The 115,343-nt window shown below is 57.5% G+C and carries 94 protein-coding genes (2 of these 94 running past the window's edge); 59 read left to right on the forward strand and 35 right to left on the reverse strand.

The genetic code is table 11. The features are described from left to right. A protein-coding gene (locus G6L01_RS16110) for an IMPACT family protein (RefSeq protein ID WP_070166246.1) crosses the window boundary here: on the forward strand, positions 1–46 show its end. The gene continues 554 nt to the left of window position 1, outside the view; only the last 46 of its 600 coding nucleotides appear in the window; its start codon lies beyond the left edge, outside the window; it ends in the stop codon at positions 44–46. A gap of 12 nt (positions 47–58) precedes the next feature. On the opposite strand, the gene G6L01_RS16115 is transcribed toward G6L01_RS16110, so the two are convergent. The 3 genes from G6L01_RS16115 to G6L01_RS16125 form a co-directional block, all read right to left on the reverse strand. Continuing rightward, complete coding sequence (locus tag G6L01_RS16115; RefSeq protein ID WP_070166245.1) at positions 59–847, reverse strand: SDR family NAD(P)-dependent oxidoreductase; 789 nt, start codon at positions 845–847, stop codon at positions 59–61. A gap of 11 nt (positions 848–858) precedes the next feature. Next, the gene (locus tag G6L01_RS16120; RefSeq protein WP_070166244.1) at positions 859–2,226 is read right to left on the reverse strand and encodes an aminotransferase class I/II-fold pyridoxal phosphate-dependent enzyme; all 1,368 of its coding nucleotides are present in this window, start codon (positions 2,224–2,226) and stop codon (positions 859–861) included. 114 nt (positions 2,227–2,340) lie between these two features. Next, a complete protein-coding gene (locus tag G6L01_RS16125) occupies positions 2,341–9,924 on the reverse strand; it encodes a type I polyketide synthase (RefSeq protein ID WP_156584666.1) in 7,584 nt (2,527 codons plus the stop codon). Positions 9,925–10,055: 131 nt separating this feature from the next. On the opposite strand from G6L01_RS16125, the gene G6L01_RS16130 reads away from it, so the two are divergent. The 4 genes from G6L01_RS16130 to G6L01_RS16145 all read left to right on the forward strand — a co-directional run bounded on the left by G6L01_RS16130 (position 10,056) and on the right by G6L01_RS16145 (position 13,717). Next, the gene (locus tag G6L01_RS16130) at positions 10,056–10,271 is read left to right on the forward strand and encodes a hypothetical protein (RefSeq protein WP_143116640.1); all 216 of its coding nucleotides are present in this window, start codon (positions 10,056–10,058) and stop codon (positions 10,269–10,271) included. Between the two features lie 181 nt (positions 10,272–10,452). After that, a complete protein-coding gene (locus G6L01_RS16135; RefSeq protein ID WP_070166241.1) occupies positions 10,453–11,607 on the forward strand; it encodes an MFS transporter in 1,155 nt (384 codons plus the stop codon). An 87-nt stretch (positions 11,608–11,694) separates the two neighbouring features. Then, positions 11,695–12,945 carry a flavodoxin-dependent (E)-4-hydroxy-3-methylbut-2-enyl-diphosphate synthase gene (ispG, locus tag G6L01_RS16140; RefSeq protein WP_070166275.1) on the forward strand — a complete coding sequence of 417 codons (1,251 nt, stop codon included), beginning with the start codon at positions 11,695–11,697 and terminating at the stop codon, positions 12,943–12,945. A 106-nt stretch (positions 12,946–13,051) separates the two neighbouring features. After that, positions 13,052–13,717: a YiaD family glycine zipper/OmpA-like lipoprotein gene (locus tag G6L01_RS16145; protein WP_070166240.1), complete on the forward strand. Its 666-nt coding sequence runs from the start codon at positions 13,052–13,054 to the stop codon at positions 13,715–13,717. 76 nt (positions 13,718–13,793) lie between these two features. On the opposite strand, the gene G6L01_RS16150 is transcribed toward G6L01_RS16145, so the two are convergent. Together G6L01_RS16150 and G6L01_RS16155 are read right to left on the reverse strand one after the other, a co-directional pair. Further along, complete coding sequence (locus G6L01_RS16150) at positions 13,794–14,432, reverse strand: LysE family translocator (protein ID WP_070166239.1); 639 nt, start codon at positions 14,430–14,432, stop codon at positions 13,794–13,796. 88 nt (positions 14,433–14,520) lie between these two features. Beyond that, positions 14,521–15,417: a polyprenyl synthetase family protein gene (locus G6L01_RS16155; RefSeq protein WP_070166238.1), complete on the reverse strand. Its 897-nt coding sequence runs from the start codon at positions 15,415–15,417 to the stop codon at positions 14,521–14,523. Positions 15,418–15,706: 289 nt separating this feature from the next. Between G6L01_RS16155 and mtgA the strand changes: the two genes are divergently transcribed. The 3 genes from mtgA (at position 15,707) to rpmF (ending at position 17,488) form a co-directional block, all read left to right on the forward strand. Next, on the forward strand, positions 15,707–16,372 hold the full coding sequence (gene mtgA / locus G6L01_RS16160) for a monofunctional biosynthetic peptidoglycan transglycosylase (protein WP_087729567.1): 666 nt from the start codon (positions 15,707–15,709) through the stop codon (positions 16,370–16,372). A gap of 72 nt (positions 16,373–16,444) precedes the next feature. Beyond that, positions 16,445–17,104 (forward strand): glutathione S-transferase family protein, encoded by a 660-nt coding sequence (locus tag G6L01_RS16165; protein ID WP_070166237.1) that lies wholly within the window; start codon positions 16,445–16,447, stop codon positions 17,102–17,104. A 198-nt stretch (positions 17,105–17,302) separates the two neighbouring features. Continuing rightward, a complete protein-coding gene (gene rpmF / locus G6L01_RS16170; protein ID WP_007604390.1) occupies positions 17,303–17,488 on the forward strand; it encodes a 50S ribosomal protein L32 in 186 nt (61 codons plus the stop codon). A 158-nt stretch (positions 17,489–17,646) separates the two neighbouring features. On the opposite strand, the gene phaR is transcribed toward rpmF, so the two are convergent. Beyond that, a complete protein-coding gene (phaR, locus tag G6L01_RS16175) occupies positions 17,647–18,222 on the reverse strand; it encodes a polyhydroxyalkanoate synthesis repressor PhaR (RefSeq protein WP_015917562.1) in 576 nt (191 codons plus the stop codon). 239 nt (positions 18,223–18,461) lie between these two features. Between phaR and G6L01_RS16180 the strand changes: the two genes are divergently transcribed. Both G6L01_RS16180 and phbB read left to right on the forward strand, forming a co-directional pair. After that, on the forward strand, positions 18,462–19,643 hold the full coding sequence (locus G6L01_RS16180; protein WP_070166235.1) for an acetyl-CoA C-acetyltransferase: 1,182 nt from the start codon (positions 18,462–18,464) through the stop codon (positions 19,641–19,643). Between the two features lie 345 nt (positions 19,644–19,988). After that, the gene (phbB, locus tag G6L01_RS16185; protein WP_070166234.1) at positions 19,989–20,714 is read left to right on the forward strand and encodes a beta-ketoacyl-ACP reductase; all 726 of its coding nucleotides are present in this window, start codon (positions 19,989–19,991) and stop codon (positions 20,712–20,714) included. A gap of 71 nt (positions 20,715–20,785) precedes the next feature. Here phbB and G6L01_RS16190 read toward each other — a convergent pair whose 3' ends face one another. Both G6L01_RS16190 and G6L01_RS16195 read right to left on the reverse strand, forming a co-directional pair. After that, on the reverse strand, positions 20,786–21,043 hold the full coding sequence (locus tag G6L01_RS16190; RefSeq protein WP_070166233.1) for a YMGG-like glycine zipper-containing protein: 258 nt from the start codon (positions 21,041–21,043) through the stop codon (positions 20,786–20,788). Between the two features lie 34 nt (positions 21,044–21,077). Then, on the reverse strand, positions 21,078–21,233 hold the full coding sequence (locus G6L01_RS16195; protein WP_015917565.1) for a DUF3309 family protein: 156 nt from the start codon (positions 21,231–21,233) through the stop codon (positions 21,078–21,080). Between the two features lie 179 nt (positions 21,234–21,412). Here G6L01_RS16195 and G6L01_RS16200 point away from each other — a divergent pair, with 179 nt between their 5' ends. The 5 genes from G6L01_RS16200 to G6L01_RS16220 all read left to right on the forward strand — a co-directional run bounded on the left by G6L01_RS16200 (position 21,413) and on the right by G6L01_RS16220 (position 27,225). Continuing rightward, positions 21,413–21,685 (forward strand): hypothetical protein, encoded by a 273-nt coding sequence (locus G6L01_RS16200; protein ID WP_174089284.1) that lies wholly within the window; start codon positions 21,413–21,415, stop codon positions 21,683–21,685. Positions 21,686–21,696: 11 nt separating this feature from the next. Further along, positions 21,697–24,840, forward strand: a complete 3,144-nt coding sequence (locus tag G6L01_RS16205) for a helicase-related protein (RefSeq protein WP_070166232.1) — start codon at positions 21,697–21,699, stop codon at positions 24,838–24,840. 3 nt (positions 24,841–24,843) lie between these two features. Further along, the gene (locus tag G6L01_RS16210; RefSeq protein WP_070166231.1) at positions 24,844–25,245 is read left to right on the forward strand and encodes an RNA-binding S4 domain-containing protein; all 402 of its coding nucleotides are present in this window, start codon (positions 24,844–24,846) and stop codon (positions 25,243–25,245) included. Positions 25,246–25,598: 353 nt separating this feature from the next. Then, entirely contained in the window at positions 25,599–25,937 is a 339-nt protein-coding gene (gene fdxA, locus G6L01_RS16215; protein ID WP_070166230.1) for a ferredoxin FdxA, read from the forward strand. 718 nt (positions 25,938–26,655) lie between these two features. Further along, positions 26,656–27,225 (forward strand): CarD family transcriptional regulator, encoded by a 570-nt coding sequence (locus G6L01_RS16220; protein ID WP_041697279.1) that lies wholly within the window; start codon positions 26,656–26,658, stop codon positions 27,223–27,225. A gap of 132 nt (positions 27,226–27,357) precedes the next feature. Here G6L01_RS16220 and G6L01_RS16225 read toward each other — a convergent pair whose 3' ends face one another. The 3 genes from G6L01_RS16225 to G6L01_RS16235 form a co-directional block, all read right to left on the reverse strand. After that, a complete protein-coding gene (locus tag G6L01_RS16225; protein ID WP_070166229.1) occupies positions 27,358–29,085 on the reverse strand; it encodes a chemotaxis protein in 1,728 nt (575 codons plus the stop codon). Positions 29,086–29,256: 171 nt separating this feature from the next. Beyond that, positions 29,257–29,463 (reverse strand): DUF1737 domain-containing protein, encoded by a 207-nt coding sequence (locus G6L01_RS16230; protein WP_070166228.1) that lies wholly within the window; start codon positions 29,461–29,463, stop codon positions 29,257–29,259. Positions 29,464–29,468: 5 nt separating this feature from the next. Further along, positions 29,469–30,368, reverse strand: coding sequence for an HpcH/HpaI aldolase/citrate lyase family protein (locus tag G6L01_RS16235; RefSeq protein WP_070166227.1), 900 nt, complete (start codon positions 30,366–30,368; stop codon positions 29,469–29,471). A 111-nt stretch (positions 30,369–30,479) separates the two neighbouring features. Between G6L01_RS16235 and G6L01_RS16240 the strand changes: the two genes are divergently transcribed. From G6L01_RS16240 to G6L01_RS16255, 4 genes are all read left to right on the forward strand, one after another. Beyond that, complete coding sequence (locus tag G6L01_RS16240) at positions 30,480–30,722, forward strand: hypothetical protein (RefSeq protein ID WP_337732449.1); 243 nt, start codon at positions 30,480–30,482, stop codon at positions 30,720–30,722. Positions 30,723–30,850: 128 nt separating this feature from the next. Then, positions 30,851–31,456, forward strand: coding sequence for a 3-isopropylmalate dehydratase small subunit (gene leuD / locus G6L01_RS16245; RefSeq protein ID WP_070166226.1), 606 nt, complete (start codon positions 30,851–30,853; stop codon positions 31,454–31,456). A 175-nt stretch (positions 31,457–31,631) separates the two neighbouring features. Further along, entirely contained in the window at positions 31,632–32,744 is a 1,113-nt protein-coding gene (gene leuB, locus G6L01_RS16250; RefSeq protein WP_070166225.1) for a 3-isopropylmalate dehydrogenase, read from the forward strand. A 134-nt stretch (positions 32,745–32,878) separates the two neighbouring features. Continuing rightward, a complete protein-coding gene (locus G6L01_RS16255; protein ID WP_071207290.1) occupies positions 32,879–33,685 on the forward strand; it encodes a phosphatase PAP2 family protein in 807 nt (268 codons plus the stop codon). Positions 33,686–33,751: 66 nt separating this feature from the next. Here G6L01_RS16255 and G6L01_RS16260 read toward each other — a convergent pair whose 3' ends face one another. Beyond that, the gene (locus G6L01_RS16260) at positions 33,752–35,635 is read right to left on the reverse strand and encodes an MFS transporter (RefSeq protein WP_070166223.1); all 1,884 of its coding nucleotides are present in this window, start codon (positions 35,633–35,635) and stop codon (positions 33,752–33,754) included. 498 nt (positions 35,636–36,133) lie between these two features. On the opposite strand from G6L01_RS16260, the gene G6L01_RS16265 reads away from it, so the two are divergent. The 3 genes from G6L01_RS16265 to G6L01_RS16275 all read left to right on the forward strand — a co-directional run bounded on the left by G6L01_RS16265 (position 36,134) and on the right by G6L01_RS16275 (position 40,188). After that, a complete protein-coding gene (locus G6L01_RS16265) occupies positions 36,134–37,168 on the forward strand; it encodes an aspartate-semialdehyde dehydrogenase (protein ID WP_060718809.1) in 1,035 nt (344 codons plus the stop codon). A 127-nt stretch (positions 37,169–37,295) separates the two neighbouring features. Next, positions 37,296–38,114 (forward strand): lytic murein transglycosylase, encoded by an 819-nt coding sequence (locus tag G6L01_RS16270; protein WP_070166222.1) that lies wholly within the window; start codon positions 37,296–37,298, stop codon positions 38,112–38,114. Between the two features lie 217 nt (positions 38,115–38,331). Continuing rightward, positions 38,332–40,188 (forward strand): di-heme-cytochrome C peroxidase, encoded by a 1,857-nt coding sequence (locus G6L01_RS16275; protein ID WP_337692726.1) that lies wholly within the window; start codon positions 38,332–38,334, stop codon positions 40,186–40,188. A gap of 113 nt (positions 40,189–40,301) precedes the next feature. Here G6L01_RS16275 and G6L01_RS16280 read toward each other — a convergent pair whose 3' ends face one another. Both G6L01_RS16280 and pdxY read right to left on the reverse strand, forming a co-directional pair. After that, positions 40,302–40,943: a carbonic anhydrase gene (locus tag G6L01_RS16280; RefSeq protein ID WP_070166220.1), complete on the reverse strand. Its 642-nt coding sequence runs from the start codon at positions 40,941–40,943 to the stop codon at positions 40,302–40,304. Between the two features lie 71 nt (positions 40,944–41,014). Continuing rightward, on the reverse strand, positions 41,015–41,893 hold the full coding sequence (gene pdxY, locus G6L01_RS16285; protein ID WP_070166219.1) for a pyridoxal kinase PdxY: 879 nt from the start codon (positions 41,891–41,893) through the stop codon (positions 41,015–41,017). 237 nt (positions 41,894–42,130) lie between these two features. Here pdxY and G6L01_RS16290 point away from each other — a divergent pair, with 237 nt between their 5' ends. From G6L01_RS16290 to G6L01_RS16300, 3 genes are all read left to right on the forward strand, one after another. Continuing rightward, positions 42,131–46,936 (forward strand): NAD-glutamate dehydrogenase domain-containing protein, encoded by a 4,806-nt coding sequence (locus G6L01_RS16290; protein WP_139190390.1) that lies wholly within the window; start codon positions 42,131–42,133, stop codon positions 46,934–46,936. Positions 46,937–47,007: 71 nt separating this feature from the next. Then, a complete protein-coding gene (locus G6L01_RS16295; RefSeq protein WP_070166218.1) occupies positions 47,008–48,384 on the forward strand; it encodes an MFS transporter in 1,377 nt (458 codons plus the stop codon). 20 nt (positions 48,385–48,404) lie between these two features. After that, on the forward strand, positions 48,405–49,031 hold the full coding sequence (locus G6L01_RS16300) for a LysE family translocator (RefSeq protein WP_070166217.1): 627 nt from the start codon (positions 48,405–48,407) through the stop codon (positions 49,029–49,031). Between the two features lie 107 nt (positions 49,032–49,138). Here G6L01_RS16300 and G6L01_RS16305 read toward each other — a convergent pair whose 3' ends face one another. Then, the gene (locus tag G6L01_RS16305) at positions 49,139–57,640 is read right to left on the reverse strand and encodes a glycoside hydrolase family 94 protein (protein WP_070166216.1); all 8,502 of its coding nucleotides are present in this window, start codon (positions 57,638–57,640) and stop codon (positions 49,139–49,141) included. A 470-nt stretch (positions 57,641–58,110) separates the two neighbouring features. Between G6L01_RS16305 and G6L01_RS16310 the strand changes: the two genes are divergently transcribed. Further along, positions 58,111–59,250, forward strand: coding sequence for a M20 aminoacylase family protein (locus tag G6L01_RS16310; RefSeq protein ID WP_070166271.1), 1,140 nt, complete (start codon positions 58,111–58,113; stop codon positions 59,248–59,250). A 105-nt stretch (positions 59,251–59,355) separates the two neighbouring features. Here the strand turns inward: G6L01_RS16310 and G6L01_RS16315 are convergent, their stop codons facing one another. Then, positions 59,356–61,110 carry a glucan ABC transporter ATP-binding protein/ permease gene (locus G6L01_RS16315; protein ID WP_070166215.1) on the reverse strand — a complete coding sequence of 585 codons (1,755 nt, stop codon included), beginning with the start codon at positions 61,108–61,110 and terminating at the stop codon, positions 59,356–59,358. 275 nt (positions 61,111–61,385) lie between these two features. Between G6L01_RS16315 and G6L01_RS16320 the strand changes: the two genes are divergently transcribed. Beyond that, entirely contained in the window at positions 61,386–62,126 is a 741-nt protein-coding gene (locus G6L01_RS16320) for a helix-turn-helix transcriptional regulator (RefSeq protein ID WP_070166270.1), read from the forward strand. Positions 62,127–62,232: 106 nt separating this feature from the next. Next, entirely contained in the window at positions 62,233–65,694 is a 3,462-nt protein-coding gene (gene pyc / locus G6L01_RS16325; RefSeq protein ID WP_070166214.1) for a pyruvate carboxylase, read from the forward strand. A 181-nt stretch (positions 65,695–65,875) separates the two neighbouring features. On the opposite strand, the gene G6L01_RS16330 is transcribed toward pyc, so the two are convergent. Together G6L01_RS16330 and acs are read right to left on the reverse strand one after the other, a co-directional pair. Then, positions 65,876–66,319, reverse strand: a complete 444-nt coding sequence (locus G6L01_RS16330) for a metallopeptidase family protein (RefSeq protein ID WP_015917590.1) — start codon at positions 66,317–66,319, stop codon at positions 65,876–65,878. A gap of 314 nt (positions 66,320–66,633) precedes the next feature. Beyond that, the gene (acs, locus tag G6L01_RS16335; protein WP_070166269.1) at positions 66,634–68,589 is read right to left on the reverse strand and encodes an acetate--CoA ligase; all 1,956 of its coding nucleotides are present in this window, start codon (positions 68,587–68,589) and stop codon (positions 66,634–66,636) included. Positions 68,590–68,878: 289 nt separating this feature from the next. Between acs and G6L01_RS16340 the strand changes: the two genes are divergently transcribed. Beyond that, on the forward strand, positions 68,879–69,574 hold the full coding sequence (locus G6L01_RS16340; protein ID WP_015917592.1) for a DUF1013 domain-containing protein: 696 nt from the start codon (positions 68,879–68,881) through the stop codon (positions 69,572–69,574). An 89-nt stretch (positions 69,575–69,663) separates the two neighbouring features. Here the strand turns inward: G6L01_RS16340 and G6L01_RS16345 are convergent, their stop codons facing one another. Further along, the gene (locus G6L01_RS16345; protein ID WP_070166268.1) at positions 69,664–70,323 is read right to left on the reverse strand and encodes a YggS family pyridoxal phosphate-dependent enzyme; all 660 of its coding nucleotides are present in this window, start codon (positions 70,321–70,323) and stop codon (positions 69,664–69,666) included. Positions 70,324–70,523: 200 nt separating this feature from the next. Between G6L01_RS16345 and leuS the strand changes: the two genes are divergently transcribed. From leuS to holA, 3 genes are all read left to right on the forward strand, one after another. Then, on the forward strand, positions 70,524–73,154 hold the full coding sequence (leuS, locus tag G6L01_RS16350; RefSeq protein ID WP_070166213.1) for a leucine--tRNA ligase: 2,631 nt from the start codon (positions 70,524–70,526) through the stop codon (positions 73,152–73,154). Further along, positions 73,144–73,668: an LPS assembly lipoprotein LptE gene (gene lptE / locus G6L01_RS16355; RefSeq protein WP_070166212.1), complete on the forward strand. Its 525-nt coding sequence runs from the start codon at positions 73,144–73,146 to the stop codon at positions 73,666–73,668. Before leuS ends, lptE begins: the two co-directional genes overlap by 11 nt. Before the next feature lie 274 nt (positions 73,669–73,942). Then, positions 73,943–74,983, forward strand: coding sequence for a DNA polymerase III subunit delta (gene holA / locus G6L01_RS16360; RefSeq protein WP_070166211.1), 1,041 nt, complete (start codon positions 73,943–73,945; stop codon positions 74,981–74,983). A gap of 81 nt (positions 74,984–75,064) precedes the next feature. Here holA and G6L01_RS16365 read toward each other — a convergent pair whose 3' ends face one another. The 8 genes from G6L01_RS16365 to hemE form a co-directional block, all read right to left on the reverse strand. Beyond that, the gene (locus tag G6L01_RS16365; RefSeq protein WP_070166210.1) at positions 75,065–75,943 is read right to left on the reverse strand and encodes a ParB/RepB/Spo0J family partition protein; all 879 of its coding nucleotides are present in this window, start codon (positions 75,941–75,943) and stop codon (positions 75,065–75,067) included. Positions 75,944–76,049: 106 nt separating this feature from the next. Then, positions 76,050–76,844 (reverse strand): ParA family protein, encoded by a 795-nt coding sequence (locus G6L01_RS16370; protein ID WP_015917598.1) that lies wholly within the window; start codon positions 76,842–76,844, stop codon positions 76,050–76,052. Positions 76,845–76,862: 18 nt separating this feature from the next. Further along, complete coding sequence (rsmG, locus tag G6L01_RS16375; RefSeq protein ID WP_070166267.1) at positions 76,863–77,498, reverse strand: 16S rRNA (guanine(527)-N(7))-methyltransferase RsmG; 636 nt, start codon at positions 77,496–77,498, stop codon at positions 76,863–76,865. Between the two features lie 4 nt (positions 77,499–77,502). Next, positions 77,503–79,368, reverse strand: coding sequence for a tRNA uridine-5-carboxymethylaminomethyl(34) synthesis enzyme MnmG (gene mnmG, locus G6L01_RS16380; protein ID WP_139190389.1), 1,866 nt, complete (start codon positions 79,366–79,368; stop codon positions 77,503–77,505). A 34-nt stretch (positions 79,369–79,402) separates the two neighbouring features. Continuing rightward, positions 79,403–80,713: a tRNA uridine-5-carboxymethylaminomethyl(34) synthesis GTPase MnmE gene (gene mnmE, locus G6L01_RS16385; RefSeq protein WP_070166209.1), complete on the reverse strand. Its 1,311-nt coding sequence runs from the start codon at positions 80,711–80,713 to the stop codon at positions 79,403–79,405. A gap of 150 nt (positions 80,714–80,863) precedes the next feature. Beyond that, positions 80,864–82,129 carry a transcription termination factor Rho gene (gene rho, locus G6L01_RS16390; RefSeq protein ID WP_015917602.1) on the reverse strand — a complete coding sequence of 422 codons (1,266 nt, stop codon included), beginning with the start codon at positions 82,127–82,129 and terminating at the stop codon, positions 80,864–80,866. 195 nt (positions 82,130–82,324) lie between these two features. Next, entirely contained in the window at positions 82,325–82,864 is a 540-nt protein-coding gene (gene hemJ / locus G6L01_RS16395) for a protoporphyrinogen oxidase HemJ (RefSeq protein ID WP_070166208.1), read from the reverse strand. A 1-nt stretch (position 82,865) separates the two neighbouring features. Beyond that, positions 82,866–83,906: a uroporphyrinogen decarboxylase gene (hemE, locus tag G6L01_RS16400; RefSeq protein ID WP_071206651.1), complete on the reverse strand. Its 1,041-nt coding sequence runs from the start codon at positions 83,904–83,906 to the stop codon at positions 82,866–82,868. 400 nt (positions 83,907–84,306) lie between these two features. Between hemE and G6L01_RS16405 the strand changes: the two genes are divergently transcribed. The 5 genes from G6L01_RS16405 to dnaQ all read left to right on the forward strand — a co-directional run bounded on the left by G6L01_RS16405 (position 84,307) and on the right by dnaQ (position 88,008). Continuing rightward, positions 84,307–85,128 (forward strand): pyruvate, water dikinase regulatory protein, encoded by an 822-nt coding sequence (locus G6L01_RS16405; protein ID WP_070166206.1) that lies wholly within the window; start codon positions 84,307–84,309, stop codon positions 85,126–85,128. Between the two features lie 31 nt (positions 85,129–85,159). Further along, positions 85,160–85,759, forward strand: coding sequence for a Maf family nucleotide pyrophosphatase (locus G6L01_RS16410; RefSeq protein WP_070166205.1), 600 nt, complete (start codon positions 85,160–85,162; stop codon positions 85,757–85,759). After that, complete coding sequence (locus G6L01_RS16415; protein ID WP_070166204.1) at positions 85,752–86,612, forward strand: shikimate dehydrogenase; 861 nt, start codon at positions 85,752–85,754, stop codon at positions 86,610–86,612. The genes G6L01_RS16410 and G6L01_RS16415 overlap by 8 nt, the downstream gene beginning before the upstream one ends. After that, complete coding sequence (gene coaE / locus G6L01_RS16420) at positions 86,609–87,196, forward strand: dephospho-CoA kinase (RefSeq protein WP_070166203.1); 588 nt, start codon at positions 86,609–86,611, stop codon at positions 87,194–87,196. The genes G6L01_RS16415 and coaE overlap by 4 nt, the downstream gene beginning before the upstream one ends. Before the next feature lie 101 nt (positions 87,197–87,297). Further along, entirely contained in the window at positions 87,298–88,008 is a 711-nt protein-coding gene (gene dnaQ, locus G6L01_RS16425; protein WP_070166202.1) for a DNA polymerase III subunit epsilon, read from the forward strand. Positions 88,009–88,086: 78 nt separating this feature from the next. Here the strand turns inward: dnaQ and secB are convergent, their stop codons facing one another. Together secB and G6L01_RS16435 are read right to left on the reverse strand one after the other, a co-directional pair. After that, positions 88,087–88,548, reverse strand: a complete 462-nt coding sequence (secB, locus tag G6L01_RS16430; RefSeq protein WP_070166201.1) for a protein-export chaperone SecB — start codon at positions 88,546–88,548, stop codon at positions 88,087–88,089. Positions 88,549–88,627: 79 nt separating this feature from the next. Next, positions 88,628–89,161, reverse strand: a complete 534-nt coding sequence (locus G6L01_RS16435) for an FxsA family protein (protein ID WP_070166200.1) — start codon at positions 89,159–89,161, stop codon at positions 88,628–88,630. A 121-nt stretch (positions 89,162–89,282) separates the two neighbouring features. Between G6L01_RS16435 and G6L01_RS16440 the strand changes: the two genes are divergently transcribed. The 5 genes from G6L01_RS16440 to gyrB all read left to right on the forward strand — a co-directional run bounded on the left by G6L01_RS16440 (position 89,283) and on the right by gyrB (position 94,654). Beyond that, positions 89,283–89,981 carry a Tim44/TimA family putative adaptor protein gene (locus G6L01_RS16440; protein WP_070166199.1) on the forward strand — a complete coding sequence of 233 codons (699 nt, stop codon included), beginning with the start codon at positions 89,283–89,285 and terminating at the stop codon, positions 89,979–89,981. Then, positions 89,978–91,123 carry a murein transglycosylase A gene (mltA, locus tag G6L01_RS16445; protein ID WP_070166198.1) on the forward strand — a complete coding sequence of 382 codons (1,146 nt, stop codon included), beginning with the start codon at positions 89,978–89,980 and terminating at the stop codon, positions 91,121–91,123. The genes G6L01_RS16440 and mltA overlap by 4 nt, the downstream gene beginning before the upstream one ends. Then, positions 91,123–91,701 (forward strand): Smr/MutS family protein, encoded by a 579-nt coding sequence (locus G6L01_RS16450; protein ID WP_070166197.1) that lies wholly within the window; start codon positions 91,123–91,125, stop codon positions 91,699–91,701. The genes mltA and G6L01_RS16450 overlap by 1 nt, the downstream gene beginning before the upstream one ends. Continuing rightward, the gene (locus G6L01_RS16455) at positions 91,698–92,093 is read left to right on the forward strand and encodes a helix-turn-helix domain-containing protein (protein ID WP_070166196.1); all 396 of its coding nucleotides are present in this window, start codon (positions 91,698–91,700) and stop codon (positions 92,091–92,093) included. Before G6L01_RS16450 ends, G6L01_RS16455 begins: the two co-directional genes overlap by 4 nt. A 125-nt stretch (positions 92,094–92,218) precedes the next feature. Then, complete coding sequence (gyrB, locus tag G6L01_RS16460; protein WP_070166195.1) at positions 92,219–94,654, forward strand: DNA topoisomerase (ATP-hydrolyzing) subunit B; 2,436 nt, start codon at positions 92,219–92,221, stop codon at positions 94,652–94,654. A 162-nt stretch (positions 94,655–94,816) separates the two neighbouring features. Here the strand turns inward: gyrB and G6L01_RS16465 are convergent, their stop codons facing one another. Continuing rightward, positions 94,817–95,413, reverse strand: a complete 597-nt coding sequence (locus tag G6L01_RS16465) for a nitroreductase family protein (RefSeq protein WP_070166194.1) — start codon at positions 95,411–95,413, stop codon at positions 94,817–94,819. Between the two features lie 416 nt (positions 95,414–95,829). On the opposite strand from G6L01_RS16465, the gene G6L01_RS16470 reads away from it, so the two are divergent. The 9 genes from G6L01_RS16470 (at position 95,830) to G6L01_RS16510 (ending at position 104,638) form a co-directional block, all read left to right on the forward strand. Next, on the forward strand, positions 95,830–97,125 hold the full coding sequence (locus G6L01_RS16470) for a polyhydroxyalkanoate depolymerase (RefSeq protein ID WP_070166193.1): 1,296 nt from the start codon (positions 95,830–95,832) through the stop codon (positions 97,123–97,125). Positions 97,126–97,262: 137 nt separating this feature from the next. Continuing rightward, entirely contained in the window at positions 97,263–97,709 is a 447-nt protein-coding gene (locus G6L01_RS16475) for a DUF2852 domain-containing protein (protein ID WP_070166265.1), read from the forward strand. Positions 97,710–97,819: 110 nt separating this feature from the next. Beyond that, positions 97,820–98,584, forward strand: a complete 765-nt coding sequence (locus G6L01_RS16480) for a M48 family metallopeptidase (protein WP_070166192.1) — start codon at positions 97,820–97,822, stop codon at positions 98,582–98,584. Positions 98,585–98,625: 41 nt separating this feature from the next. Next, positions 98,626–99,300 (forward strand): phosphoribosylanthranilate isomerase, encoded by a 675-nt coding sequence (locus tag G6L01_RS16485; protein WP_070166191.1) that lies wholly within the window; start codon positions 98,626–98,628, stop codon positions 99,298–99,300. Then, complete coding sequence (trpB, locus tag G6L01_RS16490; RefSeq protein WP_070166190.1) at positions 99,297–100,517, forward strand: tryptophan synthase subunit beta; 1,221 nt, start codon at positions 99,297–99,299, stop codon at positions 100,515–100,517. Before G6L01_RS16485 ends, trpB begins: the two co-directional genes overlap by 4 nt. Before the next feature lies 1 nt (position 100,518). Further along, on the forward strand, positions 100,519–101,358 hold the full coding sequence (gene trpA / locus G6L01_RS16495) for a tryptophan synthase subunit alpha (protein WP_070166189.1): 840 nt from the start codon (positions 100,519–100,521) through the stop codon (positions 101,356–101,358). Between the two features lie 134 nt (positions 101,359–101,492). Then, positions 101,493–102,413 carry an acetyl-CoA carboxylase, carboxyltransferase subunit beta gene (accD, locus tag G6L01_RS16500; RefSeq protein ID WP_060718922.1) on the forward strand — a complete coding sequence of 307 codons (921 nt, stop codon included), beginning with the start codon at positions 101,493–101,495 and terminating at the stop codon, positions 102,411–102,413. Between the two features lie 107 nt (positions 102,414–102,520). Beyond that, a complete protein-coding gene (locus tag G6L01_RS16505; RefSeq protein ID WP_070166188.1) occupies positions 102,521–103,864 on the forward strand; it encodes a bifunctional folylpolyglutamate synthase/dihydrofolate synthase in 1,344 nt (447 codons plus the stop codon). 108 nt (positions 103,865–103,972) lie between these two features. Next, a complete protein-coding gene (locus G6L01_RS16510) occupies positions 103,973–104,638 on the forward strand; it encodes a DUF2161 domain-containing phosphodiesterase (protein ID WP_070166187.1) in 666 nt (221 codons plus the stop codon). A gap of 73 nt (positions 104,639–104,711) precedes the next feature. Here the strand turns inward: G6L01_RS16510 and G6L01_RS16515 are convergent, their stop codons facing one another. After that, the gene (locus G6L01_RS16515; RefSeq protein WP_070166186.1) at positions 104,712–105,446 is read right to left on the reverse strand and encodes a class I SAM-dependent methyltransferase; all 735 of its coding nucleotides are present in this window, start codon (positions 105,444–105,446) and stop codon (positions 104,712–104,714) included. 174 nt (positions 105,447–105,620) lie between these two features. After that, positions 105,621–105,941 (reverse strand): thioredoxin, encoded by a 321-nt coding sequence (gene trxA, locus G6L01_RS16520; RefSeq protein WP_070152468.1) that lies wholly within the window; start codon positions 105,939–105,941, stop codon positions 105,621–105,623. A 200-nt stretch (positions 105,942–106,141) separates the two neighbouring features. Here trxA and G6L01_RS16525 point away from each other — a divergent pair, with 200 nt between their 5' ends. Further along, positions 106,142–107,170, forward strand: a complete 1,029-nt coding sequence (locus G6L01_RS16525) for an IS110 family RNA-guided transposase (protein WP_060718548.1) — start codon at positions 106,142–106,144, stop codon at positions 107,168–107,170. A gap of 330 nt (positions 107,171–107,500) precedes the next feature. Here G6L01_RS16525 and G6L01_RS16530 read toward each other — a convergent pair whose 3' ends face one another. The 3 genes from G6L01_RS16530 to hslV all read right to left on the reverse strand — a co-directional run bounded on the left by G6L01_RS16530 (position 107,501) and on the right by hslV (position 110,536). After that, positions 107,501–108,448 carry a DUF1402 family protein gene (locus G6L01_RS16530; RefSeq protein WP_070165195.1) on the reverse strand — a complete coding sequence of 316 codons (948 nt, stop codon included), beginning with the start codon at positions 108,446–108,448 and terminating at the stop codon, positions 107,501–107,503. A gap of 182 nt (positions 108,449–108,630) precedes the next feature. Next, positions 108,631–109,938, reverse strand: a complete 1,308-nt coding sequence (gene hslU, locus G6L01_RS16535) for an ATP-dependent protease ATPase subunit HslU (protein WP_070165192.1) — start codon at positions 109,936–109,938, stop codon at positions 108,631–108,633. A 37-nt stretch (positions 109,939–109,975) separates the two neighbouring features. Then, positions 109,976–110,536 (reverse strand): ATP-dependent protease subunit HslV, encoded by a 561-nt coding sequence (gene hslV / locus G6L01_RS16540; protein WP_012654525.1) that lies wholly within the window; start codon positions 110,534–110,536, stop codon positions 109,976–109,978. 194 nt (positions 110,537–110,730) lie between these two features. Here hslV and hisB point away from each other — a divergent pair, with 194 nt between their 5' ends. The 7 genes from hisB to G6L01_RS16575 all read left to right on the forward strand — a co-directional run. Further along, entirely contained in the window at positions 110,731–111,327 is a 597-nt protein-coding gene (hisB, locus tag G6L01_RS16545) for an imidazoleglycerol-phosphate dehydratase HisB (protein WP_070165191.1), read from the forward strand. Positions 111,328–111,354: 27 nt separating this feature from the next. After that, complete coding sequence (gene hisH / locus G6L01_RS16550) at positions 111,355–112,005, forward strand: imidazole glycerol phosphate synthase subunit HisH (RefSeq protein ID WP_070165190.1); 651 nt, start codon at positions 111,355–111,357, stop codon at positions 112,003–112,005. 24 nt (positions 112,006–112,029) lie between these two features. Beyond that, positions 112,030–112,776: a 1-(5-phosphoribosyl)-5-[(5-phosphoribosylamino)methylideneamino]imidazole-4-carboxamide isomerase gene (hisA, locus tag G6L01_RS16555; protein ID WP_070165189.1), complete on the forward strand. Its 747-nt coding sequence runs from the start codon at positions 112,030–112,032 to the stop codon at positions 112,774–112,776. After that, a complete protein-coding gene (hisF, locus tag G6L01_RS16560) occupies positions 112,773–113,567 on the forward strand; it encodes an imidazole glycerol phosphate synthase subunit HisF (RefSeq protein WP_070165188.1) in 795 nt (264 codons plus the stop codon). Before hisA ends, hisF begins: the two co-directional genes overlap by 4 nt. 12 nt (positions 113,568–113,579) lie before the next feature. Then, on the forward strand, positions 113,580–113,894 hold the full coding sequence (locus G6L01_RS16565) for a phosphoribosyl-ATP diphosphatase (RefSeq protein WP_060718848.1): 315 nt from the start codon (positions 113,580–113,582) through the stop codon (positions 113,892–113,894). 5 nt (positions 113,895–113,899) lie between these two features. Then, a complete protein-coding gene (gene coaA, locus G6L01_RS16570; RefSeq protein ID WP_070165187.1) occupies positions 113,900–114,892 on the forward strand; it encodes a type I pantothenate kinase in 993 nt (330 codons plus the stop codon). Positions 114,893–114,958: 66 nt separating this feature from the next. Beyond that, positions 114,959–115,343, forward strand: partial view of a DUF3237 domain-containing protein gene (locus G6L01_RS16575; protein ID WP_070165186.1) — the 5' portion only. The gene runs 194 nt beyond the window's last position; the window shows 385 of its 579 coding nt (coding positions 1–385); its start codon is at positions 114,959–114,961; the stop codon falls past the right edge of the window.

A 115,343-nucleotide genomic window follows, 5' to 3' on the forward strand; every position in this document is an offset into this window, starting at 1 on the left:
CGCCGGACGGGTTCAGGTGCTCAAGGACGTGATTGGCGCGCTGTAAAGCTGCACACTGTCAACGGCGGCTATACCACCAATATAAAACCGGACGCACCAGCGACCCGAAGCGGGCGAGCAGCAGGAGCGTCATTCCGAAGACAATCTCCCGGCGGCCTTTTTGCAGCTGGCGAACGATGCGTGCCGCCACAGCATCCGCATTCCAGGGCTTGACCGTCCCCATAACCCTCTGTGCCTGAGGCGAGCGCAAGGGCAATTCTGCGGCAAGCTGCGGCGTATCGGTATCGGGCGGAAAACAGATCGCCACCGTCAGCTTCGTGCCAACCGCTTCCATGCGTAGCGAATCGGCCAGCCCCACCAGCGCCGCCTTGGAGGCGCAATAAGGACCGTAGCCATGCAGACCAATGAATGCGGCCCCGGAGGAAATCAACAGCATGGTGCCGCCCCGTGCGATCATCCCCGCCCACAAGGCTTTGATGGCGTGGATCGTGCCCATGACATTGATATCGAGTTGCTGGCGTGCATCGGCCACGTCCAAGGCTTCCATGCTGGCTGGATGAACGATACCCGCACAGGTCATCAGCAGATCGCAGGGTCCGAAACTATCCTCAGCAGCCCGCAAGGCGACTGACAAGGCGTGATAATCCGTTACATCCGCTGCATGAAGTCCGATATGTGAAAAACAGGATTGTGGTAGGCTGTCACGTGCTGTCTCAAGCCGCGCCAGTGAGCGGGCAACGAGACTGACCTTTGACCCAGCCAGCAGATAGGCTTTCGCCAAGGCCAGCCCGATCCCGCTCGATCCGCCGGTAATGATCACATGGCGCGGCGGGTTGCGGCTGTTCACGCTCTTGTCCTTCAGCGCTGCGCCAATTGCAGCATGACCTTCTGGACATCCATCGAGCCCATGCCGAAATTCTCGGCCTTCAACCGGTCCAGGATTTCCGCCACCTTATCGACGCTGCGGGTAATCTGGTCGGGCGTATGGGCGCTTGTGATGAAGAACCGCAGGCGCGCCAGGCCTTCCGGCACCGCCGGATAGATAATCGGCAAGGCATTGATGCCCGCCTCGAACAATTCATTCGACAGCTGCACGGCGCGCACCGAATCGGCAACAATCACAGGCACCACCGAGAACCCTTCGCTAAGCCCGGTATCCAGACCCCGCAGCTTGGCCTGCTCCAGGAAAAGCTGGCTGTTGCGACGCAAGGCCTCTACCCGGTCCGGTTCTTCGTCCAGTACGGAAAGGCTGGCGATGGCAGAAGCCGCCAGCGCTGGCGCCAGGCCGACACTATAGACAAAACCACCGGCCTGCGCCTTCAACAGCGTGATCAGCGCCTCGCTGCCGGCAACATAGCCGCCGCAGCTACAGGTGGTTTTCGACAGCGTCCCCATCCAGATATCGACATCGGCGGGATCGAGATTGAAATGTTCGAAAATGCCGTGGCCACGCTGTCCAAGCACGCCCAGTGAATGGGCCTCGTCCATCATCAGCCAGAAATTATACTGTTTTTTCAACGCAAGAAGACCCGGCAAATCGGCAACGTCTCCATCCATGGAGAAAATGCCCTCCGAGATCACCAGGATCCGTTCATGCAGGGGTGCAAGGCTTGCGAGAATGCGGTCCAGATCCGCCATGTCATTGTGCTTGAAGAAACGGCGATTGGCGCCCGACAGCTTGATGCCCGTCAGGGCGCTGTTGTGAATGAACTCGTCATGGATCACCAGGTCTTTCGGCCCCATCAGGCTGCCGATGGTCGTGACATTGGTGAGATAGCCGCTGACGAAACAGATGGCGTCCTCGGTCTGGTAGTTCTTGGCAAAGGCCTTTTCCAGCTCGGCATGAATGGTGCGCTCACCGGCAACGACCCGGCTTGCGGACGCCGAAATACCAAACTGGTCGATGGCGGTCATGGCGGCATCGCGAATGCGCGGATCGCTGTTCAAGCCGAGATAGTCATAGGAGGCAAAATTGTCGTAAGCGCGCCCGTCAATATCAGCCGTTGCCCCGGAGGCGCTCTCATGCGCCCGGTAAAACGGATTGGGCATATTCAGCTGCTCGCTGACAAGCTTCTGCATCACCACCTGCTTATATTCAGGCAGTTCGGCAAAACCAGGCTGGCTGCGCGACACGCTCTGCTGGCTGCGAGTGGCCCGGCTCCGGTCCACATCCTTTTGTACGCCACGCATACGGGCCAGCAGATCCTGACGCTTGTTCTCATTCATCCGCAGAAAACCCTAGAATTTTAGTCAGTCGTCTATAACCTATGCCGAACAGAATGATGTTTATCAACACAAACATGAACAGCAGCGTAACGGATAGCAAAAACTGGGCCAGTTTTACTGGCCCTGCCCGCTGTGGCGGCGATGCAGATCGTCCATAATCTTGCTGTCCTCAGGTGTCGCCTCGTCCTTGTCGCCCGTCCGCCCACGCAGGCTGACTTTTTCATAGAGGCGGCGCGTCAGGTCCCCGACAGTGGCGTTGTCGGCAAGGCTGCTGAGGGGAATGTCGAAGCCGGTATTCTGCTCGAAGTTCATCCCAAGCTCGACGGCCATCAGACTGTCCAGCCCGATATCCTTCAGCACGCTGTTCAGCCCGATGCTTTCCTTGGGCACCCGCAGCGTATCGGCAATTTCACCGGCAAGCACCGAAAATAGCACGTCCTGGGCCGCAGCCGGTGCCTTGCCATCAATCAGCGCCACCAGATCGATCTCGCCGCCCTCACCGCTGCCAACATGCTGGTTGCTGCGGCGCATGATCAGCGAAAACAAGGGTTCGTTGACCACGGCAAGTGAATGCGCGGCGGCCCAATCGAATTCGGAAATCATCGCCACCGCCGCATCGACCGAGCCGGTATCGGCAGCAATATAGCGCCCGACCGCTGACAGCGCATCGCGGGCATCGAGCGCCGTCTTGCCGATCCGGCGTCCAAGCCGTTCATTAACCTGCGCATTGCGGGCCAGATAACCGGCATCACCGATTGCTCCGAAACCGATGGCAAGACCAGCCAGTCCCTCGGTGCGGCGCGCCCGCGCCAAACCTTCCAGGAAGCCGTTGGCGGCGACATAATTGCCCTGGCCGGGATTGCCGACATAGGTGGTGATCGACGAAAACAGAATGAAATTGTCGATCCCGTCCTGCCGGGTCAACCGGTCAAGAAGTGCGGCTCCCTTGGCCTTGACGTCGATAACCGGCTGGTTTCGAGCCCGTGTCAGATTGGAGACGAAGGCATCGTCAAGCACCATGGCCGCATGAATAACGGTCTTCAACGGCGCAATGGCGCGCAGCTCAGTCAAAAGCGCCGACAAGGCCGCTTCGCTGGTCACGTCGCAGCCGCGAATATAGGCCGTCACGCCCTGCTTGGCCCAGCGGTCAACAACGGTTTGCGTCTCGGCATCAACCAGCCCGCGCCGCGTCGATAAGGCGATATGGCGCGCGCCCTGCTCTACCAGCCAATCGGCGGCGGCAAGGCCGAAACCGCCGATACCGCCGACCACCAGATGCATGCCATCCGCATCAACCGACATCCGGCGCGCCGACTTAACCGCCACGCGGTCACGGCCCGCAACCGGTGGCAGCACGACGATCTTGCCGATATGCCCAGCATTCTGCATCAGCCGGAAGGCATCGCCAATCTCGTCATGCTCGAAGGCGCGGAACGGCAGCGGCGTGAACACGCCCTGCTCGAACAAGCCACCGATTTCGGCCAGCATGCGGCGCGACAGATCGGGATGCAGGACCAGCAATTGGTCGGCGTCGATGCCGAAATAGCTGACATTGCGACGGAAAGGCCGCAGGCCGATCTTGCTGTCAGCGTAATAATCCCGCTTGCCAAGCTCCAGGAAGCGCCCGAACGGCTTGACCAGCGACAGGGATTTTTCCATCGCCTCGCCAAACAGCGAGTTCAACACCAGATCGACACCTTCGCCGCCGGTCACGTCAAGCACATCGCCGACAAAACCGAGCGAGCGGCTGTCGAACACATGGTCCGCCCCAAGCGTTTCCAGGAAGCGCCGCTTTTCGACGGTGCCTGCCGTGGCAATGATCTTGGCGCCGAAATGCCGGGCAACCTGCAAGGCGGCAAGCCCAACGCCGCCAGCGGCACCGTGAATAAGAATGGTTTCGCCCGGGCGCACCCGCCCAAGCTCGTGAATGGCATAATAAGCCGTCAGGAACACCACCGGAATGGTCGCTGCCGATACCGGGTCCACGCCATCCGGCAACTTGGCCACTCCAGCCCGCTCGACCTTAACATGGGTACCGAAAGCCGCAGCGGCAATCGCCATCACCTTGTCACCGACGATAAGATCGCTGACCTTTGAGCCGACAGCAACCACCTCACCGGCAAATTCCATGCCGATCGAGGCCCCGGCAAAGCCGTCTTCAAGCGCCTCTTCCGGCAGCAGGCCCATGGCCCACATCACGTCGCGGAAATTCAAGCCTGTCGCTGCGGTCTTCACCAGCACTTCGGTCGGTCCGATGGCTGGGACCGGGCAGCTTTCCCAGCGAATACTGGCAACCTGCGACGGCACCTGCTGGCGAATGACGGCTGCCTCGAATGAATCAGTACGCTGCGCCGTCAGCGGGGCAGGACCAGGCACGGCGCGAATCTCGGCCATCCGCCCGGTTTCCGGCTCCACCAGCCATTCGCGGTTTTCGCCCTTGTCGGCCAGCAGGCGCATGCCCCAGTCCAACATGATTTCCAGCGTATTGCTGGAGGGTCCGGTATCGACGACCTGCATGTCGAACAGGTCGAATTCGTTGCGCAACACACGGGCAAAGGCCCAGAGGCCTGCATTGACAGGCCCCGCATGGCTGGAACGGGTCAAGTCCTTGCCGGTAACGCCTGTGACAGGCGCGCCGCCGGGCAATACCAGAGTGACGGGAAGCCTCCTCACAGCATCAGGCGCCGATGCCGCAACATCGCCAAGCGCCATGGCCAGCGCGCTGAGAGCGCCGACCCGGTCCTGCAACAGCAGCGATCCATCCGCAGCCGCATCGGTATCGGGCATCAGCCAGACCATTCCGCCCAAGGCCGGTCCAGCCTTGCCCAGAGCGTCGGCCAGCATCGGCCGGTCCGTTTCAAAGCTGCCTGATAGGCACAACAAAGACACCTGGGAACCGCCCAGCGCTCTTGCTGCCGCCGAAAGCCGGGCAATATCCGCGGTTTTTTCATGGACAATGATCACCGGTCCCCTGGCCGCAACCTCGTCTACCGACCCGTTATCCTGACGCGAACCAGACTCTGGCTCAGGAACGTCAGTCCGGCCCTGGGCTTCCGCCACGATGAGGCTGCCACCATCCGTCTGCAATTGCCGGGCATGGACCGCGGCAAAACCAGCCTGTTGCAGGGACTTCGTCCAGTCTTCGCTACCGCCAATCCGACCGAGCGGAAATTCCTCTGAAACCGTCCTGTCGAACCAGCCTTCCAGCAGACCGAAGGCGAAATCATTGAACAGGTCGGGCGCTGGCTGCACGGCGACAAGCCGACGGGCCGAGGCCAAGACGCCATGGCTGAGCCGCGCCAACATGTCACCATCCAGCAAGCGACCAAGATCGGCATGGGCGCTGGCAATCAGGTCGACCGGCGCTTTCAGGAGCGAAAGCTGATCCAGCCCCTTTGCGTCAACGACAGTAACGCGCGGATCGGCCTCGAAAGACAGTTCCAGATTGCGGCGCAGGCCTGCCTCAGGCTCAAAAATCACCAGATTGCCGCCAGCCGCCCGAACCAGATCGGCGAGCTTGCGGCTGAGATGAAGTGAGCTGGCGCCAAGCTCGACCACCAGCGGCGGAGCATCGGCATCCAGCGTCGAGAGACAGTCGATCACTGCCTTCAACAACACCCCATGGCGCTCGGTGGCGAGCGTGGAATGAACGGCGAAATGATCCAGCGTCGCTTCGCTGATCACCCCATTCCAATCCAGACCGTCGTCCACGGCCCCGGCAGGCTGATCGAGCGCTGCATTGACAGCGGTCAGCACGTCATTGATCATCACCAGTTCAACGGTACGTTCCGGGAAATCCCGGTAGAGTTCCCGGATCAGTTCAAAAGCGGGCGGAAGATCGCTGCCGTCTTCAAGCGTCCAAATGCAATCCGCATACTGGGCAAAGCCGCTATCGGTTAGACTGTGCAGGGCATTGGCCAAGAACCGCCGCAACCGCACATCGCCCGGTAGATCGACCAGTGACACGCGCCGGTCTTGACCGGCGAGGCGCTCGGCAAGCGCATAGAAAGCGCTGAGCACGCAGGCATGGATCAGCACCGTGGCATTGTCCAGGTCGCGCTCCTGGCATGCGAAAACGTCGCCCAACGGCGCGACCAGGGCCGCACCCGGATCTTTCACCAGGGGTACCGCGATGGTTTCATAATGATAGGCAAGGCCATCAAGCGTCTTGTGCTGTTTCAGATAGGTGCGGCGGAACCGGCTATCGCTCAAGGTGGCGATCCGCTCGCCGGTCTCGCCGAACAGATGGAAATTGGCCTTGATCGAGCTGTCGCTGATCCGCTCGATCTCGATTACTGCCCGATGGACGGCAACACCGAGAACCCGCGTGCGGACACGTCCGAAGCGCACGGGAATATACGGCGCTCCGCCCTGCTCGCCGCTGAAGCGGCCAAACAGCGCCACCAGCCCGTGGAACATCGCATCCACCGACATCGGATTGAGATTGTAGCGCAGCAACGGGTGGCCCGGCGCCGCTGCCGGTTTCAGGAACACTTCGACAAGCCGCTCGCCATGGCAGATCGCCTTTTCCAGCAATTGGAAGCGCGGCCCATAATCCAGGCCGAAATTGCGCGCCGTCCGGTAGGCGGCAGATTTATCCAGCTCCGATGTCGGGCTGGACAAGTCGAAATCAACCGCATCGTCCAATTCGGAGGCGGTGAGCTTGCGAACCCGGGCAACCGCATTGACCGTCCAGTCGTCATCGCTCAGCCGCTCGCGTGAGCGGATCTGAAGATCGCCGGTCGCAGAAGAAATCAGCGTGGAAAGCTCAACGATCCGGCTTTCGCTCAATTCCAATGGCCGCAGGATCTCGACATTGCTGATCTCAAGCTGATCGGAGCCGAAATGCGCCTGCGCCGCAGAAATGGCAATTTCCACAAAACCGCTGCCCGGCAAAATGGCGCGGCCATCGACAACATGTTCGGCCAGATCCGGAAACAGATGGGCGTCGAGATGGTTTTTCCAATGGCCGCCATTCAAATCGACCCGCCAGCCGCTCAACCGATAGGCCGACTGATCGAAACGGCCATAGAGATCGACGCGGTCGCTGGTTGGCTCCGGTCGCAGATCCGCCCGCTCGAAAGGCACGCCCGGCAAGACGATATCGGCGCGGCGCGGACCGAAGACCTTGGCCTCATCCACCTTGGCGCCACTGGCGACAGCGCGCGCCAAAGCCCGCGCCACTGGGTCAACCGTCTCATCCAAAGCCTCACGGCTGAGGCTGGCACTGACGGCAACCGTAGACGACACATGCTGCGCCGTTTCCGACACATAGCCGCCTAGGATCGCACGCGGAGAAATTTCAACGAACACGCTGCAACCAAGCGCGATGGCCGCTTCCGTCGCCCCTTGGAACTGCACCGGCTGGCGGACATTCTTCCACCAGTAATCCGAGGTCAGTGCAATCCCCTCAAGCTGTTCACCCGTCACCGTGGAGATGAACGGAAGAGTGGTCTGGCGCGGGGTAATCAGCGGCGGATCGGCAGAAAAAGCAGCCTTCGCCTTATCGATCAGCGGATGATGGAAAGGATAGTCGATATCCAGCACCTGGGCTGGAACCCGCTGCTTGCGGGCATGTTCCCTCAGCGCCCGGATCGCGTCTTCACGACCCGAGACAGTCACCGAATTGGGCGCATTGATCGCAGCAATCGTCAGGTCATCAAAGCCAAGCTCGGCCAGCATGGCGCGCGCATCGGCCTCGCCGAGTTTCAGGGCGGCCATCGTGCCTTCACCGGCAAGCACCGCCTGATGCTGCGACCGTTTGGCGATAACGCAGACGGCATCCTTCAACGACAGCGCACCCGATACATAGGCCGCAGCGACTTCGCCGACCGAATGGCCGTAGACGGCATCCGGCACCAGACCGGCAGTTTGCAGCGCATCCGACAGCGAGGCCTGGATGGCAAACAGCATGGGCTGGGCAAGCCTGGTATCCTTCAATCTGACTTCCAGATCCGGATCGGTCAAGGCAGCGACGAGATCAAGTGCCGAATGCGCCGTAAACAGCGCGGCGATCCGCTCATAGCTCTCGCGGAAGCGGGCGTTTGCCCGGTAGGCATCGAGACCCATGCCCGCCCATTGGGCGCCATTGCCGGAAAACACGAAGGCAAGCTTGCCGTTGCGCGACGAGGCTTCACCAATTTCACCGCCGGTCTTGGCCGTGGCAAGCCGTTCCCGCACCGCCTTGACGATGGCATCCGCACTGCCACTGGCAACGAACCGGTGACGAAGCGGCGCACGGTTGGAAGCGGCAGCCGAGATCAGGTCTTCCAGATCACCATCGCTGTCTGCCGCTGCAAAGGCCTTGTCATAGCTGTCCAGCAACGCTTTCAGGCTGTCCTGAGAATGGGCGCTGGCCATGAACAGGCGACCGGCACCGGCTGGATTAGCCGCGCCTGAGGCCAAATCAGGCGCCAAATCAGATATCTGGGGATCGGCAATCACCACATGGGCATTGGCGCCGCCAAAGCCAAAGGAGTTGATCCCGGCAAGGCGCGGCAAGCCATCGCGTGCCAATGCCACCGCTTGCGAGGCAACCCGGACATTCAGGCCATCGAAATCAATCGTGTCATTCGGCTCGTTGAAATGCAGCGAGGCTGGCAGCAGATCGTGCTGCAAGGCCATCATCGCCTTCATCACGCCAAGCAGGCCGGATGCGGGTTCGGTGTGGCCGATGTTGGTTTTGATCGAACCGATCCAGACCGGCTCCTTGCGGCGCTGGCCGATGACCGTGCCAAGCGACCAGACTTCCGCGGGATCGCCGACCTTGGTGCCGGTGCCATGGCCTTCGATAAAGGCCAGCCGATCCGGGTCGAGACCATTGCCGTCATAGACGGCGCGCAGCAGAACGGCCTGCGCTTCGCGCGACGGCAGCGAAATGCCGTTGGTGCGCCCGGCAGCATTGGTGCCGCTGGCAACGATGGTCGCGTGACTGCGGTCGCCTTCGCGCCGGGCTTTCTCGCTGGAGCGCAGCACCAGCACGGCACCGCCTTCGGAGCGAACATACCCGATACCGTCATTGGCATAGGCCTTGCACAAACCGTCGATCGACAGCATCCGCGCCTGCGCGAAACCGACGAAAGGCAGCGGATGAACCAGCACGTTGACACCAGCAACGATCGCTGTGTCAACTTCGCCCGAAGCAATGGCGCGCACCGCGTGATCGAGCGCGACCAGCGAGGACGAACAGGCCGTATCCACCGTCATGCTCGGACCATTCAGGCCGAAGACATGCGAGATACGGTTGGAGACCACCGAGAGCGTATTGCCGGTCATGAAATGCGGGCCGGGACCGGCGGGATCTTCCGCCGCCAGATTGGCATGGTCAAAACTGGATGCGCCGACATAGACCGCGACATTCTGCCCGGACAGACTATTGGCGGGAATATTGGCATCTTCCAGCGCCCGCCAGGTCAATTCCAGCAGGATGCGCTGCTGCGGGTCCATAAAGGCGGCTTCACGCCGTGACATGCCGAACAGGGCGGGATCGAACTGATAGATTCCATCCATCACACCGGCAGCGAAAGTGTAATATTTTCCAGGCGTGCCAATTTCGGGATGCCAATAGCGCGCAATATCCCAACGATCCCCGGGCAAGGTCGAGACAGTGCATGCGCCGGAACGCAAAAGATCAAACAGTTCTTCGGGAGACGTGGCTCCCGGCGCGGCGCAGGCGCGCCCTATAATCTCTACTGTCATCTATTCTTACGGATCTCAACAGTTTAGCGAGGTCTGATAGCCTTTCAGATGTCCTCAGATATAATTGTCCTTCACTTAGAGAAGCGACATAGGGGCGTCAATCAGGATTCACATAGGCAGGCCTCCGCCTCATGAAAGAAAAACGCCGGAAACTTATGGGGCATAACGATTTTTTTAACCTGATGAGAGGTGAAAGCCAGAGAGAAACCCGCCCCGCAAACCACTTCCCTTCGGCAGGATATGAGAGCGGAAACCAGCATGTCCGTTCCGAATTTCCTCTTAAAATGAGCAGGTTATCCGATACCGTTCTTGCCTTGGTCCTCATGGACGATTTCGTCGTTTCTTGACAAAAAGGATGACGGTTTCAGACTTTTGAAAGGAAGCCGCCAAATTGCAATGCTGGTATCGACGTCCACCTGAACAAACATTCCCAACAGGGAGATACGATTCGTGACAGCGCAAACCCGGTCTGCGCTTGCAACTCTAATCGATTTAAGAGAGTTTTCGCGCAATCGGAGGATTACGGACATGCAGCAAGGATTTTTCACCAGGGAACGTCTGGCCGTTTCACTGTTGTTCCTGATGAACGGCTTCATCATTGGTTCCTGGGCGCCCAAAGTGCCTGAATTTGCCCGCCATCTCGACCTGAGCGAAGCACAGCTCGGTCTAATGATCCTTGTTCTGGGGCTGGGTTCTCTCGCCTGCATGCCGGTGGCCGGTGCCCAGATCGCCCGTTTCGGCTCGCGGCGGGTGACGCTGGCCTGCGCGCTGATTTTCCTACCGACCCTGCTGCTGCTGACACTTGCCCCCAATGTTCCCCTGGCGGCCCTGGCGATTTTCCTGTTTGGCGGCTTCATGGGCGCCATGGATGTGGCGATGAATGCCAATGCGGTCGAGACAGAAAAGCAGATGGGGCGCTCGATCATGTCGTCCTGCCATGCCTTCTGGAGCCTCGGCGGCCTGATTGGCGCCAGCATAGGCGGCCCGCTGCTGGCCATGGCTGGATCGACGGCGCATAGCCTTGTTGCAACTGTCCTTGCTGCCGTGATGCTGTTTGTCGCCTGGCCGATCACCCTTCGCGACCCGCCCCATCCCGATGCCGAACACCACAAGGCCCGTCTGCCGACGACGCCACTGCCCTGGCTTCTCGGCCTCGTCGCGCTGTTTTGCATGATTCCGGAAGGCGCCGTGCTCGACTGGGGCGCCTTTTATCTGCGCAATGAACTGAGCGGCTCCATTGCCACATCAAGCTATGCCTATGCCGGCTTCTCCTTGACCATGGCGATCATGCGCTTTGCCGGCGACATCGTCCGCGACAGGCTGGGGGCGGTGAAAACCATGCGGCTCTGCGCTGTGATCGCCATGATCGGCACGGCCATTGCTGGCTTTGCGACCGATCCATGGACCGCCGTCATCGGCTTTGCCATCATGGGCATCGGCATTTCCAACCTGGTCCCCATCGCCTTTTCTGCCGCCGGCAACCTGCCGGGCATGGCACCGGGCGTCGGCCTGTCGGTGGTCAGCGCCATGGGCTATTCGGGTATTCTGGTGGCGCCATCACTGATTGGTTTTATCGCCGAACATACGTCACTGGCCCTGGTGTTTCGCGTGCTCCCAGCTCTGATCCTGGTTGCCCTGCTGCTCTCTGGCCTTGCCCGACATGCCGACCGGCCCAAAGTTTGATCGACACGCACCACTGTCACGATGTTGACAAGCGACCATGATTGATCCACCTGAAAGCGAATTATCCGCAAGATCGGGATGACCACCATGGCGCCAGCCGAAGATTTTGACCCGAAACCACGCCGCGCATCCGTGGCCGTCGATGTCGGCGGCGTCATTGTTGGCGGCGGCGCGCCTGTCGTCGTCCAGTCGATGACCAATACGGACACAGCCGATATCGACGGCACGGTGGCGCAGGTCGCAGCCCTGCATAAAGCTGGATCGGAAATCGTCCGCATCACAGTGGACCGCGATGAGAGTGCGGCCGCCGTGCCGAAAATCCGCGACCGTCTGGTGCGGCTCGGCCTTGATGTGCCGCTGGTCGGTGATTTCCATTATATCGGCCACAAGCTTCTGGCCGATCATCCTGATTGTGCCGAAGCGCTGGCCAAATACCGGATCAATCCGGGCAATGTCGGTTTCAAGGACAAGAAGGACAAACAATTCGCCGATATCGTCGAAATGGCGATCCGCTATGACAAGCCGGTCCGCATCGGCGTCAACTGGGGCTCGCTCGACCAGGAATTGCTGACCCAGTTGATGGACGAGAACCAGGCCAAGGGCTTTCCGCTCTCGGCCCGGCAGGTGACCCGTGAAGCGATCTGCCAATCCGCGCTTCTATCTGCCGAACTGGCCGAAGAGATCGGGCTTTCGCGCAACCGCATCATCCTGTCGGCCAAGGTCAGCCAGGTGCAGGATCTGATCGCTGTCTATTCCATGCTGGCTTCGCGCTCCGACCACGCATTGCATCTTGGCCTAACGGAAGCAGGCATGGGCTCGAAAGGCATTGTCGCCTCATCGGCGGCCATGGGTTATGTGCTGCAACAGGGCATCGGCGACACCATCCGCGTTTCACTGACGCCGGAGCCGAACGGCGACCGGACCCGCGAAGTGCAGGTGGCACAGGAACTGTTGCAGGTCATGGGCTTTCGCCAGTTCATCCCCGTCGTTGCTGCCTGTCCGGGTTGTGGGCGCACCACGTCCACAGTGTTCCAGGAGTTGGCGCAGAAGATCCAGAGCGACATCCGCAAGAACATGCCGGTCTGGCGGGAAAAATACCCTGGTGTGGAAGGCCTGAATGTCGCGGTCATGGGCTGCATCGTCAATGGCCCGGGGGAAAGCAAGCATGCCGATATCGGCATTTCCCTGCCCGGCACCGGCGAAAACCCGGCGGCACCGGTGTTTATCGACGGTGAGAAGGCGTTGACGTTGCGTGGTCCGAAAATCGCCGAGGATTTCGAGGCCCTGGTGATCGACTATATCGAAAAACGCTACGGTCAGCGATCGGCGGCGGAGTAAGAAACCCGTTCTGTCAGCAAGCAGTTCTGTAGCAGGTGGCATGTTTTCTTCATATTGCCGCAATTGCTATGTTCAGGATGAAATGAACCTACGGAGCCCTATCCCGATGCTGAAGAAATTCGTCCTTCTTGCCCTGACTGCCACCTATTTGAGTGCCTGCACCACCACAGATCCCTATACGGGCGAACAGAAAATGTCGAACACCGCCGGTGGCGCGATGATCGGCGCGGGCCTCGGCGCGCTCGGCGGCCTGGCGGTCGGCGGCGGCGGTCATGGCAAGCGCAATGCCGCCCTGATCGGCGCTGGCATCGGTGCGCTGGCAGGCGGCGCCATCGGCAGCTATATGGACAATCAGGAATCCGAACTGCGCGCCCAGCTTCAAGGCACCGGCGTGTCCGTCACCCGTCAGGGCGACCGGATCATCCTCAACATGCCGTCCAACATCACCTTCCCGACCGATCAGGACCAGGTGTTGCCGCCGTTCTACCCAACGCTGAATTCGGTCGCCATCGTGCTGAAGAAGTTCAACCGCACCCTGGTCGATGTCAACGGCCATACCGACTCGACCGGCGGCTTGCAGCACAATCAGGATCTGTCGCAGCGCCGCGCCGAATCGGTGCTGAACTATCTCGGCTCGCAGGGAGTCGATCCGCGCCGCATGTCGGCCATGGGCTTTGGCCCCAGCCAGCCGATTGCCACCAATGCTACACCACAAGGCCGCGCTCAGAACCGTCGCGTCGAAGTGGCGATTTCGCCGCTCAAGGACAATTGATCGCTGCCAAGGCAACACCCCATTCAAAGACAAAGAAAGCCGCCGAAAGGCGGCTTTCTTGCTACAAGCTGGCCTGTCACAAGCTGGTCGTCAGCATTTTAACGCCCGCCACGCCGAACAGAAGCGCAAGAACCCCGTCCACATAGCGCCGGCTGGCCCTGTAGACCTGCACGGCGCGAGCGGTCGAAAACACCAGCGCGTAGCCGCAAAAGACTGTAAAACCGGTCGTCAAGCAGCCACCCACTACAAGAACGACAGACCCCAGCGACGCATCCACTGGCACGCCCAGCGAAATAATTGCCAGCCAGCCGAAAATCGCTTTCGGATTGGTCAAGTGAATGAGATAGCCGCGCAGAAAGAGCGCCCTGTGCCGGTCCTGCTTGACCGTCCCGACCTGCTCACCGGTCGACTGCTGTTTCCTCAAAGCAGACAAGCCCGCCTTGATGGCGAGATAAAAAAGATAAAGCCCGCCAGCGATTTTCAGCAGGATAAGGGCGTGGCCATAGTGATGCAGCAAGGCGGCAAGGCCAAAGGATGCAGCCATTGCCCAGGTGAAAGAGCCTGCAAATATGCCAAGCGCAATCACCAGACCCGCCTTGCGCCCTTGCGATATGGCCGTCGAGATAATCGCCATATTCGCCGGGCCGGGGCTGATCACCGCCACCAGATAGACGAGATAGGCGGAGAAGAACTGCGCAAAATGATCGGCAATCATGTCAGGCGCTTTCGCGAGAGAATAACGGTCACTGAGCCCTAAAACACCAAACCGGAATGCGCACCCGAAAACCTGTCACAGTGGCAATTCAATTCCTGCGATTGGCGACAAAACGGGCGGCAGCCATCAACACTGCGGCGCGTTCGCCATAGGGAGCCAGCAAGCCGACCGCCTGATCGACCAGCCGGTCCAGCTCGGCTTCCGCCCAGGTCTGGCCCTTCAGGCCAACCAATGTCCCCTTGCCGCGCCCGGCATCCTTGCCCGTCGCCTTGCCCATGGTGGCCGCATCAGCCGTCAAATCGAGGAGATCGTCGGCAAGCTGGAAGGCCCGGCCGATCAACTCGCCGAATTGGCGAAGCCGCTGCCGGTCCTCCTGGGATGCCCCGGCAATCACTGGTCCAGCCTCGCAGGCAAAGCGCAACAGTGCACCGGTTTTCATCGCCTGCAATGTCACGATGCCAGCCTCATCAGGAGCCTGTTTCTCCGCAGCCAGATCCAGCGCCTGCCCGCCCGCCATGCCGCCAAGCCCGGCAGCCCGCGCCAGCGCCAGAACAAGCGCGGTCTTGGCAGCGTCGGGTAGCGTGGTTTGTGGCGCGGCAATGATCTCAAAGGCAAAGGTCAGCAGGCTGTCACCTGCCAGAATGGCCGTCGCCTCGTCAAAGGCGATATGCACAGTTGGCTGACCACGGCGCAGATCGTCGTCATCCATGGCGGGCAGATCATCATGGACAAGCGAGTAGCAATGCAGGCATTCCAGCGCAGCGCCAACCCGAAGAGCCGCATCGTCCTGGCCGCGAAACAGCCGGACGCTTTCCACCACCAGAAATGGCCGCAGCCGCTTGCCGCCGTTTAACACAGCGTGGCGCATTGCTGCCAGCAATTGACAGGGCCTGGCGATTTCATCCGATAGCGGCTCAGGCTGCAAAAGCTCGGTCAGCAGCGCCTGGACGCGCGTGGCTGTATCGCGGAGATGATCGTCAAACATCGCATGCCTCAGGTTTGCCGGCTGCTCTTTGCCATGCGCCCTCAGAAGGTGCAAGATACAATGAGTATTGGGGACTATCTGTGGGGTATCGGCCCGCCAAAGTGCCTTGGTCTGGCGCTTAGCCTTATTCACGGCTAAGAAAACAAATGCGCAAATCAAGCAGGCGTCGGGGCAGGTGACAGGATTGACGACGGACAACGCACCTGATGCTATCGACCCTCTGGACGCAACCGTGCCCGGGCAAGACGAGCACCTCGACCAGGAGGGCGAAAAAGGAGACTGGCGGCCGGTGCTGCATCGAATAGCCAAGGCACTGCTTGCTGTTGCCCTTTTGCCTTTCGCGCTGATGGCGCTCTATCTGCTGCCCTTCATTCACCCGCCCTCCACCTTGATGCTGGCCGACCTCGTTCTGTTTCGCGGCTATGACAGGCAATGGGTGCCGCTGGAGCGTATATCGCCCAACCTGATCCGCGCTGTGATGATGTCGGAAGACGGGCAATTCTGTAGCCATAGCGGCGTCGACTGGGTGCAGATGCGCTCAGTGATCGACGATGCGCTGGATGGCGAGGAAACCCGCGGCGCCAGCACCATCACCATGCAGACAGTGAAAAACCTGTTTTTATGGAACAGCCGGTCCTTCATCCGCAAGGGCATGGAAATTCCCCTGGCGCTCACCGCCGACAAGGTCTGGTCGAAACGCCGGACCATGGAAATTTACCTCAATATCGCCGAATGGGGGCCGGGCATTTACGGCGCCGAGGCAGCGGCGCTGCACCATTTCAAAATCCCGGCCGCCAGGCTTTCAGCCCGCCAGGCCGCCCTGCTCGCGGTTTCGCTGCCAAATCCCATTGATCGAAATGCTGGCAAGCCTGGCCCCGGTCTACGGCGGCTCGCTGCCATGGTGGAGCGCCGCGCTCGGGGCGCCGATCCATATATCAGCTGCATTGATAAGTGATGTCAAAACTTGGCATTGGCTTGAGCTGTATGTGCCGGTTAAGATTGCCGGACATTTCAGGAGATAAAACCGATGACAGACCTAACCCTTTATATTGCCAACAAGAATTATTCCTCCTGGTCGTTCCGGCCCTGGATTGCTCTGACCGCAGCCGGGATCGGTTTCAAAGAGGTGCTGATCCGCTTCGACTTTCCAGCCGGCAATCCCGGCATCAAGGCCATATCCCCGTCCGGCCAGGTGCCTGTCCTCGTGCATGGTGACGTGAAGGTCTGGGAATCGCTGGCCATTATCGAATATGCCGCCGAGCTTTTCCCCGATGCCGACATCTGGCCATCGGCCTCCTCGGACAGGGCCGTGGCCCGAGCAATTTCGTTCGAAATGCTGGCTGGCTTCAGGGCGATGCGCAATGCCTGCCCGATGAATTTCCGCCGCTCGCCACAGACGCTTTCTTTCAGTCCTGAGACACAGGCAGCGGTGATGGCGGATGTCTCCCGCATCGAAACCATCTGGCGCGAGCAACTGGCCCGTTCCGGTGGTCCTTTCCTGTTTGGTGCCTTCAGCGCTGCGGATGCCATGTATGCACCTGTGGTCAACCGTTTTTCAGCCTATCAACTGACCTCTGATCCGGTTAGTCTTGGCTATATGGATCGCATGCAGGCCCATCCCGCCTGGATCAAGTGGCGCGATGCTGCCCTGGCTGAACCCTGGATCGTGCCGGAGGACGAGGCCTGAACCGATTGCCCGATGCCCGCAAAGGCCGGGCAGCACCGGCGTTTTGCGACCGCACGATGACAAAAAAATCCCGCCGGGGACTGGTCAAACCCCTGGGCGGCATGTATAAGGCCGCCAAATTCGAAGATCGGATGAGTGATTGTTCGGCTCCAAAAGGGCCGGTTCATCGGTTTTCGACCGTCACGTGGAGTAATTAAAATGGCTGTACCAAAAAGAAAAACAAGCCCGTCCAAGCGCGGTATGCGCCGTTCTGCCGACGGTCTGAAGGCTCCGACCTATGTCGAAGACAAGAATTCCGGCGAACTGCGCCGTCCGCACCATATCGATCTGAAGACAGGTATGTATCGCGGCCGTCAGGTTCTGACACCGAAGGAAAGCGCATAAGCGTTTTCTATCTGACTATATTAAAAAGGCCGGTTTTTCCGGCCTTTTTCTTTGCCATTTTCTGGTGAAGACCGCCTGCTTGCCGTGACCTTCACAGATATTACAAACCGCGCGGTGCAGGAAAACACCCCTGCACCACGCCGTTGCGGCACCAATTGTCAGAGCTTGTCGAGCTTGGTTTGCAGATTGCGCAACTGCTCTTTCAGATCATCGATATCCTTGGTTTCCGGCCGCTTCGTCTCGCGGGCTGGCGTCGGCGTCATGAAGGGCGAAAACATCTGCATGGCCTGGTGGAACATCTCGGTATTGCGCTTGACCTGCTCCTCCATCAGCTGGATCGGTGCCTGTAAATTCTTGGCAAGCGGTGTCTCACCGAAAGCGCGGGTCATCTGGTCGCGCATCTGGGATTGCTGTTCGGTAAAGGCTTTCATCGAATGTTCGAGAAAGCTTGGCACCACCATCTGCATTTGATCGCCGTAATAGCTGATCAACTGGCGCAGGAAGGAAATCGGCAGCAACGTATTGGTGGTCTTGGCTTCCTGTTCGAAAATAATCTGGGTCAGGACGGAATGGGTAATATCCTCGCCGGACTTTGCATCCTGTACGGTGAACTCCTCGCCCTTTTTTACCATCTTGGCCAGATCTTCCAGCGTCACATAGGTACTGGTCCCCGTGTTGTAGAGGCGGCGATTGGCATATTTCTTGATGATGATTTCGCCATCGGTCTTGGCCATTGTGTCTCCTAACCCGGCTTATGTCGTTATTATTGCTCTTCCCTGAGAGGGAAGTGTAATCGCAAATCGACGGGCGTGACAATCTCTTTGTGCGTCGCGGGATCGCGCTATCGAAAGCAGCGATAGCCATCCGCTGAAATGCAACCAAAGACTGAAATTTCCCAATGCTTTGAGTTTGACTTCTCGGGGAAGCTTTGACAGTCTCAGCCGCAGCAAAGAACACTATCGAGGAGATACCCATGTCTACGCCTTCCATCGTCATTGCCAGCGCGGCTCGAACGGCAGTTGGCTCTTTCAACGGGGCTTTTGCCAACGTTGCCGCGCATGATCTGGGTGCGACCGCGATCAAGGCCGTGCTGGAACGCGCAGGCATCGAGGCCGCCGAAGTCGATGAAGTGATCCTCGGCCAGATCCTGACGGCCGGCCAGGGCCAGAACCCCGCCCGCCAGGCCGCCATGAAGGCTGGCATTCCGCAGGAAAAAACCGCCTGGGGCCTGAACCAGCTCTGCGGCTCCGGCTTGCGCGCCGTGGCACTCGGCATGCAGCAGATCGCCACCGGCGACGCCTCGATCATCATCGCAGGCGGCCAGGAATCCATGTCGCTTGCCCCCCACTGCGCCCATTTGCGCGCTGGCACCAAGATGGGCGACATGAAAATGATCGACACCATGATCAAGGACGGCCTGACCGATGCCTTCTACGGCTATCACATGGGTGTCACCGCCGAAAATGTTGCCCGCCAGTGGCAACTGACGCGCGACGAGCAGGACACCTTTGCGGTTGCCTCGCAAAACAAGGCCGAAGCCGCCCAGGCAGCAGGACGGTTCAAGGACGAAATTGTCCCTGTCACCGTGCCGGGCCGCAAGGGCGATGTGATCGTCGATGCTGATGAATATATCCGCGCAGGTGCAACACTGGACAGCATGACCAAGTTGCGTCCGGCTTTCGACAAGGAAGGCACCGTCACCGCCGGGAATGCATCCGGCATCAATGACGGGGCCGCCGCCGCCCTGCTGATGACCGAAGCTGAAGCCGTCCGCCGCGGCATCCAGCCCTTGGCACGCATTGCCTCCTGGGCAACGGCTGGCGTCGATCCGAAGATCATGGGCACAGGTCCCATCCCTGCATCCCGCAAGGCGCTTGAAAGGGCTGGCTGGAGTGTGAACGATCTCGACCTGGTCGAGGCCAACGAAGCCTTTGCCGCCCAGGCCTGCGCCGTCAACAAGGATCTTGGTTGGGATACGTCGATCGTCAATGTCAATGGCGGCGCCATTGCCATCGGTCACCCGGTCGGGGCATCCGGCGCCCGTATTCTCAACACCCTGCTGTTTGAAATGAAACGGCGTGGCGCAAAGAAGGGTCTGGCGACCCTGTGCATCGGTGGTGGCATGGGCGTTGCCATGTGCATCGAAGGCCTCTGAGGCTATCGAGCCAGAAGCCCGATGGGCAGCCATCGGGCTTTGATATCGTAAACGGTGAGGGTATCGCCTGATTACCCCCTTTCCTTTTGCCGGATGGAATTAACGGAGCTGGTTTCAGCAGCGGACCGCATGCGCACCGCCAGAACAATAAACGAGCCAGGAACCGACCCGGTCATATTTTACCTGCATCATTCCAGTTCAATGCTTCCGGCGTCAAACCGTAGTGAAGGGTCGCTTCCTGTGCATTTCGCAGGAGTACCCATTGAATCGTGGGGATGTTACTCCGTGCCCCCTAGGGTACGGAGAGGCGCAACACAAGAAAACACTTATTGAGAGGAGACTGGAATGAGCAGGGTAGCTTTGGTAACCGGCGGAACGCGTGGTATCGGCGCAGCGATTTCAACGGCATTGAAGGCGGCTGGATACACTGTTGCTGCCAATTATGCTGGCAATGACGAGGCCGCAAAGGCATTTGAAGCCGAAACTGGCATTGCGGTCTTCAAATGGGACGTCTCCTCCTACGAGGCCTGCAAGCAGGGCATTGCCGCCGTCGAGGCAGCCCTTGGGCCGGTTGAAGTCCTGGTCAACAATGCGGGCATTACCCGCGATGCCATGTTCCATAAAATGACGCCTGAGCAGTGGAATGATGTGATTGGCACCAATCTGACCGGTCTGTTCAATGTTACCCACCCGGTCTGGACGGGCATGCGCGACCGCAGCTTTGGCCGCGTCATCAACATTTCCTCCATCAACGGCCAGAAAGGCCAGATGGGCCAGGCCAATTATTCCGCCGCCAAGGCTGGCGATCTCGGCTTTACCAAGGCTCTTGCCCAGGAAGGTGCGGCGAAGAATATTACCGTCAATGCGATTTGCCCGGGCTATATCGGCACGGAAATGGTCCGGGCGATCCCGGAAAAAGTCCTGAACGAGCGGATCATTCCACAAATTCCGGTCGGACGCCTCGGCGAACCGGAAGAAATTGCCCGCATCGTGGTGTTTCTGGCTTCCGATGACGCCGGTTTCATCACCGGCTCGACGATTTCCGCCAATGGTGGCCAGTTCTTCGTCTGATACCCTGGCCTAATATCCAAAAAAAGCCGCCGGATCGCTCCGGCGGCTTTTTATATTCAATGGTATGCAAGTTAGCGGCAACGGCGCTCGTACTGGCGGCCATAACGGTCGCGGTAAACGCAGTAACCCCGGCGCTCGGTCGACTGGCCGATCAATGCACCAACAACGCCACCGCCGACGGCGCCTACAGCAGCTCCCCCAACCGAATTGGTGGCAACGCCACCGATCACAGCGCCGGATGCCGCGCCAATTGAGGCACCACGTTCCGTTGGCGTACAAGACGCGATCATCGGTACAAGCATGGCTATGGCAATAACTGTCTTTTTCATGAAAGCTTCCTCTTCTTCCTGGCCTGGCCAGCCACTAGATACGGCCCATAAGCAGCAGAATAATAATGATGACGACAACCAGACCCAGGCCGCCGGACGGACCATAGCCCCAGTTGCGACTATGACCCCAAGTCGGAAGCGCCCCAAGCAGCAACAATATGAGGATGATGACGAGAATTGTGCCTAGCATGGTGTTTCCCTTTACTTTTCAGCATGTCTTAATTCATGTGACCCTATAATGATCCTGGCCCTGTATTGTTCCACCCGGTCTGCCCTTTCCTCCATCAGCCACGGTTTTAAAGACCGGCACCGTTTTCGGTTGTGCGTGGCTCCCATTATCTTGTTCCCCTCATGCCAGAGACCTACAAGATGAAGGCTGGAACAAAACATGAAAGAGCTGGAGTCAGTGATTCGTCGCCGATTCGTTCTTTAGCTGTTCCGAATCAAAGCCCGGCGCACAAAATGGCCAAAATCTACCACAACCGGAGGTTATTTCCCTCCTATTCGCCTCTGGAGCCGGAAAAGCAGCGCCAGGGCAATTCTTTTCTTGCCTTTGCTCCAAGGCATCGCCATGTGTGGTCCCGAAGGAAGATCGGCTGCGGCCATCCTCCTTTGACAGTGCAGTCCGGAGCGACGATTTGACTTCGCAACCCATGATCCTGAGCGGCCGCAGTGTTATTGCTGTGCTGGGGCCGACCAATACGGGTAAGACCCATTATGCCATCGAGCGCATGGTTGCCCATGGGTCGGGTATGATCGGCCTGCCTTTGCGGTTGCTGGCGCGCGAAGTCTATACGCGGGTGGTCGAGCGGGTCGGCGCGGCCCATGTCGCCCTCATCACTGGCGAGGAAAAGATCACCCCGCCCAATGCAAGGTTTTCTGTCTGTACCGTCGAGGCGCTGCCGCGCGAAACCAAAGTCGCTTTCGTCGCCATCGATGAAATCCAGTTGGCGGGCGATCTCGAGCGCGGGCATATTTTCACCGACCGGCTGTTGCATCTGCGCGGACGTGAGGAAACCCTGCTGCTTGGCTCGGCGACGATGAAGCCGATCCTTCAGCATCTGCTGCCGAGCATCACCGTCGTTGAGCGTCCACGCCTGTCGCAGCTATTTTATGCCGGTGAAAAAAAGATCACCCGGCTGCCGCAGCGCACGGCGATTGTCGCCTTCTCCGCCGACGAGGTCTATTCCATTGCCGAATTGATCCGTCGCCAGCGCGGCGGGGCCGCTGTGGTGCTCGGCGCACTCAGCCCGCGCACCCGCAATGCCCAGGTCGGCCTCTACCAATCCGGCGATGTCGAATATCTCGTGGCGACCGATGCGATTGGCATGGGCCTGAACCTCGATGTCGATCATGTTGCCTTTGCCCAGGACCGCAAATTCGATGGCTATCAGTTCCGCAATCTCAATCCCGGCGAACTGGGCCAGATTGCTGGGCGTGCCGGACGCCATCTGAAGGATGGTACTTTCGGGGTGACAGGGCGGGTCGATCCCTTTGAGCCGGAATTGGTGGAACGGTTGCAAAGCCATCATTTCGATCCGGTCAAGGTGCTGCAATGGCGCACCGCCCAATTCGATTTTTCCTCGATTGCCAACCTGCGACGTAGCCTGGATGCTGCACCCAAGGTAGCGGGACTGGTGCGGGCGCTGCCGGCAATCGACCAGCAGGCGTTGGATTATCTGGCTCGCTATCCGGAAGTCCAGGACCTTGCTTCGTCACCAAACAGGGTGTCGCTGCTGTGGGATGCCTGCGCATTACCGGATTATCGACGAATTACCCCGGCACAACATGCCGATCTGATTCTTACCCTCTATTCCGACCTTGCCCGGCACGGTAGTGTGAACGAAGATTTCATGGCAGAGCAGGTGCATCGCTCCGACCGGACAGACGGTGAGATAGATACTCTTTCTGCGCGCATTGCGCAGATCCGAACTTGGACGTATGTGTCGAACCGGCCAGGTTGGCTTGCCGATCCGACACACTGGCAAGAAAAGACGCGGGAAATCGAAGATCGATTGTCTGACGCGTTACATGAAAGGTTGACGAAACGCTTTGTTGATCGCAGGACATCTGTGCTTATGAAGCGCTTGAGAGAGAATGGGATGCTGGAAGCTGAAATCAGTGTGAACGGTGATGTCTTCGTTGAAGGACATCACGTGGGCCAACTCTCCGGATTCCGGTTTACGCCGATCTCTGGAACCGAGGGGCCGGACGCCAAGGCGGTGCAAACCGCTGCCCAAAAGGCGCTTGGCCTGGAATTCGAAGCGCGGGCTGCAAGACTGCATGCCTCCGGCAATGGAGATCTGGCGCTCAGTTCCGACGGTCTCGTCCGTTGGCTGGGCGATCCCGTCGCCAAGCTGACCGGTTCGGATCATATTATGCGCCCCCGCATTTTGCTGCTGGCGGACGAACCGCTGAGCGGCAATGCGCGCGATCACGTCGTCGCCCGCATTGAGCGCTTCGTCAATCATCATATCTCGACCATTCTGAAGCCGCTCGACGATCTGTCGCGGGCCGAAGACCTGCAGGGCCTTTCCAAGGGATTGGCCTTCCAGCTGGTGGAAGGGCTTGGGATTCTGTTCCGCCGTGATGTCACCGAAGAGGTGAAATCGCTGGACCAGGATGCACGCGCCTCCATGCGCCGCTACGGCGTGCGCTTCGGTGCCTACCACATCTTCATGCCGGCCCTGTTGAAACCGGCTCCTGCCGAGCTGATCACCCTGCTCTGGGCCTTGAAGAACGATGGCCTGGACAAGCCCGGCTATGGCGATCTCATCCCGGTTTTGGCCGCAGGCCGCACCTCCGTGGTGACCGATCCGAGCTTCGAGCGCAATTTCTACAAGCTCGCCGGTTTCCGTTTCCTCGGCAAGCGCGCCGTACGCATCGACATTCTGGAACGGTTGGCGGATCTGATCCGTCCGTTGCTGCAATGGAAGCCCGGCACCACAGCGCGTCCGGACGGCGCCTATGATGGCCGCCGCTTCACCACCACGACAGCGATGCTCTCCATCCTCGGCGCAACGCCCGATGACATGGAAGAAATCCTCAAAGGTCTCGGCTACCGCGCCGATGCCGTCAAGGCGGAAGAGGCCCAGGCCTTCCTCGGAATCCAGGACGACAAGCCTGCCGCAGCAACCGCCACGGCACCGGCACAGACATCGGAAAGCGTCGAAAAAACCGACGAAGACGATGCGGATCAGCAGAGCGAAGCCACAGCGACGGAAACTGTCGCTGCTGAGCCGGTAACGCTCGAGACCGTCCCAACGGCTTCCGTCCCAAGTGCTGAAATCAGCGCCGAAGCAACGCCAGAAGCACCAGCGGAGGTCAAAGAGGCCGAAGTTGCAGCGACCGAGGCTCCATCCGCTGACCTTCTTGCCAATCCGGAAGGCCCCACGGAACCCAAGCCGGTTCTGCTCTGGCGTCCCGGCGGACGCAACGACAACCAGCGCCAGGCCGGACGTCCACAACAGGGCGACCGCCGTCCGCAGGGTGCCAAGCGCGCCCCGCAGCAGGGCGAGCAGAAGCCGGAAGCCCGTACAGAAGGTGGCCGTGACCGCGATGACAAGCGCCGCGAGGGTGGCCATCACGGCAAGCCCCGCGACCGGGACGGCAACCGTGACAAACACGCAAACCGGGGCGACCGCGATGATCGCGGTCCGCGTAAGGACCGCGACAGGGACACGAAATCAGCCCAGCCGCAGCGTTTCGAGGCAAAGCCGCCGCGCAAGGAAAAGCCGATCGATCCGGATTCTCCTTTCGCCAAACTGGCTGCCTTGAAGGAGCAGATGAAGAAGTAAGCCATGAGCGAACAACAGCCACTCGCCGGCCCCTCTCAACGGATCGACAAGTGGCTGTTTTTTGCGCGGATTTTCAAATCCCGTACGCTGGCCCAGCAGCAGGTTGTCTCGGGCCGGGTGCGGGTCAATGGCAAACCAGCCAAGCAGCCCAGCATCATTGTCCGGCCCGGCGACGTGCTGGATATTACGCTTGCCAATCACGACATGAAACTTGTCGTTCGCCAGCCCGGCACGCATCGCGGCCCTTACGAGCAGGCAAAACTTCTCTATGAGGACCAGTCACCGCCGCGCCAGCCCCGCGACGCCCTCACCGCTTTTGAACAGGCACAAAGACTTCCCGGTTCAGGCCGTCCGACCAAGCGCGAGCGCCGGCAAGTGGACCGTCTGATGGATGGCGAAGACTGACACGTCGGGTCTTCGAAAATAACAGTCCGTCTTCCATTTTCGAATATCTCAAGCCTTTGATGCATTGGAGATATTCGAAATCTGCGCAAGGCGAGGATATGACAACATCGTTGAGCCTGGTATCAGAGCTGGCCGGTCCGGTTTGGGAAACGCTTGGTGGCCACTAGGAAAATCGACCTCTATCGCATCAAGATAGGGATGATTTATCCTTGCTAACAGGTCTGGAAAGCAGTAGCTCACTGCCCTTGTGGAAAAAGCTGTGCATGATATGGGACAGTCGATTTTTCCTTGCCTAATTCGTTCCTGCAAGACGCGGCGTCGCACTCGCCATCGAGAGATCTCTGGAGTACCGCATGACGTATATCGTGACTGACAACTGCATACGCTGCAAATATACCGATTGCGTGGAAGTATGCCCGGTCGACTGTTTTTACGAAGGTGAGAATTTTCTGGCCATCAATCCCGATGAATGCATCGATTGCGGTGTCTGCGAGCCGGAATGTCCGGCTGAAGCCATCAAGCCAGACACGGAACCGGGTCTCGATAAGTGGCTGAAAATCAATGCGGAGTTTGCCCAGATCTGGCCAAACATCACCACCAAGCGCGATGCTTTGCCCGAAGCCAAGGAAATGGATGGCGTCGAAGGCAAGTTCGAACTTTATTTTTCGGAAAAGCCTGGCACGGGCGACTGATTAGCGAGTTGCGACGCGGTCTCACCCGATTCTGGATGTCGCCCCCCGGATGTCGTCTGTTGGGCGGCAACGGACGATGCGCTGCCAGTTGAAGATCACCTCGTCCTATTGTTTGCCGGATACCTCAAGCCTTTGTCGCATTTGAGATATTTGCAATGCCGTCAGGTTCACATCTTTGAGACTTCGCATAAAACTGCATGGCAGCTTCTGTTTTTTATGACAGCAGCCATGCAATTGCCTGTCGCTGCGAAGAATTGACGTGACCGCTCGGGAGCAAAGCAGCAAAAAGAATCGCTGCCACAGCGTGTGCGATTTTCTGAAATTCTAAAAAAATCAATAGGTTAAAAGATATTTTATTTTACCTTGGCGAGGTTAGCCAACGACAGGTCAAACCGCACCCTTAAAGAAGAACAGTTTCCGCCGTCAAGCGGTCGCAAGGCAGCAAAATATTGATTTCCTCACTTTTTTATGTTAAGCCTATAGAACTGATCCACACGTGAGGGCATTTGTGTGCCCAAACCTACCGCGAAAGCCGAAAAATCCACGAAAGTTATGTTTGTGACATGTAAACCTCGCCGGTTCTGTCACTGATGTGCTTTTATTCGTTTGATCGTAACTGGATCAGCATGGAGTCACCCGACGGTTCCCCCGTCTCATCCGGGTCTTTCGGCCTGGGGTCGGCTGTCGCCGATACAGTAACAGGGAGTTTTTAGAGCGAATGACGACCCAGCAGAAAAAATCCTCGACGCGTCAGGGCTTCAAGACAGGTGAGGCGATCGTTTATCCGGCCCATGGCGTCGGTACGATCACCGCCATTGAAGAGCAGGAAGTCGCGGGCATGAAGCTTGAGCTTTTTGTAATCGATTTCGATAAAGATAAAATGCGTTTGAAAGTGCCGGTCACCAAGGCTGTCACAATTGGAATGCGCAAGCTTTCGGAAACCGATTTTGTTGATCGGGCTTTGAAAGTCGTTCAGGGCAAAGCACGTGTCAAGCGGACCATGTGGTCACGCCGGGCACAGGAATATGATGCGAAAATCAATTCCGGCGATCTGATTTCCATTGCCGAAGTGGTTCGTGACCTTTTCCGTGCCGAACACCAGCCGGAACAGTCCTATTCCGAGCGTCAGCTCTATGAAGCCGCACTGGACCGCATGGCGCGTGAAATCGCCGCCGTCAACAAGATGTCTGAAACCGAAGCCGTCCGGCTGGTGGAAGTCAATCTTGCCAAAGGCCCGAAGCGCGGCAAGTCCGTGGAAGAAGACGAAACTCAGGAAGAAGCAGCGTAAGCTTGCTCACTCCAACATAAAAAAGCCCGGCATTGCCGGGTTTTTTTATGTCCTCTGCACATCCATGGATGCTGAGGCTCAGGTTTTGCAGCCGATTTTCCGAAAATCGATCTCCAGTTTTCGCTGAAAACGCTAAAACAATGCTCCGGCAAACAATTGTTCGTCGTCTTCAAAAACCTCGGCCTGATCTACGACCATGTCCAAGCCAGCCTGCAATGGCAGGAAACGCTGATGAATATCGCGCTCCTGCGCCATCGTGTAGATGGCAAAGATTTTCTGGCTGAGCGGCAGCGCAGCAGCGGGAATAGCCGATAGCGCCGGCATATGCCCGCGGGCGCGGTCGGCGATTGCCAGGCAATCCAACAGCAGCCCCCCAAGTTCGCCATCGAAATCAAGCTTGGTCACCGCTGCGCTGATCCGGCTGAACACCAGCTGGCCTTCAGCCCCAAAGGCCTCAAGCCCCTTTTCCATATCCGTCGCGACAACGCGGATCTTATCCAGCGCCAGGTTCAACGGCTCATGAATATGGTTGATGTCGTCACTGTCGTCGCGGGTCAGCGACGCCGTCGCCTCTTCGACGCAGCGCATGTCCTCGACAATAGCATCCGCTGGGGTTTCCAGCTTGGCGGCAAAGGTGCGCAATTCACCACTGACGACATTCACGGACCGACCGGCATCGCCAAGACGGGAGCAACGAAGATTGGAATTCAGCGCCATGTAGTGAATATCGGTCTTGATCGACCGGATCGTCTCGATGCCTTCCTGGAGTGCCTGAGCGGACTGGGTGACCGAACTGACGACAGCATCCGATTCATGGCTGCGGTCCTGTACGCGCGCCGAAAGCGCGCAGGCATGGCTGATATCGCTTTCCATCTTGCGCAGCAGGCTGCGGTCATTATCGCCGCCCGATTGGTTCAATTCGTCACGCAACGCCAGAACGCGGGCGGCATCACTTGTAAAGCTCGACATATTGGCGGCAATCGATGTGCATTTCTGCCGGAAATCATCCAGGGATTCCTGCAATTGCGCGTGGGCAAGATGCAGGACAGCCTGGCGAAGCGCCTCTTTTTCCGCCGGGTCACGCAATCCGCCAGCCGCAAAAAACTCCTCCAGATAATCCAGGCTACTCTGTATATGCTCGATGCGCTGGCGGGTGATGTCACCAATTTGCAAGGCCGAGAGCACATTGGCGATCTTGCCTTGAATGGCGCGGGTGAGCCCTTTCACATCATTGGCAATGCCAGCCATTGACTTGTGCTGGGTTGCCAACTGGTCGGAGCTGAGCGTCAGCGAGCTGACGATGGTGGGAATGGTATTGCTGAAATCCGACAAGATGCCATCGGAAAACGCCCGTGCCGTGTCCAACTGACCGCGCATACCCGCCAATTGCTCGGCAAACCGATCGATTTCCTCGGCACCGGACTGGATACGCTCGCGGATTTCATCGGCAAAGCCCGAGAACTCGGCAAGCCCCGCCCCGGTGATCTTCACGGTGATGGCGAATGTGCGCAGGTAGCGAATGGTCTCGCGCATTTCCTCGACATGCGAATAGGTCGAGGCACATTGATCGGAGATCTGGCTGAAGGATTCCTGGCGGGCCGATGCCCGTGCGGGCAGCAAGGCGAGATCGGAAACCGTCTTGCGAAGACCCTGCACAGTATCCGCTGTCGTCTTGCCATCGAGAACGCCGGTCAAATGGTCGAGGCTATCGACCAGACTGCCAAGATTGTCCATCACCGATACCAGTACGGCGCCGCCATCGAGAAAGGACTTCTCGATCCGCGAATGGGCGGAGGCAAGCTTCACCTCAAAATCGGAGTGGGAATTGCCGGTCGAATGGGCCTTGAAAACTGGTCGCACGAATACACCTCACAAGAGCGATATTTCGGCACATTAGCTCCAATTCAAGAATGACAGGTAAATTCCGCAAAACATTCGCATAGAATTCGAGATAATGACAAACCTTCAGGCCAGCCCTCCAGCCGGATGCATTTTCGCACCCGGCCAGCGACTTAACAGCGACTTAAACGCTTATTGTTCACCCAGTTTCATGGACGGATCATAGGTCTTGCCTTCGACGGTCTTCACCACCGCCTGCCCGCAATAGGTCTGGTTGACGGCAGGGTTGAATGTCAGGCTGGGCGAGCCGTGCAGTTCCCAGCCCTTGTTAAGGGCATCGGTCACCCGGTGACAAAAGGTGGCGTCGTCGGGACCGGTGAGAAAACGATAGACTTTCATGGGGATCATCCTTTCTGGATTGAAGATGATGGTCGTGGTTCAAGAAGAAACAGCTTGGACAGAAGATGCTCGGCTTCGGCGACATGCAGCCGCTCGATCATCCGGCCATGCAGATTGATGACATTGAGATGCGCTGCCTCGGGCGCCGAGAAAGCCGCGACAATTGCTCGCGCCTCGGCGATATCGGCTTCCGATGGGCCGAAATACAGGTTGGCCGCCTCGATCTGGGCAGGGTGGATCAGCATCTTTCCGTCAAAGCCCATCGAACGGCCCTGGCTGCATTCCGCTGCAAAGCCGTCCAGATCGCGAAAATCATTGGAAACCGCATCGATAACCTCAAGTCCGTACGCACGGGCAGCCAGGACCACCTGCATCAGCCAGGGAACCAGATATTGACGGCCAAGGCCCGGTGGCACCCGGGTTTCCTTGCGCAGGTCGTTCAGCCCGACCACAAGGCATTCCAACCCCAGTGCCGCGCCCGCACAGGCAAGCTCCGCCGCCGCCAGTACAGCCTTCGGTGTCTCGATCATCGCCCAGAGGGCAGGCCCCGCCCCGGCTGCGGTGCGAAGCCGGTGCAGGTCTTCCACCCGTTCAGCCTTGGGCAGCAAAACCGCGTCCGGCTTGATCGCCTTTACAAGGGCTAAATCCTCGACAAACCAGCGCGTATCACTGCTATTGACGCGGATAATGGCTTCACGACCGTTCAAATCCGCGTGTTGCAGAAACTGCCGCAGGATATCGCGTGCCTCGGCCTTGCTACCGTCTGCAACCGAATCCTCCAGATCGAAAATCATTCCATCGCAAGGAAGCGACAGGGATTTTTCCAATGCACGAAGGTTGATAGCGGGAACGCTGAGCAACGAGCGACGAAAGCGCGGCCTGCGATTGGGCGGATTGGTCTGCATGGCACTTCGCCTTTCGGTTGTCTGACCTTCATTGCGATAAGGGTTGCGACCTCAATAACTCTTGTAAAGCGTCAGGAGAAGCCCCACCTTCAAACCATTGAAAGGAACACTATGATGCAGAACCTTCGTGCTCTTGGATTGCTCGGCCTTGGGGTCATCGCCTTGACTGCGGCAGCTTTATTGACTTTCTCGCTGACGCTCGTGCTCGGTGCCGTCTTGACGGGAACGCTGGCTTGGCGTGCGTTGACGCTCAAGCCTAAGCCGGTTGCCGTTCACGCCCGCAAACGCCAGCCTGAAGAGCAGCAGCCGGTGCGGATTTGGAATGATGGGCGCGGAACCATTATCGATATGTAATAGGTCGCCGTACACGCGTGAGACCATGCGTCGATGAAGCAAGCGGCTCCAAGATTCTCCTTCAAATCGACAGGCTTTTCGGTTATGCGAAGAGCCAATCTCATTCAGGTCCAGTGAAGGTAACGTCTATGGAAAAGTTCACGAAGCTCACCGGGGTCGCGGCACCGCTGCCGGTCGTCAATATCGATACGGATATGATCATTCCGAAGGATTACCTGAAGACGATCAAGCGCACTGGCCTTGGAACAGGCTTGTTTGCCGAAGCCCGCTATCATCAGGACGGCTCGATCAATCCGGATTTCGTGCTCAACAAACCAGCCTATCAAAACGCCAAGATCCTGGTCGCTGGCGATAATTTCGGCTGTGGTTCCTCGCGTGAACACGCGCCTTGGGCCTTGCTGGATTTCGGCATCCGTTGCGTGATCTCCACCAGCTTTGCCGATATTTTCTACAATAACTGTTTCAAGAACGGCATCCTGCCGATCGTCGTCAGCCAGGAAAACCTGGAAAAGCTGATGGATGACGCCCAGCGCGGCTCTAATGCCGTCGTGACCGTGGATCTGGAAAGCCAGGAAATCACCGGCCCGGATGGTGGCAGCATCAGCTTCGAAATCGACGAATTCAAGCGTCATTGCATGCTGAACGGCCTCGATGACATTGGCCTCACCATGGAAAAATCCGGTGCGATTGCTTCGTTCGAGACATCCAACACCGCATCGCGCCCCTGGGCCTGAGCTGAAGTCATTCGTCACAACCCGCGGCAGTCATACCGAAGGCGGAACGCAGGTTCCGCCTTTTTCTTTGCCATCTAGCATGGTCAAACCGTACCGTTAGCAGCGCTGGCGTCCTTGAATTGCCCTTGATCGCCCGATAAAACCGCCGCACTCCTGTTTCAAACGAGGTCGGCTCATGACAGTTCGCAAACTCTTCCTTCTTCCTGGCGATGGCATTGGGCCTGAAGCCATGAACGAAGTTCGCAAGATCGTTTCCTATATGAATTCCGCGCTGGGTGCCGGCTTCGAGACTGATGAAGGTCTGGTCGGCGGCTGCGCCTACGACGCCCATGGGGCAGCGATTTCCGAGGCTGACATGGCCAAGGCGATGGCGGCGGATGCTGTACTGTTCGGCGCTGTCGGCGGTCCGAAATGGGATGGCGTCGAGTACGACGTACGCCCGGAAGCCGGCCTGCTGCGGCTGCGAAAGGATCTCGAACTGTTCGCCAACCTGCGTCCGGCGATCTGCTATCCGGCGCTGGCCTCTGCTTCCTCGCTGAAGCCGGAACTGGTTGAAGGCCTCGACATCCTGATCATCCGCGAGCTGACAGGCGGCGTTTATTTCGGTGAGCCGAAAACCATTACCGATATCGGCAATGGCCAGAAGCGCGCCATCGACACGCAGGTCTACGACACCTACGAAATCGAGCGGATTTCTGCTGTGGCCTTTGAACTGGCCCGCACCCGCCGCAATGCGGTCTGCTCGATGGAAAAGCGCAATGTGATGAAGTCGGGCGTGCTGTGGAACCAGGTGGTAACAGCGCTGCACAAGGCCAAGTTCTCCGACGTCAAGCTGGAGCATATGCTGGCCGATGCCGGCGGCATGCAATTGGTGCGTGCACCAAAGCAATTCGACGTCATCGTCACCGACAATCTGTTCGGCGACATGCTGTCGGACGTAGCGGCCATGCTGACCGGCTCGCTCGGCATGCTGCCATCCGCCTCGCTTGGCGCACCGGATGCCAAGACCGGCAAGCGCAAGGCCCTGTATGAACCCGTCCATGGCTCGGCACCGGATATTGCCGGTCGCGGCATTGCCAACCCGATTGCGATGATCGCCTCGTTTGCCATGTGCCTTCGCTATTCCTTCGCCATGGTCGATGAAGCCGACAAGCTGGAAAAGGCCATTGCCAACGTGCTCGACAAGGGCATTCGCACCGGCGACATCATGGCGGACGGCTGCAAGCAGGTCGGCACTGTTGAAATGGGCGATGCAATCCTCGCCGAATTCCAGTCCCTGATGAACTGATCGACGGGCTTGATAAGGATTTCTGGCGCAAGACGCAGGCTTGCGCTGGAACAGGAGTGCAGTGTCACATAGCTGAAGACATACCGCTGTATGTGCTGGTTCTCTGATAAGGGACGCAGCGCACGGGGGTCGCGATGACAATTCTTGCCAGGATCAAGAGTGGCCGGCGACGTGTGCCGGATTGCCGGACACGCCTTTGTCTGTTGGCGGGGTCAAGTCTGGTTGTGTTGATGGCGCTGCTGTTTGATACCGCCATCGGCAATGCGGGCCGCCTGACCTGCCCGGTCTTTTACCGGATTGCCACTGTTCTGACCCGCATCGGCCAATCGGACTGGTGTCTGTTGGTCAGTTTCCTGATCGCCCTTGAGGCCGCGGCGGCATCGCGATTGGCCAGAACGGCGGAGGACCGATGCCGGGCGCTGTTTATCAGCGCCCTCGGCAGCTATGCTTTCGTGTCGATCGCTGGTTCCGGAATTGCCGCCAACCTGCTCAAGCGGGCCTTCGGTCGGGCTCGCCCCGATCAGTTTTCCGATGCCGGTGCCTTCGACTTTCTCCCCTTTGCCGGTTCGGCGCGATTTGAAAGTTTTCCGTCGGGCCACGCCACCACCATCGGCGCAATCATGATGATAGCCGCCCTGATCGCTCCACGCCATCGCCCGATCCTTGCCATCGCCGCCCTCTGGCTCGGCATGACAAGAGTGATGGTCGGTGCGCATTACCCAAGCGACGTGGTGGCCGGTCTGGGGTTTGGAGCCTGGTTCGCCTGGATCGCAGCGCTTGGCTTTGCCCGTCGCGGATTGGTTTTCCGCCTTTCCTCCGATGGCAATCTCGTTCTGCGACAAAAACTGATCGGGGATAGCGGCCAGGGATATGACATGCCGCACAAGGCCCCGACACCTCAACAGGAACCGGCGCCGTCCTTGTCTGCGGCTGCTGCCTGATTTTGCAGCATAAGAAAGGCGCCCGGAAAGTGATTTCCGGGCGCCTTGACGTGTGATGGGGAGGGATTAACCGTCGATATCGTTATTCTTGGTTTCCTTCAGGAAGATCATACCGATGATGAAGGACATCCCGGCGATGATGATCGGATACCAGAGGCCGTAATAGATATCGCCCTTGGCCGCGCTCATCGCGAAGGCCGTTGCTGGCAGCAGGCCGCCGAACCAGCCATTGCCGATATGATAGGGAAGCGACATGCCGGTATAGCGAATGCGGGTCGGGAACATTTCCACCAGCATCGCGGCAATCGGTCCGTAGACCATCGTGACATAGATCACCAGCACCGTCAGCACGGCAATCAGCGGCACCCATTTGACTTGGGCGGGGTCCGCCACCATCCTGAATGCACCGCCATTGGCAACGGTATAGACCGCCATTTCAGGAGAACCGGCAGCTGTTGCCTCTTCCGGGGTCAGCAACTTGTCGGTGACGAGCTTTGCCGTGGGCACCATGGTATTGGCCCCTGTGCGGACAGTGTCAGCACTCAGACCCAGTTCCGCATTGGCGGCGATAAAGCCGTCGAGCTTGCTATCGGGGACCTGAACCGGCGCCCGAACGAGTGGATAGCCGTTCTGTTGCAGGGCGACATTGATCTTTTTCTGTAGGGCCGCATCCAGACCCTTGGCATTGGCGCCAGCCTTGACGGCATCGTAGCTTTCGATCTGACTATCGCCAAGTTTTACCGTCGCAGCCGAGCCAGCCGGACCGGGCAACACTTCATACGGCACGGAATTCTTGGTCAGAAGCGCCGTGGCTATATCGCAAGAGGTGGTGAATTTTGCCGTGCCGGTCGGATTGAACTGGAAATTGCAATCCTTGGGATCGGCTGTGACCGTTGCCTTCAACGTATCCTGCGCCTGTGCCAGAGCCGGATTGCCAGCCCAGGTCATCGCCTTGAACAGTGGGAAATAGGTCACCATGGCCAGAAGCAGCCCCGCCATGATGATCGGCTTGCGACCGATCTTGTCGGAAAGCCAGCCGAAGACCACGAAGAACAGCGTGCCGAACGCCAGCGCGATTGCCACCATGATATTGGCGGCCTGTGGATCGACCTTCAGAACATTCTGCAGGAAGAACAGCGCATAAAACTGGCCGCAATACCAGACCACTGCCTGGCCGGCGACGGCGCCGAACAGGGCAAGAATGGCGATCTTGGCATTTTTCCACTGGCCGAACGCTTCAGAAATCGGCGCTTTCGACTGAGTGCCCTCTTCCTTCATTTTCTTGAAGGCGGGCGATTCGTTCATCTGCATGCGAATCCAGACGGAAATCCCCAGCAGAATGACCGACAGAAGGAAAGGAATACGCCAGCCCCAGGCAGCAAAGGCTTCCTTGCCCATGGCCGTCTGGATGCCGAGAATGATCAGCAGCGACAGGAACAGGCCAAGCGTTGCCGTGGTCTGGATCCAGGACGTATAGAAACCGCGACGGCCATGCGGGGCATGTTCAGCCACATAGGTCGCAGCACCACCGTATTCACCGCCCAGCGCCAGGCCCTGCAACATGCGCAGAACGATCAGGATGATCGGGGCAGCGATGCCGATCGTTGCCGACCCAGGCAGAATGCCGACCAGGAAGGTCGAGGCGCCCATGATCAGGATCGTCACCAGAAACGTATATTTTCGCCCGACCAGATCGCCCAGCCGTCCAAACACCAGCGCACCGAAAGGCCGCACCAGAAAGCCGGCGGCAAAAGCCAGCAGCGTGAAAATATTACGGGTGGTTTCAGGATATTGGGAAAAGAAGGTCGCGCCGATATAAATCGCCAGCGAACCGTAGAGATAAAAATCATACCACTCGAAAACCGTGCCGAGCGAAGAGGCGAAGATGACCTTTCGCTCTTCCTTGGTCATGCTGCGCGGCGCGGCATGCAGGCTTGCGGCATTTGCCATTGCTGTTCCTCCAGAACGAGTTCTCCGATGACCGCGCACCTTCCTCCAAGGCTCAATTCGCGGTTCCGAATTACCGACAGCCTGACAGAATTCAGGGAAAATCGAGAGGCATGCTTTGGGCTTATGACTTTCGTCTAATGTTATAGCCGGTTCCTCGGTATGCAAATGGACAATCCGTTCCGGAATTTGCACGCACGCGGGCCTTATTTGCAGCGTGAATTTCTTGACACCGGCACAAAACCCGGTAAAGGCAAGGGCGAAAGGATCATGGAATGCGCGCACTCGGCTTTTACAGTGCTGATCATCTGGAACCGGCAGGCTCTGCCCGGGCGATGATGGCGTTTGCCATGTCCTCAACCACCAAGGCCAAAACGACGACCAAAACCGTCTGACGTCTCTGGCCTCCGCTCTCTCCCCGGCACGGCCGGGGACAAGGAAGACGCGGTCACGCGCCTTCCCCCTCTAAGAACCGAGGAGAGACAGAAAGAGAGCAGGAAAATGGGTTTCAAAGTTGCAGTCGTAGGCGCCACCGGCAATGTCGGTCGCGAAATTCTCAATATTCTCGTCGAACGCGGTTTTCCGGTCAGCGAAGTCGTGGCTCTTGCCTCGTCCCGTTCGCAAGGCACGGAAGTGTCTTATGGCGACAAGGTTCTGAAGGTTCAAAACCTGGAGAACTATAATTTTTCCGATACCGATCTTTGCCTGATGTCGGCGGGCGGCACGATTTCACAGAAGTGGTCGCCGAAGATCGGTGCCCAGGGCTGCGTGGTCATCGATAACTCCTCGGCCTGGCGCTACGATTCGGATGTGCCGCTGATCGTGCCGGAAGTAAACCCGGATGCCATCACCGCCTTCAAGAACCGCAATATCATTGCCAATCCCAATTGCTCGACGGCTCAGCTCGTCGTGGCCTTGAAGCCGCTGCATGATTTCGCCACCATCAAGCGCGTCGTGATTTCCACCTATCAGTCGGTATCCGGTGCCGGCAAGGAAGGGATGGACGAGCTGTTCACCCAGACCCGCGCCGTTTTCGTCGCCGATCCGGTCGAATCCAAGAAGTTCACCAAGCGGATCGCCTTCAACGTCATCCCCCATATCGATAGTTTCATGGAAGATGGCTATACCAAGGAAGAGTGGAAGGTGCTGGCCGAAACCAAGAAGATGCTCGATCCGAAGATCCGCGTGACCTGCACAGCGGTGCGCGTTCCGGTCTTCATCGGTCATTCGGAATCGGTCAATATCGAGTTCGAGCGGGAAATTTCTCCCGACCAGGCCCGCGACATCCTGCGCGAAGCACCCGGTTGCCTGGTGATCGACAAGCATGAAGACGGCGGCTACATCACCCCCGTCGAATGCGCTGGCGAAGATGCCACCTATATTTCCCGGATTCGCGAGGACGCCACGGTAGAAAACGGCCTGAATATCTGGGTTGTTTCCGACAATCTGCGCAAGGGCGCGGCTCTCAATGCCGTGCAGATCGCGGAATTGCTGGTCAATCGCGGCCTGATCAAGCCAAAGGCCCTGGCAGCCTAAGACGGGATTTCGGCAACGGCTGGACGCAATCGCGCTCAGCCGTTTTGCCTTGCCCGACTTGAATGCAGATAAGCCGGATGCAGCCGAAAGACGACTGCCCCCCTTCCCTTTTCCAGACGAGGTATCGATGCGAACCAGGACGTTTTTTGCCTTAGCTTTCACGGCTCTCGCCACAATGGCGACAGCACAGGCTGCAAATGCCGCCCAATGCGGCAATACGTCCGCCGGTTTCGAACAATGGGTGGAAGGCTTCAAGCAGGAAGCAGCGGGCCGTGGCATCAGCCAATCGGTTCTCGACCGCTCCTTTGCCAATGTCCGCTACAATGTCCCGACCATCCGGGCCGATCGCGGCCAGAAGAGCTTCAAGCTCTCCTTCGATGAATTCATGAAAAAGCGCGGTGGGCAAACCATCATCAGCCGCGGTAAGTCGATGAAAAGAGCCAATGCACCACTTTTCGCCAGCATCGAGCGGCGTTTCGGTGTTCCAGCTGGCCCGATCATCGCCATCTGGGGCATGGAAACCGGGTTTGGCAGCTACATGGGCAACGAACACACGCTGTCCGCAGTCTCGACCCTGACCTACGATTGCCGCCGCAGCGATTATTTCCGTGAGCAGCTTTACGCCGCCTTGAAGCTGGTGGCCGATGGCGATCTGGACGTAAACTCCCGAGGTGCTGCCCATGGCGAAATCGGCCAGACGCAGTTCCTGCCGAAAAACGTCACGCTCTACGGCGTCGATGGCGACGGCGACCGCCATATTGACCTCATCCATTCCCGCGCCGATGCCCTATCGTCTACGGCTAATTTCCTGAAAGGCCATGGCTGGCAGCCAGGCCTTGGCTATCAGCCGGGCGAGCCGAATTTCTCCGCCATCGGCGGCTGGAATGCAGCAACGGTCTACCAACAAGCGATTGCCTATATCGGCAAGCAGATCGACGCTCCCTGAGACCTATCGCACGATGGAGAAAACCGGCATGGTTTTCGATTCGTTTCTATAGATTACAACAATTCATGAATGAAGGGCGGAGCATTGAAAAATGCACCGCCTTTTTGCTTAGAAGTGTACTAATTTGATATTATCTTATTGGTTGCAATATCAGTTATTGCGTGCATTAATACCCTCTAAATTTCAAACTTAGGTTGATATGATCGAGGGGGGCTTCGTGAAAAATATCAAAGTCGCATCATCACTTGCCGCAATACTCTGTCTTATCGCTGGCTCGGCCAGCGCCCAGAGCCTTGTCTATACGGATCAGGGTAAGAATTGGTCCGCCATGGATCGAGCGATCTATTACACCCAGGACCAGGGATCGCGCCTGATGCCGCTTTCCTGGATGCAGGCGCTCACCTTGCCGGACGGCACGCCGTTTCTCGCCGATAATCTGGCGCGATATGGCTATCTGACAATGGATGGCCCCAATAACGGGCTTCCGGTTGGTTTTACTGTGACGGGCCCGGATTCCCGCAAGGAGGTGGGCATGACTTGCGCCGCCTGCCACACGCGGGAAATCGCCGTTTCCAACATCCGCTACCGCATTGATGGCGGGCCAGCCCTCTCGGATTTCCATAGCTTCCTGCTGGATCTGGATGCATCCACCCAGAAACTCGTCGTCGATCCCGCCGCCTTTGATCGTTTTGCCAAGACGGTGCTGGGAACGGACTATCAAGATCCTAGCAGCCGCGCGCAATTGCAGGTGGATTTTACGCTTTGGGCACAACGCTACCATGCTATCGTCAGCAAGGGCGTCCCCCATGAGAGTTGGGGTGTTGGCCGACTGGACGCAGTGGGGATGATCTTCAACCGGCTCACGGGCCTTGATCTCGGTCCGCCGCCATCACGGTTGATAGAAGACAATATCCAACCCGCCGATGCCCCGGTCCGTTATCCTTTCCTGTGGAATGCCGCCATCCAGGACCGGACCCAATGGCCAGGCTTTGCCGCCAATGGCAGCGATATTCTGGGCCTGGCGCGCAACGTGGGTGAAGTCTATGGGGTGTTCGGTGTTTTCGAACCCACCAAGGAAAAATGGTCGCTGCTCGGCTATGATTATTTGAAGGGTAACTCCCTCAACTTTGATGGGCTCAGCACTTTGGAGGATCTGATCAAGCAGATGGGGCCTCCCAAATACCCCTTTTCCGTCGATGCGACGCTCGCCAGCAAAGGCGAAACACTTTTCAACACCTGGCGCGGTACCAATGGAAGTGGCAGCAGTTGTTTCGATTGCCATGGCCAGAAGCCCGGCACGCCCTCGCTCGGTAATGCCACCTGGGCCACGCCCCTTGTGGATGTCGGAACTGACAGCCGTGAATATAATGTCATGAACTGGACAGCATCACCCGGTGTGATGACCGGCGCCCGCATTCCCTTCGCCAACGACAAACTCGCCGCAACCTCACCGTCCATCGATATTCTGACCGTTGCGGTCGAAGGCAGCATTCTACAGCATTATGCCGAGAGCATTTTCGATCTGCGCGACCTGAAATTTCCGTTGTTGCAGAGCGCCATCGACGATGCGTTCGAATCGAAGCTGCCAGAGCTCAACCTGTCCTCGGATCTCAGGGAATTGAAGAATGCCTTCCCGCGCTCGCAGGGTCAGACATTGGCTGCGGTGCAGGCAAGAATCTCCACCGCAAGGGCAAATGCAGCGCTCAAAGCGACCGGAAGCACAGCTGGTCAGGCACCGGATTCGTCGAATTCTCCGACCACCGAATTCAAATACGAGTCCCGGGTTCTCTACGGCATTTGGGCGACGGCGCCTTATCTGCACAACGGTTCGATTCCAACCCTTGCCGATCTGCTGAAATCGACCGCCCAGAGACCACAGAAATTCGCTGTCGGCGCCGATTATGATCCGAAGCTCGTCGGCATCGCCGCCACGCAAACCGGCTTGAATACGATCACGCAGACCACAGATTGCAGCCAGCGAAATTCCGGCAACAGCCGCTGCGGCCATGAGTTCGGCACGGATTTGTCCGACAATGACAAGGTCGCACTGCTCGAATATCTCAAGACGCTGTAATAAATTACGCCACTGCAAACAAACAACGGGACCGGTTTATCCGATCCCGTTGCATAGAAGAGGCTCTCAAGCCTTTAATACATTGACATTAGGCGACATTTTTCCGACCAAAATTACGGGTCCAACCGCCGGAAATCACGGCTGTCGGGGTCCATTACCCATAATTCGCCGTTGGAGATATCGAACCAGGCACCATGGATGGCCAGCTTGCCCTCCTCTTCCAAAGCCCGGACATTGGGAAAGGTGCGCAGGTTTTCAATGGAGTTGCGGATCGAGATCCGCTCCATGGCCGTCTGGCGCTCAGCATCGGTCATCACAGAGGCATTCTGGATCTGCTCGGCGGCGGGCTTGATCAGGTTCATCCATTTTCCGATGAAATCGCCAGGAGACAGCGGCTCGGAATCCGGGTCCAATGCAGCGCGGATACCACCGCAGCGCCCATGGCCCATGACGATAATGTTCTCGACCTTCAATGCCTGGACAGCAAATTCAAGCGCCGCAGAGGTTGAGTGATACTGGCCATCCGGCTCATAGGGCGGCACCATATTGGCGACATTGCGCACCACGAACAATTCACCCGGACCACAGTCGAAGATGGTTTCAGGAGCCGATCGGGAATCGCAACAGGCGACGACCATGGTTTTGGGGTTCTGGCCCTGCTCGGCCAAGGCCCGATACCGGTCCCGCTCGTCGCTGTAGCGGCCGTTCATGAAGTTGCTGTAACCGGCGAGAAGGGAAGCTGGAAAATCTGTCATGGCTTTGGATTATCGCGCCGCAGCACGGTTGACAAGCAAGGAAAACCACCAGTACCCGCCGCCTTCACACGTCATGAGCGAACCGGTCGGCTGGCCGGATGCAGCAGCCTGCGAATCTGCACCAGCGCCATCGGTGTCATCAGGCTCGATTGGTCCTGTTCCAGGGTCAATTCGTCACTCTGACGCTTCAACGAGCGGGCCAGCACTTCATAGACGCTGGCTGTCGCCAGTTGCAGGGCCTTTTCCTCGCTATGGCTCTGGAGAAGCCTGGCCAGAAGCAGCGCCGAAAACAGATCGCCCAACCCGTTCGGCACCCCGTCCATCGCCCGGTGTTCGGCCAGAAGCGCATTGCGGTTCGACAACAGCAGATTGCCGATACTGCCCGTCATCATCGGCACCGCGGAGGTAACGGCCATCAGCGACGGCCCGAGCGACAGGGCCGCCTCGATGATCGCGGCATTGGTTTCCAGCCCGGCACCGGCCATCCAGGCCAGTTCATAGCGGTTGGGCGTGGCGATATCGGCCAGCGGGATCAGGTGATCGCGGATCGCAACCGCAGTCGCCTCCGGCACGTAGAGGCCCTGCAGATCGCCGATGACAGGGTCGCAGAGGTAAACGAGATCGGGATTATGCTGCTTCAACGCCTGAACCAGTCGGGCAACCGCAAGCGGCTGGCGTGCGCTACCGAAATAGCCTGACATCACGGCCTTGACCTCGGATAGCCAGGGTGCCCGGATCAGGTCATCGATGGCCGCATCGAAGACATCGTCGGGAAAGCTCATGCGGGTGGAAGGACCGTGGCCCGGATGCCAGGGCAAAACCACTGTTGGCATCGACCAGACCGGGAAACCGAGACTTTCAAGCGCGAAGACGGCGGCGCGATTGCCAACCGATCCGCGAATGACATGGCTGGAAATGGCGATGACGGCACCGGCTGGACTTTCGGACATGAACGGATGAAACCTCGTGAACGTGTGATCCTACTCGACGCTTTTGAGGCCGTTTTGTCAAATTTTGATGGCTCTCGGCAAAAATTCAGCCGCTTTCGGGGATTTTTTCTTCAGGAAAATGAAAAAACATAAAAAATCGGCTTGTAGAACCCCAAAATCCCCTCACTGATATGATTCTGAAACCACTGGTGGTGCACAGTGATGATGATACCGCAGCAAAATGTCTTGGAGGAAGTCGTGGTTGCAGCAAAACGGGTAAAACGGGACCAGCTCTTTGAGCTTGCCAGATCCACAGCCGGAGAAAACCAGCCCGGCATCATTGACCCCGCCGCCCTGTTCGGACGTGCCAGCGATGACGATCTCCAGCATTACGACGCAGCCATGCTTCGCGCCGCGGCCCTTCGCGCCAGCCAGGACCTGCAAAACTGGCAGGGCAAGGGAGCGCAGGTGCGCATTGCCCCTGTCGAAGGCATCGCCGCCGATGGTGCAAGCCTCAGCGTGCTGTCCATCGTCGATCACAACAAGCCGTTTCTCTATGATTCCATCATGGGCGAGGTCACGAGCCAGTTTCGCGATATTCATCTCACCATCCATCCGATTCTGGCCCAGGCGGAAGGCCAGTGGGCACTCGCCGACACCCAGACCGAGGCCAGTGACCGGGTCAGCTATATCCAACTGCATCTGGCACCCTTGAACGAAGATCAAGCCAAGGGGCTTGCAGAACGGCTACAATCCGTCGTTTCCCAGGTCGGCACCGTTGCCAGTGACTGGCAGCCGATGATCTCGCTGCTTGACAGCGCCATAACCGAATTGACCGAGCAGTCCAGTGTAAAACGCAAGACGGAACGAGCCGAGGCCACCGCCTTTCTGGAATGGCTGCGCGACGATAATTTCACCTTCCTCGGCATGCGCGAATATCTCTATTCCGGCGAAGGCGCCGATGCAAAGTTGGAGCGCGACAAGGGCCGTGGACTGGGCATCCTCTCCGATCCCGATGTTTTGGTACTGCGCCAGGGCCGTAATGCCGTGACGACCACGCCGGAAATCCTGGCCTTTCTTCAAGGGACGGATGACCTGATCGTCACCAAGGCCAATGTCAAATCCGTGGTGCATCGCCGCGCCTACATGGATTATATCGGCATCAAGCGCTTCGATGCCGCTGGCAAGGTTGTCGGTGAGTTGCGGGTCGTCGGCCTGTTCACAGCCACCGCCTATACCCATTCCGTCAATCACATTCCCCTGCTGCGCGCCAAGGTCGAAAAGGTCACCGACCAGTTCAATTTCGACCCTTTGAGCCATTCCGGACGAATATTGCAGAACACGCTGGAATCCTATCCACGCGATGACCTGTTCCAGATCGATACCGAAACGCTTTCGCGCTTCTGCGAGCAGATCATGGATCTGAGCGAGCGGCCAAGGGTGCGCGTGCTGCAACGCATCGACCATTTCGACCGTTTCGTCTCATTGCTGGTTTTCGTACCCCGCGAGGAATATAATTCGCTGGTCCGCGAAAAGATCGGCGCCTATTTCACCAAGGTCTATGATGGCCGCCTCTCGGCTTATTATCCGGCTTTCCCGGAAGGTGGCGTGGCACGGGTGCATTTCATCATCGGCCGGTCGGAAGGCAAGACACCGCGCATCGCCCAGAACAAGCTGGAAGAAGCGGTCAAGGCCATTACCGCCCGATGGGATGACCGCTTTGCCAGCCTTGCACCACCGAAATCGCCGAAACTGGACGTCAGCCGCGCCTTTGAGGATGCGTTTTCACCGGAAGAGACCGTCGCCGATCTCAGCCATATCCAGACCTGCCTGTCCGGCGCGAAAGCCTCCATCGCCTTCCACAATCGCCAGACAGCGGAAGGCCAGACGCTGTATCTCAAAGTGTTCCACGCCGGTCATCACCTGCCGCTCTCGCGGCGCGTGCCGCTGCTGGAAAATCTTGGCTTCAGCGTCGTCAGCGAGCGAACTTTCGACATTACGGTCAAGGGAGCCGACCAAACCGCCAACAAGACCGAAGATCAGCTGGTCGTTCTGCATGACATGGAGCTGGCGGTTCGCGCTGGCCAGGATTTCGACATTGCCCGACATGGCGCCCGTGTGGAGGCGACGTTCCTCGCTGTCTTCAACGGCGTGGTCGACAACGACGCCTTCAACCGGCTGGTGTTGAGCACTGGGCTGAATGTCGGCGAAGTGGCGGTGCTGCGCGCCTATGCCGCCTATCTGCGCCAGGCGGGTCTTGTCTATTCCCTCACCTATATTGCCGAAACGCTGAACAAATATCCTGAGATCACCGCCGATCTCTTCACCCTGTTCCACCAGTCTTTCGATCCGAAGCTTTCTGAAAAATCGCGTCCACGCAAATTGGCGGATCTGCGCGACGGCATCGAGACGGCACTCGCCTCCGTACCGAGCCTGGATGAGGACCGTATCTTGCGGCGTTACCAGAACGCGGTTGATTCGACCCTTCGCACCAATTATTTCCAGAAAAGCCCCTCTTCCCAGAAAAACAGCAGCAGCAATGTCAAGCCAATGCTGGCTTTCAAATTCGATCCGCAGCAATTGGACGGCCTGCCGCAACCGCGTCCGTTCCGAGAAATGTTTGTCTATGGGGTTGAGGTCGAGGGCGTGCATCTGCGCTTCGGCAAGGTCGCCCGTGGCGGCTTGCGCTGGTCGGACCGCGCCCAGGATTACCGCACCGAAGTGCTCGGCCTCGTCAAGGCGCAGCAGGTGAAGAATGCGGTAATCGTGCCTGTTGGCGCCAAGGGCGGCTTCTTTCCCCGGCAATTGCCAAGCCCCGCCAACCGTGAAGACTACCTGCGGATGGGCCGTGAAGCCTATATGACCTATATCCGCACGCTGTTGTCGATCACCGACAATATCAGGGATGGCGCGGTCGTCGCCCCCGCCGATACGGTGCGGCTAGATGGAGATGATCCCTATTTCGTCGTCGCCGCCGACAAGGGCACGGCAACCTTTTCCGATACGGCCAACGGCTTGGCGCGCGAGGCCGGGTTCTGGCTGGACGACGCCTTCGCCTCGGGCGGCTCCGCTGGCTATGACCACAAGAAAATGGGCATTACCGCCCGCGGCGCCTGGGAAGCTGCCAAGCGGCATTTCCGCGAAATGGGTGTCGATATCCAGAAGACGCCCTTCACGGTCGCAGGCGTCGGTGACATGTCGGGCGACGTGTTCGGCAATGGCATGCTGCTGTCACGCAAGATCCGGCTGATCGGTGCCTTCGACCACCGGGATATATTCATCGACCCCGATCCGGACATGGAAAAATCCTTCCAGGAACGCAAGCGGATGTTCGGGCTCGCCCGCTCAAGCTGGCAGGATTATGACAAGGCCCTGCTGTCCAAGGGCGGGATGATCATTTCGCGGACTGAAAAATCCGTCACCTTGACCCCGCAAGCCGCCGAGGCAATTGGCCTTGCCAAGAAAGTGGCGACACCGTTCGAAATCATGACCGCTATCCTGAAGGCGCCGGTCGATCTGCTGTGGTTCGGCGGTATCGGCACCTATATCAAGGCGCTGTCGGAAACCGACGCAGAGGTTGGCGACCGCGCCAATGACCCAATCCGCATTACGGCGGATGAGGTCGGCGCCAAGGTGATCGGCGAAGGTGCCAATCTCGGCGTCACCCAGAAGGGTCGCATTGCCTTTTCGTTGAAAGGCGGACGGTGCAATTCCGACGCCATCGACAATTCGGCGGGCGTCAATTCCTCCGACGTCGAGGTCAATATCAAGATTGCCCTGTCAACGGCGCTCTCCACCGGACGCCTCGATCTCCCGGCCCGCAACAAACTGCTGGCCTCGATGACCGAAGAGGTCGGCGAGCTGGTGCTGCGCAACAACTATCTGCAATCCCTGGCGATTTCACTGGTGGCGCGCCAGGGCAGCGCCAATCGCGATGAGCTGTCGCGACTGATGACCGTATTGGAGGCTTCTGGCCGGCTGAACCGCAAGGTCGAAACCCTGCCGGATGATGTGGCACTGGCCGAGCGCTATGCTGGCGGCCAATCTCTGACACGCCCTGAAATCGGTGTGCTTCTGTCCTATGCCAAGATCTCGCTGTTCGACGATCTGGTCGAAACCAGCCTGCCTGACGATCCCTATTGCGCCAGCATTCTCAGCAATTACTTCCCGAAGAAAATGCGCCGGCCTTATGCCGATGACATTGCCACCCATCGGCTGCATCGTGAAATCATTGCGACTGTGCTTGCCAACCACATCATCAACCGTGGCGGCCCAGGCTTCATGGCGTGGATGAGCGACGCGACCGGCGGTACGGCGGAGGATATTGCCAGAGCCGCCCTTCTGACCCGCGATGGGCTGGATCTGCGGGCCTATTGGGACCGGATCGACGCCCTGGACGGGGAAATTTCCGGCGAAGCGCAGAACGATCTCTACCAGCGGGTCGCCACGGTCTACCGCGTCTTCACCAAACTGGCCATTGATACGCGATTGGCCGCCGGTGACCTGTCGGATGTGGTGCGCAAGTTGAAAAGCGCGATCAAATCCTTCAAGGGCTTCAGCCGCTCGGTCACGCCTGCCGATTTCTCAGCGCAGATCAGTGCCGAGGCCAGCGCCATGACCGCTGCTGGCGTGCCGGAGGATCTGGCCGAGGACCTCGCCGAATTGTGGAGCCTGACGGTCACCCCAGAGGTGATTTCCGTCGCACTTCGGGCCGATGCCAGCCTGCAAAAGGCAACGGAAGGCTATTACAAGGTCAGCGAAATCTTCCGGATCGGCAGGCTGCTGGCGTCGGTCGAAAAAATCCCGACCAGCGACCATTACGACAGCCTGGCCCGACTGCGCAGCCTGGATCTGGTGCTGAAGGCGCGACGCAATATCATCGTCCAGGCCCTGACCCAGCACGGGGACAGCCGCGATCCGGTTGCCGTCTGGCGGTCTGCGGATGCGTTGCGGATCAACAGATTGGGCAGCGAGTTGATCGCGCTCACGGAAGGTGATCCGAGCCTGTCGCGCTTGACCGTTGCCGCCAGCCTGCTGACGGACATCGCCCAAGGCGCTGCGTGAAGGCCCATTGAAGCTGTCATGAGATAATGCCAGTGTCGCCGCCGAGATCATCGGCGGCGACAGGCACGACAATGCAATCAGATGCACAGACAAGGCAGGCCAGCAGATCCGGCATATGGGGCTGGATGCTGTTCGACTGGGCCGCCCAGCCCTTCTTCACCGTGGTCACGACCTTTATTTTCGGTCCCTATTTCGTCTCCCGCTTCACCAGCGATCCGGTCAGCGCACAGGCTGCGTGGAGCAATGCCGCCACCGTCGCCTCGGTGGTGATCGCCCTGCTCTCTCCGGTTCTGGGTGCCATTGCCGACCGCAGCGGCTCACGCAAGCCCTGGATCGCCTTCTTTGCGGTGATCAAGATCACCTGTCTTCTGCTGCTCTGGGAAGCTGTTCCCGGCTCGCCAGTGATCTTTCCGCTGGTGCTGTTCAGCCTTGCCTCGATCGCCGCCGAGTTCTCCATCGTCTTCAACGATTCAATGATGCCGAGGCTGGTGAGTGCCAAGGATGTTGGGCGGATTTCCAACATGGCCTGGGGGCTCGGCTATCTCGGCGGCATGATCGTGCTAATTGCCGTCGTGCTGTTCGTCGCCGCAAATCCTGAAAGCGGCAAGACCATTTTGGGCAACACGCCGCTGTTTGGTCTGGACGCCGCGACGGGCGAGGATGCCCGCGTCACCGGGCCGGTCTCAGCGCTCTGGTATCTGCTATTCATCCTGCCAATGTTCTTCTTCACACCCGACCAAAAGAAGGGCGATCCGCTTGGAAAAGCCGTGAGAGCCGGGCTTACCGACCTCAAGGCCACACTGCGCGAGGTGCGGCACCGGGCGGGTATCCTCAGGTTTCTCATTGCCCGGATGATCTATCAGGACGGCGTCAACGGCCTGCTGATCCTCGGCGGTGTGTTTGCCGCCGGCATGTTTGGCTGGTCGACGATGGAAATCGGCATTTACGGGATCATTCTCAATGTCGTCGCCATTTTCGGTTGCGCCCTTGCAAGCCGGTTGGATACGGCGCTTGGCTCGAAAACCATGGTGATCATCAGCCTGATCCTGCTTTTGACAGCCACCTTCGGCATCATTTCCACCGGTCCCGGCTTTACCGCCTTCGGCCTGATACCGCTTTCGCCTGATAGTACCGGCAGCCTGTTCGGCACGGCGGCGGAAAAAGTCTATATTCTCTACGGCATCCTGATCGGCCTTGCCTTCGGCCCGGTTCAGGCCTCGTCCCGCTCCTACCTTGCCCGCAGCATAGCACCCGAGGAAGCAGGCCGTTATTTCGGCATCTATGCGCTGTCAGGCCGCGCCACCAGCTTTATGGCAACCCTGTCGTTTTCCCTGATCACCACCGCCACTGGTTCATCAAGGGCGGGCATGGCGAGCCTGGTCATCTTTCTCGGTGTTGGGCTGGTCCTGCTGCTGGCAACGCCTTATCCTGCCGACAGGAAGAGCTGACGAGATGGAGGATAGAGAATATGGAGCATTTACCTGAAATTGGACTTGCTTTCGGGGCCTTTGCGCTCGGAATGTTCAGTCCCGGCCCCAATATTTTATCGGTCATCGGCACTTCAATGTCCGTAAACCGTAAAGCAGGCATTGCCTTAGCACTCGGCATTTCAGCCGGATCTCTATTGTGGGCGTCTATGACAGCGATCGGACTGACGGCGCTGATCACCGCTTATGCATCTGTACTGACGGTCATCAAGATCGCTGGCGGTTTGTATCTTCTCTGGCTCGCGTTCAAGGCTTTTCGCTCTGCGGCGTCCGCAAAGCCAAACATAGACCTCTCCGTCCTAACCGCAGGGAACCTGTATGTATTCTTTTTGCGCGGCTTGGCTATTCAGTTGACCAACCCTAAAGCTGCCCTGACGTGGATTGCAATCATGTCGCTTGGTCTTGCGGATTCCGCACCCACGTCCACAGCGCTCATCATTGTGATTGGAACCACGATTTTATCGGTTGTCGGGCATACTGCATATGCTGTCGCCTTCTCCACCAAGCGCGTTGTGGCATTATACGACAGAGCGCGTCGTTGGATTGACACAGCTTTGGGCGTCTTTTTCACCGTGGCAGGAATAAAGCTCCTTACAAGCCGCTCATAATTTCTCTCGGCAGCTCGCATTTGCCGTCATTGAGAAGAAACATCAATACTTTGATCAGCGGCTGGGAGAAAACTCCCAGCCGCTTTTCGTGTCAGGTTAGCTGATCACTACAGGCTGATGGCGAAAGCTCCGTCCTTTTCAGTGACGGCCGTGCCGTTGGCAGTCACCTCGTAGCCGGAACCATCGGCCTTGCGGCTTGCCGTGATCGCCACGGCCTTGCCGCCGATGCTGACCTCTGCCTCATAGGAGGAAAGGCTGGACGGCAGGGCAGGCTTCAGGCTGATGCCCTCACCCTGACGGTGGATGCCAAGGAAGCCTTCCAGAGCGAAACGGTAGAGCCAGCCAGCCGAACCCGTATACCAGGTCCAGCCGCCGCGTCCTTCATAGCCGGGACCACCATAGACATCGGCTGCCACGACATAGGGCTCGACACGGTAACGATCGGCTTCATCCGTGGTCTCGGCATGATGAACCGGGTTCAGCATCGAGAACACTTTCCAGGCCTCGTCATTGCGGCCAAGCTTGGAAAGAGCCAGACCCGTCCAGATCGCCGCATGGGTATATTGACCGCCGTTTTCGCGCACACCCGGCGGATAGGACTTGATATAGCCCGGGTCCAGACGGCTCTTTTCGAACGGCGGAGTGAAGAGACGAACGATCCCCACTTCGTCGTCGATCAGCCGTCCGACCACGGAGTTCATGGCCTGCTGCTGACGCTCCGGCTCGGCAAAGCCAGACAGAACCGACCAGGACTGGGCGATAGCATCAATCCGGCATTCGTCCGACTGATCGGAGCCCAACGGATCGCCATCGTCGAAATAGCCACGGCGATAGTGATCGCCATCCCAACCCGCTTTTTCCAGCGCGGCCTTCAGGCTCTTCAGGTATTTCGCCCAGGCCTTGACGCGGGCGCTGTCCTTGCGCTCCTCGGCAAAGGGCGTGAACACCGTCAACGCATTGGCAAGGAACCAGCCGAGCCAGACGCTTTCGCCGCGTCCGGCAACGCCGACCCGGTTCATGCCGTCGTTCCAGTCACCGCCAAGGATCAGCGGCAGACCGTTGGTGCCAGTGCGAGTGATGGCGAGATCGAGCGCCCGGGCCGCATGTTCATAGAGCGGCGCCTTTTCAGCGGAAATCTCCGGCTTGAAGAAGGCGTCGTGGCGACCGAGTGCCAGCGTCGGACCATCGAGGAAGCTGACGTCTGTATCCAGGATCGCCTTGTCGCCGGTGGCCGTAACATAGGAATGGACAGCATAGGCCAGCCAGACCACGTCATCGGAGATTGTGCTGCGAATACCAGCACCGTTCTGCGGCAACCACCAATGCTGCACGTCGCCTTCTTTAAACTGACGTGAAGCAGCATTGAGGATCTGGTCACGGGCCAGTTCCGGCCTGTAGAGCAAGAAGGCAAGGCTATCCTGCAACTGGTCGCGGAAACCATAGGCTCCCGATGCCTGATAGAAACCGGCGCGTGCCTTGATGCGGCAGGCCAGCGTCTGATAGGGCAGCCAGTGATTGACCATATGGTCAAAGGCCTTGTCGCCGGTCTTCACCTTGATATGGCCGGTGAAATCACCCCAGAAGGACTTGGCCTCGGCCAGTGCGCCGTCAAAGCCCTTGGCTTTGGCAGCCGCAATCACGCTGCGGGCCTGTTCCATGCTCTCGGCATCGCCCAGCAGGAAGGTGACCGAGGCTTCTTCGCCCGGCTGCAAGGTGATGTCGAAGGCCAGTGCCGCGCACGGATCGCCTTCCGGATCGATGGAGCCGGACAGTGGCGAGCCCTTGGCCACGGCCTGTGGCATCTTGATATCGCCATGCCGACCGATGAATTCGCGGCGGCTGGATGCAAAGCCCGTCGCCGTTTCCACGGCGGTCAGGAAGGCGAAGCGACCCGAATAGTCGATGCTATAGGGGTTGGTCGCCATCAGCGCCCCGGTTTCCGCATCGTGGGACGGCAGCACGAAGGCAGCCGTCTTCTGCGGATTGTTGCCGAGAATCCATTCGACATAACCGTAGCTGCGCAGACGACGAGCACTGTCGCCGGTATTGCGGATCGTAAGCCGGGTAAAGCGGACAGGCTCGACCTGATCGACTGTGACCGTCAGTTCGACGGCGAGACCGGCGGCCTCGGTCGAGAACACCGAATAGCCAAGACCGTGACGGGTTTCATACACCACATCCTGACGGTTGCTGGCTGCCGAAATCGGGCTGACCACCTCACCGCTGTCGAGATCGGCCACATAAAAGGCCTCGCCCGTGCGGTTGGTAACAGCATCGTTCGACCATGGCGTCAGCTGATAGTCGCGCGAATTGCGGCTCCAGGTGAAGCCCGAGCCTTCGGCTGCGATATGGAAGCCGAAATTGTCGTTGGAGATCACGTTGATCCACGGCTGCGGTGTCGATTGGCCGGGGCCAAGCCGCACCACATATTCGGCACCGTCGGCGGCAAAGCCGCCATAGCCGTTCCAGAATTCCAGATCGCTGCCATCGATTGCAGGCGCACCATGATCGGCACGGCCAGCCATGACCGGCACCGGCGGATACCAGTCGGCATCAATGGCATCCACACCGCGCGGCGCTGCAAACAGCTCGGCGGCATGGGTCACCTGATCGGTGATCTTGCCATTGCGGGCATGGAGCACGACGCGGGCGGCGGCAAGCACGGCATTCCAGCCGCTCTCGTCCATGAGGTCGCGACGCACCGCAAACACATGTTGCTGGCCGCCTTCGGCCTGCTTGGTGCGCATGCCCTCAGCCAACTGTTCCAGAGCATGCTGCATATCCTGCGCATAGGATGCAGCCCGCTCGTTAAGGATCACGACATCGGTGACGACGCCATGGCGTTGCAGATAATCCTGGGCGCTCAGGGCTTCGCGGACCACTTCGGTGTCCATCTCGTCATTGATGCGCACCGCAAAGATCGGATAATCGCCGGAGATCGAGTTTGGCCACAGCGCCGATTGCGAGGCAAGACCGGCGCGCACGGTTTCCGGATCGGCCCGCAGATGCATGTCGGGATAGACCAGGTAGCGACCGAGCTGCTGGAAGGCGGCAGCCTGCTGCGAGGTGATGCCGATATGGCGCATCTCGACCTGGGTACGGGTCCAGGCATGCAGCATTTCATGGTTGAACGCATCGGGATGACGATAGCGCTCAATGGCCACATCCACTTCCTGACGGCTCGGGGCGGCGATGGTCCAATAGACCACGCTGACCTTTTTGCCGGCGGGAACGCGCAACACGCGGCGGAAGCTGGCGATTGGATCGAGCGTAAACCCGTCCGAACCGGACAGAACCGCATTCGGATCGAAGGCCGCAGCCTCGGCCAGCGTGCGGCCACGACCGATGAACTTGTACCGGTCAGTCTCGAATTCGGTATTGCGGCCCGGTCCCGATGTATCGGAGACCAGATGCGCCACGCAGATATCCGGATCGCTCGGCGAGCGCTTGTTGCGTTCGATGCGGATCACGTCGCCCTTGCGGCCCAGTTCGGTTTTCACGAACATCCGCGAGAAGACAGGATGGGCGTTGTCGTTGTCGTCGCTCGACAGAACTGGCTCCATATAGGAGGTCACTTCGATGAAGCGATCCTCGGTGCCGGTGTTGAGCAGGGTGACACGACGGCCTTCGGCGTCATGCTCTGTGGCGACAACGCATTCGACAGTCGAAGTGATATCACCCACGGACTTCGTAAATTCGGCCTTGTCATCGCTGAAGACGACGCGGGTCTTTTCTTCAGCCGCACGGCGCGGCGCAGCGGTCGTTGACCACCATTCGCCCGACGCCGTATCGCGCAAGAAGATGAAGGTGCCGTTGCGGTCTTCGGTCGGATCGGCCTTCCAGCGGGAAACGGACAGGCCATTCCAGCGCGAGAAGCCGGAACCGGTGGCCGTCAGCATCACCGAATAATGGCCGTTCGACAGCAGAACCAGTTCGCGGTCCTTGGAGAGCGGATCGGTAATGGTGCGGATTTCCGGACGCAGCAAGTCGGCCTGGCCCTTGCCGGGGGTCTGCGGCTCGTATTTGGCGCTCATCACAGGGATTTCGCGCGGTGCCTTTTCCTGCAACAGCAGTTCTGCCGCCTCGATCACCGGATCGGCGTGGAAGAGTTCGCGCAACAAGCCGTTGAAGGTGACGTTGGCAATCGCCGCAATCGACATGCCGTGATGGTGGGCATAGTAATTGTAGACGACCGCGCAGGTCTTGCCCTTCGGCACACGGGTCGGGGTGAAATCGACAGCGTCATGGAAACCATAGGCACCAAGCGCGCCAAGCGCCCGGAGCTTTTTCAGGTTTTCAGCCGCTGCCTTCGGATCGTACTGACTGGCGAGAATCGACGCATAGGGCGCGATCACCGCGTTCTGGCCGAGGCCACGCTTCAGGCCAAGGGTAGGTACGCCGAAATTGGTATATTGATAGGCGAGCGCATGGTCGCGGGCATTGAAGGCCGCTTCCGAAATACCCCAGGGGATATTGAGGCGCTTGCCGTGGTTCATCTGTTCCTTGACGATCAGGTTGTTCGTCTGGTTCAGAATACCACCCTGCCGTTCCTGCATGACCAGCGGCGGCATCAGGTATTCGAACATCGAACCGGACCAGGAGACCAGTGCTGCACGCGAGCCAATCGGCACGACCTGACGGCCAAGCTTGTACCAATGCTCGGTGGGCAGATCGCCCTTGGCAATGGCAAACAGCGAGGTCAAACGAGCTTCAGAGGCCAGAAGGTCGTAGCAGGCCTCATCCAGTTCCATGGTTTCGACGCGGTAACCGATGGACAGCAGACGCCGTTCCTTACGGAACAGGAAGGCGAAATCCATCGAGAAGGCGAGGTCGCGGCTGCGGTCGCGCAGGCTGGCCAAACGCTGGCGCAGTGGCTCGATGTTGGAGAGGTCGAAGGCGCTATCGGCGATATGCGATTCGCAGACCGCCACCAGCGCCTCACTCCAACGCAGCAGGTCCGTGCTCTTGTCGGAGCGCAGTTCGTGGTGAAGATTGGCCGCCAGCTTCTGGATGTCGCGCGCCAAGACCGCGAGGTTGATCACCCGGATCGAGGCGAATTCATGCTCGCGCTTGACCGAGGCTAGCGCATTGTTGAAGCCGATGATCCGCTCATAGAGGCGGGTGCGCAACGGCCGTACAGTCTTGCGGTCGTCAGGCAGTTCCTTCAACGCTTCCATCAGGATGCCACCGACATCGCCGATCCCGTCCAGGCTGCCCTGGAGATGGGCAGACGGGGCTTCGGCCCAATGGCGGCAAGCCGACGAAATCGCAATCAGATGGCCAGCAAGATTGCCGCTATCAACCGCCGAAATATAACGGTTGCCGAGCGATTTCAGCGTATCGGTATGATACCAGTTGTAAAGATGGCCCCGGAACTTGTCCATCTTCTCGACGGTGCCGATGGTCTGTTCCAGCTTTTCGATGGTCTGCTCGAAACCGAGCCAGCCGAAGTGACGGGCCGAGACAATCGACAGAAGGTAGACGCCGATATTGGTCGGCGAGGTGCGGCGGGCTACCACCGGCTCCGGCGTTTCCTGGAAATTGTCCGGCGGCAGGAAGTGTTCGCCCGCATTGGCGAAGGTCTCGTAATAGCGCCAGGTACGGCGCGCGATGCGGCGCAGTTCGATGACGGTTTCTTCCGGCACCAGCAGCCGGTCTTCCGTTTCGGCAGACTGGCTGACATACCAGGCGACCAGCGGCGACAGCACCCACATCAGCGTGAAGGGTAGGCCGATCAGCGCGCCGTAGCCGGCTTCATAGGTCGACAGGCCGAAGGCGATGATGGCCAGCGTCGGTGCATAGCGCATCGTGCGGTAATAGGTCGGAATACTGCCTTGCGCCACCGACTGGATGCTGGCGGCGGTGCGCCATTCCAGCAGCAGCTTGCGGCTGACCAGCAGACGATACATCGAGCGCACGATGGCATCGGCCATCATGCAGGCCATATCGGCGATGAAGACGATACGAAGTGCCACTTGCGCATTGGCGCCGCGCAAATCGGCCCAGAGCGACTGGAAGTGTGCGCTCGGCACGATATCCGTCTGACGTGGCACCAGCGCATTGATCAGAGAGATTGTCGGCGCAACGAACAGCGAGAAGATCAGCAGCAATTGCCAGATCAGCGTGTCGATCGGGCTCATGGCGAACCAGCCGATGACAGACGCGGCGAACCAGGCAATCGGGGTCAGCGACCGACGCAGGTTATCGACCATTTTCCAGCGGCCAAGCGAGGTAATGCCACGCTTTGGATCGAGGATGTAGGGCAGCAACTGCCAGTCGCCCCGCGCCCAGCGATGCTGGCGGGAAATTTCCACTTCGTAACGGGTCGGGAAATCCTCGACCAGCTCGACATCTGTCACCAGCGCGCAGCGGGCAAACGAGCCTTCCAGCAGGTCGTGGCTAAGGACGGTATTCTCGTCGATCTGGCCCTTGATGGCCCGCTCGAAAGCGTCGACATGGTAAAGGCCCTTACCGGTGAAGCTGCCTTCGCCGGTAATGTCCTGATAGACATCAGATACGGTGAAGACGTAAGGATCGAGACCGCGATTGATCGAAAACACCCGCTGGAACACCGAGGCGTCCTTGCCTGTTGTCAGCGAGGGAGTGACACGCGGCTGGAGAATCCCATACCCGCTGATCACACGACCGGTTTCCGGGTCATGCACGGGCCGATTGATCGGATGATACATCTTGCCAACCATCTTGGTCACGGCATCGCGCATCAGCCGGGTGTCGGCATCCAGCGTCATCACATATTGCACACCATCAGGCACCGTATTAGCGCCCGGCAGGTAGGATGTATCCTTGTCGCCACGCAAAAGCATGTTCAGTTCATGCAGCTTGCCGCGCTTGCGCTCCCACCCCATCCAGCAGTCTTCCTGGGGATTGAACAGACGGCGGCGATGCAGGAAATAGAAGCGGGTCTTGCCATCTTCGTTGTAGCGGGCGTTCAGCGCAGCCATTTCCCGCTTGGCATATTCCAGCACCTCGAGATCGGCTTCGGTCTCCTCGACCTTGGCATCCGGCCAGTCGCTGAGTAACGCGAAATAGACTTCTCCACGCGGATTGGTCAGGTAATGGACTTCCAGATTGCGCACCAGTTCATCGACATGGTCACGCTTGGAGATCATGCAGGGAACGGCAACCAGCGTGCGAGCATCGTCTGGAATGCCTTCCTTGAACTCATAGCCGACCAGACGGGCCGGCTTCAGCACAAAGGTGGACAGCGTGTTGAACAGGCCGGTCGCGCCTTCAGATGCCGGCAGGGCAAACAGCACGACAAGAAGCGTGATCAGCGGCACCGACAGGCCAGCGTAAGACAGGTACCAGGCAACAAGCGCCAGCGCCAATGCCGTCAGCGCCAGAACGGGCAGGGCGATGGCCAGCCAATGCAACCGCTTGAAGCTGCGGGTGACGGCAATATGTGCAGGCACGCGGTATCCGACCGCGCGCTCCAGCGCCTCCTTCTGCGCCCCCACCAACACGCTGCCGACATTGGACGGCGCATCGGAGAGATCACCGGTCGAGGCGGCGGCCTTCGACAGATCGATGGCGATCTGGGCTATCTCCAGCTCGCTCTTGTCGGAACGGCGCGCCAACTTTTCAATCGTGTTGCGGTAGCTGTTGCGCGAACCGAAATCCAGCGCTTCATAATCGCTGTGGCTGCGCAGGATCTTGTCGACATGGCTGACCTCTTCGACCCAGACAGACCATTCGGTATCGTCGATGGTGCGCAGCCCCTTGATAATGCTGCCCATGCTGACATTGCCGGACGAAAGCCGGTTATGCTCGGCGGCCATCGCCTCTTCGGTGGTGCGGCCATTGGCCTCCAACCGCTTCTCCAGCCAGCTGACGGCAACCGCAGATGTCTGCGAACCGTTGCGCAGGCGATACAGAAACTGCGTCGCGAATGTATTGTCGTCGGCAAGCGATTCCAGCTGCTTCAAATATTCGCGGCAGGCGGCCTCATCATTCAGCCGGACGATTTCATCGGCGGCTTCATTGGCCTTGCGCCGCATCTGCCGGGATTTTTCCACCCGGGTCGAAATGCGCCGCAGGTTTTCCACCAGCACGAAGCGCACCATGGAGGGAAGGGCCCACAATTCGCCGATTTCAAGCGAATGCTCGGACTGATAGCCTTCCGCCAGCGCCGTCATGCTTTCGCGCGTCACTGTGGAATGAGTATGAGCCACATAGAGCCAGGCCAGCGCCATGACGCGGGGAATGATCCGGTCGCCGACCTTGACGGTCGGCAATTGCCGATAGAATTTCTTGGGAAAGTCGCGGCGGACTTCCTGGATCGCTTCTTCGATAATGTAGTGATTGTCCAGCAGCCATTCGGCAGCGGGCGTAATCGTCGCTCCCGCCTCGACATCGGCGGCAGTGGTGCGATAGACGCGCAGGATTTCCCGCTCGTTTTCCTTATGCCGGGCGAAGAAATCGAAATCGAAGAAACCCGGAAGCGTGCTCATCACCGAAGTGGCGAGCGCCTTGGATTTCTCCTGCAACTCATCGATTGTCAGATAAGTAGCCCGGATCGAATCGTTATGATCGATATTGCGGGTTTCTGTATCGCGTGGCGCTGTGGATGGCGTCATAGATGGGGACATGTTTTCGAATCTGTTACCAGCAAGAGTGAAATCTGCCGCATTGGGGTGGATGCAGCACTTACATATGCGCAACCGGGCCTAGGGAAAGGCCCGCGGCTGCGGGAAAATCAATGCGGCCATGACACGCGCCTTTAAAAAAGGCTTGGTCAGGCCGGGTAATCTGGCAGTAAGACGAGTGGACATGCTCTAAACAGAGTTTCACGGCGATAACCACTTCCTTCGTTTGGGCTCATCCATCTGCCTGTCTTTTGCAGTTGATGTCGTCCAGACAGTATTGTCGGCACGACTGTTCATCCTAGTCTGCCACCCTGCAATGCTCAGTTTGAACCGAAGCTGAACGGGTGTTAGGGTCTCCCTCTATAAATCCAGCGAGAACAAATCCAAGATCCTCTGCCCGAGGCGGAGCTTACGAATCGGAAACAGACCATCCACATTTTAGGTTAACTATGTCTCTCTTTTTCTCCAATGCCATGAAAGATGTCGTCGAGATCAGGCGCTACCTGCATCAGCACCCGGAACTGGGACTTTCAGAGTTTCACACCTCCGATTATGTGGCGGGAAAACTGGAAGCCATGGGCTACGAGGTGACCAGGGGCCTGGCCCGCACCGGCATTGTCGCCACGCTGCGCAATGGGACAAGTCAGCGTTCCATCGGTCTACGCGCGGATTTCGATGCCCTGCCGATCACCGAGGAAACCGGCCTCGATTATGCAAGCCTCACTCCCGGCCTCATGCATGCCTGCGGCCATGACGGTCACACGGCGATGCTGCTCGGTGCCGCCGGTATTCTGGCCGAGCGCCGCAATTTCGATGGCATCGTCCATCTGATTTTCCAGCCAGCGGAAGAAAATTTCGGCGGCGCACGGTTGATGATCGAAGACGGGTTGTTCGAGCGCTTCCCCTGCGATGCGGTGTTTGGCCTGCATAACGACCCCGGCATTGCATTCGGCCATTTCGCCTTCCGGGAAGGGCCAATTATGGCTTCGGTGGATGAATGCAAGATCACCGTCATCGGCCGGGGCGGCCACGGTGCCGAGCCGCAAAGCGCCAGCGATCCGATCGTGGCAGGTGCCAGCATTATCATGGCGCTGCAAACCATTGCCTCGCGCAATATCCACCCGCTCGATCCGGTCGTCGTCACCGTTGGTGGCTTTCATGCCGGTGCCGCCAGCAATGTGATACCGGAGCGGGCGGAGATGGTCCTGACCATCCGCAGCTTCGACGATCATGTGCGCGATGAACTGGAAAGCCGCGTTCGGGCCATTGCCGAGGGGCAGGCGGCAAGCTACGGCATGACCGTGGAGATCGACTATGAGCGGGGCTATCCGGCCACCGTCAATCATAAGACGGAAACCGATTACGTGCGGGACCTTGCCAGGCGCTTTGCCGGGGAAGGCAAGGTTTTCGATATGCCGCGACCGACCATGGGCGGCGAGGATTTCGCCTATATGCTCCAGGAAAAGCCCGGCACCTACTTCTTCCTCGGGACCAAACGCACCGAAAACGACCCGCCGCTTCATCATCCACGCTATGATTTCAACGATGATATCATTCCAACCGGCACGGCATTCTGGGTAGAGCTGGCTGAGAGCCGGCTAAAGCCGGAATAGGGTCGTCCAAGATAACAAAAACGCCCTCGTTGAGGGCGAACACGGGCAGACAAAAGGCGCGGCTCCCTTCGGAACCGCGCCTTTTCACCAGCTAGATTAATTGAATTATCCGGCCTTAACCACTGCCTTGTCGTCATCGTTTAGCAGACCGCTGGTATGCAGCAAGGCTGCGAAACGGCCACCCTTGGCGCTCAATTCGTCATAGCCACCCATTTCGACGATACGGCCATGGTCGAGGAACAGAACCTGATCGGCTTCGCGCACGGTCGATAGCCGGTGGGCGATGATAAATGTCGTGCGGTTCTGGCGCAGCCGGTCGATAGCGGATTTTACCCGCTCTTCAGTCTCCACGTCGAGCGCACTGGTTGCCTCGTCCAGCACCAGGATCGGCGCATCCTTCAGGATGGCACGGGCGATGGCGATACGTTGCCGTTCACCGCCTGACAGCCGGTTGCCACGCTCACCAACATCGGTATCGAAGCCAGACAAACGGCTTTCGATGAAGTCGGTGGCCGCAGCAGCCTCGGCCGCCTTGACGATGTCCTCATCCGTCGCATTTTCGCGCCCAATGCGAATGTTATCGGCAATCGACCGGTTGAGAATGCCCGCATCCTGAAACACCGTCGCAATCGAGTTGCGCAGCGACTGGCGGGTAATGGTGGAGATATCGGCGCCATCGATCAGGATCTGGCCCTGCTGCGGCTCATGCACCCGTTGCAGCAGGTTGATCAACGTCGTCTTACCGGCACCGGTCGGACCGACGATGGCAATCGTCTGTCCGGCCTTGACCGTGAAGGACACGTCCTTGACACCCTGGGTGGTATTGGCGAAATCGAAGGAGACATGGCGGAATTCAACATCGCCACGTACAGACTTCAGGTCGCGATTGCCAGCCGGCTCATCACGATCCTGCACGGAATCCTCAAGCACGTAGAAATCTTCCAGCTTGGCGCGCGCCTCGAAGATCTGCGTTGAAAACTGGCGCATCTGGTCGAGACGGGCGATCAGCAAATTGGCAAAGCCGATAAAGGCGATAACGTCGCCGACCCGTAATTCGCCGCTCTGCACCAGCATCGTGCCGATAATCAGGATGATCAGCATTGAAGCGGTAGAGGCAATGCGATTGAGGCCGCTGGCAATCGCCCACCAGTCGAGCACCGGATACTGAGCATCAAGCAGCTTGCTGGTAAAGGTTTTCAGCGCCGCAGTTTCGGCCTGAATACGATTATAGCTATGCACCACCGAGACATTGCTGATCGTGTCACTAACATGGGAAAACACCGTATGGTAGTGGCTCTCGACGGAAGCCTGTCCATCCTTGGTCTTGTCCATCACCATCTTGCCGATCGCCACATAGATCAGACCAAGCACGATCAGCACCAGGGAGAGGCGCACATCCATGGAAAAGGCTGTCGGCACCAGCAACACGAGCGCCACCGCGGTGGCCAGATGGGTTCTCATGAATTCCAACCAGAGGCCGAACAGCGTCTCGCTGGCACGCAGCAGCGTATGCAGCGCATTGGATGTGCCGCGCTGGTGATGCCAGGACAGCGGCATGGAAATGATCCGGCCAAAGGCTTCGGTCAGCAGACTGGCCCGGCGGCCATGCGCCAGCCGATCGGCTTCGCGGGCGACAAGCACGAAGGCAATGGTGTTGAATATGCCAAAGCCGCCCCAGAGAAACAGAATATCCTTGACTGGCTTGCCACTGGAAATTGCATCGATAATCCAACCAAACAGGATCGGTTCGGCAATGGTGATCACCGCCAATATAATATTGGCCGTCACCACGATGCTCACCTTCAGACGGTAGGCGGCAAGATATTGCAAGGCTCGCCAGTAAATTTGTAACAGGGACATGGCGTCAGTTTCTCCTGATCGGCTTCGAATTGGCCGGTTGAGGCATCGTATCACCATATTTTAAGGAGACGAACCTGAACGCCGCCTATACAGACCCGTACTTGTTGTGCAAAGTCAGGTTTTGGAATTCTCTTTTTCGCCATGCTTGCTATGGGTAAAATTTCAGGTAGCCAAATTAACAAACACATAAGCTTAACGTGTATTTTAAGAAATAGTGTTTGATAATAATTAGAGAATGTTAATGTTCAGTCTGGTGCTGAACCTAGGGGGTGCGTGTGAGTGTCAATCATCTCATACAGTTTTTGGCTGTATCTCAGGGATGCCGAAATCGCGAGGAGCTGATCCTGGAATTGGAGAAGCTCCTCGAATTTTATAAATTCGATTATTACGGCCTAGTGCGCAGTCCCAAACCTGACCAAAACCCCATGTCGCTGGTGCTTGCAGGACGCTGGCCGGAAAAATGGCCGCAGGTCTATATCACGAAAAAATTCGTGCTGATCGACCCTGCCATTCGCTATCTTGCGCAAGCGCAACGGCCGTTCCGCTGGAGCGAAACGCTGACGGCGTTCGCCCAGGACCCGCATTTCAAACGCATGCAGCGGATGATGATGGATGCCCAGCGTTTTGGTCTCGAAGAAGGCTACATCTTCCCCATTCACGGACGGGGCGGATTGCTGGCCAACATGACCATTGGCGGACGACCAGTGGAACTGACCCCGATTGAGATCATGATGTTCGACACGGTGGCGAAATGCGCCTTCTGGCGGCTGGCGGAAATCAATGGCGAAGACGAACTTCTATCGATGGTGCAAAAAGTCGATGTGCGCCTGACCCGACGCGAGCTTGAAATTCTCAATTATCTCGGGGAAGGCATGACCTCGAACGAGATGAGCAAATTGCTCGAGATTTCGAACCACACCGTCGATTGGTACGTCAACGAATTGCAGGATAAGTTGAACGCAAAGAACCGGCAACATATGGTAGCAATCGCTTATCGTCTTGGCCTGATCAGCTGATATTTTCATCGTTCTGCTGACTTGCCTAAATTGCGCGATGTCTTGCAAACCGCTATGGGTTCTCTTCGCAGGCGCACAATGAGCGCCTGATGAAGAGGAGGCCCATTTGTCTATTTCCAAGATCCTAGTTGCCAATCGCTCCGAAATCGCCATTCGCGTGTTTCGGGCTGCCAATGAACTCGGCATAAAAACGGTCGCCATCTGGGCTGAGGAGGACAAGCTCTCCCTGCATCGCTTCAAGGCGGACGAAAGCTATCAGGTCGGTCGCGGCCCACATCTGAAGCGGGATCTCGGCCCGATCGAAAGCTATCTTTCCATTGAGGAAATCATCCGTGTCGCCAAATTGTCAGGCGCGGATGCCATACATCCGGGCTATGGCCTCCTGTCCGAAAGCCCTGAATTTGTCGATGCCTGTAACGATGCAGGTCTAATTTTCATCGGCCCGAGATCCGATACGATGCGGCAATTGGGCAATAAGGTCGCCGCCCGCAATCTGGCGGTAGACGTCGGCGTTCCCGTGGTGCCAGCCACCGAACCGCTGCCTGATGATATGGACACCGTGGCCAAAATGGCTGGCGAGATCGGCTATCCGCTGATGCTCAAGGCCTCCTGGGGCGGCGGCGGGCGCGGCATGCGGGTGATCCGCTCCGAAAGCGATCTGGCGCGCGAAGTCACGGAGGCCAAGCGCGAGGCAAAGGCCGCCTTCGGCAAGGATGAAGTCTATCTGGAAAAGCTGGTGGAAAATGCCCGCCATGTCGAAAGCCAGATCCTCGGCGATACCCATGGCAATGCCGTGCATCTGTTTGAGCGCGATTGTTCGGTGCAGCGCCGCAACCAGAAAGTCGTGGAACGGGCCCCCGCCCCCTATCTTTCCGAGGAGCAGCGCCAGGAACTTGCCGCCTATTCGCTGAAAATTGCCAGAGCCACGGGCTATATCGGTGCCGGCACCGTCGAATATCTGATGGATGCCGATACTGGAAAATTCTATTTCATCGAGGTCAATCCGCGCATTCAGGTCGAACATACCGTTACCGAAGTGGTGACCGGTATCGACATCGTCAAGGCGCAGATCCACATCCTCGAAGGGTTTGCGATCGGCACGCCGGAATCGGGCGTTCCCCGCCAGGAAGACATCCGCCTGCATGGCCATGCCCTGCAATGCCGCGTCACGACCGAGGACCCGGAGCATAATTTCATTCCCGATTACGGCCGCATCACTGCCTATCGTTCGGCGGCAGGTTTCGGAATCCGGCTCGATGGCGGCACCGCCTATACGGGCGCGATCATCACCCGTTTTTATGATCCGCTGCTGGTGAAAGTGACCGCTGCTGGCGCGTCGCCGCAGGAGGCGATCAGCAGGATGGATCGGGCGCTGCGCGAATTCCGTATCCGCGGTGTCGCCACCAATCTCACCTTCCTTGAAGCGATCATCGGCCATCCGAAATTTCGCAACAATACCTATACGACACGCTTCATCGATACGACGCCGGAACTGTTCGCCCAGGTCAAGCGCCAGGACCGGGCAACCAAGCTGCTGACCTATCTGGCCGACGTGACCGTCAACGGCCACCCAGAAACCAAGGGCCGCCCCAAGCCCTCGGACAAGGCGGCAAAGCCAGTCATTCCCTATATCGACGCCAGTATCACCGATGGCACCAAGCAGAAACTCGATGCGCTGGGACCGAAGGGCTTTGCCGAGTGGATGCGCAACGAACCGCGTGTGCTTTTGACCGATACGACCATGCGCGACGGCCATCAATCGCTGCTGGCCACCCGGATGCGCACAAATGACATTGCCCGGATCGCCAGTGTCTATGCCCGCGCCCTGCCCAATTTGCTTTCGCTGGAATGCTGGGGCGGCGCGACCTTTGACGTCTCAATGCGGTTCCTGACGGAAGATCCGTGGGAACGACTGGCACTGATTCGCGAAGGCGCACCCAACCTGCTGCTGCAAATGCTGCTGCGCGGCGCAAACGGTGTCGGCTATACCAATTACCCCGACAATGTTGTGAAATATTTCGTCCGCCAGGCGGCAAAGGGTGGCATCGACCTTTTCCGGGTGTTCGATTGCCTGAACTGGGTCGATAATATGCGCGTCTCCATGGACGCGGTGCAGGAAGAGAACAAGCTGTGCGAGGCGGCAATCTGCTATACCGGCGATCTCCTGAACAGCGCCCGGCCAAAATACGACCTGAAATATTATACGGCTCTTGCCGCCGAACTGGAAAAGGCCGGTGCCCATATCATTGCCGTCAAGGACATGGCCGGGTTGCTGAAACCCGCTGCCGCGAAAGTTTTGTTCAAGGCGCTTCGTGAGGCGACCAGCCTGCCGATCCATTTCCACACCCATGACACATCGGGTATTTCCGCCGCCACTGTGCTGGCAGCCATTGATGCCGGTGTCGATGCCGTGGATGCCGCCATGGACGCGCTGTCGGGCAACACCTCCCAGCCCTGCCTCGGCTCGATTGTCGAAGCCTTGGCCGGAACCGAGCGCGATCCAGGGATCGATCCGGAATGGATTCGTCGCATTTCCTTCTACTGGGAAGCAGTGCGGGGCCAATATGCGGCATTCGAAAGCGATTTGAAGGGTCCGGCCTCAGAAGTCTATCTGCATGAGATGCCCGGCGGCCAGTTCACCAACCTGAAGGAGCAGGCCCGCTCGCTGGGGCTGGAAACCCGCTGGCACGAGGTGGCGCAGACCTATGCCGACGTCAACCAGATGTTCGGCGACATCGTAAAGGTCACGCCATCTTCAAAGGTGGTGGGCGATATGGCGCTGATGATGGTGGCGCAGGATCTGACGGTGGATGATGTCGAGAATCCGGATAAGGACATCGCCTTCCCCGACTCGGTCGTCTCGATGCTGAAGGGTGATCTCGGTCAACCACCCGGCGGTTGGCCACAGAGCCTGCAAAAGAAGGCGTTGAAGGGCGAAAAACCGTATACGGCCGTGCCGGGATCGCTTTTACCGCCCGCCGATCTCGATGCCGAACGCAAGACCATCGAGGACAAGCTGGAGCGCAGTGTCAGTGATTTTGAATTCGCGTCCTACCTGATGTATCCGAAGGTGTTCACGGATTTCGCCCTGGCCTCCGATACCTATGGCCCGGTCTCGGTCCTGCCGACCCATTCCTATTTCTACGGCATGGGCGATGGCGAGGAGCTGTTTGCCGAAATCGAAAAAGGCAAGACGCTTGTCATCGTCAACCAAGCCGCCAGTGCTCCCGATGCCCAGGGCCTGGTTACGATGTTTTTCGAGCTGAACGGTCAGCCACGCCGTATCAAGGTGCCGGACCGCAGCCATGGCGCGTCCGGTGCCGCCGCCCGCCGCAAGGCGGAGGCCGCCAATGCCGCCCATATCGGTGCGCCGATGCCCGGTGTCATCTCACGGGTCTTCGTCGCGGCAGGGCAGTCTGTGAAAGCCGGGGACGTGCTGCTCTCCATCGAAGCGATGAAGATGGAAACCGCGTTGCATGCCGAACGCGATGGCAAGATTGCTGAAGTGCTGGTGAAGGCCGGTGACCAGATCGACGCCAAGGACCTGCTGATCGGCCTTGAGGCATAACAAACTACTGCATAATTCCTTAAATCGAAATCGATTTAAGGAGAAAATTATGCAGCAAATTTAAAGTGTTACAGCGTCCTTTGTGCGTTTTATAAAACGCACGGCGCTGTAATGACGCGGCGCGTCCCTCAGGATGCGCCGCCCTTATCGCGGAAACTTTTTCTTCGAAATTTTGCAGACGTTACGACCGGTCGGCCATTCCGTCGTCAACGCTTTCCTCGATCCGCTCCATGTCATCGTCGGACAGGCCGAAATGATGGCCAATCTCGTGGATCAGCACATGGGTGACGATATCGCCCAATGTTTCTTCATTCTCGGCCCAGTAGTCGAGAATAGGGCGGCGATAGAGGGTGATCTTATTGGGCACCTCGCCGGTTTCCATACTGAAACGCTCGGAAATGCCGCGCCCTTCGAACAGGCCCAGCAGATCGAAAGGCGTCTCAAGCGCCATGTCTTCAAACACGTCGTCGGTGGGAAAATCGGCAATCTCGATGATCAGGTTTCCGGTCAGGTCACGAAATTCCTTCGGCAAATTGCCGAAAGCTTCGATCGCCAGCGACTCGAACGTGCTGATTGTCGGCGCGTGTTTTTCGCGCCAGTCGTCGGATTGGTCTACCCGGGCCATGGGAACTCCTACTACAGCGCCGCGCAGGACTGACATCGCGCACCCGCCATAACACTCGAATGGACTGTGGAGGCCTGTCACCGACCGGCTCGAAGGTCAGGTAAGGGTCGTTCCGCAGTAAGATCCCCCATATAGTCTGTTTAATTGCACTTTACGAGTGCCATTCAAAACCCGGCCAGTTCCACTTGAAAATGCTGGTAATATGAGCTGCCATTGAAGCCGACAGTTGATATTTCTTATTCGTTCACAGCCAGAATGCGTGAGCGTAAGGGGCGGAGAGACCCCGCCCCTTTGCAAAGCCTGAGAGACATACCTCAGGCGGATGCTTTGTTCTGCCGGTTGGCAATCAAATCATCGACAACGCCAGGATCGGCGAGCGTCGATGTGTCGCCCAGCGCGCCGAAATCGTCCTCGGCGATTTTGCGCAGGATACGACGCATGATCTTGCCGGACCGGGTTTTCGGCAGGCCGGGAGCGAACTGAACCTTGTCGGGAGAGGCAATCGGGCCGATTTCGGAACGGACATGCTTAATCAGCGTCTGGCGCAATTCCTCATCGCCCTCATGGCCCGCCATCAGCGTCACATAGCAATAAATGCCCTGGCCCTTGATGCCGTGCGGATAACCGACCACGGCGGCTTCCGAGACCAGATGATGCGAGACCAGTGCCGATTCCACCTCAGCAGTCCCCAGACGGTGGCCGGACACATTCAGCACGTCATCGACGCGACCGGTGATCCAGTAATAACCGTCCTCGTCACGACGGCAGCCGTCGCCGGTGAAATACTTACCCTTATAGGTAGAAAAATAGGTCTGAACGAAGCGATTGTGGTCGCCATAAATCGTCCGCGCCTGACCCGGCCAGCTATCGATCAGGCAAAGATTGCCATCTGCGGCACCCTCAAGCACCTTGCCTTCATTGTCCACCAGCTCCGGCTTGACGCCAAAGAACGGCCGGGTCGCGGAACCGGGCTTGAGGATCGTGGCACCGGGCAGGGGGCTGATGAGAATGCCGCCGGTCTCGGTCTGCCACCAGGTATCGACAATCGGGCAGCGCTGATCGCCGACCACGTTATAATACCATTCCCAGGCTTCCGGATTGATCGGCTCACCGACCGAGCCCAGCAATCGCAGGCTGGAGCGCGAGGAGCGCTTGACGAACTCGTCTCCGGCCCCCATAAGCGAGCGGATGGCAGTCGGCGCGGTATAGAAAATATTGACCTTATGCTTGTCGATGATTTCCCAGAACCGTCCCTGGTCGGGGAAATTGGGTACGCCTTCGAACATCACCGTCGTCGCGCAATTGGCCAGCGGCCCGTAGACGATATAGGAATGGCCGGTGACCCAACCCACGTCTGCCGAGCACCAGAATACCTCACCGTCTTTATAATCGAACACATATTCGTGGGTCATCGCCGCATAGACGAGATAGCCACCGGTCGTGTGCAGCACGCCCTTTGGCTTGCCGGTGGAGCCGGAGGTGTAGAGAATGAACAGCGGATCTTCCGCCTTCATCTTCACCGGCGGGCAATCCGGCTTCACCTTGGCGATTTCCTGATGATACCAGAGATCGCGCCCCGGAGCCCAGCCGACCTTGCCGCCGGTACGGCGCACCACCAACACCTTGTTGACGATGACATATTGTTTCGCCGCAATGTCGATGGCGACATCGGTATTTTCCTTGAGCGCCACCGGCTTGCCGCCGCGCACTCCTTCGTCACAGGTGATCACGAAGGTCGATTCGCAATCGACGATCCGGCCAGCCAGGGCTTCAGGCGAAAAACCGCCAAACACCACCGAATGCACAGCACCAATACGCGAACACGCCAGCATGGCATAGGTCGCTTCCGGCACCATCGGCATATAGATGGTGACGCGGTCGCCTTTCTTGACGCCATGCGCTTTCAGCACATTGGCGAGCCGGCAGACATTGTCATAAAGTTGGTTATAGGTGATCCGCTTGTCGATATAGGGATTGTCCCCTTCCCAGATGATTGCGGTGCGCTCACCATGGGTTTTCAGATGCCGGTCGATGCAATTATAGGAGACATTGGTCAGCCCGTCCTCAAACCACTTGATCGGCACCTTGCCTTTGAAACTGGTGTTCTTGGCCTTGGTATACGGCTTGAACCAATCGATCCGCTTGCCGTGCTTGGACCAGAACTTCTCCGGCTCCTCAATGCTTTCCTCGTACCATTTCAGGTATTTGTCGTTATCGATCAAAGCCTGGGCCTTGGCGGCCTTTAAAACGGGATAGGTCTTCGCAGACATGAAATCCTCCTGATGTGACGCAGCCATGACAGGCTGCGGAGAGCTCCTCACCTCTCTCAACATGCGACCTGGCATGATGCGGTGCAGTGGCTCTGCATCATGATATAGGTGTCATACTGCCAATTCTTATCAGGTCGCCACATGGCGGCAATTAGACAAAGGTCATTTGTCTTTCAAAGAATTGCATTTCTGCGTCAACCGGCGTATATAGCCGTTGATTTCCCGGAAATTCTGGTTGTATCCACGGCTCGCGCCCGACGGCGCGTACCTACAGAAGGATTGTAATTGCATGGCCCAGACACTGCTTATGCCAAAGGCAACGGCCGTATGGCTCGTAGACAATACGGCGCTGTCATTCGAGCAGATCGCCCAGTTCTGCAAGCTGCACCCGCTTGAGGTAAAAGCCATTGCCGATGGCGAAGCCGCGCAGGGCATTAAGGGTCTTGATCCCATTGCCACCGGCCAGCTTTCCCGCGACGAGATCGCGCGCGGCGAAAAAGACATTGCCCACAAGCTGAAGATTTCCGAGCCGAAGGTGCGCGTGCCTGATTCGAAGCGCCGTGGCCCCCGCTATACGCCGGTCTCCAAGCGTCAGGACCGCCCGAACGCCATTCTCTGGCTGGTGCGCAATCATCCTGAGCTGAAGGATGCACAGATTTCCCGGCTGGTCGGCACTACCAAGAGCACGATCGAGCAGATCCGCGACCGCAGCCACTGGAATTCGGCCAATCTCGCGCCGATGGACCCGGTAACGCTTGGCCTGTGCAGCCAGATCGATCTGGACATGGAAGTGGAAAAGGCCTCGAAGGGCCGTCCGCTGCCGACAGCTGCCGAGCTGGGCGCCACCCTGCAATCGGCATCGCAGACCGAACATCTCGATTTCTACGCCCAGGAAGAGGAAAAGGAAATCGACGCCAATGCCGTGTTCAAGAAGCTGCAATCGCTGAAATCGACCACTCCCGAAGAAGAAGACGATCAGTACTGATCCGGCATATCAGCGTTGGAAAATTCAAACCCCGGTGGCTCCGCCCCGGGGTTTTATTTTGAGGGTTTTGTTGGTGAAATCAGCAGCCCTCACCGGCTCCCGAAAATCGCCGATCCCACCCGAACACTGGTGGCACCAAAGGCAATAGCCGTCTCATAATCACCCGACATGCCCATCGACAAGCGCTCAACGCCGCATTGCCCGGCCAGCTTCGCCAGAAGAGCGAAATGTGGCCCAGGATTTTCTTCGGCTGGCGGAATGCACATCAATCCCACAATATCGAGGCCGAGTTCCGACCGGCAAAGGGTGACGAAATCCACCGTATCCTGCGGGGCAATGCCCGCCTTTTGCGGCTCCAACCCGGTATTGACCTGCACATAAAGCCGCAGTTGCCGGCCCTGCTTGACCATTTCCTCGGCCAGCGCGCGGGCGATTTTTTCCCGGTCCACCGTCTCAACCACATCGAACAGCGCCACGGCTTCCGCTGCCTTGTTGGATTGCAGTGGCCCGATCAGATGCAGCTCGATCTCAGGCGTTTCGGCTTTCAACTCCGGCCATTTTCCCTGCGATTCCTGCACCCGGTTTTCACCGAACACCCGCTGGCCATGCAGGATGGCCGGGCGGATCGCCTCCGCGTCGAAGGTTTTGGAAACGGCGACCAGCGTGACCGCCTCCGGGGTTCGATCAGCTTCGCGGGCCGCAGCGGCGATCCGGGTCCGTACCTCATCCAGTCGTTCTTCAATGGTCATCGCCAGCAATCCATATTTTAAAATTCCGCCTGTTTTCGCGGCACTGGCCGCGAAAGGCAAGAGCCTTGCAAGTGCATTATAGGCACCGCAGCAAGGAATGCGTCCCAGGATGGCCCGATTCCGGCGCAAAACCTTGACGCTAGGGCTGTTTCATGGTGAAGGTCCACCCAAATTTTCAAGCAATTCGGACGTAGCATCCCATGAGTACAGAACGTTACAATCCGCGCGATGCGGAACCTCGTTGGCAGGAAAAATGGTCTGAAGCGAAAATCTTCGAGACCGATAACGACGATCCTCGCGAAAAATACTACGTACTTGAGATGTTCCCCTACCCGTCTGGCCGCATCCATATCGGCCATGTGCGCAATTATGCCATGGGCGATGTCGTGGCTCGCTACAAGCGCGCGCGCGGCTATAATGTCCTGCATCCGATGGGTTGGGACGCTTTCGGCATGCCAGCCGAAAACGCCGCCATGCAGAACAAGGTTCATCCCAAGGACTGGACCTATCAGAACATCGCCTCCATGCGCGCCCAGCTGAAATCCATGGGCCTGTCGCTGGACTGGTCACGTGAATTCGCCACCTGCGATGTCGAATATTACCAACGCCAACAATATCTCTTCCTCGACATGATGGAAAAGGGCCTGGTCTATCGCAAGCAGTCCAAGGTCAACTGGGACCCGGTCGACCAGACGGTGCTGGCCAATGAACAGGTGATCGATGGCCGCGGCTGGCGCTCCGGTGCGCTGGTCGAGCAACGCGAACTGACTCAATGGTTCTTCAAGATCACCGATTTCGCCCAGGATCTGCTGGACGCCCTGGACACGCTGGATCACTGGCCGGAAAAGGTCCGGCTGATGCAGAAGAACTGGATCGGTCGCTCTGAAGGCCTGGCCATTCGCTGGGAGATCGCCGCCGGTACCGGCCCTCAGGGCTTTGCCGACGTGCAGGTCTATACGACCCGCCCTGACACACTGTTCGGCGCCAGCTTCCTGGCGATTGCCGCCGATCACCCATTGGCCAAGGCGCTGTCCGAAACATCCACCGACATTGCGGCCTTCTGCGACGAATGCCGCAGGGCAGGGACCTCACTGGCTGCGCTGGAAACCGCCGAGAAAAAGGGCTTGGACACCGGCATCAAGGTCAAGCATCCGCTTGATCCTAGCTGGGAATTGCCGGTCTATATCGCCAATTTCGTGCTGATGGACTATGGCACTGGCGCGATCTTCGCCTGCCCGTCAGGAGACCAGCGCGACCTGGATTTTGCCCGCAAATACGATCTGCCTGTTGTGCCTGTTGTGATGCCAAAGGATGGCGATGCAGCCAGCTTTACCGTCGGCGATACCGCCTACGACGGCGATGGCGTGATGATCAATTCCCGCTTTCTGGATGGCCTGACGACACAGGAAGCCTTCGATGTCGTGGCAGGCAAACTCACCGCTGCACAGCTCGGCAATGAACCTGTCGCAGAGCGCCGGGTGAACTTCCGCCTGCGCGACTGGGGCGTATCACGCCAGCGCTATTGGGGCTGCCCGATCCCGGTTATTCACTGTGATGACTGCGGAGTTGTTCCGGTTCCGAAACAGGATCTGCCGGTCAAGCTGCCGGATGACGTCACCTTTGACGTGCCTGGAAACCCGCTGGATCGCCACCCAACCTGGCGCAACGTTTCCTGCCCTTGCTGTGGCAAGGCGGCCCGGCGTGAAACGGATACTATGGACACGTTTGTCGATTCCAGCTGGTATTACACCCGTTTCACCGCACCATGGGAAGACAAGCCGACCAACCCGGCTGTGGCCAATCATTGGCTGCCAGTCGATCAATATATCGGCGGCATCGAGCATGCGATTCTGCACCTGCTCTATTCCCGCTTCTTCACCCGCGCCATGCGCGAGACCGGCCATGTCGCCGTCAGCGAGCCTTTCAAGGGTCTGTTTACCCAAGGCATGGTCGTCCACGAGACCTACCGTCTTGGCAGTGGCGCGAATGGCGAATGGGTGGCGCCTGCGGATATCCGCGTCGAGGATGTCGATGGCACACGCCGCGCCTTCCTTCTCTCCTCCGGCGAGGAAGTGACGATCGGCTCCGTTGAAAAAATGTCGAAGTCGAAAAAGAACGTCATCGACCCCGACGATATTCTGGGCTCCTACGGTGCCGACACCGCCCGCTTTTTCGTTTTGTCGGACTCGCCACCGGATCGCGACGTGATCTGGTCGGAAGCCGGTATCGAAGGCTCGCATCGCTTCGTCCAGCGGCTTTGGCGGCTGGTTTCCGAGGCTGCTGAAGTGCTGAGAACCTCTGCATCGACTCCGGCTAAGGATGGTGCGGGCAGGTCGGTTTCTCAAGCTGCCCACAAGACCTTGCAGGCTGTCGGAGCCGATCTGGACAAACTGGCCTTCAACAAGGCCGTGGCGCGGATTTACGAGTTGCTCAATGCTCTGGCAGCGCCGCTGACGCAGGTGGCATCTGGACAGGCCGATGCTGACTTCGCCGCTGCGGTGCGCAACGCTACAGAAATACTAATCCAAATCATCGCTCCGATGATGCCGCATCTGGCCGAAGAATGCTGGGCGGTGTTGGGCCATTCCGGAATGGTGTCGCAAGCAGACTGGCCGGTTTTCGACGCTGAATTGGTGGCTGAAAACGAAGTGGTCATGCCGGTGCAGATCAACGGCAAGAAGAAGGCCGAATTGACAATCGGTCGCGATGCGGATCAGAATGCCGTCAGCCAAGCGGTGCTCGATCTGGATGCCGTCAAAGCCGCTCTTCAAGGGCAGACGCCTAAGAAGATCATTGTGGTTCCGCAGAGGATTGTGAACATTGTCGTCTGATTCACGCGTAAATTTATCCCGTCGCGCGGTTCTCGCCGCGTCCGTTGGCCTGCTTGGCGCCCTTGCGGGCTGCCAGGTCAGACCGCTCTACGGCGAAGCCCAGGGTACTCGCAAGTTAATGGCGTCCATCGGCTTCTCCCCGGCAACGGACAGAGTTGGGCAAGAAGTTCGCAACCGGTTGATCTTCCTTGCCGCAGGCGGGCAGGGGGAACCGGCCCATCCCGAGTATCTGGTCACACTGGTCGTACATACCGACACAACGGAAGTTCTGATCAACGAAAGTACCGACCGGGCGACTGCGGGTCGCGTGACAGTCAGCGCTGACTATACGCTGAAGAAGGCAAGTGATCTTTCCGTCATGCGTATCGCCCATCGCCAGTCCGTCGCATTGGTTGATTTTCCGACACAGGAATTTGCGAAGCTGCGCGCTGTAAGAGATGCCGAAAACCGAGCTGCACGAGAATTGGCGGAGTTGATCTCAGCCGATTTGGCTAGCCTACTGGTTCGTAAATAATAATTGCGGGCTTTGCCAAGACGGAGAGCAGCGTATCTTCGCGAGGATGCGCCTGAAATCGCAATAGCGCAGCGCTATAGGTTGCTTGGGATGACATTGAACCAGACAAGCTATAGCCATCCTTTAATCCGCTTGTCTCTTTGAAAAACCGATTCTACTTTTTCCTGACAAAATCTAGAGCAACATGTGTTTGATCAAACGCTTTTTGCTCTAGCACTCTAAATTTGCTGCACTGCCTGTCTGGTACACGGCCAAGCGGAGAGACTTGAAGCCCATGGTTGAAGTCAAGTCACACGAATTCGATGGCTTTCTGCAAAAATCAGTTCGTCACTACAAGATGTTCCTGGTCTACGGCCCGGATGTCGGACTTGTGGCGGAACGCGCGGCAACGATTGCCAAATCGACTGGCGTTGTGCTGGACGATCCCTTCTCGGTCATTCGGCTGGACAGCAGCGACCTGCAGAGCGATCCGGGAAAACTATTGGACGAAATGAATGCCCTCGGCCTCTTCGGCGGCGACCGGCTTGTCTGGATCAGAGGTGTCGCCAATGAAAAAAGCGTGGTGGATGGGCTACAAATTCTTGCCAAGGACCCACCAGACTCCAGTTGTCTGATCTTGGAGGCTGGGGATCTCAAAAAGGGATCAGCGACCCGCAAAATAGCCGAACCGGCCCGCAATATCGCGGTTATTCCCTGCTATCAGGACGATGCACGGGCCATCAATGCCTTGATTGACGCGGAATTCAGCACCGCTGGAAAGAGATTGACGCCTGCGGCTCGTTCGCTGCTCAGCGAGAGCCTGGGAGGCGACCGCAGGGCCTCTCGTAATGAGATATCCAAGTTGCTGCTCTATTGTCTGCATGACGACCTCGTGGACGAAACTCATGTTGAACAGATTATCGGCGATGCCAGCGCCGTTTCGACGGATGAGGCGGTAGATGCCGTGCTTGCTGGCAATGCAGACGCCCTGCTGCATGCCATCCAGAAAATCGCCACCTCCAAGACGCCGATGTTCCTGGTTCTCCAGGGATGCCTTCGACAGTTTCAGTTGCTGGACATTATGCGAAGTGAGATGGATGAAAAACGGCAACAAGCTACCCAGGTCATGCAAACACTTGGTCGCCAGATACATTTCAAGCGAAAAGCACTCTTTGAAAAATCTTTAAAGAATTGGCCGTCAGACGCACTTGCAGTCGAGATGCGGCGATTACAGGCGGCCATTCTTGCCAGCAGACGTCAGCCATCATTGGAAGACAGCTTGTCGCTCCAAACACTACTGGCGATTACCCTGCAATCGGCGCGGAGAAGCCGCTAACGACTTCTCCTTTTGGCCTTTTAAAGTCGAAACACATCAACGAAGACCGTCCGCAGCTTGCTGCCAAAGCACATGAAAAGTTTAGCGCGCCTCGAGCAACCGGCAAATTTCCTCAAGCTGCTCCAGGGTTTTGTAATTGATTCGCAGCTGGCCACCGCCGCCTTTGTGACTGATCGATACATCCAATCCCAAACGATCCGACAGGCTTCTCTCCAATGCGACCGTATCCGAATCTTTTGCGGGCACCACATGTGGCTTTGGCTGGCCTTGGCCCTTGATGTCGTTTTGCGCCAGACGTTCAGCATCTCGGACCGACATGCCCTTGGACACGATTTGGCGTGCCAAGCTATTCGGATCTGACGTCGAGACCAAAGCCCGAGCATGACCTGCGGACAGAGATCCATCGGCCAGCATATCGCGAACGGGATCAGGAAGCTTCAACAGCCGCAGGCTATTGGCCACGTGGCTGCGGCTCTTGCCGATGATCTCGCCGAGATCGTTCTGGGTATATCCATGTTCTGCAATCAGTTGCTCATAGCCCATCGCTTCTTCGAGCGGATTGAGATCGGCACGTTGAACGTTTTCGACAATTGCCAATTCCAGAGCGGTGCGATCATCCACATCGCGAACGATGACGGGAATTTCCACCAGTCCCGCCAACTGGGCTGCACGCCAGCGCCGTTCGCCAGCAATGATCTCGTAACGGGCTGTCGCAATCGTTCGTACCACGACTGGCTGCACAATGCCATGTTGGCGAATGGAGCCGGCAAGTTCCTGAAGAACCGTTTCGTCAAAGTAACGACGAGGATTGCGTGGATTACGAGATACGAACTCAATCGGCACCATCCGGTCGGCAGAGACCAAGGCTCTGCTCTCATCGACAGGAACAGGTTGATCCATTTCGCCAATCAAGGCGGCCAAACCACGACCGAGACGCCGTTTCGAAATATCGTCGTTCATCACGAACCTCTTCGTTCACTCTTCACGCTGGAGTAGGAGTCCACTCATCGCGTCAACACCATTCAAATCGTCAGAACTCACTTCCCATTGGCGAAAGCCCGACGATCTAAGCCGCGCGACGTTGCCGTTCCCTCTGAATAACTTCTGAGGCCAATTGCAGATAAGCCTGGCTGCCTGCACATTTCAGGTCATAAAGAATAGCCGGCTTGCCATAGGACGGCGCTTCCGAGACACGCACATTGCGCGGAATGAGCGTGTGATAAACCTTTTCGCCCAAGTGACTGCGAACGTCTGTCACCACCTGCTGGGCAAGATTGTTCCGCGAATCGAACATTGTCAGCACAATACCCTGGATATCCAAGGTGGGATTAACGTTGCGCCTGACCTGACCTATCGTTTCAAGCAATTGGCTAAGACCTTCCAGCGCAAAAAACTCACATTGGAGCGGCACCAGAATAGAATGCGCCGCAGCCATGGCGTTCATCGTCAGCAAATTAAAAGACGGCGGGCAATCGACCAGCACATAGGAATAGGCCAAACCATCTTGCGACTGCAAAGCAGCTTTCAAGCGAAATACCCGATCAGCCTTCTGGGCGATTTCCATCTCAAGCCCCAACAAATCGAGAGTGGAGGGGACAATCGACAGATTAGGCACCGCGGTATCGATAACCGTTTCGGAAACGCTATGGCTTCCAATCAATAAATCATAGGAGGACAATTTGCGGTCACGGCGGTCAATTCCCAAACCCGTGCTAGCATTGCCTTGGGGATCAAGATCGACAATCAACACTCGTTCGCCAATCGCAGCCAATGCGGTTGCTAGATTAATGGCGGTCGTCGTCTTGCCGACACCACCTTTTTGATTGGCAATGGTTATGATCCGGTTCTTCTCGTAGGGCATGAGGTCACCTGACTGATCTTACTTTGATCGTGCAAGCCCGCTCACTTCCAGGATGACAGAGTCGGCTTCAAGCACGCTAGGATGTATTACCAGATCGAACGTCCATCGGTCACGCGCATTGTTAATTTCAGACTGGTAATCCCGACCTTTATGCAGGAGAAAATTAAGTTTCTTGTTTTTTTCGGCCCAAGGGGACGCATAAGAGAAAAGCAGATCGAGATCCGCGAGAGCTCGAGCCGAAATTGTATCGCAGGCCGACAGACTTTTGTGTGCCTCTTCGATTCGCAAGGGATGAACCCTACCCCTCGCTCCGGTTTCCATCAGAGCTGTGCGGAGGAAAGCAGCTTTTTTATTATTGCTCTCGACCAAATCGACCCAGCCGTCGCTCATTTCCGACAATAAAATTGCCGTAATGACACCAGGAAATCCACCACCGCTTCCCAAGTCAATCCAATGCTGAGGATTCGGGCGGAGTTTAAACAGCTGGGCGCTATCAATGACATGTCGATGCCAGATCTGATCTTTCGTTGAATTTGCAACAAGGTTGATGACCTTGGACCACTTGCCAAACAGATCAACGAAATGATCCAGTTTTTCGTATGTTTCACGTGAAACACGTAGGCCGGTAAGCCGCTGAAAGAGACTCGCGGACATTGCATCAGCCGACATGTCGCAACACACCTTTGTTCAAGAAAGCAATAAGCAGAGAAATAGCCGCTGGGGTCATGCCCTCAACTTTGGCAGCCTGGGAAAGGTTCTCAGGACGGATCTTTTCCAATTTTTGTTTCAGCTCATTGGAAAGGCCCGACAACGTCGCATAATCGAAGTCCTTAGGAATCAGCCTGTCTTCATCTCGTTTGGTTGCGGCAATATCTGCATTCTGTCGATCCATATAGACAGCATAGGTCGCATGAATTTCGACAGCATCCGCAACCTTATTATCCAGGGCGCAAAAGTCAGGCCAAATCCGCGAGAGATCGGCAATCGAAATATCGGGATAGGCCAAAAGCTCAAGCCCAGTGCGTCGCCGACCGTCCTGGTTAACTGGAATGCCAACGGCGGCGGCTTCGTTGGGTGTCAGTTTTCTCGACTCAAGCAAATTAATCGTTTCATCAATCTGATGCTGGTAGTGCTTAAATCGTTTCTCCTGGTCTGAAGCAATACATCCAAGTTCAATACCAATCGGCGTCAAACGGATATCGGCATTATCAGCCCGAAGCGACAAACGAAACTCGGCACGGGAGGTAAACATCCTGTAGGGTTCAGTCACACCATGGCTGATCAAATCATCAATCATCACGCCAATATATGATTGGGCCCGGCTGAAATTTACCACATCCTGGCCACCCGCGGCGCGCGCGGCATTCAGTCCAGCCACCAGACCTTGTGCCGCAGCCTCTTCATAACCAGTTGTTCCATTGATCTGCCCGGCAAGATAAAGGCCATTCAACCGCTTCAATTCGAGGCTCGCCGACAACTCACGCGGATCTATGTGGTCATATTCGATTGCGTAAGCACTCTGGAGAATCGTCACATTCTCCAAACCCGGCAAGGTTCTCATGAACTCCTTCTGCACAGACTCAGGCAAAGAGGTCGATATACCGTTTGGATAGACTGTGTGGTCATCCAATCCCTCAGGCTCAAGAAAAACCTGATGGCCATCCCGATCTCCAAATCGGCTGATCTTATCCTCAATCGACGGACAATAGCGTGGACCGACGCCCTCGATCTGCCCGGAATACATGGCAGAGAGATGAATATTATCTCGAATGATTTTATGGGTTGCGGCGGTGGTTCGGGTGATTCCACATTCGATCTGCGGATTGGTAATGTGGTCGGTCATGAAAGAGAACGGGACCGGTTGCTCATCAGCCGCCTGCATTTCGAGCTGCGACCAATTGATGGTTCTACCATCCAACCTGGCCGGAGTTCCGGTTTTCAAACGACCCAGCCTTAGCCCCAACCGTCCCAATGTCGCGCTCAAACCAAGTGACGGGGCTTCCCCCACACGTCCGGCCGGAATTTGTGTCTGTCCAATATGGATGAGACCGCGCAAAAAAGTACCGGAGGTCAATATCACTGATGCGCTGGACAGGCTTTGCCCGTCTGCCAAAATGACCCCTTTAACGGTGTCATTTTCGATATCAAGATCGAACACGTCCCCTTCAATGATCTCGAGCTGCGGATGGTTGAAAAGTACATTCTGTACGGCTTGACGATAAAGCTTCCGGTCAGCCTGGGTTCTCGGCCCTCGCACAGCCGGTCCCTTTTTTCGGTTCAGCAACCGGAACTGAATACCGGAGGCGTCAGCACATCTGCCCATGAGTCCGCCCAGTGCATCAATCTCCCGGACAAGATGCCCTTTGCCCAAACCGCCAATGGCCGGATTACAAGACATAACACCAATCGTATCGCGTCGATGCGTTACAAGGCAGGTTTTTGCACCAAGTCGCGCACTCGCATAGGCCGCTTCGCTGCCGGCATGCCCGCCGCCAATCACAATCACATCAAATCGCCGCGGCATCATTTTCATCTCGACCACCAATGTTTCACGTGAGTCATTTTCCGACGCAAAATTCCGAAAAGATTTTACCCAAAAGCGTTTCGGTATCGATACGTCCAACTAGACGACCCAGCGCATCACTTGCCAAACGCAGGAAGTCCGCTCTAATTTCCAAGTTCAGTAGGCTATTTGAAGCTTCATCAATGAAAGAAAGAGCATCTCTCAGGCATTCGATATGACGTAAACGACTTGGGATCACTGATTCCGTATGACCAAACCGTTTCCGAATCGAATCGAGAATGACGCTTCGAACCCCGTCCACATCATCAGGAACGTAAGTCGAAATGACGAGATCTCGATCTATCCCTTCACTTGCTGTCAGAAGATCAACTTTTGTCCCGATGGTGACAACCGGAACCGAAACAATATTGATTGTCTGGCCTGGAGAGGAAACGTCGTCAAGCAACAAAACGAGATCGGCTTCTTCGACCTTGCGCAATGCCCGCCGTATGCCTTCCTGTTCGATGACCTCTTCGGTCTCTCGAATACCGGCGGTGTCATACAAGCGAACGACATATCCTTCAAGGTCTATATCACATTGGAGAATGTCCCGCGTCGTCCCGGCATAATGGGTCACAATTGCTACGTCCCGACCGGCAAGTGCATTGATGAGGCTCGACTTGCCAGCATTAGGAGGCCCAGCAATCACCACATTAAAACCATCACGAATGATTTCACCTCGCCGGTCATCGGCAATAGCCGCGGAAATCTGCGTGCGGAGGTCCCTAACACTATCCCATACTTGATCAGACACCGATCCGGGAATGTCGCCTTCATCGGCAAAATCCAACTCGGCCTCGATCATTGCCCGGCCATAGATCAATTTTTCACGCCAGCTCTCATAGGTACCGGTTGCGTTACCGCTGGCCTGGGCGAGAGCTTGCCGCCGCTGCATTTCTGTTTCTGCTGCCAGCAGATCAGCCAGGCCTTCAATTTCGACCAAGTCCAGCTTGCCGTTTTCAAAAGCCCGTCTCGAAAACTCTCCAGGTTCTGCAAGTCGGCAACCGGAGAATGAGGCCAGTGTCGAAAGCAAGGCGCTCACCACGGCGCGGCTTCCATGCACATGTAGTTCCCCACAATCCTCACCCGTGAACGAGGAGGGGCCGGAGAAGAAAAGTACCAATCCCCGATCTATCACCAGTCCATCACGGTTCCGAATCGACCGTAACGTGGCATGGCGAGGCTCAGGAACCACCGTACAGAGTTCCGTTAAAACGGCTTGGACATCCTTACCCGATAACCGAATTACGGCTACACCGCTCGGAAGCGATCCGGTTGAGAGGGCAAAAATAGTATCGCCTGCCATTGCTTGAACTCACTCCTTAAGCGCGCAGCCTGTCCTGTGCCCGGATGCACGCCAAAACCTTCATAATCCACAGTGTGCCTCAAATGCAAAACCCCCGACCTTTCGGTCGGAGGTTGTAACTATGAATCCAGCTTAAGAACGCGATAGCGATCAGGTATTCATCGACTCGAAGAAATCGCCATTGGTCTTGGTCTGTTTCAATTTGTCGATCAGGAATTCGATTGCATCGGTTGTTCCCATTGGGGCGAGAATCCGGCGAAGAACAAAGATCTTCTGAAGATCCTGACGCGGCACAAGCAGGTCTTCTTTACGCGTTCCGGATTTCAGAATATCCATGGACGGGAAGATACGCTTGTCGGCAACCTTGCGGTCAAGCACGATTTCGGAATTGCCAGTGCCCTTGAACTCTTCAAAGATCACTTCGTCCATACGGCTGCCAGTGTCGATCAATGCCGTTGCAATAATCGTCAGCGATCCACCTTCTTCGATATTACGGGCGGCACCGAAGAAGCGCTTGGGGCGTTGCAGCGCATTGGCATCCACACCACCCGTCAGGACCTTGCCGGAAGAGGGAACGACGGTGTTATAGGCGCGGCCAAGGCGAGTAATGGAATCGAGCAGGATGACAACGTCACGACCGTGCTCAACCAGCCGCTTGGCCTTCTCAATGACCATTTCAGCGACCTGAACGTGGCGCACCGCCGGCTCGTCAAAGGTCGAGGAAACAACTTCGCCCCGAACCGAGCGCTGCATATCCGTCACTTCTTCAGGACGTTCATCGATCAGAAGAACGATCAGATAGCATTCTGGATGATTTGCGGTAATGGAATGCGCGATATTCTGGAGCAGGACAGTCTTACCGGTCCGCGGCGGCGCAACAATCAAACCACGCTGGCCTTTGCCCAGTGGTGCAACCAGATCGATGACCCGCGAGGAAAGATCCTTGGAGGTTGGGATCTCCAGTTCCATCTTGAACCGCTCATTCGGATAGAGCGGCGTCAGGTTATCGAAGTGAACCTTATGGCGGATCTTTTCCGGATCCTCAAAATTGATCGTATTGACTTTCAGCAGCGCGAAATAACGTTCGCCTTCCTTGGGTCCGCGGATCGGACCTTCAACGGTATCACCGGTTTTCAGCGAGAACCGACGGATCTGCGATGGCGAAATATAAATGTCGTCCGGGCCCGGGAGATAGTTGGCATTGGCTGAGCGCATGAAACCGAAACCATCCTGCAGGACTTCGACAACGCCTTCACCAATGATCTCGACATCCTGGCTGGCCAGCATTTTCAAAATGGCAAACATCAATTCCTGTTTGCGCATCGTGCTGGCATTTTCGACCTCAAGCGATTCCGCAAAGGCCAGCAGATCGGTTGGCGATTTGCTCTTGAGTTCTTGTAGCTTCATTTCAGCCATGAAGGGGACCATAATTTAAAACTGTTGGGGAAGGCGTGCGGGGGATAAATTCGGTTCTGCCAGCGAAACCGGCGAATACGAGAAATGCATGCCATGAAGAGGGGTAGCGGGAAAATAGCGATTCATAGGGCGCGCCGCAAGAGGCGGCGGAAATTTCATTCACATTTCGGTCAACTTGTCAGTGGGAACCCCGCTTTAGAAGGGTTTTACAATGACCAGAATGACAATCACGATCATCAGGACTGTCGGAATTTCATTGAAAGCCCGCCAAAATCGCGGGGTTTTCAAATATTCGCCTTTGGCAAAAGACTTTGTGGCCATGCCTAGATATTCGTTAGCGAGGGTGAGACAAACAACCGCAGCCAGTTTTGCATGCAGCCATCCACCTTGGAATCCAAAAACCGACCAAGCGAGATAAAGACCCAGAATCCAGGACAGGGCCATGGCAGGACGCATGATCACATTCATCAGGCGACGCTCCATAACCGCAAATGTCTCGGCCTGAAGCGATCCCTTCGGCGCATCGAAATGGTAGATCAGGAGCCGAGGCATATAGAGCAGGCCTGCCATCCAGGAGATGATCGCGATGACATGCAGGGCCTTTATCCAGAGATAGGATTGATCAGGGCCAGCCCAAAACAAGGCAATCACGATCAGGCAAAAAATTGCAAGGGCCACCAAGGCCCGCAGGCGTGCGGTCTTCCCGGCTGTTTCGCCGCTTTGCCTGCCATTCATCTCATTGCACCCTTTGCCTGACATGCTGTACGAGCTCTCGCACCGTTTCCGGATCGGCTTGCGGGGTGATGCCATGGCCTAGATTGAAGATCAGCGGACCAGTCCCGAGCCGATCCAATATCCTGTCTATGCCATCACGCATCGCCTGGCCACCGGCAACCGCCAGCATCGGATCGAGATTACCCTGAACAGGTCCGTCCTTTTGCAACTCGGCCGCGAAGGACAAAGGCACACTCCAGTCCAGTCCGATTGCGTCAGATCCGGTCTGCCGGCGGTAATCCTTCAGCAGCATACCGGCACCTTTCGCAAAACTGATGATTTTCGCATCGGGACGGCTGAGGCGCAGTTTATCGATGATCCGTTTGACCGGCTTGACACAAAAATCCGCAAATTCCTCTTCTCCCAACACCCCAGCCCAGGAATCGAAGATTTGCACGGCATCTGCACCAGCATCGATCTGAGCCTCTAAATATTCGGCAGAAAGATCGGCGAGATAATCCAGAAGCCGTAAGAAAGCCTGGCGATGACGATAGGCAAACAGGCGGGCTGGGGCCTGGTCCGGGGTGCCGTGGCCGGCAATCATATAGGTTGCGACGGTCCAGGGGGCACCGCAAAATCCGAGCAAAGTGGTTTCATCCGGCAATGTCTGGCGCAACCTGGACACTGTCTCGATCACCGGGTTCAGATGCGGGAAAACCGATTGGTCGGGTAAAGCCATAATCTCATCGGCGGTGATCGGCGTCATTTCAGGGCCTTTGCCTTCGGTGAAGGTGACGTTTCGATTCAAGGCATCGGGAATGACGAGAATGTCGGAAAACAGAATGGCAGCATCGAATGCGTAACGACGGATTGGCTGGAGCGTCACTTCCGTCGCCAGTTCCGGTGAATAACAGAGATCGAGGAAACTTCCGGCCTGTGCCCGCGTTTGACGATATTCGGGAAGATAACGGCCAGCCTGACGCATCAGCCAGATTGGCGGTGGTGAAAGGCTCTGGCCTTCAAGCACTTTCAGGACTTTACGGTTTTCGGCGCTCAAAGTCATGCCTTTCAAATTATAAAAAGAGAGATTTTTCTTTTTTCTATTTCTAAGAGTCTGTGAGTAGCAAGGGTTAAAGACAGTGCACAGATTAACGATGTTTTAGGGTGACAACGCATGCGGTGGGGAATGGGTTGCAGGTAATTGGGATAATTGTGCCGTGATTGTGAAAAAAATCGATAAAAATCAAATTGATAAAGTTAGATTAACGAATAGAGCGGCCTGTGGATAGAGTGGGGAGATGAGCTGAACAGATAAAAATCAACCACCTTATGCACAGGGCCTGTGAAAACGACGCTGAACGGGTTAGTGCTGTGGAAAAACCGGCTGATATCCCCAGGGCGAAAAGCCAGGGGGAAAACGAGGTCGCTTTCTACAGGTCTATCAACAGCAGGGTCAGGATAGCGTGGAGAACAGAAAAAACTTCTTTCATCTGCACCTCATTTCTGACTCAACGGGAGAAACCCTGATCTCGGCTGGACGGGCAGCAGCGGTTCAGTTTCAGCATTCCAATCCGATCGAGCATGTCTATCCACTGGTGCGGAACCGTCGGCAGGCCGATGCTGTGCTCCAATCGATCGATAAGGAGCCCGGTATCGTTCTTTACACAATCGTCGATCCAGAACTGGCGGACTTCATCGACCGGCGTTGTATCGAGATCGGTGTACCCAGCGTGAACGTGCTTGAGCCCGTTATCGGGACGTTTCAGGCCTATCTTGGTCCACTGGCGCGTCGGCGTGTCGGTGCACAGCATGTGATGAATGCGGATTATTTCGCGCGTATCGAGGCGCTGAATTACACCATGGATCACGATGACGGCCAGATGGCCGAGGATTACGATCAAGCGGATGTCGTTCTGGTCGGGATCAGTCGTACCTCGAAAACCCCGACCAGTATCTATCTTGCCAATCGTGGTATTAAGACCGCCAATATCCCTATCGTGCCAGATTCGCCCTTACCCGAATCGCTGCTCGCAGCAAAAGGGCCATTGATCGTTGGATTGATCGCGACGTCTGATCGGATTTCACAAGTTCGGGGCCATCGTGAATTGGGCACTGTCAGCGGCTTCGATCCAAGCGATTATACGGACAGGGCGAGCATTGCAGAAGAATTGAAATATGCCCGTTCGCTATGTGCGCGTCATAATTGGCCGGTGATCGATGTGACGCGGCGATCAATTGAAGAGACAGCGGCGGCAATCATTGCGCTGCGTGCCAAGCCGCGCTAATGCCGGATGGTTTTTTAAAGTTGAGGCAATCATGACAATTCCCGTTATTCTTGCATCGACCAGCCCTTTCCGACGGCAATTGCTGGAGCAGGCTGGTTTGCGCTTCACGGCTATGGCACCCGATATCGATGAACGCGAAATCGAAAGTCGGGCCGAGCATCAGCACCTGTCGCCGCTAGAACTGGCACAGGTATTGGCCTGCGAAAAGGCTTTGGCCGTGAGCCGCCAGGCGCAAGGCGGTCTTGTGATCGGTGGCGATCAGGTTTTGGCTCTGGGCGAACGGATCTATCACAAGCCAAAGGATCTCCTCTCGGCTCGTCACCAAATGCTCAGCCTGCGGGGTGAAACCCATGTGCTTTATAGCGCGCTGGCACTGGCGAAACAGGGTGAGGTGATCTGGCGGCATGTCTCCCAGGCCCGGATGACGATGCGGATATTCAGTGAGACGTTTCTGGACGATTATCTCGATCGGGTAGGTGAGGCGATTCTGAAAAGCGTTGGTGGCTACCAGATTGAAGGCTTGGGCGTGCAGTTGTTTTCGGATATCGTCGGGGATTATTTTACCATCGTCGGCGTGCCGCTTTTGCCTCTGATGGAGAAACTGCGCGAATTGGATATTGTGCATGCATGATTCACGTGAAACATTTCTGAAGGGCGCCTTTGTTGCCGGCTATCCAATCAAGCATTCGCGTTCGCCTGTTATCCATAGATATTGGCTTCAGCAGCACGGTCTCGCGGGTGGCTATGAGAAACTAGAGATTGAGCCGGCAGACATCGCAGATTTCTTCGCCAGACTGAAAACAGGCAAGACCCGCTATCTCGGTGGTAACATTACCATTCCGCATAAAGAGGCTGCTTTTCAGATAGCAGATGTTCCTGACATGGTGGCGAGGCAGCTTGGGGCTGCCAATACGCTTTGGCTTGAAAATGGGCTTATTCATGCCACCAATACCGATGTTTACGGTTTTCTAGCCAATCTGGATCAGGGATATGCGGGCTGGGACAAGGCTCGCAAGGCTGTTGTGCTGGGGGCCGGTGGTGCCAGTCGGGCGATCATCCAGGGACTGCTGGATCGCGGATTGCAGCATGTTCATGTGGTCAATCGGACCCTGGCGCGAGCGCAGGATCTGGCAGATCATTTTGGTGCTGCCGTCCAGGCGCATGGAAGAGAGGAGTTGCAGGATGTTTTGCTGAGCGCGGAACTTCTGGTCAACACCACGTCTCTGGGTATGAATGGCGAAGATGTTCCACTAATCGACTGGGACAAGCTTTCTCCCGGCGCTTTGGTAACGGATATCGTCTACACGCCGTTGGAAACCGGTCTGCTGCGGCAGGCGAGGGCGGCGGGCTTTGCCACGGTGGATGGTCTGGGCATGCTTTTGCATCAGGCCGTACCGGGATTTGAAAAATGGTTCGGCGTCCGGCCACAGGTGACGGATGATTTGCGGCAGTTGTTGATTGCCGATCTGGAGAAGCAGCCATGATCCGCATTGGTCTGACCGGCTCGATTGGCATGGGCAAGACAACGACGGCAGATTTCTTTCGCCAGGAAGGTGTGCCGGTCTATGATGCGGATGCCGCCGTGCATGACTTGTACCGGGGTGATGCGGTCGCTCCGATCGGCGCGGTGTTTCCTGAAGCGGTTGTTTCTGGCGTTGTGGATCGAGAGGTTCTCAGTCGGACTCTGGCTCAGAATCCGGGTAAGCTTAAACAACTCGAGGCAATCGTTCACCCACTGGTGCGTGACAAGCAACAGGACTTTCTGGACGATCAGGAATTGGCGGGCGCCGATCTGGTTGTTTTCGATATTCCGCTGCTGTTTGAAACCGGCGGAGAAAAACGACTTGATAAGGTCGTTGTGGTCAGTTGCGATGCCGATACACAAAGGCGTAGGGTTTTGGCGCGACCAGGCTGGAACGAAGAAAAGCTGGCACTGGTTTTGTCGCGGCAGATGCCGGATTCTGAAAAGCGGGCCCGCGCGGATTTCGTGATTGACACCGGACAAGGCCTTAAGGTGGCACAGACACAGGTGAAAGCCATTGTTTCAACCCTACGAGGGGAAACCTGACATCAAACCACCAGAGTTTTCGTCGGAAAATGGCGTGGCGTCTGGAATGGCGATCTGCCAGCAGCAAAATCAAAATACAAAGCCAAACAACTGGAGCAATAATGCGGGAAATCGTATTCGATACGGAAACCACCGGTCTGGAAAGCAAGCTGGACCGGGTGATTGAAATCGGTGGCATCGAATTGTTCAATCATTTCCCGACCGGCCGCAGTTTTCATGTTTATATCAATCCTGCCGACCGGGCCATTCACCCGGATGCCTTGGCGGTTCACGGCATTACACCTGAGTTTTTGAAGGATAAGCCGGTCTTCGCCGATATTGTCGAGGATCTGGTGGCGTTTTTCGATGGCGCGAAATGGGTGGCGCATAATGCCACATTCGACATGGGCTTTATCAATGCCGAGTTCGAGCGGTTGGGTCGTCCGCCGGTCGGGCCGGAGCATGTCGTCGATACCCTGTCTCTGGCGCGGCGCAAACACCCGATGGGTCCAAACTCGCTCGATGCGCTTTGCCGACGCTATGGCATAGACAATTCTCATCGCACCAAGCATGGCGCCTTGCTCGACTCCGAACTCCTGGCTGAAGTCTATATCGAAATGCTGGGCGGTCGCCAGGCGACCTTCGGTCTTGAGCAGTCGGGAAACAGCGACAAGCGATCTCGCACGCAGGATAGCAATGTGACGGTGGAAATTGCTGCCCGTCCGAAAACAATGGCGCCGCGTCTAACCGAGGGCGAACAGGAGCGCCACGCAGCTCTCGTCAAGCGGCTCGGCCAGAAGGCGATCTGGGCGCATTACAATCAAGGCGAATAACTGCCATCGCATTCGATAAAAAAAGCCCGGATCGACCGGGCTTTTTTGTGCTCGAAAAAGAGCGGGATGACGCAAGGATCAGTTGACCCGACCCTGTTCCTCGGCAAAGCGCTGGGCAAACATCTGTGCAAAATCGATCGGGTCGATCATCAGTGGGGGGAAACCGCCATTGCGCGTTGCATCGGCGATGATCTGGCGCGCAAACGGGAAGAGCAGGCGCGGGCATTCGATGAACAACACCGGCAGCATATGCTCCTGCGGGAAACCGGTGATGCGGAAAACGCCGCCATAAACCAGTTCGGCTGCAAAAACCACTTTATCGTCATCACGCGCTTCGGCGGTCAACGACAGGACCACGTCGAAATCATTGTCCGACAGCGGGTTGGCGTTGACATTGACATTGATATTGATCGAAGGGGCCTTGTCCCGGGCCTGGAGCGAGCGCGGCGCACCCGGATTTTCGAAGGACAGATCCTTGATATATTGTGCAAGGATATTCAGGGACGGGCTCTCCGTCCCATTGCTGTTTTCATTGGCCATTGGGGTTCCTCAAGGCTTTTATGGTTCGAGGCCATCTATCATTTCAAGGTGGGCCTTACAAGCCTTTCGCCCCTACAGGTCATCTCTTGCCGTCATCCCCTGGCAACCGGGTCCAGCGTGAGGAGCCGTTGGGATTGTGCCTTTGATAGTCCTTTTCATCGAGATCGATGATGTCCTCCGCTTTTGCCGGGCCTGGTCCTGATGACGACGGCCCGCCTGGCCCTTGTTGCCAACCAGGCCCCCGCCCGGCGCGCTGTACAAAGACAAGTCTTGGGCTGATGATCTTCCAAAGCGCAGAGCGGACCATTGGCACCAGGAGCAGTAGGCCGAGAATATCGGTGATGAAGCCCGGCAATATCAGCAGCAATCCGCCGAACATCTGTGCCGTGCCACTCAGGACGCCCTTGGCCGCTCGTTCCGGGTCGCCAGAACGCGGACGGCGCAGGCGTTGGGCGAGACTGATCCCCTGGCTCCTGAGCACCAGCAGGCCGAACAGACTGGAGCCGATCACCAGCGCCAGCGTGGGCAGAACACCCAGCCATTGTCCGACCAGGACAAAGCCGGCGATCTCCATCAAAGGCAGTAGCAACAGGAAAAGGGCGGTCAGTCGCATTTGGTTTCCTTTAAACGATTATCGTGAGAACCTAAAGAAGTGACGTAGGCTATTTGAATGCAGCATCCAGGCAGACTATATGGAGTGAGAAAGCTTCAAATTAAACAGCGGTGCGGTGGCAATGGGTTCTAATGATTTTGTGACTCTCTTCTTTCTGGTGGCTGCGGTCTTGATTTTCTGGCAGCTGCGCAGCGTATTGGGACGTCGCACTGGCAATGAAAAGCCACCGAAAGACCCTTTCGCTGGACGTCCGGATGCTACATCTCCAGCAGCGGAAGATGCGCGGGTCGTGACTTTACCCCGACGCGACGAGGCCGATGGCGAGGAACGCCAGACGGCAATCGACGCCTATGCCCCGGTTGGCACCCCGCTGAACCAGCAATTGCGCCAGGTCGTGGAGCTTGATCCGAGCTTTGTGCCGAAGGAATTCCTCAACGGTGCGCGCATGGCTTATGAAATGATCGTCACGGCCTTTGCCGCTGGCGACAGGAAGAGCTTGAAGGATCTGCTGTCGCGTGAGGTCTATGACGGTTTCGATGCGGCGATTACGGAGCGCGAGCAGCGCGGCGAAGTGATGAAGTCAACCTTTGTTGGTATCGACAAGGCGGAAATCACCGGTGCGGAAGTCCGAGGCCAGGAAGTGCAGATCACTGTCCGCCTCGTCAGCCAGTTGATTTCCGCGACCTATGACAGTCAAGGCGCAGTGATCGAGGGCGATGCGGAATCGGTTGGCGATGTCAACGATATCTGGACCTTTGCTCGCGACACGCGCTCACGCGATCCGAACTGGAAGCTGATCGCTACCGAATCCGACCAATGAGTGGTGAAGCGACGAAGTTTCGGCTGGAGCCTGTTGGTTTCGACCAACTCCTCGGTTGGGACGCGGATGATCCCTCGGCGCTTTTGCCGGCCATGGCCGATTGCCTGGATTATCTGACCACGGTCAAGCCTTACCGACCCGGCCAGTTGGGCTTGACCGCACAAGATCTTATGCCGCTGCTTGAAAAGGCAGCGGCCTTACCACGAGCAGACGGCGACGCATTGCGGCGCCTGCTGGAAACCGAATGCCAGGTTTTTCGTGTGGTGCGCACGGATGGGAAGGCGGGTTTCGTTACGGCTTTTTATGAGCCTGATATCGAGGTTTCCGATCATCCCGACGATCTCTACCGCTTTCCCTTTTACCGCCGACCTGACGATTTGATCGATCTTGATGATCAAAGCCGGCCTGGAAATATCGATCCGTCCTATGTTTTTGGACTGAAGAACGATGACGGCGCGACCTATTATCCGGATCGTCAGGCCATTGACCAAGGCTTTCTGCAGGGACGCGGGCTGGAAATCGCCTGGGCGAAATCGAAAGTCGATGTGTTTTTCGTCCATGTCCAGGGTGCCGCACGGCTGCGTTATCCTGACGGGCGGGTTGGGCGGATTACCTATGCCGCCAAGGCGGGCCATCCTTTTTCCGGCATCGGCGGATTGCTGCTGAAGCGCGGTGAAATTGCTGCCGAGGCGATGTCGATGCAGGCGATCCGCGCCTGGCTCGCGTCTCATCCCGATCAGGTCGATGACGTCTTGTGGCACAATCGCTCCTATATTTTTTTCCGCGAAGCCGAAGTTGGTGACCTGTTACGCGGCCCGATCGCGGCGGCGAAAGTGCCATTGGTGGCGGGACGATCCCTGGCGGTAGACCGGACGATCCATACATTCGGCTTTCCGTTTTTCATTCATTCTCAAACTTTGACGTCACAAGATCCACCGGGTTTGGATAGCGGCAAGCCTTTTGCGCGGTTGATGCTGGCGCTCGATACGGGCTCGGCGATTGTCGGACCGGCGCGCGGCGACATCTTTACCGGCTCTGGCGATGAAGCAGGAAATCTTGCCGGGGCGGTGCGCAACGACGCGGATTTCTATATCCTGATCCCGAAACAGGCCGCTAAAAGGGTCGAGTCGAGGTTTGGTTGATGGCGGGCAGGGACAGGATCAGTACGGAAGACCGTATTTTGTGGGGCAAGGTGGCACGCACTACCCGCCCCATGGCCGGTCGTCTGGAAGAGTTGACCGCTTTTGAAGACGCCTTGACGGAGTTGGAAGCGTCTAAAGTGTTGGAACCCGGCCTTGCCGCCATGCGTGCCTCGCTGGAAAGTTCCGCCGCAAAGCCTGAGCCGAAGAAGCCCTCCGGCCTCCACCATCCGCTGGAGCGTCCTGTCAAGCGCAAGCTGTCGCGTGGCAAGCTCAAGCTGGAGGCCCGCATCGACCTGCACGGACTGTTCCAGAGCGAGGCCCATGCGATCCTGTTGGAATTTCTGGTGCGCGCCCATGAGCGTGGACTTCGCCACGTCTTGATCATCACCGGCAAGGGCAGTTCGATGGGCAGCGAAGGCGCCTTGAAACGGGCAGTGCCGCTGTGGTTTTCCAAGCCGGAATTCCGTTACCTGATTTCCTCTCATGAGCCAGCGGCTCCTCATCATGGCGGGGAGGGCGCTCTTTATGTCCGTCTGGCGCGCCGGGGCGGAGAGAGAATTGGCGGGGATGGACAATGACCCCCTTCGGCGATGCGGTGCGTGGACTTCGTGAGCGCAAGGGCGTGAGCCAGAAGGACATGGCCAAGGCAATTGGCGTGACGCCTGCCTATCTTTCGGCGCTCGAGCATGGACGGCGCGGCAAGCCGAGTTTCGACCTCTTGCAACGCATCGCCGGCTATTTCAATATCATCTGGGATGAGGCCGATGACCTGTTTGCAATAGCGGGCCTTTCCCATCCCAGGGTGACGGTGGATACCGCTGGTCTGCCTGCCGCCCATACCGCTTTTGCCAACCGGCTTGCAGGGATGATTCGCACCTTGTCGCCCGATGTGATAGAAGATCTCAACGCACTCCTGAGCAGAAGCGAGCGGGACCGTCAAAACCCTGGAAATCCCGTGGAAGCCTGCTGAATTTCATGGCTGCGATTTGGAAGTCGCCGCAAAATCCCTATAGTCGGAAAGTGCCAACGTGTGTGATTCGCCATAATTTTTGTTGCGGCCACGCATATTGCTTATGACACTGGAAAGATCGCTGAATGACTGAAACAACCGATGAAGCAAATGCCGCCAGCACTGCCTATGGTGCTGACTCCATCAAGGTGCTGAAAGGCCTCGATGCTGTCCGCAAACGTCCCGGCATGTATATCGGTGATACGGACGATGGGTCCGGCCTGCATCATATGGTCTATGAAGTTGTCGACAACGCTATTGACGAGGCGCTCGCCGGTCATGCCGATATCGTCACGGTGACGTTGAACGCAGATGGCTCAGTGTCCGTGACCGACAATGGACGCGGTATTCCCACCGACATCCATACCGGCGAAGGCATTTCGGCTGCCGAAGTCATCATGACCCAGCTTCATGCCGGTGGTAAGTTCGACCAGAATTCCTACAAGGTCTCCGGCGGTCTGCACGGCGTTGGCGTCTCTGTGGTCAATGCGCTGTCCGTCAAGCTCTCCATGAAGATCCGCCGTCATGGCAAGGTTCATGAAATGAGCTTCACCCATGGCGTTGCTGATGCGCCGCTGGCCGTGACTGGCGATTATGAAGGCCGCTCCGGCACGGAGATCACCTTTCTGCCCAGCACGGAAACCTTTACCCAGGTCGAGTTCGATTATGGAACGCTGGAGCATCGCCTGCGCGAGCTCGCCTTCCTCAATTCCGGCGTGCGCATTCTGCTGACTGACAAACGCAAGTCCGATATCCGCCAGGAAGAAATGCTGTATGACGGCGGCCTCGAAGCCTTCGTGCGCTATCTCGACCGCTCGAAAAAGCCGCTGGTCAGCAATCCCGTCGCCATTCGCGGCGAGAAAGACGGCATTACCGTCGAAGTGGCGATGTGGTGGAATGACAGCTATCATGAAAATGTGCTGTGCTTCACCAACAACATCCCTCAGCGCGATGGCGGCACGCATATGGCCGGGTTCCGCGGTGCGCTGACCCGCCAGATCACTTCTTATGCCGACAGTTCCGGCATCACCAAGAAGGAAAAGGTTACACTTCAGGGCGAAGACTGCCGTGAAGGCTTGTCGGCTGTTTTGTCCGTCAAAGTCCCCGATCCGAAATTCTCGTCGCAGACCAAGGACAAGCTGGTTTCGTCGGAAGTGCGGCCCGTGGTCGAAAGCCTGGTCAACGAAGCGCTAAGCACCTGGTTCGAGGAACATCCGACCGAAGCGAAGATCCTGGTGGGCAAGGTGGTGGAAGCTGCCGTCGCCCGCGAAGCCGCCCGCAAGGCGCGCGAACTGACTCGCCGAAAGGGCGCATTGGATATTGCCTCGCTGCCCGGCAAGCTTGCCGACTGCTCCGAGCGTGATCCGGCCAAATCCGAACTTTTCCTCGTCGAGGGTGACTCGGCTGGTGGTTCCGCCAAGCAAGGCCGTTCGCGTGAGCGTCAGGCGATCCTGCCTCTGCGCGGTAAGATCCTCAATGTGGAACGCGCCCGCTTTGACAAGATGTTGTCCAGCCAGGAAATCGGCACGCTGATTACCGCGCTTGGCACGTCGATCGGCAAGGACGAGTTCAATGCCGACAAGCTGCGCTATCACAAGATCATCATCATGACCGATGCTGACGTCGACGGCGCGCATATTCGCACCTTGCTTCTGACCTTCTTCTTCCGGCAGATGCCGGAACTGATCGAGCGCGGCCATCTCTATATCGCCCAGCCGCCGCTCTATAAGGTCACACGCGGTAAATCCATTCAGTATCTGAAGGATGAAAAGGCGCTGGAAGAATATCTGATCGGCATGGGCCTCGACGATGCTTCGCTGAAGCTCGGCAGCGGCGAAGTACGCGCCGGCCAGGATCTGCGCGAAGTGGTGCAGGACGCGCTGCGGCTGCGCAGCCTGATCGATGGCTTGCATTCGCGCTACAATCGCAATGTCGTGGAACAGGCTGCCGTTGTCGGCGCATTGAATCACGAACTGACCGCCAACCGTGAACGGGCCGAGCAGACGGCGGCGGAAGTCGCCAAGCGTCTCGACCTGATTGCCGAGGAAACCGAACGGGGCTGGGAAGGCTTCGTGACCGAAGAGGGCGGCCTGCGCTTCGAGCGCATGGTGCGTGGTGTCAAGGAAGTGGCGGCGCTGGATGTGGCGCTGATCGGTTCGTCAGACGCCCGCCATATCGACCAGCTCGCCACCCGCTTGAACGATATCTATGGCCAACCGCCGGTCCTGACCCGCAAGGATGGTCAGCAGACCATTTCCGGTCCGCGCAACCTGCTGGATGCCGTGTTCTCCTTCGGTCGCAAGGGTCTGTCCATGCAGCGCTATAAGGGTCTTGGCGAGATGAACGCCGAGCAGCTGTGGGAAACCACGCTCGATCCGAATGTGCGCTCGCTGTTGCAGGTCCGGGTCAATGACGCTACCGATGCCGATAGCCTGTTCTCCCGCCTTATGGGCGATGAGGTGGAACCGCGCCGCGATTTCATCCAGGAAAACGCCCTGAATGTCGCCAATCTGGACATTTGACGGACCTCACAGGTAGTAAAATAAAAAGGCCGTGCTTTGTAAAAAGCACGGCCTTTTTCGTGACTCACGTGAAACATTCGGCCTTACAGCACCGCGCAATCCTTTTTGGTGGACGGCGCTGAAAAAGGAAGGATCATTTCACTGACCCTTCCGAATAGCCGTTCAGGCCTTGAATTTACCCTCAAAAACCACGGTTTCCAGTGGTTTGCGGTCATTGGGGACTTCCTTCGCCTGCAAGCCTTCCGGCAGGATCGATTTATCCCCCAGCTTGCCAATCGCAACGGCGGCCTCGATATGGAAATCGGCGGGAACACCAAGCACGTTGGCGGCCTTGTCGAAATCCACGCCGGTCATGCCGTGGGCATGGAAGCCGGAATGGATGGCCTGAAGTGCCAGATAACCCCAGGCAGCACCGGCATCGAAGCTGTGGCTGCGCGAAGGCTTCGGCGCGGAGCCGTCGGGCGAGCGGCTCAGCGTATCGGAAATGACGAAAACCAGAGCGGAGGCATTCTTGGCCCAGCCTTGGTTGAATTCGACCAAGGCACCCAGCAAGGCATCGAAATGATCGTCACCCTTCAAAGCATAGACGAAGCGCCAGGGCTGATAGTTAAAAGCCGAGGGTGCCCATTGCGCTGCTTCAAGAATGGTCAGCAATTCGGTTTTGCTCATGGTCTCGCCTGTGAAGGCGCGGGGCGACCAGCGATCGAGGAAGATCGGGTGAATGTCATGGGTGGCATTACGATGATTGCTGCTTGTCATTATCAAACCTCAAAATGTGGAAGTCTCGAAACAAGGAAGGCCAAGGTCCGCATTCGCGTTCAGAAGAACTGTCCTAAGACCGTTAGCTGAGTTTACGGCTCAGTTGCGAAACACCTGACCAAACCTCTTCGCGGCACATAGGGTGTGTGACCGCAACCGGCAAGGTGTAGCAACCATGGCCGAAAAGCACCGGAAAGCCCCATCACTTCTTTGTCAAGGTGTGAAATCCCATGGGCGGATTCGCGCAATAAAATCTATGAAGTATAAAGGTTTCTGTGCATACTATCTGGTCAAAGGTTGGATAGTGGTGGAGCTAAGCAATTTCTTTACCCCTTTGAATTCCGGCCGGAACCTTGGCTCGACTGGTCCAGTTTAGCTTTGGATGAGTGACAACAGGGAAGAGGCGGATCGCATCGATGTTTTATCAACTGTATGAAATGAATCACGCAGCCATGGCTCCTTTGCGTGCCACGGCAGATGCCATGCGTCTGGCCTTTCGTAATCCGCTAAACCCGCTTACCCATACCGTTATCGGTCGGACAATGGCCGCAGGCTTCGAGGTGATCGAACGCAGCACGCGACACTACGGCAAGCCCGAATTTGGTCTTCCGACCACGGTGATCGACGGATCGCCTGTGAAGATCACCGAGGAAGTCACGTGGTCCAAGCCGTTCTGCAATCTCATTCATTTCAACCGGAGCCTGACCCAGCCCCGGAGTGACGACCCAAAAATCCTGATCGTCGCGCCGATGTCAGGACATTACGCCACCTTGCTGCGCGGCACTGTCGAAGCGCTGCTGCCCAGTGCTGATGTCTATATCACGGACTGGATCGATGCCCGCATGGTACCGATGACGGACGGGACTTTCGACTTCGATGACTATGTCGACTATGTGATCGAGATCCTGCATCATCTTGGCCCAAACACCAACCTTGTCGCCGTCTGCCAGCCCTCTGTTCCGGTTTTGGCAGCTGTGGCCCGGATGGAGGCCGAAAACGATGAATTCGTGCCATCCTCCATGACATTGATGGGTGGGCCGATCGATACGCGCATCAATCCGACCGCCGTTAATGAGCTGGCCAAGAACAAGCCGATTGAATGGTTTGAGGAAAACGTCATCATGAACGTTCCCTGGCCACAGCCGGGCTTCATGCGGCCCGTCTATCCTGGGTTCCTTCAGCTTTCTGGATTCATGTCGATGAATCTCGATCGGCATATGATTGCCCAGAAAGATTTCTATGTGCATCTGGTGAAGAACAACGGCGATTCCGCCGAAAAGCACCGGGAATTCTATGATGAATATCTGTCGGTCATGGACCTGACAGCTGAGTTCTATCTGCAAACGGTGGAATCCGTGTTCATGCGGCATTCCCTGCCAAAGGGTGAGCTGATGCATCGTGGCAAACCGGTCGATTGCGGCGCCATCCGCAATGTGGCGCTTTTGACGGTCGAAGGTGAGAACGACGATATTTCCGGCGTCGGCCAGACAAAGGCGGCACAGACGCTCTGCACCAATCTCGCCGATAACAAGCGCATGCATTATATGCAGCCGGATGTCGGCCATTACGGCGTCTTCACCGGGTCTCGGTTCCGTCGTGAGATCGCACCGCGTATCGTTGCTTTTGCCAAGCAGCATTCCAATCAACCGACCTCGGCGGTAAAGCGGGCGACGATGGTGAAGCGGGTGATAAAGGGCGGAAAATCGACCTAAGCGAGATTCGAATTTCCCGAATTTTTCGAGTGCTTTAGCAAATTGAAAATGACGGATGCTTGAAGGTTGTATCCGCCATTCCCATCTCGAATATGTCCGGTCGCATGGTGCTTGCCGGACACAACGAGGATAATGGAATGAACCAATCAGCATTGCTGCGTCCGGGCTGGACGCCTGCGACGATTGCCATGATGGTGCTCGGCTTCGTGATCTTCTGGCCGCTTGGCCTTGCCATGCTTGCCTATATTTTATGGGGCGATCGCTTCCGCACATCGAAACGGAACGCAAATGAGGCTATGGACGCCATGTTTTCAAAATGCTGCGGCAGCCGCCGCTCACGCAATCGCAACCGCTTTAGCGCCTCCAGTGGTAATCTCGCCTTCGATGAATGGCGTGTCGCAGAACTGGAGCGTATCGAGCAGGAACGTCGCAAGCTTGAAGAAATGCGTGAGGAATTCGAGGCCTATGTCCTAGAATTGCAGCGCGCCAAGGATCAGGATGAATTCAACCGCTTCATGAACCAGCGCAATGCCAGCCGCCGGGATGAGCGCGGCAGCGATGTCCAGACCTTCACTCAGGACTGACCGTCACATGATTTTGCAAAGGCCGAGATCCTTTTGGATCTCGGCCTTTTTTATGGCTCTCGATAAGCGATATAAGGCTACGACTGGAGCGAATCAGGTAAAAGACGCAGATGTTTCCCTTGTTTTTGCGAAGCCCGACCAGAGTGGCAAAAAAGCCGAAAGTGCCGGAAAGCCGCGAGCTGATTGTGGCCGGGCGCGCGGTGCCGCTTGCCATTCGCGAAAACCTTCGCGCCACCCGCATCACCCTGCGGATCGAGCCCGGTGGCCGGGGCCTGAAAATGACCATTCCCAAAGGGGTGCGCCAAGGCGACGTCAACGATTTTATCGAGCGGCATCGCGGCTGGCTGGAAAACAAACTGGCACGCTTTTCCGATGATACGAAAGTCAGGGCAGGGGGCATGATCTCGCTGCGCGGCGTTGCGCATCGTATCGAGCATACCGGGCAGCTGCGCGGCGTGACCCAGGTGCAGATGGAGAATGGCGAGCCGGTAATCCGCATCAGCGGCCTCCCGGAACATGCCGGTCGGCGGTTGTCAGCCTTTCTGAAAAAGGAAGCGCGGCACGATCTGGAGCGGTTGGTCGCCATCCATACCGGACGGTTGGGCAAGCCGGCAAAAAGCCTGGCGCTGAAGGATACGCGTAGCCGTTGGGGCTCCTGCTCCTGGGATGGCAATTTAAGCTTTTCCTGGCGCATCGTCATGGCGCCGCCCTCGGTGATCGATTACCTTGCCGCCCATGAGGTGGCGCATTTAAAGGAAATGAACCACGGCCCGCAATTCTGGGCACTGTGCAAACGTCTCTGCCCCGGCATGGACGAGGCCAAGACCTGGTTGAAGCGGCATGGATCGGAACTGCATGCCCTCGATTTTGACTGATTTGGCTCGACTCCGAGCCGATTTCATGTCACTTCGCTGACATGAAACCTGATGTCAAAATTTGTGGATTGAAGACCGAGGAAGCCGTCGAAAAGGCCGTGACCCTTGGCGCTACTCATGTCGGCTTCATCTTCTTTGAGAAAAGCCCAAGACATATCGAACCCGATATCGCCGGACGCATTGCCGAAAAGGCGCGGGGCAGGGCGAAGATCGTTGCCGTCACCGTTGATGCAGACACTGACGACCTTGATGATATTGTGTATCTGCTGAAGCCGGATATCCTGCAATTGCATGGCCACGAAAGCCCGCAACAGGTGCTGACCATCAAGGCGCTCTACGGTCTTCCAGTCATGAAGGTGTTTTCCATCCGAGAACCCGCTGATCTTTTGCAGATTGATGCCTATATAGGGATAGCAGACCGTTTTCTGCTGGATGCCAAGGCGCCTGAAGGCTCCGATCTGCCGGGCGGCAATGGTGTCACCTTCGATTGGCGTCTGCTGCGCGATCTTGACGCAGAGGTCGATTACATGCTTTCGGGTGGGCTCAACAAGGACAATGTCGGGCAAGCCCTTGCCGAAACGGGAGCGCGAGGCCTGGATGTATCTTCCGGCGTCGAAAGCGCGCCGGGCGTCAAGGATCTCGAACGGATGGATCAGTTCTTCGCCGCCGTCAGGCTGGCAACGGCCACAGCGCCGGTTTCAGGGAGTGTACAGTGAACCAGAACCCAATCCCGAATTCCTTCCGGTCCGGGCCGGATGAAGATGGCCGTTTCGGCATTTTCGGCGGCCGCTTCGTGGCCGAAACCTTGATGCCGTTGATCCTCGATCTGCAAGCAGAATGGGAAAATGCCAAGACCGACCCCAGCTTCAAGGCTGAACTCGATCACCTCAACACCCATTATACCGGGCGTCCGAGCCCGCTCTATTTCGCCGAGCGGCTGACGGCGGAACTTGGTGGCGCCAAGATCTATTTCAAGCGCGACGAGTTAAACCATACCGGTTCGCACAAGATCAACAATTGTCTCGGCCAGATCCTGTTGGCCAAGCGCATGGGCAAGACCCGGATCATCGCCGAGACCGGTGCTGGTCAGCATGGCGTGGCCTCGGCCACGGTCGCAGCCCGCTTCGGCCTGCCCTGCATCGTCTATATGGGCGCCACGGATGTGGAGCGTCAGGCGCCGAACGTGTTCCGCATGAAGCTGCTAGGCGCGGAAGTCCGCCCCGTGAGTTCAGGTCATGGCACCTTGAAGGATGCGATGAACGAGGCCCTGCGCGACTGGGTCACCAATGTCGATGATACCTATTACATGATCGGCACGGCTGCTGGTCCGCATCCCTATCCGGAAATGGTCCGCGAGTTCCAGTCGGTGATCGGCAAGGAATCCCGCGAGCAGATGATGGCTGCTGAAGGCCGCCTGCCGGATATGCTGGTGGCAGCGGTCGGCGGTGGCTCGAACGCCATCGGACTGTTCCATCCGTTCCTCGATGATGAGAGCGTGCGGATGATCGGCGTCGAGGCTGGCGGCAAGGGGCTGGATGGCAATGAGCATTGCGCCTCGCTGACAGCTGGTTCTCCCGGCGTCCTGCATGGCAACCGCACCTATCTGTTGCAAGACAGCGACGGGCAGATCAAGGATGGCCATTCGATTTCCGCCGGGCTTGATTACCCGGGTATCGGTCCGGAACATTCCTGGTTGAAGGATATGGGCCGTGTCGAATATGTGCCGATCATGGATACCGAAGCGCTGGAGGCTTTCCAGCTTCTGACCCGCACCGAAGGCATTATTCCGGCTCTGGAACCCAGCCACGCCCTGGCCGAGGTGATGAAGCGCGCTCCCAAAATGGGCAAGGACGAGATCATCCTGATGAACCTCTGCGGACGCGGCGACAAGGACATCTTCACGGTCGGCAAGATTTTGGGAATGGGGCTCTGATATGACGCAGCGTATGGACAAGCGGTTCGCCGATCTGAAGGAAGAGGGCCGTCCGGCTCTCGTCACTTATTTCATGGGCGGCGATCCGGATTTCGAAACGTCGCTGGCGATTATGAAGGCGCTGCCGCAGGCTGGTGCCGATGTGATCGAGCTTGGAATGCCGTTTTCCGACCCGATGGCCGATGGTCCTGCCATCCAAATGGCCGGTCAGCGCGCCCTGAAGGCCGGGCAGACCTTGGTAAAAACCCTGGATATGGCGCGGGAATTCCGCAAGGGCGATCAGGCTACGCCGATCGTCATGATGGGGTATTACAATCCGATCTATGTCTATGGCGTCGAAAAATTTCTGGATGACGCGCTGGAAGCTGGTATCGACGGCTTGATCGTCGTCGATCTTCCACCGGAAATGGATGATGAATTGTGCCTGCCAGCGCGCCAGCGCGACATCAATTTCATCCGTTTGGCGACACCGACCACGGATGAGAAGCGTCTGCCGATGGTGCTGCAAAACACCTCTGGATTCGTCTATTATGTGTCGATGAACGGTATTACCGGCTCGGCTTTGCCTGATCCGTCTAAGGTTGCCGGTGCTGTCGGGCGGATCAAGGCCCATACCGATCTGCCGATCTGCGTTGGCTTCGGCGTGAAGACGGCGGAACATGCAAGGCTGATTGGGGCCAGCGCCGATGGCGTCGTGGTCGGCACGGCTATCGTCAATCAGGTCGCACTGAGCCTGACCAAGGATGATAAGGCAACGGCGGATACCGTGCAATCGGTGGTAACCCTAGTGCGTGGGCTGGCTAGCGGCGTCCAGACCGCTCGGCTTGCGGCTGCGCAATAGTCCTTCTAAAATGGGCTATTGCCTTGGAAGACGCGGAGCCTGAGCGGGCTCCACCTCTTCCTGATTGTCTGTTTTCAGCCTTTTCGGATGCCGGCCTGCCGATCCTGGAAGTGCTCGATCAAGGAGTATTCAAAGTGAACTGGATTACCAATTACGTTCGCCCCCGCATCAATTCCATGCTGGGCCGTCGCGATGTTCCGGACAATCTCTGGATCAAGTGCCCCGAAACCGGCGAAATGGTCTTTCATAAGGATCTGGAAGAGAACAAATGGGTTGTTCCCGCTTCCGGTTATCATATGAAAATGCCCGCCAAGGCACGGCTGGCCGATCTTTTTGATGGCGGCAAGTACGAAGCTTTCGCCCAGCCGAAAGTGGCGCAGGACCCGCTGAAGTTCCGCGATTCGAAGAAATACAGCGACCGCCTGAAGGATAGTCGCACCAAGACCGAGCAGGAAGACACGATTGTCGCCGGTCTAGGCACGGTCGAAGGCTTGAAGCTGGTGGCCGTCGTACATGAATTCAACTTCATGGGCGGTTCGCTCGGCATTGCTGCCGGTGAGGCCATCGTCAAGGCATTCGAGCGGGCCATTGCTGAGAAATGCCCGCTGGTGATGTTCCCGGCTTCGGGCGGCGCGCGTATGCAGGAAGGCATCCTGTCGCTGATGCAATTGCCGCGCACCACGGTTGCCGTCGATATGCTGAAGGAAGCAGGCCTGCCTTACATCGTCGTGCTGACCAATCCGACCACGGGCGGGGTTACGGCCTCCTATGCCATGCTGGGCGACCTGCATATCGCTGAGCCGGGTGCCGAAATCTGCTTCGCTGGTAAGCGCGTGATCGAGCAAACCATCCGCGAAAAGCTGCCGGAGGGATTCCAGACCTCGGAATATCTGCTGGAGCACGGCATGGTCGATATGGTGGTCAAGCGTCACGATATTCCAGCGACCCTGGCCCGCACCCTGAAAATCCTGACGAGACAACCGGCAACGGTCGTTGGTGCCAATGACGACAAGACCTTGTCGGTCATTGAGGCCTCGCGCGCCGTTTCCGCCTGATCGCTTTGGGTGATATACTGACGGCAATCGCCGGATGACATGCTTAAAGCCGGGAGCAGTTTACTGCTTCCGGCCCTTAAAACGACTTGCAAGCCTGGAACCGCACTATGATAGAGAATACGCTGAGCCAGGCTGAACAGGTCATCAATGAATTGATGCAACTGCATCCCAAGGGTTTTGACATGACCCTGGAGCGTATGCGGCGCTTGCTCGAAGTGCTCGGCAATCCACAGGACAAGTTGCCGCCAGTGATCCATGTGGCTGGCACCAATGGCAAAGGCTCCGTCAGCGCCTTTTCCCGCGCGCTGCTGGAAGCAGGCGGCCTTGCCGTTCATGTTCACACGTCCCCGCATCTGGTCAATTGGCACGAGCGCTACCGGATTGGCGTTAAAGGCGGCAAAGGGCAAATTGTTGAAGACGGATTGCTGGCCGATGCCTTGAGACGAGTGGCGGTCGCCAATGCGGGCCGGCATATCACGGTTTTTGAAATTTTGACGGCTGCCGCTTTCCTGCTGTTTTCTGAAATTCCCGCTGATGCGGTCATCATGGAAGTCGGCATGGGTGGGCGGCTGGATTGCACCAATGTGGTGGACCGGCCTGCTGTGTCCGTCATCATGCCGATCTCTTTTGACCATCAGGCCTATCTGGGTGATCGGGTGGAGTTGATTGCAGCTGAGAAAGCCGGGATCATGAAAAGACGGCGACCGGTGGTGATCGGCCATCAGGAATTTGCCGCCGCCCGCGAGGCGCTTGTGGATATTGCCGAGCGTTTGGGTTGCCCGCTCTCGGTATTCGGCCAGGATTATCTGGCCTTTGAGGAACATGGACGGCTGGTCTATCAGGATGAAACCGGCCTGATGGATCTGCCCCTGCCAAAGCTTCCGGGCCGTCATCAGTTCGCCAATGCCGCAGCTGCCATCCGCGCCGTGCGCTCCGCTGGTTTTACCGTGACCGAAGCCATGGCTGAAACGGCGATGCACAGCGTCGAATGGCCAGGCCGCCTGCAAAGGCTGACGGAAGGTGTGTTGCTGGACCACGCGCCAAAAGGCGCCGAAATCTGGGTGGATGGTGGCCATAATCCCGGTGCCGGTGAAGTGATTGCCGAGGCCATGGCAGGCTTTGAAGAACGCCAGTCCCGCCCGCTCTACCTGATCACCGGCATGCTCAACACCAAGGACCCGCTCGGCTATTTCAAAGCGTTTGAAGGCTTGGCCATCCAGGCCTTCACCGTGCCAATCCGCGGCACCGACGCCGCCTTGGACCCGGTGGCGCTGGCTAGTTCTGCCTACGATGCCGGAATTCCAGCAGAGCCTGTCTCATCGGTCGCGGAAGCGCTGGAGGCGATCCGTAGCCGGGTTAATGCAGAAGAGATCGCCCCGCGAATCCTGATTGGTGGCTCGCTTTATGTGGTCGGCAATGTGCTGGCGGATAATGGCACGCCGCCGAGATAGCGTTTGCGTCCTGCGTCATATCCTGCCTGACATTGCGATAAACGATGTTTCCCCATCGGCATCACTATAGGGTGGCCGAGTGATTCTCCGGCCCAATGCGCGATCCCCATGGAAACATCCCTTTATCTACCTGTGAAATCGTTTCTCGAAAAAGCAGGCTATACCGTCAAAGGCGAAATCGGCGGCTGTGATCTCGTGGGCCTGAGCGCCGACGATCCATCCGTCGTGGTGGTCTGCGAACTGAAACTGAGTTTCAATCTGGAACTCATCCTCCAGGCCGTAGACCGGGCAGCGATATCCGACGAGGTCTGGATTGCCGCGAAAATCTCGGCCAAGGGCAGGGGGCGGGAGGCCGACAAGCGCTACCGCGACCTCTGCCGCCGCTTAGGCATCGGCATGCTCGGCGTGTCCGCCAACGGTGACGTCAGCATCATCGTCGGCTCCGTTTCTCCCATGCCACGCACAAATCCGAAACGACGCTCCCGCCTGATGCGCGAACACCAGACCCGGCGCGGCGACCCGGCCCTTGGTGGCAGCACCCGAATGCCTGTGATGACCGCCTACCGCCAGAACGCCCTTGCCTGTGCCGCAATTCTTCTCGCCGGGCCGACGCGGGTTGGCGATGTGCGCAAAGCGGTCCCGGATGCCGGGAAGATTCTGCTGTCCAATGTTTATGGGTGGTTTGAGCGGGTCGAGCGTGGGGTTTATGGGTTGACGGAGGCAGGGCAAGACGCGCTGAAGCGGTGGCCGCAGGGGGGATCACACTCGATTTAACTTTTGAAATAGAGCGGCATTTTATGTCCGTCTGCAAGCGACCCATGCGGTCATTGCGTTAACGTTCAAAAGATCAGATCACTTTCGTTGCGGCGAGAAGGAGTACAGGCGGGCGACGGAGAGTGATCGACAGGGATGGTCTTTCCACCAAAGCCTCATGCGTTGGCGCTGGCTCCCCAAAATGGTCCAACCGAAAGCCAGCGTTCAGAAGTTCACGCACATATGTTTCAGTGGTTCGATGAAATTTTACAACGTCATCCACGAACCATTTCGTCTGTCGCATTCCTTCTTCCTGATACTTGTCCAACGGCCAGTTAAGGGGTTCTCCATGGTCATCTTTGGTCCATCCAATTGGATTTGCCGTACATATCGGATGCTCAATGGAGAAAATGAAACGCCCACCTTTGGACAACCCGCCCAGAACTTTCTGCACTATGGATCGATAATCATCGACATAATGCAAGGCCATTGATGATACGACCAAATCAAAGCCTTCGACCGGAAGTTTATACCCTTCAATAGAGCTGCAAACGTAAACTACAAAAGCGTCATCGGTTAGTTGCCTCGCCTCTGCAATCATATTCTGGGAAACATCCAGTCCGGTTACCGAACTCGCCCCAAGTGACCGTGCGTGCCGCGCAAAATCACCGAAACCACAGCCGATATCGAGAATACGCAAGCCCGATAGCTCGGGTAACACGGCGCGTAATGCTGGAACTTCCAATGCGCCATTGAGGCCGGTATCGCCCTGTCGCAGGCTTTTATAACCTTCAAAAAAAGCAGGGTCGTCGTAAATATTCTGCGGCATGGGACACCATAATATGATCGTGAAACAATTTACTCTCAATAGTTCTCAGCTATGGCAGTTCAATGCCCTATTTTAACAACATCAGATTGTATTATCTGTTTTCAATCGCAAAAAACAAACAAAAAAGCCCGGCAAAACCGGGCTTCTTCGCATCCAATTACATCCAGCACCTACTCAAGCAGCGCCAGCGATCCAGCTGGACAGGGCCGTCTTCGGGGCAGCGCCAACCTTGATGTCGGCGACTTCGCCGCCCTTGAACATGGCGAGCGTTGGGATGGAGCGGACGCCGAATTTGGCGGCGAGTTCTGGGTTTTCGTCAATGTTGAGCTTGGCGATCTTGACCTTGCCGGCCATTTCCGTGGAGATTTCATCCAGGCTGGGGGCGATCATCTTGCAGGGGCCGCACCATTCGGCCCAGAAGTCCACCACAACAGGCTCTACAGACTGTAGAACTTCTGCCTCGAAATTGTTTGCATCGACTTTTACCGTAGCCATTGGCTGCTCCTTGGAGAATTCCTGTTGTCACATATATGATGGTTATTGTGAGGATTTCAACTTAAAGCGCATTGCAATTGTCGGGCGTCAGCCAAGACAAAACGTTATAGCGCCGCGCCGATTTTTGATGATGTGGACACCCCCACCACTACCGCCGAGAATATCGGCAGGGACCAATCAAACGTTGGAAAGGAAACGGGATGTCCAGGCTGACAATCGGAATCGACCTTGCAAAGAATGTCTTCCAGGTTCACGGCATTGATGACAGCAGTCGTGTCGTGATCGCTCAGAAACTCCGGCGCACACACCTTCTTGCATTCTTTGCCAAGCTGGAGCCGAGTCTGATCGGCATGGAGGCGTGCGGCTCCGCGCATCACTGGGCTCGCGAACTGACAGGCATGGGCCATGAGGTCAAGCTGATGGCGCCGGCTTATGTGAAGCCGTACGTGAAGCGGGGGAAGAACGACATGGTGGATGCCGAGGCGATCTGCGAGGCTGTGACCCGGCCGACCATGCGGTTCGTTCCAATCAAAACCGCGTCGCAGCAGTCGATCCTGATGGTGCACAAGTCGCGTGCTCTCCTCATCCGGCAGAGGACCATGCTGGTGAACGCCTTACGAGGCCATCTCACCGAGATCGGCATCGTGGCGCCGGTCGGGATCGAAAGAACGGCAGAGCTCGTCGAGCGGGTGCTCGCACACGAGCCGACAGAGCTGGACGTTCCGCCGCTCGTGACTGACATTGTCGTATCCTTGGCCAGGCAAATCGACTCCCTGACCGCCGAGGTCAGGACACTTGAAGCCAAGATACGCGAATGGCAACGAACGAGCGAAGCAGGCCGCAGGCTTGCGACGATCCCGGGCGTCGGCGTCATCACTGCCACAGCACTGGCGGCGACGGTGCCTGATGCGTCAGTCTTCAGGTCGGGGCGAGAATTTGCCGCATGGCTCGGGCTGACGCCACGATCGAATTCGTCTGGAGGAAAAGAGCGCCTCGGCAGGATCACGAAGGCCGGGAACCGATATCTGCGAACGCTGCTGATCGTCGGCGCGACAGCCGTCCTCAGGCATGTCAGGCATAAGATGCACGGGCCGCTCATCGAGTGGGTCAGGAAATTGTTGTTAACGAAGCCCCCGCGCCTGACGACCGTGGCGCTGGCGAACAAGATGGCGCGGATCGCATGGGCCGTGATGACTCGGCAGACGGTATACACAAACGCCATCGCATAGAAACCGACGCACCAGCGTCACCGAGTTCGGAGGGCCTGCCAGACGATCGTGATGAATACCGGTTCCGCCGGGGATCAGGACAACCCGTTCGCGAGACTGCATCTGCAGAATGCGCTTTTTTGATTGGGACCATGATCCGCGGATTTCATCAAGGCCCGCGGCCGTTCGGCCGATCATCAGAGAGGCCGGACATATGCGAGCAGCCAGCCGGGTTCAAAAAGATCAGAAGAAAGGCTTGACCGAGGGGGTGTCCACATATGTTTCGCGTGGCGATGCGGTCGAAATGCTTGAGTTTGCAGAGGAATTACATAGATGAGGCCCTCACAGGGCCTAGAGCAGGCCTTCGAGTTCTTTCAGCCGGTCATTGACCAGCCAGCCATAGTAATTTTCTTCCGGCAGGCCGCCGCGCCGTCCCAGCGCCCGGGCTCGCGCCTCGGAATTCCCGACATTGTAAAGCGTCGCTGTCAGGCCAGGATTGTTGGAAATATCCACATTGGCATAGGTTTTATAGTCATCGATGGATTTGCGGATGATCGCCGCGATATAGGCGAGTGAGGTATCCGGGTCCATAATGGCCTTATAGAGCCCCGCCGCATCCTTCTCATCCAGTTTGGGATAGCCGGATGTCTGATGGACCATATCGGTCAGCATCAATGCTGTCAGCGGATTGATCTGGCCAAGGCCAAAGGTTTGCCCGGCATAGAAAGGCTGGAAAAACACCGCGCTGAAGCGATTGTTAGGAAAGCTTTTGTTGCCGACCCGCTTGCCCTGGAACTTGTCTTCCCAGACATTTTCCCGGCAAGTCCACAGCGTGGCCGAATCCTTCAACTCGGCGCAGGCGGCAAATTCCGGGCGGGCGACGAAATCATCGACATCCTCGCCATCATAGGCAAAGCGGAAGGTGTGACCGGCATAGGAAGCGGCCTTCACATAGTAGCTTTGCAATGTGTCATAGGCATCGACATTATAGGTATGCTCACCGACCAGCGCGCCAACGATGTGGATCGGGTCGATATTATAGGCCGCCGCGGTTTTCTTGATCTTGCCGATCAATTGGCGGTCCCTGATCAGCAGATCGCGAATCTTCTCGTATTTCAGATCGAAGGTGGTCTTGGTTTCCTTGGTGCGCTGCTTGGATGCGCCGGGAATGGGGGGCTGTTCAGCATTGCGATTGCCCGCAGGCACCATCCGCACTTCGGCCGCCTGGATTTCCGGCACGAAGGCGGCGGAAAAAACACATGAAACCGAAAGAATAAAGACCAGAGCTAAGCGACGCACCATTTCCATCCCGTATATATTGCAGATCGGAACGATGTTTCACCAACCCGATACCGCCTTGCCCTATTACGGCGAGCGGCCCTCCTTATAGAGGGAGGGCCGTTGCTGTCGACTCTCGACCGGTCACAAGGCCGAATTAGGGCGCTGATTTGCCGATTTCACCCCATCGCGGTGCGAAAACATCACAGAATATAGCGCGACAGATCTGTGTCAGCGGCGATTTCGCCGACATGCTCGCGCACATAGGCCGAATCGATCATCACTTTCGCACCGCCGCGATCCGGCGCGTTGAAGGAAATGTCGTCGAGCACCCGCTCCATCACCGTCTGCAAACGTCGCGCGCCGATATTTTCAATCGAGCTGTTGAGATTGACGGCAACATCCGCCAGCGCATCGATGGCATCCTCGGTAAACTCGAGATCCAACTGTTCAGTGGCCATCAACGCAATGTATTGACGAATGAGGCTGGCCTCGGTTTCCGTCAGAATCCGGCGAAAATCCTCCTTGGTCAGTGCCTTTAGCTCAACGCGAATCGGCAACCGGCCCTGCAATTCCGGCAGGAGGTCGGAGGGTTTGGAGACATGGAAGGCCCCCGACGCGATAAACAGGATGTGGTCGGTCTTCACCGGCCCGTATTTGGTGGCAACCGTCGTGCCTTCCACCAGGGGCAGAAGGTCGCGCTGCACGCCTTCGCGCGACACACCGGCGCCCATGGCGCCTTCGCGGTTGGCGATCTTATCGATTTCGTCCAGGAAGACGATGCCGTCGTTTTCAACCGACTTTACCGCTTCGCGCTGGATCAACTCATTGTCGATCAGCTTGTCAGATTCGTCGCGGATCAGATCGGCATAGGAGGTCTTGACGGTGGTGCGGACCTTCTTGGTGCGGCCGCCCATCGCTTTGCCAAACATGTCGGACAGGTTGAGAATGCCGACATTGGCCCCCGGCATGCCGGGAATCTCAAAGCCCGGCATGCCGGAGCTTGTCTCTGCAACCTCGATATCGATTTCCTTGTCGTCCAGCTCTCCGGCCCGCAGCTTCTTGCGGAAACTATCACGGGTAGCAGGCGAGGCGGTGGCGCCGACCAGCGCATCCAGCACGCGCTCTTCGGCACCGGCATGGGCCTTGGCTTCCACCTCCAGCCGCTTCTTTTCCTTGATCAGGCCGATACCGATTTCCACGAGATCACGGATGATCTGCTCCACGTCGCGGCCGACATAGCCGACCTCGGTGAATTTTGTGGCCTCAACCTTGATGAAAGGCGCGCCAGCCAGTTTGGCGAGGCGTCGGGAGATTTCGGTCTTGCCGACGCCGGTCGGGCCGATCATCAGGATGTTCTTGGGCATGACTTCGTCGCGCAGGCTCTCATCGAGCTGCTGGCGGCGCCAGCGGTTGCGCAGCGCAATCGCCACGGCACGCTTTGCATCGTTCTGACCGATGATATAGCGGTCGAGTTCCGAGACGATTTCGCGGGGTGAAAAAGTTGTCATTGAGATTACACCTGGAAGGAGTGGAAAAGGAGGGCGGTCAGTTGGCGCTTTCCAGCGTTTCGACCAGCACGTTTTCATTGGTATAGACGCAAATATCGGCAGCGATCTTCATGGCCTTGCGGGCCACTTCTTCCGCCGACTTTTCTGTGTCCATCAAGGCCAGAGCCGCAGCCAGCGCGTAATTGCCACCCGAGCCGATGGCAATCGTGCCATGTTCGGGTTCCAGCACATCGCCATTGCCGGTAATGGCGAGCGTCACCGTCTTGTCGGCCACCAGCATCATCGCTTCCAGGTTGCGCAGGTATTTGTCGGTGCGCCAGTCCTTGGCAAGCTCGACTGCGGCGCGCATCAACTGACCGGGATATTGCTCCAGCTTCTTTTCCAGCCGCTCCAGCAGGGTGAAGGCATCCGCCGTCGCTCCGGCAAAACCGGCGATCACCTCGCCCTTGCCAATGCGGCGCACCTTGCGGGCATTGCCCTTCATCACGGTCTGGCCAAGGCTGACCTGTCCGTCACCGGCCATCACCACCATGCCGCCCTTGCGCACCGTGATGATCGTGGTGCCATGCATGGTTCCATAGGGATTATGTTCGCTCATATCGATCCGTTCCAGTCCATCGCCGTCCAATCCGGCGCTTCGATTGACCTTTATGTAAGCGGCCAAAACACAATTGCAAACGCCAAGACGGTTGGCCGTTATCCTGATGCCGGATCGCCGAAAAACCCGGCTCGCCCTGCTGGATATTTCAACCCCCGCCTGATAAGGAACGGCATATTTTCAAGGAGAAGGCCATGGCAGAGAGCCGCAGCGCCAGCATTTCGCGCAAGACCAACGAAACCTCGGTCTCGGTTTCCGTCAATATTGACGGCACCGGCACTTCGAAGATTTCGACGGGGGTCGGTTTCTTCGACCATATGCTGGACCAGCTCAGCCGCCATTCGCTGATCGATATGGATATCGACGTCACGGGCGATCTGCATATCGATGATCACCACACCGTCGAAGATACCGGCATTGCCATCGGCCAGGCGATTTCCAAGGCATTGGGCGACCGGCGCGGCATCGTGCGCTATGCGTCAATTGATCTTGCCATGGACGAGACCATGACCAAGGCGGCCATCGATGTTTCGGGACGGCCCTTCCTGGTTTGGAACGTTGCGTTTTCGGCACCGAAGATCGGCACATTCGACACCGAATTGGTACGGGAGTTTTTCCAGGCGCTGGCGCAGAATGCCGGTATTACCCTGCATATCCTCAATCATTACGGTGCCAACAACCACCATATCGCCGAAACCTGCTTCAAGGCCGTCGCTCGCGCCCTGCGCAGCGCCACCGAAATCGATCCGCGCCAGGCGGGCCGCATTCCGTCCACCAAGGGAATGCTGTAAACGATCAAGTTGAGGATCTGAGCCTCCATGCGTGTTGTGATTATTGACTACGGATCAGGCAATCTGCGCTCCGCCACCAAGGCGTTCGAGCGGGCCGTCCGAGAATCCGGCCTTGATGCCGAAATTGAACTGACCGACAAGGCAGACCGGGTGGCAACCGCCGACCGGATCGTCTTGCCCGGCGTCGGTGCCTATGCCGATTGCAAGCGAGGCCTCGATGCTGTGCCCGGCATGCATGAAGCGCTGATCGAAGCGGTGGAGGTCAAGGGCCGCCCGTTTCTCGGCATCTGCGTCGGCATGCAGCTGATGTCGTCGCGCGGGTTGGAAAAGACCGTCACCGAAGGCCTCGGCTGGATCAAGGGCGATGTGGTGGAAATGACCCCTTCCGATCCGGGCCTGAAGATCCCACAGATCGGCTGGAACACGCTGACACTTGCCCGTCCTCATCCGCTATTTGACGGGATTGCCACCGGCAATGACGGGCTGCATGCCTATTTCGTCCATTCCTACCATCTGGCGGCCAGCAATGCCGATGAGGTTGTTGCCACGACCGATTATGGCGGCCCGATGACCGCCTTTGTTGGTCGTGACAATATGGCTGGCGCGCAGTTCCATCCGGAAAAGAGCCAGACGCTAGGCCTCCAGCTGATTTCTAATTTTCTCAATTGGGCGCCGTGAGCCCGTGCCGATGGATAGCATACGATGATCCTCTTTCCCGCCATCGACCTTAAAGACGGCCAATGCGTTCGCCTGAAGCTGGGCGATATGGAGCAAGCCACCGTCTACAATCCCGATCCCGGTGCGCAGGCCAAGGCCTTTGAAGACCAGGGCTTCGAATGGCTGCATGTTGTTGACCTGAACGGCGCCTTTGCCGGTGAAACCGTCAATGGCGCGGCGGTGGATGCCATTCTCAAGTCAACGAAAAATCCGGTCCAGCTGGGCGGCGGTATCCGCAGTCTTGCCCATATCGAAACCTGGCTTCAGCATGGCTTGTCGCGCGTCATTCTCGGCACGGTCGCCGTGCGCAATCCGGCCCTGGTGATTGAGGCCTGCAAGCTTTTTCCCGGCAAGATCGCGGTTGGCATCGATGCCAAGGGTGGCAAGGTGGCCGTGGAAGGTTGGGCGGAAGCCTCTGAGCTTGGCGTGGTCGAGCTGGCAAAAAAGTTTGAAGGCGCAGGCGTTGCGGCAATCATCTATACGGATATCGACCGGGACGGTATTCTGACCGGAATAAACTGGGCTTCGACGCTGGAACTGGCGGATGCTGTCTCCATCCCTGTCATCGCGTCTGGCGGACTTGCGTCAATAGAGGATATCCGCCGGATGCTGGAGCCGGATGCGCGCAAACTGGAAGGTGCAATTTCCGGTCGCGCCCTTTATGATGGGCGGATCGATCCGGCAGAAGCGCTGGCCTTGATTGCCGATGCGAAAAAGGATGCCATCCTGTGACACTCAAGGCCCGTATTATTCCTTGTCTCGACGTGAAGGATGGCCGTGTCGTCAAGGGCGTGAACTTTGTCGATCTGATCGATGCCGGTGATCCGGTCGAAGCGGCCAAGGCCTATGACGCCGCCGGTGCCGATGAGCTTTGCTTTTTGGACATTACCGCTTCATCCGATAATCGCGAGACGATTTTTGATGTCGTCGCCCGCACCGCAGATCATTGCTTCATGCCGGTCACGGTGGGGGGCGGTGTGCGGGCGGTTGGCGATATTCGCAAGCTGCTGCTGGCTGGTGCCGATAAGGTTTCAATCAACTCGGCAGCCGTGAGCAATCCCGATTTTGTTGCGGAAGCCGCCGATAAATTCGGCAATCAATGTATTGTGGTCTCGATTGATGCAAAACGTCGCCTAAGCCAGGCCAGCGGTGGCGACAATCTTAGCGCCTGGGAGATTTATACCCATGGCGGGCGCAATGCGACTGGCATTGACGCTATCGAGTTTGCGGTCAAAATGGTCGAGCGTGGCGCAGGCGAATTGCTTGTGACCTCCATGGATCGTGACGGCACCAAAATCGGTTATGATTTGGAACTGACCCGCGCCATTGCCGATGCGGTTCGGGTGCCGGTGATTGCCTCTGGCGGCGTTGGCACGTTGGATGATCTGGTGGCGGGCGTCAGGCAAGGCCATGCCACTGCCGTTCTCGCGGCGTCGATTTTCCATTTCGGTACCTATTCGATAGCCGAGGCCAAGGCCCATATGGCCAATGCCGGTATCCCCATGCGTCTCGACCAGGCCTGAAGGGGCAATTTCATGACCACATTCACGCTGTCCGATCTGGAGACCATCGTTGCCACCCGCGCCAAGGCTTCGCCGGACGAAAGCTGGACGGCAAAGCTGGTGACGGCAGGCCAGGACAAGGCCGCCAAGAAGCTTGGCGAAGAGGCTATCGAGGCCGTGATGGCAGCGGTCAAAAATGATCGCGCCAACCTGATCTATGAGAGTGCCGATTTGCTTTATCACCTGTTGGTCGTATTGAAAATTGCCGATATCCCGATAGAAACGGTGATGGAAGAGTTGCAACGGCGCACCGCCCAATCGGGCCTCAGCGAAAAGGCCAGTCGGTAGGACAGATGACGACAGCGATCAGGCAGGCCGAGGGGGAGGAAGCCCTTGATCATTTCCAGGTAGGCAGCTACTCGCCCTATCTGTTCTTTTCGTCGGAGGAATGGGCGCGGTTTCGGGCCGATACGCCGCTAACCCTGACACTGGACGAAGTACATCGCCTGCGATCCATTGATGACCCGATTGATCTTGCCGAGGTACGGCGGATCTATCTGGCGCTGTCGCGGCTATTATCCTCACATGTCGAATCGTCGCAATTGCTGTTTGAGCAGCGCAACCGCTTTCTCAGCACCAATGTGACCAAGACGCCGTTCATTATCGGTATTGCCGGGTCGGTGGCGGTGGGCAAATCCACCACGGCGCGCGTGCTGAAGGAGCTTTTGGCCCGCTGGCCTTCCAGCCCGAAAGTTGATCTGGTCACCACCGATGGCTTTCTCTATTCGAACGCGACGCTGGTGCGCGACAACAAGCTCAACCGCAAAGGGTTTCCGGAAAGCTACGATACGGCGGCCCTCCTGCGGTTCCTGTCGGCCATCAAGGCCGGGCAGCAGAATGTCAAGGCGCCGCGCTACTCCCATCTCACCTATGATGTAGTGCCTGATCAACATACCATCATCGACCGTCCGGACATCCTGATCTTCGAGGGCATCAATGTGCTGCAATCGCGCGACCTGCCGCGAGATGGCAAGATCGTGCCGATGGTCTCGGATTTCTTCGATTTTTCGATCTATATCGATGCTGAGGAAAGTCTGATCCACAATTGGTACGTAAAGCGATTCATGAAGCTGCGCCAAACGGCCTTCCGCGATCCAAATTCCTACTTTCACCGCTATGCGACGATCAGCGAAGATGAAGCTTCAACCATTGCCGAAAATCTCTGGAGCCACATCAACCTGATCAATCTGCGCGACAATATCCAGCCGACCAGGCCCCGGGCCGATTTGATTCTGCGTAAGGGAGAAAATCATCTGGTGGAGCAGGTGGCGCTGCGAAAATTATAGGGCATTGCGCCCGACTATTTTGATAAATTGATGTTTTCATAAGGTTTTATCTCTGGGAGGAGAGTTATGCCATTGATTGATCCCAACAAAACCGCGCCGGTTTCGGGCAGGCGTGTGTTTCTGGGTGCGGCAGCGACGGTGATAGCCGCGACCGCCGCAGGCCAAAGCGGACAGGCAGCGGATACAAAAACCGGCGGCGGTCCGCTATCAGACATTCCCATCGCCTTGCCCCGGACAGAATTTGTCTATGAGGCGATTTTTACCCTTCAGGATACGATCGAGATGGGTGCGTCCCCGCTGGGCGACAGACGTATCATCAATATTACCGGCGGTGAATTTGCCGGGCCGCGAATCAAGGGCAAGGTCATGCCTGGCGGTGCCGACCGGCAAGTGTTGCGCAAGGACGGTGTGCGGCTTCTCAACGCGCTTTATGAGTTGCAGGCGGATGACG

Source organism: Agrobacterium vitis (assembly GCF_013337045.2).
Taxonomy (GTDB): Bacteria; Pseudomonadota; Alphaproteobacteria; order Rhizobiales; family Rhizobiaceae; genus Allorhizobium; species Allorhizobium vitis_B.

Excerpts from the sequence above, each read along its gene's own strand:
- G6L01_RS16120 (WP_070166244.1), bottom strand. The coding sequence starts at position 2,226 with ATGAATGAGAACAAGCGTCAGGATCTGCTGGCCCGTATGCGTGGCGTA.
- G6L01_RS16125 (WP_156584666.1), bottom strand. The coding sequence starts at position 9,924 with ATGACAGTAGAGATTATAGGGCGCGCCTGCGCCGCGCCGGGAGCCACG.
- G6L01_RS16130 (WP_143116640.1), top strand. The coding sequence starts at position 10,056 with ATGAAAGAAAAACGCCGGAAACTTATGGGGCATAACGATTTTTTTAAC.
- G6L01_RS16135 (WP_070166241.1), top strand. The coding sequence starts at position 10,453 with ATGCAGCAAGGATTTTTCACCAGGGAACGTCTGGCCGTTTCACTGTTG.
- ispG (WP_070166275.1), top strand. The coding sequence starts at position 11,695 with ATGGCGCCAGCCGAAGATTTTGACCCGAAACCACGCCGCGCATCCGTG.
- G6L01_RS16145 (WP_070166240.1), top strand. The coding sequence starts at position 13,052 with ATGCTGAAGAAATTCGTCCTTCTTGCCCTGACTGCCACCTATTTGAGT.
- G6L01_RS16150 (WP_070166239.1), bottom strand. The coding sequence starts at position 14,432 with ATGATTGCCGATCATTTTGCGCAGTTCTTCTCCGCCTATCTCGTCTAT.
- G6L01_RS16155 (WP_070166238.1), bottom strand. The coding sequence starts at position 15,417 with ATGTTTGACGATCATCTCCGCGATACAGCCACGCGCGTCCAGGCGCTG.
- G6L01_RS16165 (WP_070166237.1), top strand. The coding sequence starts at position 16,445 with ATGACAGACCTAACCCTTTATATTGCCAACAAGAATTATTCCTCCTGG.
- rpmF (WP_007604390.1), top strand. The coding sequence starts at position 17,303 with ATGGCTGTACCAAAAAGAAAAACAAGCCCGTCCAAGCGCGGTATGCGC.
- phaR (WP_015917562.1), bottom strand. The coding sequence starts at position 18,222 with ATGGCCAAGACCGATGGCGAAATCATCATCAAGAAATATGCCAATCGC.
- G6L01_RS16180 (WP_070166235.1), top strand. The coding sequence starts at position 18,462 with ATGTCTACGCCTTCCATCGTCATTGCCAGCGCGGCTCGAACGGCAGTT.
- phbB (WP_070166234.1), top strand. The coding sequence starts at position 19,989 with ATGAGCAGGGTAGCTTTGGTAACCGGCGGAACGCGTGGTATCGGCGCA.
- G6L01_RS16190 (WP_070166233.1), bottom strand. The coding sequence starts at position 21,043 with ATGAAAAAGACAGTTATTGCCATAGCCATGCTTGTACCGATGATCGCG.
- G6L01_RS16195 (WP_015917565.1), bottom strand. The coding sequence starts at position 21,233 with ATGCTAGGCACAATTCTCGTCATCATCCTCATATTGTTGCTGCTTGGG.
- G6L01_RS16200 (WP_174089284.1), top strand. The coding sequence starts at position 21,413 with ATGAAGGCTGGAACAAAACATGAAAGAGCTGGAGTCAGTGATTCGTCG.
- G6L01_RS16205 (WP_070166232.1), top strand. The coding sequence starts at position 21,697 with ATGATCCTGAGCGGCCGCAGTGTTATTGCTGTGCTGGGGCCGACCAAT.
- G6L01_RS16210 (WP_070166231.1), top strand. The coding sequence starts at position 24,844 with ATGAGCGAACAACAGCCACTCGCCGGCCCCTCTCAACGGATCGACAAG.
- fdxA (WP_070166230.1), top strand. The coding sequence starts at position 25,599 with ATGACGTATATCGTGACTGACAACTGCATACGCTGCAAATATACCGAT.
- G6L01_RS16220 (WP_041697279.1), top strand. The coding sequence starts at position 26,656 with ATGACGACCCAGCAGAAAAAATCCTCGACGCGTCAGGGCTTCAAGACA.
- G6L01_RS16230 (WP_070166228.1), bottom strand. The coding sequence starts at position 29,463 with ATGAAAGTCTATCGTTTTCTCACCGGTCCCGACGACGCCACCTTTTGT.
- G6L01_RS16235 (WP_070166227.1), bottom strand. The coding sequence starts at position 30,368 with ATGCAGACCAATCCGCCCAATCGCAGGCCGCGCTTTCGTCGCTCGTTG.
- G6L01_RS16240 (WP_337732449.1), top strand. The coding sequence starts at position 30,480 with ATGATGCAGAACCTTCGTGCTCTTGGATTGCTCGGCCTTGGGGTCATC.
- leuD (WP_070166226.1), top strand. The coding sequence starts at position 30,851 with ATGGAAAAGTTCACGAAGCTCACCGGGGTCGCGGCACCGCTGCCGGTC.
- leuB (WP_070166225.1), top strand. The coding sequence starts at position 31,632 with ATGACAGTTCGCAAACTCTTCCTTCTTCCTGGCGATGGCATTGGGCCT.
- G6L01_RS16255 (WP_071207290.1), top strand. The coding sequence starts at position 32,879 with ATGACAATTCTTGCCAGGATCAAGAGTGGCCGGCGACGTGTGCCGGAT.
- G6L01_RS16260 (WP_070166223.1), bottom strand. The coding sequence starts at position 35,635 with ATGGCAAATGCCGCAAGCCTGCATGCCGCGCCGCGCAGCATGACCAAG.
- G6L01_RS16265 (WP_060718809.1), top strand. The coding sequence starts at position 36,134 with ATGGGTTTCAAAGTTGCAGTCGTAGGCGCCACCGGCAATGTCGGTCGC.
- G6L01_RS16270 (WP_070166222.1), top strand. The coding sequence starts at position 37,296 with ATGCGAACCAGGACGTTTTTTGCCTTAGCTTTCACGGCTCTCGCCACA.
- G6L01_RS16280 (WP_070166220.1), bottom strand. The coding sequence starts at position 40,943 with ATGACAGATTTTCCAGCTTCCCTTCTCGCCGGTTACAGCAACTTCATG.
- pdxY (WP_070166219.1), bottom strand. The coding sequence starts at position 41,893 with ATGTCCGAAAGTCCAGCCGGTGCCGTCATCGCCATTTCCAGCCATGTC.
- G6L01_RS16295 (WP_070166218.1), top strand. The coding sequence starts at position 47,008 with ATGCAATCAGATGCACAGACAAGGCAGGCCAGCAGATCCGGCATATGG.
- G6L01_RS16300 (WP_070166217.1), top strand. The coding sequence starts at position 48,405 with ATGGAGCATTTACCTGAAATTGGACTTGCTTTCGGGGCCTTTGCGCTC.
- G6L01_RS16305 (WP_070166216.1), bottom strand. The coding sequence starts at position 57,640 with ATGTCCCCATCTATGACGCCATCCACAGCGCCACGCGATACAGAAACC.
- G6L01_RS16310 (WP_070166271.1), top strand. The coding sequence starts at position 58,111 with ATGAAAGATGTCGTCGAGATCAGGCGCTACCTGCATCAGCACCCGGAA.
- G6L01_RS16315 (WP_070166215.1), bottom strand. The coding sequence starts at position 61,110 with ATGTCCCTGTTACAAATTTACTGGCGAGCCTTGCAATATCTTGCCGCC.
- G6L01_RS16330 (WP_015917590.1), bottom strand. The coding sequence starts at position 66,319 with ATGGCCCGGGTAGACCAATCCGACGACTGGCGCGAAAAACACGCGCCG.
- acs (WP_070166269.1), bottom strand. The coding sequence starts at position 68,589 with ATGTCTGCGAAGACCTATCCCGTTTTAAAGGCCGCCAAGGCCCAGGCT.
- G6L01_RS16340 (WP_015917592.1), top strand. The coding sequence starts at position 68,879 with ATGGCCCAGACACTGCTTATGCCAAAGGCAACGGCCGTATGGCTCGTA.
- G6L01_RS16345 (WP_070166268.1), bottom strand. The coding sequence starts at position 70,323 with ATGACCATTGAAGAACGACTGGATGAGGTACGGACCCGGATCGCCGCT.
- leuS (WP_070166213.1), top strand. The coding sequence starts at position 70,524 with ATGAGTACAGAACGTTACAATCCGCGCGATGCGGAACCTCGTTGGCAG.
- holA (WP_070166211.1), top strand. The coding sequence starts at position 73,943 with ATGGTTGAAGTCAAGTCACACGAATTCGATGGCTTTCTGCAAAAATCA.
- G6L01_RS16365 (WP_070166210.1), bottom strand. The coding sequence starts at position 75,943 with ATGAACGACGATATTTCGAAACGGCGTCTCGGTCGTGGTTTGGCCGCC.
- G6L01_RS16370 (WP_015917598.1), bottom strand. The coding sequence starts at position 76,844 with ATGCCCTACGAGAAGAACCGGATCATAACCATTGCCAATCAAAAAGGT.
- rsmG (WP_070166267.1), bottom strand. The coding sequence starts at position 77,498 with ATGTCCGCGAGTCTCTTTCAGCGGCTTACCGGCCTACGTGTTTCACGT.
- mnmG (WP_139190389.1), bottom strand. The coding sequence starts at position 79,368 with ATGCCGCGGCGATTTGATGTGATTGTGATTGGCGGCGGGCATGCCGGC.
- mnmE (WP_070166209.1), bottom strand. The coding sequence starts at position 80,713 with ATGGCAGGCGATACTATTTTTGCCCTCTCAACCGGATCGCTTCCGAGC.
- rho (WP_015917602.1), bottom strand. The coding sequence starts at position 82,129 with ATGGCTGAAATGAAGCTACAAGAACTCAAGAGCAAATCGCCAACCGAT.
- hemJ (WP_070166208.1), bottom strand. The coding sequence starts at position 82,864 with ATGAATGGCAGGCAAAGCGGCGAAACAGCCGGGAAGACCGCACGCCTG.
- hemE (WP_071206651.1), bottom strand. The coding sequence starts at position 83,906 with ATGACTTTGAGCGCCGAAAACCGTAAAGTCCTGAAAGTGCTTGAAGGC.
- G6L01_RS16410 (WP_070166205.1), top strand. The coding sequence starts at position 85,160 with ATGACAATTCCCGTTATTCTTGCATCGACCAGCCCTTTCCGACGGCAA.
- G6L01_RS16415 (WP_070166204.1), top strand. The coding sequence starts at position 85,752 with ATGCATGATTCACGTGAAACATTTCTGAAGGGCGCCTTTGTTGCCGGC.
- coaE (WP_070166203.1), top strand. The coding sequence starts at position 86,609 with ATGATCCGCATTGGTCTGACCGGCTCGATTGGCATGGGCAAGACAACG.
- dnaQ (WP_070166202.1), top strand. The coding sequence starts at position 87,298 with ATGCGGGAAATCGTATTCGATACGGAAACCACCGGTCTGGAAAGCAAG.
- secB (WP_070166201.1), bottom strand. The coding sequence starts at position 88,548 with ATGGCCAATGAAAACAGCAATGGGACGGAGAGCCCGTCCCTGAATATC.
- G6L01_RS16435 (WP_070166200.1), bottom strand. The coding sequence starts at position 89,161 with ATGCGACTGACCGCCCTTTTCCTGTTGCTACTGCCTTTGATGGAGATC.
- G6L01_RS16440 (WP_070166199.1), top strand. The coding sequence starts at position 89,283 with ATGGGTTCTAATGATTTTGTGACTCTCTTCTTTCTGGTGGCTGCGGTC.
- mltA (WP_070166198.1), top strand. The coding sequence starts at position 89,978 with ATGAGTGGTGAAGCGACGAAGTTTCGGCTGGAGCCTGTTGGTTTCGAC.
- G6L01_RS16450 (WP_070166197.1), top strand. The coding sequence starts at position 91,123 with ATGGCGGGCAGGGACAGGATCAGTACGGAAGACCGTATTTTGTGGGGC.
- G6L01_RS16455 (WP_070166196.1), top strand. The coding sequence starts at position 91,698 with ATGACCCCCTTCGGCGATGCGGTGCGTGGACTTCGTGAGCGCAAGGGC.
- gyrB (WP_070166195.1), top strand. The coding sequence starts at position 92,219 with ATGACTGAAACAACCGATGAAGCAAATGCCGCCAGCACTGCCTATGGT.
- G6L01_RS16465 (WP_070166194.1), bottom strand. The coding sequence starts at position 95,413 with ATGACAAGCAGCAATCATCGTAATGCCACCCATGACATTCACCCGATC.
- G6L01_RS16470 (WP_070166193.1), top strand. The coding sequence starts at position 95,830 with ATGTTTTATCAACTGTATGAAATGAATCACGCAGCCATGGCTCCTTTG.
- G6L01_RS16475 (WP_070166265.1), top strand. The coding sequence starts at position 97,263 with ATGAACCAATCAGCATTGCTGCGTCCGGGCTGGACGCCTGCGACGATT.
- G6L01_RS16480 (WP_070166192.1), top strand. The coding sequence starts at position 97,820 with ATGTTTCCCTTGTTTTTGCGAAGCCCGACCAGAGTGGCAAAAAAGCCG.
- G6L01_RS16485 (WP_070166191.1), top strand. The coding sequence starts at position 98,626 with ATGAAACCTGATGTCAAAATTTGTGGATTGAAGACCGAGGAAGCCGTC.
- trpA (WP_070166189.1), top strand. The coding sequence starts at position 100,519 with ATGACGCAGCGTATGGACAAGCGGTTCGCCGATCTGAAGGAAGAGGGC.
- G6L01_RS16505 (WP_070166188.1), top strand. The coding sequence starts at position 102,521 with ATGATAGAGAATACGCTGAGCCAGGCTGAACAGGTCATCAATGAATTG.
- G6L01_RS16510 (WP_070166187.1), top strand. The coding sequence starts at position 103,973 with ATGGAAACATCCCTTTATCTACCTGTGAAATCGTTTCTCGAAAAAGCA.
- G6L01_RS16515 (WP_070166186.1), bottom strand. The coding sequence starts at position 105,446 with ATGCCGCAGAATATTTACGACGACCCTGCTTTTTTTGAAGGTTATAAA.
- trxA (WP_070152468.1), bottom strand. The coding sequence starts at position 105,941 with ATGGCTACGGTAAAAGTCGATGCAAACAATTTCGAGGCAGAAGTTCTA.
- G6L01_RS16525 (WP_060718548.1), top strand. The coding sequence starts at position 106,142 with ATGTCCAGGCTGACAATCGGAATCGACCTTGCAAAGAATGTCTTCCAG.
- hslU (WP_070165192.1), bottom strand. The coding sequence starts at position 109,938 with ATGACAACTTTTTCACCCCGCGAAATCGTCTCGGAACTCGACCGCTAT.
- hslV (WP_012654525.1), bottom strand. The coding sequence starts at position 110,536 with ATGAGCGAACATAATCCCTATGGAACCATGCATGGCACCACGATCATC.
- hisB (WP_070165191.1), top strand. The coding sequence starts at position 110,731 with ATGGCAGAGAGCCGCAGCGCCAGCATTTCGCGCAAGACCAACGAAACC.
- hisH (WP_070165190.1), top strand. The coding sequence starts at position 111,355 with ATGCGTGTTGTGATTATTGACTACGGATCAGGCAATCTGCGCTCCGCC.
- hisA (WP_070165189.1), top strand. The coding sequence starts at position 112,030 with ATGATCCTCTTTCCCGCCATCGACCTTAAAGACGGCCAATGCGTTCGC.
- G6L01_RS16565 (WP_060718848.1), top strand. The coding sequence starts at position 113,580 with ATGACCACATTCACGCTGTCCGATCTGGAGACCATCGTTGCCACCCGC.
- coaA (WP_070165187.1), top strand. The coding sequence starts at position 113,900 with ATGACGACAGCGATCAGGCAGGCCGAGGGGGAGGAAGCCCTTGATCAT.